Below are 113,684 nucleotides of genomic sequence, written 5' to 3'. Positions count from 1 at the left end.
CCCGAACCGACGCCCGAACCGACGCCCGAACCGACGCCCGAACCGACGCCCGAACCGACGCCGGCCGTGCGGCCCGACCTGGACTGGCGCCGCGTGCACCCCGTCACCCCGTTCGTGCGGGGCTGGGCGGCTGTCGTCGCGATCCTCGTCATCGCGAGCCAGCAGGTGCTCGACGACGTGTCGAACGCGATCAAGGCGGCCGACTCGATCCGCAGCCTGTGGTGGGTGGTGCTGCTCGGCGTGGTCGTGCTCGTCGGCATCATCTTCGGGTACGCGGCGCTGGCCTGGCGCATGACGGCGTACGCGGTGGACGACGACGTCGTGCACCTGCGCAAGGGCATCCTGTTCCGGCAGCAACGGCACGCCCGCCTCGACCGGCTGCAGGCCGTCGACGTGCGCCAGCCGCTGCTGGCGCGGCTGTTCGGGCTGGCGGAGCTGCGCCTGGAGGTGGCGGGCGGCTCCGACTCGGGGGTGGCCATCGGCTTCCTCAAGGAGGCGGACGCGCAGCACCTGCGCGCGGACCTGCTGGCGCGCGCGGCGGGCGTCAAGGCCGCCCGCCGCACCGACCGGCCGGCCCCGTCCGTCGGGTCCGGTCCGTCGGTCGGGCCTGTCGGGACCCCGGCATCGTCGGTCGGGCCGGGGTCCTCGGTCGCGCCTGGAGTGCCCGGCCCGTCGGCGGCGTCGCCGGGCTCGGACGACGTCCTCGACGGGCTCGACGACGTCGCCCCGGAGGCACCGGAGCGGCAGGTGTACGAGGTGCCGCCGACGCGCCTGCTCCTGTCGCTGCTGCGGATGCCGGGCGTGTGGCTCGGGGTCCTGGTGCTGGTCGGCGTGGGCGTGGCGGTCGCCGTGACCCGTGAGGTGAGCATCCTGTTCTCCGCGCTGCCCGCGATCCTCGGCGTCGGCGGCTACATCTTCCAGCGGTTCGCGGGCGAGTTCGGGTTCCGCGCCGCGCTGTCCCCGGACGGGATCCGGCTGCGGCACGGTCTGCTGGAGACGCGTGCTCAGACGATCCCGCCGGGCCGCGTGCAGGCGGTGTCGCTCACGCAGGGCCCGCTGTGGCGGGGGCCGGACTGGTGGCGCGTCAAGGTCAACGTGGCCGGGTACGGCGGCGGCGAGGGGCAGCAGCAGGGCGAGCAGCAGCACGTGCTGCTGCCGGTGGGCCCCCGCGAAGAGGCGCTCACCGCCCTGTGGCTGGTGCTGCCGGACCTCGAGGTCGCCGACCCGGACGCCACCCTGGCCCTGCTCGACGAGGCCCTCACCGGCGACGCCCGCACGGACCGCTGGTTCGTCACCAGCCCGCGGAGCGCCCGCCTGCTCGACCCGTGGAGCTGGCGCCGCAACGGGTACGCCGTGACGGGCCGCGCCCTGCTGGCGCGGGGCGGACGGTTCGTGCGACGCCTCGAGGTCGTGCCGCACGAGCGCACGCAGTCCCTGGGACTCACCCAGGGGCCGTGGCAGCGTCGGCGCGGGCTGGCGTCGTTCGCGCTGCACTCCACACCGGGCCCGATCAGCCCGGTCGTCTACCACCTGGCCGAGGACGAGGCGGCACGACTGCTCGGCGAGCAGTCCGCCCGCGCCCGCGCCGCCCGTGCCCACGCCGGGCCGGAGCGCTGGATGGAGGGGCACCGATGAGCGCGCCCGACGACGAGCGCCCGGCCCCGGCGGCCGCACCGGCGTCGGCGCGCCCGGGCCGCCTCGGTGTCGGCGTCGTCGGTGCGGGCCGGGTGGGCGCCGTGCTCGGCAGCGCGCTGCGGGCCGCGGGGCACACCGTCGTCGGGGCGAGCGGCGTCAGCGAGGAGTCGCGGGAACGGATCGCGACCCTGCTGCCCGGCGTCCCGCACCTCGAGGTGGGCGACGTCGTGGAGCGCGCAGAGATGGTGCTGCTGGCGGTGCCCGACGACGCGCTGGCGGAGGTCGTGAGCGGGCTCGCGACGCTCGGCGCGTGGCAGCCCGGGCAGCTCGTGGTGCACACGTCCGGCCGGTACGGCGTGGGCGTGCTCGACCCGGCGCGCCGCGCGGGCGCCATCCCGGTGGCGCTGCACCCGGCGATGACGTTCACGGGCACGTCCCTGGACCTGCACCGCCTGGAGGGCTGCACGTTCGCGGTCACCGCGCCGGCGGCCGTGCAGCCCATCGGGCAGGCGCTCGTCGTGGAGGTGGGCGGTGAACCCGTGATCGTCGCGGAGGAGGCCCGGGGGCTCTACCACGCGGCCCTCGCGCACGGCGCGAACCACCTGGTGGTGCTCGTGGCGCAGGCGGCGCAGGCGCTCGAGGCGGCCGGGGTCGAGCAGCCCGGCAGGGCGCTCGCCCCGCTGCTGTCGGCGGCGCTGGACGGCGCGACGCGCGCCGCGGACGTCGCCGACGGCCCCGGGGCGGTCACGGCCCTCACCGGCCCGGTGTCCCGCGGCGACGTCGGCACGGTGCGCACGCACCTCGACGCCCTGCGGTCGCTGGCCGCGCGGACCGGGGCCACCGACGTGCCCGCGTCGTACACCGAGCTCGCCCGTGGCGCCACGAGCCGCGCGCTCGCCGCCCACCGCATCGGCGACCGTGCGGCGCGCGAGCTGCTCGACGCGCTCGCCCCGCCGGACGCGCCCCACCCCGACGACCCGCCTCGCGACGACCCGCCTCGCGACGACCCGCCCCGGGTCGACCCACCTCAGGAGCCCCGATGAGCGCCGACACCCCCACCCCGCCGCAGGCCGACGACGCCGGGCGCGCCCCCGCCGTCGTGCGCACCCGGGCCGAGCTGCACGACGCGATGGGTGCGTGGACGCTGTCCGGGCCGGAGCCGACCGACCTCCGCGCCGTCGTGATGACGATGGGCGCGCTGCACGACGGCCACCTGCAGCTGGTGCGGCAGGCGCGCGAGACCGCCGGGCCGACCGGCCAGGTGATCGTGACGATCTTCGTCAACCCGCTGCAGTTCGGGGCGGGGGAGGACCTGGACCGTTACCCCCGGGACCTCGACGGGGACGTCGCGAAGCTGGCGAGCGTCGGCGCCGACCTCGTCTTCGCGCCCACGCCCGACGTCGTCTATCCCGACGGGGACCCGATCGTGCGGGTGTCGGCGGGCCGGATCGGCGAGGTGCTGGAGGGCGAGTCGCGGCCCGGGCACCTGGACGGCGTGCTCACCGTGGTGCTCAAGCTCATGCACCTGACCCGGCCGGACGCCGCCCTCTTCGGTGAGAAGGACGCCCAGCAGCTGCTGGCCGTGCGCCGCATGGTGCGCGACCTGGACGTGGACGTCGAGGTGCACGGCGTGCCGATCGTGCGGGACCCGGACGGCCTCGCGATGTCCTCGCGCAACGCCTACCTGTCCGACGACGAGCGGGCCTCCGCCCTGGCCCTGTCGCGCGCGCTGCGGGCGGGCGCGGACGCCGCCGGGGGTGGCGCGCCGGCGGTGCTCGAGGCGGCGTCGGGAATCCTGGAGGCGGCTGCCGGCGTTGAGATCGATTACCTCGCACTCGTCGACCCGACTACCGTGGACCCGGTGCCCGCGGACTTCCGCGGCCCCGCCCTCCTTCTCGTCGCGGCGCGTACGGGCGCCACCCGACTGATCGACAACCAGGCCGTGGACCTCGCCGACAGCGCAGATCCACAGGAGAACGCCAGTGACTGAGCACCTGAACCGCCCCGCCTCCCTGCAGCGCCCGATGATGATCGGCAAGATCCATCGCGCCACGGTGACGCAGGCGGACCTGCACTACGTCGGCTCGATCACCATCGACGCCGACCTGCTCGATGCGGCCGACCTCTACCCCGGCCAGCAGGTCGACGTGGTGGACGTCACCAACGGCGCCCGGCTCACGACCTATGTCATCCCCGGCGAGCGCGGCGGCCGCCAGGTGAGTATCAACGGCGCGGCCGCGCACCTCGTGCACCCCGGGGACACGGTCATCGTCATCGCCTACGGCACGATGTCCGACGCCGACGCGCGCACGTACTCCCCGGCCGTCGTGTTCGTCGACCCGGAGAACCGGATCGTCGAGCTCGACGACGACCCCGGCCAGGTGCCGGACGGCTTCGGCCTGTCCTCCAGCGGCGTCCCCTTCGCGGCCGTCCGGTGACGGCTGGGCGGACGAACAGCGTGCTCGCCCCGTGAACGGGCCGCGGCTCGCCCGCGCCCTCGCCGCCCCCGCTCCCGGCTGGACCACGGCCGCCGACGCGATCGTCGTCGGCACCGGCATCGCCGGGCTGACCGCCGCGCTGGAGCTGCGCACGCGCGTGCCGCGGGTGCTGCTGGTCACCAAGGGCGCGCTGTCGTCGGGCTCCACGGTGTGGGCGCAGGGCGGCATCGCCGCGGCCCTGCACCCCGACGACACCCCGGACGCCCACCTCACGGACACGCTCGCGGCCGGCGGCGGGCTGAGCGACCCGGAGGCCGTGCGGGTGCTGGTCACCGAGGGCCCCGACCGGGTGCGCGAGCTCGTGGCCCGCGGCACGTCGTTCGACGTCGGCCCGGACGGCGACATCGCGCTCACCCGCGAGGGCGGGCACCGCGCGGACCGGATCGCGCACGCCGGCGGTGACGCGACCGGGGCCGAGATCTCCCGCGCCCTCGTCGCACAGATCGAGGCCGTGCGCCACGACCCGGGCATCGAGGTGCTCGAGAACGCGCTGGTGCTCGACGTCCTCACGGGCGCCCCCGACCGCCGGTCGCCCGTCGACGTGCTCGGGGACACCGAGCGGGGCCCGGGCCGCCCCGTCGCCGGGGTCACCCTGCACGTGCGCGGCGCAGGCAGCCGCGACGGCGTCGGGGCCGCGCTGGCGCCGGTCGTGGTGCTCGCGACGGGCGGCATCGGTCAGGTCTTCCGCTCGTCGACCAACCCGCCGGGCGCGACGGGGGACGGCATCGCCGCCGCGCTGCGCGCCGGCGCTGCCGTGGGCGACCTGGAGTTCGTCCAGTTCCACCCGACCGTGCTGTGGCAGGGCATGGGGGCCAAGGGGCAGCTGCCGCTCATCAGCGAGGCCGTGCGCGGCGAGGGCGCGCTGCTGCTCGACGTCAGCGGCCACCGCTTCATGCCGGCCGAGCACGAGCTGGCCGAGCTGGCACCGCGCGACGTCGTCGCGCACGCCATCGTGCGGCGGATGGCCGCGACGAACGCCGACCACGTGCTGTTGGATGCCCGCAACCTCGGTGCCCGCCACCGGGGAGTGGATTATCTGCGCCGCCGGTTCCCGAGCATCACCGCCCGCCTCGTGGCGCAGGGCATCGACTGGACCGAGGAGCCGGTGCCGGTGGCGCCCGCCCAGCACTACCACTCGGGCGGCGTCGTGACCGACGCCCGCGGCCGCACCTCGGTGCCCGGGCTGTACGCCGTCGGGGAGGTGGCGTGCACGGGCGTGCACGGCGCCAACCGGCTGGCGTCCAACTCGTTGCTGGAGGGCCTCGTCTTCGCGCACCGTGCGGCCCGCGACGTCGCGCGGCAGGTCACCGGCTCCGGACCCCGCCGCGCCCCGGAGCCGGAGGACCGCCCCGGCGGGGCGGCGCTCGTCCCGGCCGCCGCCCGTTCGCGCGTGCAGCGGGCGACCTCCGAGGGCGCGGGCCCCGTGCGCTCCGCCGCGTCCCTCGAGCGCGCCGCGGCGGTGCTGGCCGGCGTCCGGACCGACGCCCACCGCGCGCCCGACGTCGTCGCCGACCCGCAGGTCGCCGAGTGGGAGACGACCACCGTGCACCAGGTCGCGAGCACGCTCGTGCACGCCGCCCTGCTGCGCGAGGAGTCCCGCGGCGGCCACTTCCGCACCGACTTCCCCGTGCCGGACCCGGTCTGGCGCCGCCGCGTCACCCTGGCGCTCGACGACGACGGCGCCCTCCGCGAGGCAGCCCTCGTCCCCGCGAGGTAGTTCGCGCTCTGCCGAGGTAGTGCGGATCTCGGCGGGACGGTGCGGCGGCAGGGCCCCGCGGCGCGGGCGGTAGCGTTACGCAGCGTGACCGCCACGCACCGCGACCTGCCCCAGGACCTTCCCGTCCACGACCAGCCGTCCGCCGTCGAGCCAGGGCTGGACGCCGCGTGGGTCGCCCGCACCGTCGAGACCGCGCTGGACGAGGACCTCGGCACCGCCCCGGGTCGCGACGTCACGACGCAGGCCACGGTGCCGACGACGGCGACCGGGACGGCGGACCTCGTCGCCCGGTCGGCGGGCACCGTCGCGGGGCTCGTCGTGGTGGCGGAGACGCTGCGCCAGGTCGCGGGCCGTCTCGGGCTCCCGGCGCCGGTGGTGACGTTCCACGCGCAGGACGGCGACGCCGTCGCCCCCGGACAGGTGCTGGCGGCGCTCGCGGGCCCGGTGCAGGTGCTGCTCGTCGCGGAGCGGACGCTGCTCAACCTCGCGTCCCGGGCGTCCGGCGTCGCGACGGCGACGGCGGCCTGGTCGCGCGAGCTCGCGGGCACGGGCGCGCAGGTGCTCGACACCCGCAAGACGACGCCGGGCCTGCGGGCCCTGGAGAAGTACGCGGTGCGCGCCGGCGGCGGGACCAACAAGCGCATGGGCCTGCACGACGTGGCGATGGTCAAGGACAACCACGTCGTGGCCGCCGGCTCCGTGCGCGGTGCGATCGACGCCGTCCGGCGCACGTTCCCCGACGTCCTGGTGCAGGTCGAGGCCGACACCACGGACCAGGCGTCGGAGGCGCTCGACGCGGGCGCGGACTTCCTGCTGCTCGACAACATGCCCACGCCCGTCCTGGCCGCGACCGTCGCCGCGGTCCGCGCGCGGCAGGGCCGCGACGGCGCGCCCGTGCACGTCGAGCTCGAGGCCACCGGCAACCTCACCCTCGACCGTGCCCGCGAGGTCGCGGCTACCGGCGTCGACTACCTGTCCGTCGGGGCCCTCACGCACTCGGCGCCGATCCTCGACCTCGCGCTCGACCTCCGCCCGGGGTCATAGCACCCGGGGCGGGTGTGGCGTGCGTCGCCCGTAGAATCGACGGGTGACCTCCCCGCAGAACCCCGCCTCCGCCGTGCCCGCCGTCGACCCCGCGGCCACGGACGACCTCCCGGAGCAGATGCGCGTGCGCCGGGAGAAGCGCGACCGGCTGCTGGAGCAGGGCGTGGAGCCCTACCCCGTGGGCCTGCCGGTCACGCACTCGATCGCCGAGGTCCGCGCGGGCTACGAGCACCTCGAGGCGGGCCAGGAGACGGACGACGTCGTCGGCCTGGCCGGCCGCGTCGTCTTCCTGCGCAACACCGGCAAGCTGTGCTTCGTCACGCTGCAGGACGGCGAGGGTCGGCGCCTGCAGGCGATGCTCAGCCTCAAGGAGGTCGGTGAGGAGTCGCTCGCGTCGTTCAAGACCGACGTCGACCTGGGCGACCACCTGTTCGTGCACGGCCGGGTCGGCTCGTCGCGCCGCGGCGAGCTGAGCGTCTTCGCCGACGGGTGGCAGCTGGCGGCGAAGGCGCTGCGCCCGCTGCCGGTGCTGCACAAGGACCTGTCGGAGGAGGCCCGCGTCCGGCAGCGGTACGTCGACCTCATCGCGCGCCCCGCGGCCCGCGAGATGGTCCGTACCCGGGCGGGCGTCGTGCGCTCGCTGCGCGACAACTTCCACGGCCGGGGTTTTCTCGAGATCGAGACCCCGATGCTGCAGACGATCGCGTCCGGCGCCTCGGCGCGCCCGTTCATGACGCACATGAATGCCTACGACATCGACCTGTTCCTGCGCATCGCCCCGGAGCTCTTCCTCAAGCGGGCCGTCGTGGGCGGCGTCGAGAAGGTCTTCGAGATCAATCGCAACTTCCGTAACGAGGGCGCGGACTCCACGCACTCGCCGGAGTTCGCGATGCTCGAGGCCTATGAGGCATACGGCGACTACAACACGATCGGCGCCCTCACCCAGGATCTCGTGCAGACTGCCGCGCGGGAAGTCCTCGGCACCACGGTGGTCACCCTTCCTGACGGCGAGGAGTACGACCTCGGCGGCGAATGGGCGCAGATCACGATGTATGGGTCGCTCTCCGAGGCGGTCGGCGAGGAGATCACTCCCGAGACCACCGTGGAACACCTCCTCGAGCTCGCCGAGAAGGCGGAGATCTCGGTGGACCCGAAGAAGATGAACCACGGCAAGCTGGTCGAGGAGCTGTGGGAGCACCACGTGGGTGACGACCTGTACGCGCCGACGTTCGTGCGCGACTTCCCGGTCGAGACGTCGCCGCTGGTGCGGGCCCACCGCACGGTCCCCGGCCAGGTGGAGAAGTGGGACCTGTACGTGCGCGGCTTCGAGCTGGCCACGGGCTACTCCGAGCTGGTCGACCCGGTCGTGCAGCGTCAGCGGTTCGAGGCGCAGGCCCTGCTGGCCGCCGCGGGTGACGACGAGGCCATGCGCCTCGACGAGGACTTCCTCACCGCGATGGAGCACGCCATGCCGCCGTCGGGCGGCATGGGCATGGGCCTGGACCGGCTCCTCATGGCGCTCACGGGGCACGGTATCCGCGAGACCATCCTTTTCCCGCTCGTCAAGCCGACGGCCTGAACGAAAGACACCCCATGGACACCTTTCTCGCGATCATGAGCGGGCTCGCCCCGTCCGTCGGAGTGGGGCTGCTCTTCTGGCTCGCGATGCGCAAGATCCTGCACGCGGACCGGAACGAGCGGCTCGCGCTCGAGAAGATGGACGCGGAAGAGGCGGCTGCTGCTGCCGCCGCCGAATCAGATTCCCGCTGAGTTTATTCTCCTGATTCGGAATCGCGCAGGAAGTAGATTGACAATCCGGTGCGGACGAAGGCATTCTCGGCGATGACCTAGTTTTCGTGACGGAAGGCATTCACGTGGTTCAGAAGCAGCAGATCGTCCTGATCGACGACATCGACGGGAGTGACGCTGACGAGACCGTCACGTTCGCGCTCGACGGCGTGTCGTACGAGATCGACCTCACGTCCAAGCACGCGGCCGAGCTCCGGGACGCGTTCGCCACGTGGATCGGCCACGGTCGCAAGACCACGACGCGGCTCGGCGGCGGCACACGCACCGCCGCCCGCCGCACCGGCACCGACCGGGCGCAGCTCGCCAAGGTCCGCGAGTGGGCCCGCGAGAACGGCCACAAGGTGAGCGACCGCGGCCGCATCCCCAGCTCTGTCCTCGCCGCCTTCGAGGCCGCGCACTGACCGTCGCGCCGGACGCCGGTCGGGTCGGTCGAGATCCCGCACCGCAGGTCGAGCCTGTCGAGACCCCGCACGGGGTCTCGACAGGCTCGACCGGCGTCTGGGCGGTCCTAGGCTGAGGCCATGACGGAACGCGACGCTCTGACGCAGCTCTGGGTCGGCACCTACCCGAAGCGGGGCGGTGCCGCGGGCAGCGGGGAGAGCATCTGGCGGGTCGCGCTGACGCCGGACGGGGCCGTCGCCTCGGCCGTCCCGGCCGTGGCCGCGACGTCGCCCTCGTTCCTCGCGCTGCACCCGACGGGGCGGACGCTCTACGCGGTCGCGGAGACGCCCGCGGGGACGCTCTCGGCGTTCCGCGTCGAGGCCGCCGACGACGGCTCCGACGACGGCGTGCGGCTCGCGCCGTCGGGCGCAGTGGCGTCCGGTGGCGACGAACCGTGCCACGTGCTGTCCCGCGGGGACGCGGTGTGGGTCGCGAACTACGGTGACGGCGTCGCCGCCTCCGTCGACGTCGACCCGGCGACGGGCGACCTGGCCGCCGAAGGGGTCGTCGCGCACCCCGGCGTGGGCACCGGCCCCGTCGTCGAGCGGCAGGCCGGACCGCACGCGCACTTCGTGGCGGACTCCGGCGACGACGTGCTGGTGTGCGACCTCGGCGCGGACGTCGTGCGGCGCTACCCCGCCGCGGGTGCCGAGCCGGGGACCGCGGCCGAGATCGCCGCCGTCCTGCCGCCGGGCACGGGGCCGCGACACCTGGTCATGCTGCCGGACGGGTCGCTCGTCGTGGTCGGCGAGCTCGACGCCCGCGTGCACCTGCTGGTGCGCGACGGCGACGGGTGGTCGCCGGCCGCCGCGGTGCCGGTCTCCCCGGTGGCCGAGGCCGGCCGCGACTACCCCGCGCACGTGACGCTGAGCGCCGACGGCGCGCGCCTGCACGTCGGCCTGCGGGGCGCGGACGTGCTCGCCGTGCTGCGGGTGGTCCCGGCCGAGAGCGGGGCGCCCGTCCTCGAGCACCTCGCGGACGTCCCGCTGGGCGACGGGGCGTGGCCGCGCCATCACGCGGTCCTGTCGTCCGACGGTGCCGACGGGGCGGAGACGGTCGTCGTGGCGCTCCAGGACCGCAGCGAGCTCGCGACCGTGCGCCTCGACCCCGCGACGGGCGCGGGCGAGGTGGTCGCGCGTCACGCGCTGCCGACGCCCCCCGCCTGCGTGCTGGAGTCCTGATGGGCACACCCGGGGACGACGGCGCGCAGCCCGGGCCGCGGGTGGCGATGCTGTCGGTGCACACGTCGCCCCTCGACCAGCCCGGCACCGGCGACGCGGGCGGCATGAACGTCTACGTGCTCGAGCTGGCCCGCGCGCTCGCCCGGCGTGGGGCGGAGATCGAGATCTTCACGCGCGCGACGGCGTCGGCGCAGCCGCGGTGCGTCGACGTCGAGCCCGGCATCCGGGTGGTGCACGTGGCCGCCGGCCCGTTCGAGGGGCTGGACAAGAACGACCTGCCGGGGCAGCTCTGCGCCTTCACCGCGGGAGTGCTGCGCGCCGAGGCGCACCGCCCGCCGCACTGGTACGACGTCGTGCACAGCCACTACTGGCTGTCGGGGCAGGTGGGATGGCTCGCCGCCGAGCGCTGGGACGTCCCCCTGGTGCACACGATGCACACGATGGCGCGCGTGAAGAACGCGGCGCTGGCGCCCGGGGACACGCCGGAGCCCGTGGGCCGGGTCGTGGGGGAGGAGCAGGTCGTGGAGGCCGCCGACGGCCTCGTCGCCTCCACCCGCGAGGAGGCGCAGGACCTCCGGCGCGAGTACCGCGCCGACCCGGACCGGGTGCACGTCGTCGCGCCCGGGGTCGACCTCGACGTCTTCCGCCCGCTCGAGCCCGCCGCCGGGCAGGACGCCGACGAGGCGCGCCGGGTGTTGCGCGAGCGGCTCGGCCTGCCGACGGACCGGAAGATCGTGCTGTTCGCCGGCCGCGTCCAGCTGCTCAAGGGCCCCGACGTGCTGGTCCGCGCCCTCGGGGTGCTGGCCGACCACGCCAGCACCGACGACGCCACCGAGGCGGAGGCGTGGTGCGACGGCGGCGGGTCGCGCGTGCCGACGCTGGTCGTGCTGGGCGGCGCCAGCGGCCGGGCGACGGCGGTGCGCGAGCTCGAGGCGCTCGCGCACCAGGTGGGCGTCACCGACCACCTCGACGTGCGCCCGCCGGTGCCGCGCGAGGAGCTGGTCGACTACCTGCGCGCGGCGGACGTCGTCGCGGTGCCGTCGCACAACGAGTCGTTCGGCCTCGTCGCCGCCGAGGCGCAGGCGGCCGGCACCCCGGTGGTCGCCGCCGCGGTGGGTGGGCTGCAGACGGTCGTCGTGGACGGCGTCTCCGGCGTCCTCGTGCCCGACCACAGCCCTTGGACCTGGGCGCGCGAGCTCGGCGACCTCCTCGCCGACGACGAGCGCCGCGCCCGCCTCGCCGCCGGGGCCCGCCGTGCCAGCGAACGCTTCAGCTGGGACCGTGCCGCCGCCGCGATGCTCGACGTCTACGCCCAGGCGGCGAAGGTGCACCGCGCCCGTTCGCCGAGATAGTCCGGACCCCGCCGAGGTAGTTCGGGTCGCGCCGAGGTAGTTCGGCCCATCCGGGAATGGATCGCGCGAGCGAGGGATTCCACCAGACATGCCGATCACCGGAGAGTACGCACCCAGTCCGTCCGCCCGCGCCGCGACCCAGGTCGAGCAGTACGAGGGCTCGGGCGGCACGAAGGGCACGACCATGCGGGGCATGCCCGTGGTCATCCTCACGACCGTCGGCGCCAAGTCCGGCAAGCTCCGCAAGGCGCCGCTGATGCGCGTGGAGCACGAGGGCACGTATGCCGTCGTCGCGTCGCTGGGCGGCGCCCCGAAGCACCCGGTCTGGTACTTCAACGTCGTCGCGAACCCGCGGGTCGAGCTGCAGGACGGGCCGGCGAAGCACGAGTACGTCGCGCGCGAGGTCACCGGGGACGAGAAGACCCTGTGGTGGGAGCGGTCCGTCGCCGCGTACCCCGACTACGCCGACTACCAGACGAAGACCGACCGCGAGATCCCCGTCTTCGTGCTGGAGCGCGCCGGCTCCTGACGCCCGCACGGGTCCCGGGCCGGGCCGGACGGTATCGGTCCGGGATCCGGCCCGCGGTGCAGCGGGCGCAGGGGAGAAGGCAGGATGGACCCCATGACCTACACCCTCGTGCTGCTCCGCCACGGCGAGAGCGAGTGGAACGCGAAGAACCTCTTCACCGGCTGGGTGGACGTGCCCCTGTCGGAGAAGGGCACCGCGGAGGCGACGCGCGGCGGCGAGCTGCTCAAGGAGTCGGGCGTCACCCCCGACGTCGTGCACACGTCCCTGCTGCGCCGCGCCATCAACACGGCGAACCTGGCGCTCGACGCCGCCGACCGGCACTGGATCCCGGTGAAGCGCAACTGGCGCCTCAACGAGCGCCACTACGGCGACCTGCAGGGCAAGGACAAGAAGCAGGTGCGCGACCAGTACGGCGAGGAGCAGTTCATGCTCTGGCGCCGCTCCTACGACGTACCGCCGCCCGAGATCGCGCTGGGCTCGGAGTTCTCGCAGGACGCCGACGTGCGCTACGCCGGTGAGCCCATCCCGCGTGCGGAGGCCCTCAAGCAGGTGCTCGACCGCGCCCTGCCGTACTGGGACGGCGAGATCGTGCCGGACCTCAGGGCGGGCAAGACCGTCCTCGTGGCCGCGCACGGCAACTCGCTGCGCGCCATCGTCAAGCACCTCGACGGCGTCGACGACCAGACCATCGCCGGGCTCAACATCCCCACAGGCATCCCGCTGGTCTACGAGCTCGACGAGGAGACGCTGAAGCCCACGAACCCGGGCGGCACCTACCTCGACCCGGAGGCCGCGAAGGACGCCATCGCGGCGGTCGCCAACCAGGGCAAGTAACGCCCGGGACGCTCGCGACGACGACGGCGCCGCACCCACCCCGGGTGCGGCGCCGTCGTCGTCCGTGCGGGTCAGCCCAGGCCGGTCCGGAACCCCTCGCGCCAGCTGGCGAACCGAGGTTCCCAGGCGAGCTCGCGCCGCGCCTTGGCGTTGGACGACGCGCGCACGGCCGTCATCATGGCGACGCCGAGCTGGCCGAGCATCGGCCGCGCCAGCCAGGCCGGCAGGCGCATCGGTCGCCGCCCGCCGAGCTGCTCGGCCAGGTAGGGCAGCCACTCGGAGACCGGCGCGGGGTCGTCGTCGACGATGTTGTAGACGCCGGGCACGCCGCGGTCCACCGCCGCGGCGGCCGCCGTCGCGGCGTCGTCGACGTGCATGAAGGACCACATGCCGGTGCCGCCGCCGACGACGGGGAACCGTCCGCGGCGGATCAGGTCGGCCACCGCCCCCGTCCGGGACAGGGCCTGGCCGGGGCCGTAGAAGGCCCCGTACCGCAGGACGAAGCCCTCGATGCCGGGAGTCCCGGTGACCGCTCGCTCGACGTGCTCGATGGCGCGGAGCGACCGGACGGCCTCCTTGCCGGGGTCGTCGGTGAGCGGGTCGTCCTCCGTCTTCACCCGGGCGCCGCGCCGCTCGTTGGGCCACCCGGTGTAGCTCTGCGCCACGAACCGGCGCGTCCCCGCCGCGAGGGCCGCCCCGAGCAGCGCGTCGGTGCCCTCGGTCCGCAGCCGGTTCGTGACGGCGAAGTCCTCGTCGAAGCGGCGGAAGTCGCCGGTGATCGACGACAGGGCGGTGAGCTGGTGGACGACGACGTCCGGCGCGGCCGCCGCCACGACGTCGCGCACCGAGGCCGGGACCAGACCGTCCATGACGGCGCCCTCCGCCCCGGCGGCGCGCACGGGACCGAGACGCGCCTCGCTCCGTGCGGTGCCGGTCACGTCGTGCCCCGCCGACACCAGCAGCGGCACCAGGCGGCTGCCGACGGCTCCCGTGGCTCCGGCGACGAGGACCCTCATGGTGTTCCCCTCTCCTCACCCCGATCGACGGTACAGCGGGGCGTGGTGTGACGCCGGGCTGGCAGCATGGCGGCGTGACCACGGGTATCGGCCTCGCGCGGGCCTACTACGACGACGTCGTCCGGCCGCTGCTGGAGGCATGGCGACCGGGCCTGCCCCACGCCGCGGCCCGCCTCGGCAGCGGGTCCGACGTCCTGGGGCTCGACGACGAGACGTCGCGCGACCACGACTGGGGGCTGCGGCTCACGCTGCTCGTCGACGAGCCCGACGTCGCGACGGTCGACGCGCAGCTGGAAGCCACGCTGCCGGCCGAGCACCGGGGCCTGCCCACCCGGTTCGCGACGACGTGGGAGCCGGTGGTGCGCCACCGGGTGGAGGTCGCGACCCCGCGGGGGTTCGCGCGCTCGCGCCTGGGCCTCGACCCCGTGACGGACCTCGACGCCGCGGGCTGGCTGTCGCTCACCGGGCAGAGCGTGCTGGAGGTGACCGCCGGCGCGGTCTTCCACGACGGCCCGGGGGAGCTCACGGCGATCCGGGAGACGCTGCGCTGGTACCCGCACGACCTGTGGCTGCACGTGCTCGCCGCGGAGTGGGCGCGCGTCGGTCAGGAGCTGCCGTTCGTCGGGCGCACCGGCGTGCGGGGCGACGACGCGGGGTCGCGGGTCCTGACGGCCCGGCTGGCCGGCTCCCTGCTGCGGCTCGGGCTGCTGCTGGAGCGGCGCTGGCCGCCCTACCCCAAGTGGCTCGGGACGGCGTTCGCCGGCACACCCTCGGCGGCGGCCGCGGGACCGCACCTGGACCGGGCGCTCGCTGCCGGGACCTGGCAGGAGCGGGACGCCGCGCTGGGCGACGCGTGCGACGCGCTGCACGAGCGGCAGCGCGACGTCGGGCTGCCCGCCCTCGACGGGCCGGCCACGGAGCCGTTCTTCGGCCGCCCGTCGCGCGGCCTGCGCGGGCTCCCCGAGGTGCTGCGGGACGCCGCCGGTGACGCCGTGCGCGGCCTGCCCGCCGCCGTCGAGCAGTGGGTGGACGCGGTCGACGTCCTGATGGACGGGCGACGTCGCGTCGCGCTCACGCGCGCCGCCGTCGGTGAAGCGCCGTCGGTCGAGCCCGTCGAGACCCCGGAGGTGGTCTCGACGGGCTCGACCGACGAAGCGCCGGGTCAGGCCTCGGCGCGCGCGTGCTCGTCGTCGAAGTTGCCCGTGACGAGGAAGGTGATGCGGCGCGCGACGGAGACGCCGTGGTCGCCGAACCGCTCGTAGTACCGGCCCAGCAGGGTGACGTCGACGGTCTCCTGCGTGGTGCCGGGCCACTCCGGGTCGAGCGTCGCGGCGAACGTGTCCTGGTGCAGGGCGTCGAGGAGGTCGTCGTCCTGCTGCACCTCGGCGGCGAGCGCGACGTCGCGCGTGGCGAGCAGCGCCGTCGTGCGCTGGGCGACGTGCACCGCCGCGCCGTGCATCTTGACGAAGGTCTCGCGCGCGGGCACCGGCACGGCCTGGGCGGGGTAGCGCCCACGGGCGATCTCGGCGACGTGCCGGGCGAGGTCGCCCATGCGCTCGAGCGAGGCGCTGATGCGCAGCGCCGAGATGACGACCCGCAGGTCGGTGGCCACGGGCTGCTGCTGCGCGAGCAGGTACACGCAGCGCTCGTCGAGCTCGCTCTCGAGCCGGTCGATCGCGTGGTCGGAGGCGATGACCTCCTGCGCCAGCTGGTGGTCGGCCTCGAGCAGGGCGTCGCCCGCGCGCCGGATGGCGGACTCGACGAGCCGGCTCATCTCGATGAGGTCGTCACCGACCTGGCGCAGCTCGGCCTCGAAGATCTCTCGCATCGCTGTCCTCTTCCGGTGTTGGGGTCTGTCGTCAGCCTGCCACGCCCCGTGGACGCGCCGGGGGCGCCCAGGTGAACTCCGGGCGGGTCGAAGGTGAACAGTGGGCGACGGCTCGCTGAGCAGTTCCGCTCCGCGACGGATTCCCGGGGCGCCGCGACCTAGGCTGCTGCTGTGGACGGAATCTTCCAGGGCGTGACCGCGGTGGTCGCGGGCATCTTCGGCGTCGTGGTGGGCGTGGTCGCGACCCTCGCCTTCCGCTTCTCCGAGCGTGTGCAGCGCCGGTCGCCCGAGGCAGCCCCCGCCGAGCTGGACGAGGGGCTCGTCCGCGTGCTCGCGGTGCTGCGGTCGGCCGCGGTCGTCCTGGACGAGGAGGACGACGTCGTACGGGCGTCGCCTCCGGCCTACGCGCTGGGGGTGGTGCGCAACGACGCCCTGCAGCACCCGGCGATCATCGACCTGGTGCGCGAGGTGCGTCGTGACGGCGTGATCCGGGAGAAGGAGCTGGAGCTGCCGCGTGGCCCGATCGGCTCGGGCACGGTGCTGCTGCAGGTCCGGGTGGCGCCCGTCGGCCCCGACAAGCTGCTCGTTCTCGCCGAGGACCGCACCGAGGCCCGCCGCGTGGAGGCGATCCGCCGCGACTTCGTCGTCAACGTCTCGCACGAGCTGAAGACGCCGGTCGGGGCGCTCGCCCTGCTGGCGGAGACGGTGCAGGACGCCGCGGACGACCCGGTCGCCGTGCGCCGCTTCGCCGAGCGGATGCAGGCGGAGGCGCAGCGCCTGTCGGCCCTGGTGCACGAGATCATCGAGCTGTCGCGCCTGCAGGTGGCGGGCGCCCTGCAGGAGGTCACGACCATCCCGGTGCGCGACGTCGTCTCGGAGGCGGTCGACCGCGCCCGCACCACCGCGCAGGCGAAGAACATCGCCGTCACGGTGGGCGGCACGGCCGACGTGCTCGTGTTCGGCGACCACAACCTGCTCGTCACCGCGGTGCGCAACCTGCTCGACAACGCGGTCGCCTACTCGCCCGAGAACACCCGCGTCGGGGTGGGGGTGCGCGTCCGGCGCGGCCTGGTCGAGATCGACGTCGTCGACCAGGGCGTGGGCATCGCCGTCGACGAGCAGGACCGCGTCTTCGAGCGCTTCTACCGCGTGGACCCGGCGCGGTCGCGCGACACCGGCGGCACCGGGCTGGGCCTGAGCATCGTCAAGCACGTCGCGGCCGACCACGGCGGCGACGTGCAGATCTGGTCGGAGCCCGGCAAGGGGTCCACGTTCACCCTGCGCATCCCCGCGGCCGACGTGCCGCAGGAGCTCCCGCAGGAGGACCCGCAGCCGCCGAGCACGACCCAGCAGTCCCCTGACCAGCACCACGAGCACACACCCGAGCACACCCATGGCACGACGGACGAGGAGGTAGGTGCGTGACGCGCATCCTGGTGGTCGAGGACGAGGAGTCCTATCGGGACCCCCTGACATATCAGCTCACCCGCGAGGGGTTCGAGGTCGTGGAGGCCTCGAACGGGGTCGACGCGCTGGCCGCCTATGACGACGGCGGCGCGGACCTGGTGCTGCTCGACCTCATGTTGCCCGGCCTGTCCGGCACGGAGGTGTGCCGTGAGCTGCGGCAGCGCGGTGACGTGCCCGTCATCATGCTCACGGCCAAGGACTCGGAGATCGACAAGGTGGTGGGCCTCGAGCTGGGCGCCGACGACTATGTCACGAAGCCGTACTCCTTCCGCGAGCTGCTGGCGCGCATGCGCGCGGTGATGCGCCGGCGCGGCCCGGCAGCGCCCGAGGCGGCCTCGAACGGGCACGACGACGACGGCGAGCCGGTGCTCCAGGTCGGCCCCGTGCGCATGGACGTCGAGCGGCACACCGTGACCGTGGGCGGCGACGCGGTGTCGCTGCCGCTCAAGGAGTTCGACCTGCTGGAGCTGTTGCTGCGCAACGCCGGCCGGGTGCTCACCCGCGGGCAGCTCATCGACCGGGTGTGGGGCGCGGACTACGTGGGTGACACGAAGACGCTCGACGTTCACGTGAAGCGGATCCGCTCCAAGATCGAGACCGACCCGGGCTCGCCGGAGCTCCTGCTGACCGTCCGCGGCCTCGGCTACAAGCTCGCCGACGAACCCGCCTGACCTGTCTCGGCAGGGACCCGCACTGTTCACCCCTCGTTCACCTGCTCCTGGGGCCCGGGCCACCTTGCGTGCCTAGCGTTCCCGACGAACGCCGGTACTTCGCCGGCGCCACCCCGTGTGAACAGGATGGAACGAGACGTGAAGCTCAGCCGATTCACCCGTGCTGGATCCGCCGTGGCGGTCGGCGCGCTGGCCCTGACCCTCGCCGCATGCGGCTCGGACCCGGCCGCGCCGGGCGCGGAGTCGACCGGTGGTTCGCAGGAGGGTGGCTCGACCCTCTCGGGCGAGCTCAGCGGTGGCGGCGCCTCCTCGCAGGAGTCCGCCCAGGAGGCGTGGCGCGCCGGCTTCCAGACGGCCAACCCCGACGTCACCGTCAACTACGACCCCGTCGGCTCCGGCGGCGGCCGCACCGGCTTCACCGACGGCTCGTACGCCTTCGCCGGCTCCGACGCCGCCCTGGACGAGGACGAGATGACGGCGGCCGAGGCCCAGTGCGGCACGGGCGGCGTCATCGAGTTCCCGGGCTACGTGAGCCCGATCGCCGTGGCCTTCAATCTCGAGGGCGTCGACGCGCTGAACCTCAAGCCGGAGGTCATCGCAGGCATCTTCTCGGGCGAGATCACCACCTGGAACGACGACGCGATCGCGGCTGACAACCCGGACGCCGAGCTGCCGGACGCCCCGATCACTGTCGTGCACCGCTCCGACGACTCGGGCACCACCGAGAACTTCCAGGCCTACCTGCACGAGGCCGCCCCCGACGCGTGGGACCACGAGCCCGAGGGCGTGTGGCCGATCGAGGGCCAGGAGTCGGCACAGGGCACCTCCGGCGTGGTCTCCGCCGCGCAGTCCGGCGAGGGCACCATCACCTATGCCGACGCCTCCCAGATCTCCGACCTGGGCACGGTGGCCGTCGGCGTGGGCGACGAGTTCGTGCCGTTCAGCGCCGAGGCGGCCGCCGAGGTCGTCGCGCAGTCGCCGCGGGCCGAGGGCACCGCGGACGGCGTCTACTCGATCGAGCTGAAGCGCGACGTCGCCGGCACCTACCCCGTGGTCCTGGTCTCCTACCTCCTGGCCTGCGGCACCTACGCGGACCAGGCGCAGGCGGACCTGGTCAAGGGCTACATGTCCTACCTCGTGAGCGAGGACGGCCAGCAGGTGGCCGCCGACGCCGCGGGCTCCGCCCCGCTGTCGGCCGACATCCGCGACGCGGTCCTGCCGTCGATCGAGGCGATCACGGCCGGCTGACCCCGCCCGCAGGCCGAGCCTGTCGAGACCCGCTGGTCGAGCCTGTCGGAACCGCATCGCCGGGTTCCGACAGGCTCGGCCGGCGGAGCAACCACAGCAGTCAGACGAGGAGCACGAGTGACCACCACCGTCAGCCCGCCCCCCGAGCGGGCGCCGGGTCGACCACGCCGACGCCGGAGGACCACCGACCGCGGCCTCAACCGGGCCTTCCGCTGGGTCGCCGTCGGCGCCGGCGTCCTGATCCTGGCGGTGCTGGCCGCTGTCGCGGTGTTCCTGCTGCAGCAGGCGTGGCCCGCCCTGACCGCCGGGTCGGACGAGCTGGCGGCGTCGGTGCCGCGCTACCCCGACGACACGTCGCTGCTCGAGTACGTCGGACCGCTGGTGTTCGGCACGCTGCTCGCGGCGGCGCTCGCCCTGGCGCTCGCGACGCCGGTCGCGATGGGGATCGCGCTGTTCATCTCGCACTACGCGCCGCGGCGGCTGGCCCAGGTGCTCGGCTACCTGGTGGACCTGCTGGCGGCCGTCCCGTCGGTCATCTACGGCCTGTGGGGCATCTTCGTGCTCGGCCCCGCCGCCCTGCCCGTGTGGGAGTGGCTGGGCTCGTGGCTCGGCTGGTTCCCGCTCTTCGCCGGGCCCGTCTCGCCGACGTCCCGCGTGCTCGCGACCGTCGCGGTGGTCCTCGCCGTGATGATCCTGCCGATCATCACCGCCGTCGCCCGCGAGGTCTTCCTGCAGACGCCGAAGCTCCACGAGGAGGCCGCGCTCGCGCTGGGCGCCACCCGGTGGGAGATGGTCCGCACCGCCGTCCTGCCGTTCGGCCGGTCCGGCGTGATCTCGGCCGCGATGCTGGGCCTGGGCCGTGCGCTCGGCGAGACGATGGCCGTGCTCATGATCCTGTCGCCCGGGTTCCTGTACTCGTTCAAGATCCTCGACAGCGCCCAGCAGCAGACCATCGCCGCGTACATCGCCCTCGACTTCCCGGAGGCGAGCGGCCTCGCGGTGAACACGCTGATCGCCACCGGCCTCGTGCTGTTCGTCATCACGCTGGCCGTCAACATGGGTGCGCGCGCGATCGTGGCGCGCCGCAAGGAATTCTCGGGGGCCAACTGATGAGCACCACCACCGTCCCGGACCCCGCCGACGCCACCGCCCGCACGCGGGCCGCGCTCACCGGGGCCGACGGCGCCCGGCGCCGCAAGGACCGCACGATGACCGTCCTGATCTGGGGCGCGTTCGTCGTGGCGATGGCGCCGCTCGTCTCGCTCGTCTGGACGGTGCTGAGCAACGGCGCCGGCCGCATCAGCATGGACTTCCTGACCCTGTCGATGCGCAACATCTTCGGCGGCGACCCGAGCGGAGGCATCTACCACGCCATCGCGGGCACGCTGATCATCACGGCCCTGGCCACGGTGATCTCGGTGCCCGTGGGCCTGCTCGCCGCGATCTACCTCGTCGAGTACGGCAAGGGCGCGCTCGCCCGTGCGGTGACGTTCTTCGTCGACGTCATGACGGGCATCCCCTCGATCGTGGCCGGCCTGTTCGCGGTCTCGCTGTTCACCCTGATCCTCGGGCCGGGCGTGCGGATGGGCATCATCGGCGCCGTCGCGCTCTCGGTGCTGATGATCCCCGTGGTGGTCCGCTCCTGCGAGGAGATGCTCAAGCTGGTGCCGCACGAGCTGCGGGAGGCGTCGTACGCGCTGGGCGTGCCCAAGTGGCTGACGATCGTCAAGGTCGTGCTCCGCACGTCGGTCGCCGGCCTGACGACGGGCATCCTGCTCGCCGTGGCCCGCGTCATCGGCGAGACGGCGCCGCTGCTCGTGACCGTCGGCGTCACGGACTCGATCAACTTCGACCCGTTCGAGGGCCGGATGATGACGCTCCCGGTCTTCGCCTACCGTCAGTACAGCCAGGGTCTGGCGACCTGCCCGGGCGGCGAGTCCGCCTCCTGCGTGGCGGACATCGCGATCCAGAACGCGTGGGGCGCGGCGCTCGTGCTGATCGTCCTGGTGCTCGCCCTCAACCTCATCGGCCGGCTGGTGAACCGCTGGTTCTCCCCGAAGCTGCGCTGACGCGTAGCCGCCGCCCGCCGCAGCCCACCAGAAAGAGACAGACGATGGCACAGCGCATCGACGTGAAGGACCTGAACATCTACTACGGCGACTTCCTCGCCGTGCAGGACGTGTCGATGACGATCGACCCGAAGTCGGTGACGGCGTTCATCGGCCCGTCCGGGTGCGGCAAGTCGACCTTCCTGCGCACGCTCAACCGGATGCACGAGGTGATCCCGGGCGCCCGCGTCGAGGGCACCGTGGAGATGGAGGGGGTGGACTTGTACGGGGACGACATCGACCCGGTGGCGGTGCGCCGCAACGTGGGCATGGTGTTCCAGCGCCCCAACCCGTTCCCCACCATGTCCATCCGGGACAACGTGCTCGCGGGCGTGAAGCTCAACAACCACCGCATCAGCAGGTCGGACGCCGACGAGCTGGTCGAGAGCTCGCTGCGCGGGGCCAATCTGTGGAACGAGGTCAAGGACCGTCTGGAGCGCCCGGGCTCGAGCCTCTCGGGCGGGCAGCAGCAGCGCCTGTGCATCGCCCGCGCCATCGCGGTGCGCCCGCAGGTGCTCCTCATGGACGAGCCGTGCTCCGCGCTCGACCCGATCTCGACCCTCGCGATCGAGGACCTCATCGGGGAGCTGAAGCAGGACTACACGATTGTCATCGTGACCCACAACATGCAGCAGGCGGCGCGCGTCAGCGACCGGACGGCGTTCTTCAACATCGCGGGGACGGGCAAGCCGGGCCGGCTCATCGAGATGAACGAGACGTCGACGATCTTCTCGACGCCCGCCGAGCAGGCCACCGAGGACTACGTGTCCGGCCGCTTCGGGTGACGACCCGCTGACGCCGGGGACGACGAAGGGGCGGGCCGCAGCATCACGCTGCGGCCCGCCCCTTCGCGCGTCTCAGAGGGCCGAGGTGTTCGGCACGAAGGCCGCGTACTCGGGGAGCGAGCCGTCCATGACGGGCAGGAAGAAGTCCTCGTCGACGCCCGCGCCGGAGAGGGTGGCGTCGAGGTCGCCGCCCGGGTGGGTGGCGACCGAGCCGAACTGCGCGTCCACGACCTGGTCGCCCTCCTGGTCGGCGCTCAGGTAGACGGTCCCGCCGGCGGGCACGGTGAGCGAGATCGGCTCGGCGCCCTCGGCGGCGAGCACGAAGTCGACGTCCTCGGACGAGCCGTTCGCGAGGGCGCCGAGCACGGCGCCGGGCTCGCCCTCGCCCTCGCTGACGACCATGAGGTTGATCCCGCGCACCTGGTCGGTGAGGTTGACGCGCACACCGTCCGACGGGGCGTACGGCTTGGTGGTGATCGTGGGGGAGCAGGCGGCCAGCAGCAGGGCGCCCGCCATGACGCTGGCAGCGGCGACGGTTCGTGCGGGGCGGGCGGAGCGGAACACGTGCTCTCCTTCGAAGGCGGCGGCTCGCGGGCGCGGGTGGCGCGCGGGCGCGGGGCATCAGGGTCTCTCGTGCCGAGGGCGCGGGAGGGACGGGCCTGCAGAGGGCCCGCAGACATCCTAACGAGGCCTCGTGAGTGCTGCGTCCCTGAGTACGCTCCCAGGCCTCTGACCTGCGGAAACATCGGTCCAGGAGGAGCGGTGAAGGGCGTCGCGAACCCGGAGTGTCGGCCGTCACGTGATAAGATCGTCGACTGGGAAAGGGGACATCTGCAGATGACGTTCACAGTAGGCGAGACGGTTGTCTACCCGCATCACGGCGCCGCGCTGATCGAGGAGATCAAGACGCGGAAGATCCGTGGCGAGGAGAAGATGTACCTCAAGCTCAAGGTTGCCCAGGGCGACTTGACGATCGAGGTCCCGGCGGAGAACGTCGACCTCGTCGGCGTGCGCGACGTGGTCGACCAGCAGGGGCTGGACCGCGTCTTCGAGGTGCTGCGCGCGCCCTACACCGAGGAACCGACCAACTGGTCGCGCCGGTACAAGGCGAACCTCGAGAAGCTCGCGTCCGGCGACGTGATCAAGGTCGGCGAGGTCGTGCGCGACCTGTCGCGCCGCGACGCCGACCGCGGCCTCTCGGCCGGCGAGAAGCGCATGCTCGCGAAGGCTCGCCAGATCCTCGAGTCCGAGGTCGCGCTCGCCGAGGGCGTCGACGAGGAGAAGGCCGGCGCCATCATCGACGAGGTCCTCGCCTCCTGAGGCATCTCACCAGCGCTGCACGACGGCGACCCCCGGCTCCGGCCGAGGGTCGCCGTCGTCGTTCCGGTACCGTGACGCCGTGACGACGCTCGCGATCCTGACCGCCGCGGGGTCCGGCACCCGGCTCGGTCGGGACCTGCCCAAGGCCCTGGTCGAACTGGCCGGTTTCCCCCTCGTGCTCCACGCCGCCCGCCGCCTCGCCTCCTCGGGCGTCGTCGACGCGCTGGTCGTCACGTGCCCTGCCGGCCTCGACACGGCGGTGCGCGACGTCGTCGCGCAGGACCCGCACGTGGACGTGCCGGTGCGCGTCGTCGAAGGCGGTGCCACGCGGCAGGCGTCCGTCGCCACCGGCCTCGCGCTCGCCGGCCCCGACGACGACGTGGTCCTGGTGCACGACGCCGCCCGCCCGCTCGCCCCGCCGCTCCTCGTGCGCCGCGTCGCCGCCGCCGTGCGCGCCGGGCATCGCGCCGTCGTGCCCGGGCTGCCGGTGACGGACACCGTGAAGCAGGTCGCGCCGCCCTCGCCCGCCGGTGCGGGCGCTGCGGGCGGGCCCGACGTCGAGCGCGTCGTCGAGACCCCGGACCGGGCGCTGCTGCGGGCCGTCCAGACCCCGCAGGGCTTCGACCGCGCCCTCCTGGAGCGTGCGCACGCCCAGGGCGCGGTCCGCGCGTCGGCCGAGGGGCTGGCGGCGACGGACGACGCCGGGCTGGTCGAGGCTCTCGGCGAGGCCGTGCACGTCGTCGCGGGCGAAGAGGCGGCGATGAAGATCACCACCGAACGGGACCTGCTCGTGGCCCGCCTGCTGCTCGAGGAGGAGTCGTGACCCCGCTGCCCCGCACCGGCCTCGGTGTCGACGTGCACGCCTACGCCGCCGAGGGCTCGGACCGCGAGCTCTGGCTGGGCGGCCTGCGCTGGCCGGGAGAGCGGCCGCTCGCCGGTCACTCGGATGCCGACGTCGCGGCGCACGCCGCCGCCGACGCGCTCTTCTCCGCAGCAGGGATCGGGGACCTCGGCACGCACTTCGGCACCAGCGACCCCGTGTGGGCCGGTGCCGCCGGCGCGACGCTGCTGGCCGAGGCCGCCCGGCGTGTGCGCGCCGCGGGCTTCGAGATCGGGAACGTCGCCGTGCAGGTGATCGGGAACCGACCCAAGGTCGGGCCGCGACGGGCGGAGGCCGAGGCGGCGCTCACCGCGGCGGCCGGGGCCCCGGTGTCCCTCTCCGCGACGACGACGGACGGGCTGGGGCTGACGGGGCGGGGCGAGGGCGTCGCCGCGATCGCCACGGCGCTCGTGGCGCCGGTCGCCGCCGGTTGAGCCTGCCGGGACCAGGACAATCGGTCTCGGCAGGTCCCAGGCCCCGCGCGCCGCTCACTGCTGCAGCCGCGGGTCCTGCGACGGGTCGACGTAGGGCTCCGGGCAACCGCGGCCGGCCGCGTCCGCGCGCAGCTCGTAGTGCCACGGCTCGTTGCGGTAGACCTGGCACAGCCCGTACGCGGCACCGTGCTCCGCCAGCCACTGGCTGGCGCCCGTCTGCGCCAGGTCGACGGCGTCCCCCGAGACGTGCGACGACGTGTCCGCGGTGGCGACCCAGCGCGCGGCCTCCGCCGCGGAGCCGTACTGGGCGACCGCCTCGCGCAGCAGCTGCTCCTGGTACCCCGGCGATCGCCAGCCGCTGTTCACGAAGAACGTGACCCCGTCGCGCTCGGCGTCCGTCGCGGCCGCCTGCAGCGCGGCGAGCAGCGCGGGGTCGAGGTTCGCGACGGCGGGGAGCTCGTCGGCGAAGACTGTGGTGCCGTCCGGCACGTGGCCGTCGGCCTCCCCGTCCTGTCCGTCGCCCTCGCGCCCGGGCCGGGTGACGGGGGACGCGTCCGGACCGGTGGACGAGGTGGACGGCCCGGTCGACGAGGTGGCCGGCGGGGCGGGCGACGACCTCAGGCAGGCCGCGAGGCCGAGCACGGCGACGACGGCCAGGAGGGCGAGGACGGCGGGCCGGGTCCGGCGGGCCGCCCGGGGAGCGGGTCGGTGGTGGGACATGTGCCCAGTCGACGAGGCGCGGCGTTGCCGGGGCGTATGCGCTCTTCGATACGCGGGCGATAGGTGCCGCTCCGTAGCATCGAGGCATGCGCGTGCTGATCGTCGAGGACGAGCCGTACCTGGCGGAGGCCGTCCGGGACGGGTTGCGCCTCGAGGCGATCGCGGCGGACGTCGCGGGGGATGGCGAGACGGCGATGGACCTGCTGGGCGTGAACTCCTACGACATCGCCGTGCTCGACCGCGACGTCCCCGGGCGGTCGGGTGACGAGATCGCCGCGAGCATCGTGGCCTCCGGCAGCGGCATGCCGATCCTCATGCTCACGGCCGCCGACCGGCTCGACGACAAGGCGTCCGGGTTCGAGCTCGGTGCCGACGACTACCTCACGAAGCCCTTCGCCCTCCGGGAGCTGGTGCTACGGCTGCGGGCCCTCGACCGCCGGCGCGCGCACAGCCGGCCGCCGGTGCGGGAGGTCGCGGGCCTGCGGGTGGACCCGTTCCGCCGCGAGGTCTACCGGGACGGCCGGTACGTGGCGCTGACGCGCAAGCAGTTCGCCGTCCTGGAGGTGCTGGTGGCGGCCGAGGGTGGTGTCGTCAGCGCCGAGGAGCTGCTGGAGCGGGCGTGGGACGAGAACGCCGACCCGTTCACCAACGCCGTGCGCATCACCGTCTCCGCCCTGCGCAAGCGGCTCGGGGCACCGTGGGTGATCGCCACCGTGCCCGGCGTCGGCTACCGGATCGACACCGGACCGGAGGACGGCGGCGGGGCCGGGCGCGACGACGAGGGCCGGCGTGGCTAGGCGGCCCGGGCCGAGCGTCCGGCTGAAGCTCACGCTCAGCTACGCCGGGTTCCTCGTGGTCGCCGGCGTCCTGCTGCTCGCCGTCGTGTGGGTGTTCCTGCTGCGGTACGTACCCGAGTCCGTGGTCTTCGACGCCGTCCCGTCCCGACCCGGTCCCGGGCAGTTCGTCCCCAACCGGTCCGACCTCGAGCGCGCGTTCGCCCCGCGGGTGGCATGGGCGCTGGTCTTCCTCCTGGCGTTCGGGCTGGTGGGCGGGTGGTTCCTCGCCGGCCGGATGCTCGCCCCGCTGACCCGCATCACCGACGCCACCCGGCGCGCCGCCGACGGCTCCCTCTCGCACCGCATCCACCTGCCGGGGCGAAGCGACGAGTTCCGCGAGCTCGCCGACTCCTTCGACGCCATGCTCGGGCGGCTCGAGGCGCAGGTCGCGGAGCAGCGACGGTTCGCCGCGAACGCCTCCCACGAGCTGCGGACCCCGCTGGCCATCACGCAGACCCTGCTCGAGGTGGCGCGCCGGGACCCGGACCGCGACGTCGACGAGCTCCTGGCGCGCCTCGACGTCGTCAACGCGCGGGCGATCGGCCTCACCGAGGCGCTGCTGCTGCTCAGCCGCGCCGAGCGACGGGCCTTCGACCGGGAGCGGGTCGACCTGTCCCTCGTCGCGGAGGAGGCCACCGAGACGCTGCAGCCCCTGGCGGACAAGCACGGCGTCGTCGTGGGCACCTCGGGCGACGTCGCGCCCACCGCCGGGTCGCCCGCCCTCCTGCTGCAGCTGGTGACGAACCTCGTGCACAACGCGATCGTCCACAACCTCCCGGAGGGCGGCGGCGTGCAGGTCACCACCGTCGCCCGGCCGGGCGAGGTCGAGCTGGTCGTCGAGAACACCGGCGAGCGGGTCGCCGCGGAGCTCGCCGGCACGCTCACCGAGCCGTTCCAGCGCGGCGGCGGGCGCACCCACGGCGACCATGCCGGCGTCGGCCTCGGGCTGGCGATCGTCCGGAGCATCACCGAGGCGCACGACGGCGCGCTGGCCGTCGCGGCCCGCCCGGGCGGCGGGCTGCGGGTCGTCGTGCGGCTCCCCGCCGGCTGAACGCGGTCGGGTCCCGGCGAGGTCTCGCCAGGCTCGACCTGCGGTGCCGTCCCGGCGGCTCAGCCGGCGGCGACACCGAGGACGGTGTCGGTATAGGCGTTGCGGAAGACGCTGCCGGGGTCGACGTCGGCGCGCACCCGGGCGACGTCGTCGAGCGGGTAGTGGGCGGCGAGGCCCTCGGCCGTGCGGGTGTGCATCTTGCCCCAGTGGGGCCGCCCGCCGGCCGCGACGAAGATCTGCTCGGCGGCGCTGAAGTAGCGCTGGTGCGGCATCGGCGCGTACTGGTGCACCGCCACGTAGGCGGTCTCGCGGCCACGGGCCGTGGAGAGCCAGACGTCGTCGGCCGCGGCGAAGCGCACCTCGACCGGGAACGGGACGGGCTCGCCGGACGCGCGCAGCCAGGCGTCGAGCTCGTCGAGGACGCCGCGCAGCGCGGCGCGCGGCAGGGCGTACTCCATCTCGACGAAGCGCACCCGGCGGCGGGTGACGAACACGTCGGCCGACGGTGCCACGTACGTCTTGGCGCCGAGCGCCCGCGCGCTGACGGCGTTGAGCCGCGGCACCAGGCCCGGGGCAGCGAACGCCAGCCGGTTCACCACCTCGAAGGCGCCGTTGGACAGCACCTCCTCGTCCAGGAGGGCGCGGGCACGAGCGCCGGCGGTGCGCACGGCGCCGAGACCGCCGGCGCGGGCGGCGGCCCACGCCTCGATCTCGTCCACGGTCGCCCGGTTGTTGCGCTTGGTCAGGGCCCGGCGGGTGCCGGGGAACCAGTAGAACTCCGCGTGGTCGTTGCCGTCGACGTACTCGTCGAGCTCCTCGAGCACCCGGTCCAGCGGCCACGGCTCCTCCTGGGCCCGCAGCCAGAACGCCGGCACCACCTCGAGGGTCACGGCCGACAGCACGCCCGCGGCGCCGAGGCCGAGGCGGGCGAGCTCGAACAGCTCGCGGTCGGGGCTGCCCGGCGCCGCGGCGTCCGACGCGGACCGGACGGCGCCGTCGGCCGCGACCACCCGGACGCCGCGGACCTGCGTCGGGAGCCCGCCCAGGCGCGCGCCGGTGCCGTGCGTACCGGTGGAGATCGCGCCCGCGACCGACTGGCGGTCGATGTCGCCCAGGTTCCGCATCGCGAGGCCCAGCGCGGCGAGCAGCCGGTTGAGGTCGTGCAGCCGGGTGCCGGCGCGCACCGTGACGAGCGAGCTGCCGTCGGGCTGCGGCGCGACGGCCTCGATCCCGCTCAGGTGGTCCAGGCTCAGGTGGACGCCGTCGGTGACGGCCGCGCCGGTGAACGAGTGGCCGGCGCCCATCGCGCGCACGGTAAGGCCCTCGGCGGCGGCATCGGCGACGACGACGCCGAGCTCGCCCTCGTCGCGCGGCGCGACGCGGCGCGCGGGCTGCCAGGAGTGCGTGCCGCCCCAGGTGCGCAGCGGGGCGTCGGGGGTGGCGGGGGCCGGTGTGCGGGCGACGGTGCTCGGGGTCACGCGGCACACTCTGCCACGCACGGCCACCTGCGGGGATCCCCCTCCGGACGGACCTCGTGGGCCCGGGCGGGGCGGCGGCCCGCGGGCCGGACCGGGGGTGGTCGCGCCGGTGTAGCGTGCGGTCATGACCCTGACGGAGCGGCTGGCCGGCGCCACCGCGCACCTGCCGGCGCCCGTGGCCGTGGTCGATCTCGACGCCTTCGACGCCAACGCGGCCGACCTGCGCCGCCGGGCCCGCGACGTGCCGGTCCGGGTGGCGAGCAAGTCGGTCCGCGTGCGCTCGCTGGTCGGCCGCGCGCTCGACGCCGGGTTCCAGGGGGTCATGGCCTTCTCCCTCGCCGAGGCGCTGTGGCTCGTGCAGGAGGGGGTGCGTGACGTCCTCGTCGGCTACCCCACGGTGGACCGCGACGCCCTCGCCCGGCTCGCCGCGGACGCCGGCGCACGGCGCGAGGTCACCCTCATGGTCGACGACGTCGCCCAGCTCGCGCTCCTGGACGGCGCCCTGCGGTCCGCCGGCACGGCAGACCTGCCCGACGTCGCCGTCTGCCTGGACGTCGACGCGTCGTTGCGGCTCGAGGCAGGGCCGCTGCACGTGCACCTGGGCACCCGGCGCTCGCCGCTGCGCACCCCGGACCGCGCCGCGGCCCTCGCCCGCCGGGTCGAGGCCCAGCCCGGTGCGCGGCTGCGCGGCCTGATGTTCTACGAGGCGCAGGTCGCCGGCCTGCCCGACACCAACCCCGCGGTCCGGATCGTCAAGCGGCTGTCGGTGGCCGAGCTGGACCGCCGCCGTGCCGAGGTCGTCGAGGCCGTGCGAGCCGTCGTCGGGCACGGCGTGGAGCTGGTGAACTCCGGCGGGACGGGCTCGCTCGAGACGTCGTCGGCCGGCCCCGCCGTCACCGAGGTCACGGCGGGCTCCGGGCTGTTCGTCCCCGGCCTGTTCGACGGGTACCGCTCCTTCGACCCGCGGCCCGCGGCGTTCTTCGGGCTCGACGTGGCGCGCGTCCCCGCGCCGGGCTGGGCGACGGCCTTCGGCGGCGGGTACGTGGCGTCCGGCCCCGCGGGGCGCTCGCGGCTGCCGCGGGTCGCGACACCCGGCTGGTCGCTCACCGGCACGGAGGGCGCGGGGGAGGTCATGACGCCGCTGCGGCGCCGCCGCGGCGCGCCGCCCCTCGGCGTCGGGGACCGGGTGTGGCTACGGCACGCCAAGGCGGGCGAGCTCATGGAGCGGTTCGACGTGGTCCACCTGGTGCGCGGCGACGAGATCGTCGAGTCCGTCCCCACGTACCGCGGCGAGGGGCGCACCTTCGGCTGAGGGGCCGGCCGGTACGCTGGTCCGGTGAGCCTGCGCCTGTACGACACCGCGACGCGCGACGTGCGCGACTTCGTCCCCGTGACCCCGGGCGAGGTCGGCATCTACCTGTGTGGCGCCACGGTGCAGGCCTCGCCCCACATCGGCCACCTGCGGCCCGTCATCGCGTTCGACGTGCTGCGCCGTTGGCTGGAGCGCTCGGGCCTGCGGGTCACGCTGATCCGCAACGTCACCGACATCGAGGACAAGATCCTCGCCAAGGCCGCCGCGGCGGGCGTCGAGTGGTGGGCCCACGCGGCCACCCACGAGCGGCAGTTCACCCGGGCCTACGACGCCCTCGGCGTCCTGCCGCCGACCTACGAGCCGCGGGCCACCGGCCACGTGCCCGACATGGCGGAGCTCATGCAGCGGCTCGTGGACCGCGGCCACGCCTACGCCACCAGCCCCGGCGACGTCTGGTTCGACGTGCGGTCGTGGCCCGCCTACGGCGAGCTGACACGGCAGCGCCTGGAGGACCTGAACCCGGAGCCGGCCGACGGCGACGTCGCGGCCGCCGCCAAGCACGACCCGCACGACTTCGCACTGTGGAAGGCGCCGAAGCCGGGCGAGCCGGAGACGGCCTCGTGGGACACGCCCTTCGGACGCGGCCGCCCCGGCTGGCACCTCGAGTGCTCCGCCATGGCCCGCCGCTACCTGGGCGACGTCTTCGACATCCACGGCGGCGGCCTGGACCTCCGGTTCCCGCACCACGAGAACGAGCAGGCGCAGTCGCGCGCGGCCGGGTACGGCTTCGCGCAGCGCTGGATGCACTGCGCCTGGGTCACCCAGCAGGGCGTCAAGATGAGCAAGTCGCTCGGCAACGGGCTCCTCGTCTCCGAGCTGCTCGCCCAGGCGCCCGCGCCCGTGATCCGCTACGCGCTGGCCGCCGTGCAGTACCGGTCGATGCTCGAATGGTCTCCCGACACCCTCGACGAGGCCCGCACCACCTGGGAGCGCCTGACCGGCTTCGTGGAGCGCGCCACCGAGCGCGTCGGCGGCGTCCCCGCGGACGAGGTCGCGAAGGCCGAGCTGCCGGCGGCGTTCGTCGAGTCCATGGACGACGACCTCAACGTGCCCGCCGCGCTCGCGGTCGTGCACGAGCACCTGCGTGCCGGCAACAGCGCCCTCGCGTCGCGCGACGACGCCGCGGCGCGGGCGGAGCTCGTCGCCCTGCGCGGCATGCTCGACGTCCTGGGCCTCGACCCGCTCGACCCCCGGTGGGCCGCCGGCGCCGACGACTCGAAGGCACGCACCGCCCTGGAGTCGCTCGTCGCCGCGGAGCTCGACGCCCGCGTCGCCGCGCGGGCGGAGAAGAACTGGGCCACCAGCGACGCCATCCGCGACCGCCTCGCGGCGGCCGGCGTCGTCGTGCAGGACTCCGCCGACGGCGCCCGCTGGACGCTGACCGACTGACACCGCCGGTTGAGCCTGTCGGAAGCAGGTCTCGACAGGCTCGACCGACGCTGAGAGAAGAGACACCATGGCAGGCAACACCCGGCGCCCCGGCGCCGTTCGCAAGGCCGGCAGCAAGAAGGGCGCGCAGGTCGGCACCGGCGGCCACAGCCGCAAGGGCCTCGAGGGCAAGGGGCCGACGCCGAAGGCCGAGGACCGCACCTACCACCCGGCGTACAAGCGCAAGGTGGCGGCCGAGAAGCGCGAGACCGTGCAGGCGCAGAAGGGTGCCAGCAAGGGGGTCGTGCGCGGTACCCGGCGTCCCACCGGCGGCGCCGAGGTCGTCGCAGGTCGCAACGCCGTGCTCGAGGCGCTGCGCAACGACGTCCCCGTCACGGCCGTGCACCTCGCCGCCCGCGTCGACCACGACGACCGCACCCGCGAGATCCTCGAGCTCGCCTCCGCGCGCAGCGTGCAGCTGCTCGAGGTGAGCCGCACGGAGCTCGACCACCTCACCGAGGGCTCCGTGCACCAGGGTGTCGCCGCGCAGGTGCCGCCGTACGACTACGCCGACGTCGAGGACCTGCTCGACGCCGCCGCGGCGGCCGGGCAGGCCCCGCTGATCGTCGCGCTCGACGGCGTGACCGACCCCCGGAACCTGGGTGCCGTGCTCCGCTCCGCCGGCGCGTTCGGCGCGCACGGCGTCATGGTGCCGTCGCGCCGCTCCGCGGGCGTCACCGCCTCGGCGTGGAAGGTCTCCGCGGGGGCGGCCGCCCGCGTGCCGGTGGCCAAGGTGACGAACCTGGCTCGCGCGCTCACCGACCTCAAGAAGTCCGGGGCGTTCGTCGTCGGCCTCGACGCCGGCGGCGACACCGCCGTGCGCGACCTGGCCTTCGCCACCGACCCGCTGGTCCTCGTCGTCGGCTCCGAGGGGCACGGGCTCTCCCGACTCGTCCGCGAGACCTGTGACGCCGTGGCGTCCATCCCCATCTCGTCCGACGTCGAGTCGCTCAACGCCGGCGTCGCCGCGGGGATCACTCTGTACGAGGTGGCCCAGGCCCGCGCCGCTGCCGAGTAGTCCGCCCGGTCGGTCGGGCCTGACGAGACCGCGTGCCGGTCTCGACGGGCTCGACCAGCGGCGTGGCCGTCAGGTCGACAGGTGGAAGTGGTCGTCCTCCGGGGCGGAGTCGGGCCCGGCGTCGACGTCGGCGTCGAGGTCCTGCTCACCGGGCGGGGCGCCGAGGATGGCCTTCTCGTCCGGGCGGTGCCGCAGCACGTGCTCGACGTAGGACGCCGTCGCCTCGGGCATCGGGACGTCACGTCCTGCCTGCTCGGAGATGAACCAGCGGTGGTCGAGGATCTCGTGGAACAGCTGCGCCGGCTCGAGCTTGCGGCGCAGGTCGCGGGGGACGGCGCGGATGGTGGGCTGGAAGATGTTCTGCGACCAGTCGTGCGCGACCATCTGCGGGTCGTCCTCCTGGCGGTCCGTCGCGGCCACGTAGGAGTCGAGGTCGTTGAGCAGGCGACGGGCCTGGTTGTCCTGCACGTCGAGCCCGGTGAGGCGGAACAGGCGCCGCGAGTGGTGGCCGGCGTCGACCACCTGCGGCTGGATGCGCACCGTGGTGCCGTCGATGTCGGTGGTGATCGACAGCTCGCCGACGTCGAAGCCCAGGTCGTTGAGCCGGTCGATGCGCGCCGCGACCCGCCAGCGCTCGTCGGAGCCGAACGACTCGACCCCCGTGAGGGCCTCCCACAGCTCCGCGTACCGGGAGACGAGGGCGTCGCCGATCGCCAGCTCGTCCACGTCCTCGTCGAGCAGCTCGCCCGCCGCGAGGTCCATGAGCTCGCCGATGATGTTGGTGCGGGCCAGGTCGACGTCGTACTCGCGCTGCCCGCGGGACAGCTCGCGGTGCAGGTCGCCGGTCTCGGCGTCCACCAGGTAGGCCGCGAACTGGTGCGCGTCGCGCCGGAACAGGGTGTTCGAGAGCGAGACGTCGCCCCAGTAGAAGCCGACCAGGTGCAGGCGGACCAGCAGGACGGCGAGCGCGTCGATGAGGCGGGCCGCCGTGTCGGGGCGCAGGGCCTGGCTGAAGACCGCGCGGTAGGGCAGCGAGAACGCGAGGTGCTCGGTGACGAGCGCCGCCTCGAGCGGCTCGCCGTCGTCGTCCAGGCGACCCGTCACGACGCCCACCGGCCGCACGGCCGGGATCTCGAGCTTGCGCAGCTGGCGCAGCAGGTCGTACTCGCGGAACGCGACGGCCTCGCTGATCTCCTTGATCGCGAGCACCCGCCCGTCGAGACGCACGAACCGCACGACGTGGCGCGAGATGCCGCGCGGGAGCGCGGCGAGCACGTCCGCCGGCCAGTCGGCCAAGGGGGTGCGCCACGGCAGGTCGAGCAGCGCGGAGTCCGGCGCCGCCGAGGTGATCTGCAGCTGTTCCACGTCGCTCCAGGTCTCGAGGGAGAGGGCAGGGGCCCGGTGCGCCAGGTTACGCGACGAGGGGCGGGCCCGGCAGCAGCCGGACCCGCCCCTCGGGCGTTGCGGTGACTCAGCTCAGGCGGTTGCCCGTCGCGGCCGAGAACACGTGCGACTGGCCCGGCTTGATCGTCACGGAGATCGTGTCGCCCTTCATGGGGACGTTCCGCGGGTCGATGCGCACGATGACCTGGTTGTCGCCGGCGCCCGAGCGGACCTCGGCCTCCTCGGCGGCGGGGCCGACCAGCGTGCCGTAGACGAACGCGTCCGAGCCGAGCTCCTCGACCAGGTTCACCGCGACCGGCATCGAGTTCTCGGTGCCCTGGGGCACGACGTCGAGAGCCTCGGGGCGGAACCCGATCGTGATCTTGCCGCCGTCGGCGTCGGTGAGCTGCTCGACGACCGAGCGCTCGAGCGGCACGCGCGCGGCGCCGACGTGCGCCACGCCGTCGTCCACCTTGAAGGTGGCGATGTTCATCGCCGGCGAGCCGATGAAGCCCGCGACGAAGACGTTGGCCGGGGTGTCGTACATCTCGCGCGGGGTGCCGACCTGCTGCAGCAGACCGCCCTTGAGCACCGCGATGCGGTCGCCCATGGTGAGGGCCTCGGTCTGGTCGTGCGTCACGTAGACCGTCGTGACGCCGAGGCGGCGCTGGAGCGACGCGATCTGCGTACGGGTCTGGACGCGGAGCTTGGCGTCGAGGTTCGACAGCGGCTCGTCCATGAGGAACACCTGCGGCTGGCGCACGATGGCGCGGCCCATGGCGACACGCTGACGCTGACCACCGGAGAGCGCCTTCGGCTTGCGGTCGAGGTACTCGGTGAGGTCGAGGATCTTGGCAGCCTCCTCGACACGCTCGCGGATCTCGGCCTTCGGCTTGCCCGCGATCTTCAGGGCGAAGCCCATGTTGTCCGCCACCGACATGTGCGGGTACAGCGCGTAGTTCTGGAACACCATCGCGATGTCGCGGTCCTTCGGCTGGACGTCAGTGACGTCGCGGTCGCCGATGAGGATGCTGCCGCCGTTGACGTCCTCCAGGCCGGCGAGCATGCGCAGCGAGGTGGACTTGCCGCAGCCCGAGGGGCCGACGAGAACGAGGAACTCGCCGTCCTCGACGTGCAGGTTGAGCTGGTCGACAGCCGGGCGCTCGGTGCCCGGGTAGACGCGCGTCGCGTGGTCGAAAGTGACCGTTGCCATGGTTGCTTCCCTCTCCACCGGCAGGTACGTGCCGGACGATCCGTTGTGGGTAGGTGCCGTTGCGCTCTCACGACTGGCGTGTCGGCGGTGACACATTCTGTTGTCGCGCGCACCGGGGGCTGGGCCGGAGGCCTGGCTCGGTGTGCCGGGTCGATCGTACATGCCCGTGACGTGAGTTCTGACACACGGCTGGTCAGGGCCCCGGAGGGGCCGGGAGCTCAGCCGTCGAGGGCGTCCGCGAGCCGTTCCAGGAGGTCCGCGAGCGCGTCCGCATCGGCCACGCGCTCGGTCGCGAGCGTGGACCCGGGGCCCACCTTGACGCCCAGGTCGTCCGGCCCGAGCACCTCGAACGCGGCCTCGTCGGTGGTGTCGTCGCCGGCGTACAGGACGAGCGCCCGGAGGCGGTCGTCGCCCTCCTCCAGCTCCTCGCGCAGCCGCTCGACCGCGATCCCCTTGGACGTGGCCACGACCGCGATCTCGACGACGTCCTTGCCGTGCATGGCATGCAGCCCGAGCCGCGCGGCCACCGCGTCGGCGTCGGCCGCGGCGGCGCGCGCGTCGTCCGCGCCGCAGAGACGCGTGTGCAGGACGGCAGCGCTGGGCTTGTCCTGCACCCACGCGCCGCGACGGCCGTCCACGGCGTCCTGGAGGCCCTCGCGCAGCCGCTCCAGGGCGTCGACCTGCGCGTCCGTGAGGCGCAGCGGCACGGCATCCACGCCGTGCACCGTGACCCGGCCGGTCTCCGCGCCGTGGCTCCCGACCAGGTAGGTGCCGGCAGGCGCCCCGGACCGGGCGGCCAGGTCGGTGAGGTTGCGGCCGGACACGAGCGCGAGCCGCAGCTCGTCGCCGTCCGGCGGCGCAGGCCGGGCCGCGAGCGAGGCGAGCCGGTCGACGGCCGCCCGCGCCGCCGGCGTCATCGTCGAGGCGGACGGGTCGTCGACCAGCGGCGCGAGCGTCCCGTCGAAGTCGAGCGCCACGAGCCGCGCGCAGCGGGCCGGCACGTGGTCCGGCCGGCCGGCGAAGCGGAGCGCCGCGGCCAGCGCCGACGGCGGCACCGCCGGTTCCGCGTCGCTCACCTGTGCCCCGCTCACCCGTGGCTCGAGCGGGGCGGCATGGCGGTGAGCACGCCGAGGAACGTCTCGGACCACTTCGCGACGTCGTCGGCCATCACCTTGCGGCGCAGCCGGCGCATGCGGCGCCGCTGCTCGCGCGGGGGCAGGTTGGCCGCGACGACGATGGCGTCCTTCATCCCGTCGATGTCGTGGGGGTTGACCAGCAGCGGCCCGGGCGCGAGCTCGTCGGCGGCGCCGGTGAACTCGCTGAGCACCAGCACCCCCTGCTCGTCCGACCGTGCCGCGATGTACTCCTTCGCGACGAGGTTCATGCCGTCGCGCAGCGAGGTCACGAGCATGACGTCGGCCGCGAGGTACAGGGCGGCCATCTCGTCGGGCGGGTAGGAGTGGTGCAGGTAGTGGATCGCCGAGTGCCCGAGCTCGCCGTACTCGCCGTTGATGCGGCCCACGAGCCCCTCGACGTGCTCGCGCAGGCTCTGGTACGCCCCGACGTTCTCGCGGCTCGGGCTCGCGACCTGCACCAGCGTGCAGTGCTCGACGTCGAGCCGGCCGTCCTGCAGCAGCTCGCCGTACGCCTTGATGCGGTGCCGGATGCCCTTGGTGTAGTCGAGGCGGTCGACGCCCAGCATCATGATCTTCGGGTCGCCCAGGTCGGTGCGGATCTCCTTGGCGCGGGCCTGCACCTCGGGCCGACGCGCGAGCGCGTCGAAGTGGTGGGAGTCGATCGAGATGGGGAACGCCGCGGCGCGCACGTGCCGCGCGGGTCGACCGTCGTCCTCCGCGACCGTGATGATGGGCCCGCGGGTGGTGTGCTTGGTGAGCCGGCGCACGGAGCGCACGAAGTTCGAGGCGTCGCCGCCGCGCTGGAAGCCGATGAGGTCGGCGCCCAGCAGGCCCTCGACGATCTGCGTGCGCCACGGCAGCTGCTGGAACAGCTCCACCGCGGGGAACGGGATGTGGTCGAAGAACCCGATCCGCAGGTCGGGCCGCAGCTCGCGGAGCATCTTCGGGACCAGCTGGAGCTGATAGTCGTGCACCCACACGACGGCGTTCTCGGCCGCCTGCGCGGCCGCGGCCTCGGCGAACCGGCGGTTGACCCGGCGATACGCGTCCCACCACTGCCGGTGGTACGTCGGGGGCGAGATGACGTCGTGGTACAGGGGCCAGAGGGTGTCGTTGGAGAACCCCTCGTAGTACCGCTCGATGTCGCTCTGGCTCAGGGTGACCGGCACCAGGAGCATCCCGTCGGCCTCGAACGGCTCGTGCTCGAGCTCGGGGGCGCCGGACCAGCCGACCCATGCGCCGTCCGCCTCGCGCATCACCGGCTCGAGGGCGGTGACGAGCCCGCCGGGGGACCGGTGCCAGTCCACCCCGCCGTCGTCGTCGACCGTGAAGTCGACGGGGAGCCGGTTGGCGACGACGACCAGGTCGTACCCGTCGCCCTTCCGGCGGTGGCTGCTTGACGAACCTTTGCCTGTCAAGGGACCTCTCTCCACGAGTTCTGCAGGACTCCGTAGGACAACGTCCTCCCCGGACAGGGTACCGACGCGGCATCAGCCTCGCCCCGGCGGGGGCGGACGTCACCCGTTCGTCGTCCACCCGAACCTGACCTGGACCCTGCTCGCGACCCGTCCGTGACCTGTCCCGGACCCGCGCGGCACGGCGCGCCGGGGGAGTCCTGGACGACTACGGTGTGCCCCATGGGCGAGGTCGACGCGATGCAGGTCCCGGGGCGGACCCCGGTACCGGGCCCGCCGTCGGCCGCGCGCGACGGCGCAGCCCACGACGACGGTGCAGGGCACGAGGACGGCGCAGCGCAGGAGGGTCGCGTGGCGCGCGCGGGCCGGACCGTGCGCGACGGCGGCCTTGCCGAGGGCGCGGAGGTCGGCGGGTACACCGTGGTCCGGCCGCTCGGGAGCGGCGCGATGGGCGCCGTCTATGAGGCGGTCGACGGCGGCGGCGGCCGGGTCGCGCTCAAGGTGCTGCACGCGCACGTCGACGCGGAACCCGCCGGCCGGGAGCGGCTGCGGCGCGAGGCCGCGGCACTCCAACGGCTGCGGCACCCCGCCGTCGCGCAGGTGCTCGACGCCGAGCTCGAGGGCCCGTACGCGTTCGTCGTGACGGAGCTGGTGGACGGCGTCACCCTCGAGGAGGAAGTGGACGAGCGCGGCGCGCTCGACGCCGCCGACGTCTTCTCCCTCGCCGACCAGCTCGCCGCCGCCCTCGAGGCGGTGCACGACGCGGGCGTCGTGCACCGCGACCTCAAGCCCTCCAACGTGATGATCACCGCCCAGGGGCCGGTGCTCATCGACTTCGGCATCGCGCAGGGGCCGGGCGACGCCCGGACCACGTCGGCGGGGTTCGTCATGGGCACGCCCGGCTACATCGCGCCGGAGCTGCTCGACGGCGGCGCCCCCGGCGCGGAGACCGACTGGTGGAGCTGGGCCGCCCTGCTCTCGTTCGCCGCGACCGGCCGCTCGCCCTTCGGCGTCCGGCCCACCGAGCTCGTGCTGCGCCGCTCGCGGGAGGGTCGGCCCGACCTCCACGGCGTGCCGGCCCGCACCGCGCGGGCGCTCGCGGGCGCGCTGCAGGCCGACCCGGCGCTCCGCTGGGGGCCCACCGAGGTGGCGACCGCCCTGCGCCGGGACCTCGACGACGCCCTGGGCGGCGCCCCCGACCCGTGGGCCGGGCCTGACGCCACCCAGCGGATCGCGCAGTCCGCGGAGTCGCAGGCCGCCGAGACCCAGCGGGTGGGGCTGCCCACGCAGGTCGTGGCGGCCGCCGTGCCGGCGTCGTACGCGCCGACCGGCGCCGTCCCCGTCGCCCCCGGCTCGCCGCCGCCCCCGCCCCCCGTCGCTCCGGCGGGGACCGCCCCGTCGGTCGCCCCGGGTGTGCCGACCGGACCCGCCGACCCCGACGACCCCACGCAGACGATGACGGCGCTCGAGCGCGACCGGCTGCAGGCGCAGGACGGCGCGACCCGCGCCATCCCCGTCGGCGACGTCCGCTACAAGGGCTACGACGAGCTGGTCGAGGAGCTGCCGCCGGAGCCCCCCGGGCCGTATGTGCGGCCCGTGCACCCGCGCCGCACCGGGACCGCCGTCGCCGTCGCGCTGCCGCTCGTGGCCCTCGCGGCCACCCGGCCGCTCATCGGGTTCGGCGTGCTCGTGGCGCTCGTCCTCGTGTGCCGCACGGTCGCGACGTCGGGCGACCGGCTGCACACCCGCCGCGAGCACAAGGGCGTCCGCCGCTCCGACGGGCTGGTCGGCACGCTGCTGTTCCCCTGGCACGCGTTCCTGGGCGTCCTCGGGTCGATCCCCGCGGTCCTGGTCGGAGCGTGCGCCGGGCTGCTGACGCTGCTGGCCGGCTGGTGGTTGTTCGGCGCCGGGCACCTCATCCTGCTGCCCCGGGGAGACCTGGAGGCACGCTCCCAGGGCGGGATGAACGAGGACATCGTGTTCAACGGCGTGCTGGCCGGTGTGATGATCGTCGCGCTGCTGGCCACCTGGTTCGGGCCGGCCGGCGGTTCTGCGCGCGAGGGCGGCCGCATCGTCCTGGGGAAGATCGCGCCCGGCCGCATCGGCGCCGCCGTCGTCGTGGTCCTCTGCCTGGTGCTGACGGTGATCCTCGTCGCTCCCGTGCTCACCGAGCCCACGATCGAGTGGTGGCCGACCAGCGGGCCGCCCCAGATCCTCTGAGGGCGCGGCGGCCGGTCGCGCCCGTCGGTACCCGACGCCCAGCCCGACGAACTCCCAGGTGGCTTGGGTAGGCTTCGCCTCGTCCGGCGCCGACGCGCCGTCCCGCCCTCCCGAAGACCTCGAGGACACGATGCCGACGAACAACCCGAACATGTCCAAGGCGCAGCGCCGTGACGCGGCGCGTGCGGAGGCGCTCGCCCTGCGCGAGAAGGAGCAGGCGCGCGACAAGCGCAACCGGATCATCACCCTGTCGGTGCTGGCGGTCGCGCTGGTCGCCCTCGGCGTCGTCGTGTGGATGATCCTGCAGCAGGGCGCGAAGAAGAACGTCGACGACGTCCCCCTGGCGGACGTGACGATGCCCTCGACGGCGCAGGAGAACGGCGGCATCCCCGTCGGCGCCGACGGTGCGGCCGGGACCGAGAACGCCGGTGCGCCCGTCATCGACGTGTACCTCGACTACATGTGCCCCGTGTGCGGCCAGTTCGAGCAGACCAACGCCGCCGACATCGACACGATGGTCGCCGCCGGCGACGCGACCGTCGTCTACCACCCCGTCTCGATCCTCGACCGCCTGTCGGCCGGCACCGAGTACTCGACGCGCTCGGGCGCGGCCGCGGCGTACGTCGCCGACAAGGCGCCCGAGGCGTTCCCCGCGTTCCACGCGGCGCTCTTCACCAACCAGCCGGCGGAGAACTCCGAGGGGCTGACGGACGAGCAGCTCGCGTCGTACGCCGAGGAGGCGGGCGCACCCGCCGAGGTGGCGTCGGCCATCGAGGACGGCACGGCCCGTGAGACCTTCGGCCAGTACGTCTTCTCCGCCACGAACGCGGCGACCGCGGACGAGGCGCTCCAGAACCCGCAGTCGAAGTCGTTCGGCACGCCGACCGTCGTCGTGGACGGCACGCGTTTCGACGGCTGGGGCACCCAGGGGGCCCTCGGCGAGGCCGTCACCGCGGCTGCCGGCAGCTGACCGTCGCGCGGCACGGCCTGCCCGTCCCGGTAGGCTGTGCCGCGCTCCCGCCGCCTTAGCTCAGCTGGTAGAGCTCCCGTCTTGTAAACGGAAGGTCGTCGGTTCGAATCCGACAGGCGGCTCCACTCAGCCCCGCGGCCAGGCCGTGGGCTTGCCCCACTTGGGCTCGCGGCCGTCGCCGCTGGACGTGTGCTTGATGCGCCGCTGCACCCACGGGACCACGTGCGTGCGGGCCCACTGGGTGTTCCTGCGGGCGCGCTCCACGAAGGCCAGCGGCGGCAGCGGGTCGAGCGGGACAGCGAAGTCGGTGTCGTCGGGCTCCAGCCCGAGGCCGACGAGCGCTGCGTCGGCGACGCGCCGGTGGCCCTCGGGGGTCAGATGGATGCGGTCGTCGGACCACATGCGCAGGTCGAAGAGGGGGTTGAGGCCCCACAGGTCCAGCACGTGGGCGCCGTGCCGGCGCGCGATGGACCAGAGGTTCGCGTTGTACTGGCCGACCCGCCCGCGGGTCCAGCTCAGGCCGGCGCCGGCCTTGAAGCCGGTGCCGAGCAGCACGTCGGCTCCGGTCGCGCGGATCTTCGACACACCCTCCTCGAGCTGCGCGGAGAGCACGTCGATGTCGGCCTGGGGCCGCAGGATGTCGTTGCCGCCGCCCACGAACGAGACCAGGTCGGGGGACGCCGCGAGCGCGACGTCGACCTGCTCGTCGAGGATGTGGTGCAGCAGCCGGCCGCGGATCGCGAGGTTCGCGTACTCGAGCGGCGCCGCGCCGGCCGCCGTGCGGCGTGCCGAGAGCGCGTCGGCGAGGCGGTCCGCCCAGCCGCGCTGCTTCGCCGCCGACTCGGTGCCGCCGGGGGCCGGTGAGCCGTCGTCGAGCGGGTAGGGGTCCCACAGCCCCTCCGAGAACGAGTCGCCGATCGCGACGTACCGCGCCCAGGTGGGGGGCGTCGCGTCGGGGGTCGTGCCGTCAGGGGCCGGGGTGGAGTCCTGCGTGGTCACGTCCGCCATTGTGCTCCTCGTCCTGCGATGGGCGCTCGGGACGACGACGCCTGGCCTGTCCGGGGACGGCGCGCGTCGGGCCCGGCGTCAGGGCAGGCGCCAGTCCACGGGGGCGCCGCCCTGCGCCTCGAGGAGGGCGTTGACACGCGAGAACGGGCGAGAGCCGAAGAAGCCGCGGTACGCGGACAGCGGGCTCGGGTGGGCGCTCTCGACGCTCGGGACGTCGCCCAGCCACGGCTTGAGCGATGCCGCGTCGCGGCCCCAGAGGATGGCGACGAGCGGGCCGCCGCGCGCCACGAGCGCCTTGATCGCGGCCTCGGTGACCTGCTCCCAGCCCTTGCCGCGGTGCGACGCCGGGGTCCCCGGCCGCACGGTCAGCACGCGGTTGAGCAGCATGACGCCCTGGTCGGCCCAGGGGCGCAGGTCGCCGTTCGACGGCGTCGGCGCGCCGACGTCCTCCGCGAGCTCGGTGTAGATGTTCACCAGCGACCTGGGCACGGGGCGCACCTGCGGCTGCACCGAGAACGACAGCCCCATCGGGTGCCCGGGCGTGGGGTAGGGGTCCTGCCCGACGACGAGCACGCGCACGTCGGCGAGCGGCCGGGAGAACGCGGCGAAGATGTTCGGCCCCTCCGGCAGGTAGGTGCGGCCGGCCGCGACCTCGTCGCGCAGGAAGTCGCCCATCGCGTGGATCTGCGGCTCGACGTGGACCAGCGCCGCCGCCCAGTCGGACGCCATGACCTGGTCGAGGGGCGGCCGCTCCTGCGTCGTCGCGCCGGGGCTGCTCGTCGTCGGGGTGTCCACGCCGCGACGCTAGCGCACCCCGTCCGCGAGTTGTCAGAGTCGCGTGGGGGTAGAGGGCCACGTGACTCTGACAGGTTCCAGGGTGCGAGAGTTGTCAGAGCCAGGACCTGCTATACCCCCAGGTGGCTCTGACAGGTCGCGGGATCGCGGCGCGCGGGGCGACGTCGTCGGGCACGGCGCGCGAACGCGCCATACTGGGACGCCATGAGCGAGATCCTGGTCCAGGAGGTCCAACCGGACCCGGAGGCGACGGGCACGACGGCGGCCGAGCAGGCTGCGGCGTCGGCCGAGGGCGACCTCTCCGACCGTGACCGCGAGATCCTCGCCTTCGAGCGGCAGTGGTGGAAGTATGCCGGGGCGAAGGAGCAAGCGGTACGCGAGCTGTTCGGCCTCTCCGCGACCCGCTACTACCAGGTGCTGAACGCCCTCATCGACTCGCCGGCCGCCCTGGCGCACGACCCGATGCTCGTGAAGCGGCTGCGGCGGATGCGCTCCACACGCCAGCGGGCCCGCTCGGCGCGGCGCCTCTCCGACGGCCAGGGCTGACGACGCGCCCGTGACCTGGGCGGACCGGCAGGCCATGGGCTTGCGGGAACGGCCTGGACGGGCGGACACCTGGAACGGCTACCCTGTCCGCCGTGAGCAAGAGCCATTACTCCTACCCGCCCGACGAGTTCGACGTCCGCGGGCCCGAGGGCACGCCGGTCGGTGTGCATCGTGAGCCGCGCAGCGGGTGGAGCTCGGTGTGGCCGTTCCTGCTGATCGTCGTCGTGTGCGGCGGCCTCGCGGTCGGCATCGTCTCCTTCCTGTCCGACGACGGCGACCCCGCCACCCCGCCCGCGGCGGAGCAGTCCGCGGGCGCCGGCACCGAGGAGCCGGAGGCGTCCGCCTCCGCCGACGCGGAGGAGCCGCCCGCCGACGGCGAGGCCAGCGAGGCGCCCGCCGACGACGAGCCCAGCGACGACGCGTCCGACGCGGCGACGGAGCTCCCGGGCGACGCGTCGGCCGCGAACCTCGAGGCGTCGGTCGTCGTCTACAACGACGGTGCGGGTTCGGGGCAGGCCGCGGCCGGCCAGGGCGTCCTCACGAGCGACGGCGGGTTCGTCGACGTCGCAGCCACGGACGCCCCGGACACGCTGCAGGGCGCCTACGAGGAGACGACCGTCCTGTACGGCGCGGACCGCGCCGACACGGCCAGCGCCGTCGCGGAGGCGCTCGGCGTCGACCCGGCGAACGTGCAGGAGTCCGACGACGTCACGGCCAGCGAGCAGGCCGTGTGGGTGGTGCTCAAGACGCCCGTCGGCTGACCCCGAGTTGCGGGCCGGCGGCCTCATCCCGGATGCCGACATTCCGGACATCGGTGCTTCCCCCGGCGCGCCCGCCGCTACTAGGCTCCCGTTCACCGCGGGGTGCCTGCCCCGCGGCCGAGCGGCACAAGGAGAGGTACATGGCCCAGGGCACCGTCAAGTGGTTCAACGGGGAGAAGGGGTACGGGTTCATCACCCCGACCGCGGGCGGGCAGGACCTGTTCGTCCACTACAGCGCCATCCAGAGCGACGGGTACCGCACCCTGGACGAGGGTCAGGGTGTCGAGTTCGAGGTCGGGCAGGGGCAGAAGGGGCCGCAGGCCGAGCAGGTCCGACCCCTCTGACCTCCTCGTCGACCACGAAGGCCGGCACGCCAGGACGCACGGACGCGTCGGGGGTGCCGGCCTTCGTCGTGCCGGGAGGGTTGCACGCCCTCGGCGAACGTCTTGCACTCGCCACCCGAGAGTGCCAATAATGGCTTAGCACTCTCGACCTGCGAGTGACAGCCGTCCCCCCGGGACGGGCGTTCTCGCGGGCCGCGGGTGAAGCATTCGGGTCGTTCGGTGAGACCCTCCGCGCGTGCGTGACCTGAACGCCGCGGGGTGGGTCGTCCGTCGCGGGCGCCGGCCGGCCAACTCAGCCACCAGCGGAGGATCAGTCCCCATGGCCAAGATCATCGCGTTCGACGAGGTTGCTCGTCGGAGCATGGAGCGCGGGCTCAACCAGCTCGCCGACACCGTCAAGGTCACGCTCGGCCCCAAGGGTCGCAACGTCGTCCTGGACAAGAAGTGGGGCGCCCCCACGATCACCAACGACGGTGTCTCCATCGCCAAGGAGATCGAGCTCGACGACCCGTACGAGAAGATCGGCGCGGAGCTCGTCAAGGAGGTCGCCAAGAAGACGGACGACGTCGCGGGTGACGGCACCACCACCGCCACCGTGCTCGCCCAGGCGCTCGTCAAGGAGGGCCTGCGGGTCGTCGCCGCCGGCGCCAACCCGATCGCCGTCAAGCGCGGCATCGAGAAGGCCGTCGAGGCGGTCACCGAGCAGCTGCTCAACGCCGCCGTCGACATCGAGACCAAGGAGCAGATCGCCGCCACCGCCGCGATCTCCGCCGGCGACCCCGCGATCGGCGAGCTCATCGCCGAGGCCCTCGACAAGGTGGGCAAGGAGGGCGTCATCACGGTCGAGGAGTCGAACACCTTCGGCCTCGAGCTCGAGCTCACCGAGGGCATGCGTTTCGACAAGGGCTTCCTCGCCCGCTACTTCGAGACGGACGCGGAGCGCCAGGAGGCCGTCCTCGAGGACCCGTACGTCCTCATCGTCGAGTCGAAGATCTCGAACGTCAAGGACATGCTGCCGGTCCTCGACCAGGTCATGAAGTCGGGTCGCTCGCTGCTGATCATCGCCGAGGACGTCGAGGGCGAGGCCCTGGCGACCCTGGTGCTCAACAAGATCCGCGGCACCTTCAAGTCCGTCGCCGTCAAGGCCCCGGGCTTCGGCGACCGCCGCAAGGCCATGCTGCAGGACATCGCGATCCTCACCGGCGGCCAGGTCATCACCGAGACGGTGGGCCTCAAGCTCGAGAACGCGACCCTCGACCTGCTCGGCCAGGCCCGCAAGGTCGTCGTGACCAAGGACGAGACCACCATCGTCGAGGGCTCCGGCGACGCCGAGCTCATCTCGGGCCGCGTCAACCAGATCCGCAGCGAGATCGAGAAGTCGGACTCCGACTACGACCGCGAGAAGCTGCAGGAGCGCCTCGCCAAGCTGGCCGGCGGCGTCGCCGTCATCAAGGCCGGTGCGGCCACCGAGGTGGAGCTCAAGGAGCGCAAGCACCGCATCGAGGACGCCGTCCGCAACGCCAAGGCCGCGGTCGAGGAGGGCATCGTCGCCGGTGGTGGCGTGGCCCTCATCCAGGCCGGTGCCGTCGCGTTCCCGAAGCTCGAGCTCGAGGGCGACGAGGCCATCGGCGCGCAGATCGTCGCCGCGTCGGTCTCCGCCCCGCTGAAGCAGATCGCGATCAACGCCGGCCTCGAGGGCGGCGTCGTGGCGGAGAAGGTCAAGGATCTCCCGGCCGGCCAGGGCCTCAACGCCGCGACCGGCGTGTACGAGGACCTGCTCGCCGCGGGCGTCAACGACCCGGTCAAGGTCACGCGCTCCGCGCTGCAGAACGCCGCGTCGATCGCCGCGCTGTTCCTCACCACCGAGGCCGTCGTGGCCGACAAGCCGGAGCCGGCCGCGGCCGCGCCCGCCGGCGACGGTGGCATGGGCGGCATGGACTTCTGATCCAGAGGTTCGCTGCAGCCATGAGCTGACGCACGACGGCGGCCGGTCACCCTGCGAGGGGTGGCCGGCCGCCGTCGTGCGTCCGGTCAGCGGGTGGCGAAGAGCCGCGTGGCCTGCGCCTCGGCGTCCGCGTAGGTGCGCGACGCCGACGACAGGGCCGCCGTCACGGCGTCGAGCGCCGCCTCGACCTGGACCTGTGTGGCCTGCCACTGGCCCATCACGCCCGCGAACTGCGTCGCCGCGCCGCCGTGCCAGCTGGACTGCAGATCCTGCAGGTGCCGCATCATCGCGCCCACCTCGGAGCGGATCGCCGCCACGGAACCGTTCACCGCCGCGCTCGCCTGCGCGACACGCTCGCTGTCGACCTCGTACCGCACGTGTCCTCCTTCGTCGCCGTGTCCCCCTGCGGGGTTGCCGTGGACGACGCTACGGAGCGTGCGGGAACCGCGGGCACCGTCGTCCACAGGTTGTGGAGAACGGGGCCCGAGGAGACGTCAGGAGGCGGGCTTCTCCTCGAGCAGCCGGCGCTCCTTCGCCAGACGGTGCAGCTCACCGTCGAGGTTCTGTCGCGCCGCCTCCTCCCAGGCCGCGCCCATGGGGCTGAAGTACAGGGAGGAACGCTGCTGCAGCTTCTTCAGCACGCGGATACGGGCGTCGAGGTAGTCGGTCAGCGGGATGTGCGAGTACTCGGCCCGGACATTCGCCATGTACTCCTTGTAGCGCTGCGGCTCCGCCGCCAGCATGGCCAGGTCCGCGTCGTTGAGCACCGCCGAGTCGACGTCGTCCGGCAGCGGCTTGTGCCGGTCGATCGAGTCGACCAGCCGCGCCGTGCGCTCCACCGCGGAGGCGGGCACGCCGAGCTCGGTCAGCTGGGTGCGCGCCAGGTTCGCGCTCACCGTGGTCTGCTCGCCGCCCTGGTTCGCCTGGGCGACCTTGCGCGTCGCGTCGAAGACGGCGCCGTGGTACCACGCCGCGAGGCGCACCAGGTCGGGCTCGTGGGTCTCCTGGGACAGCTCGTCCACGCGGTGCAGGACGTCGGCGAGGTGGCGCAGGTTGTGGAAGTGCCGCTCGGGGGCGGACCAGCGGTCGATGAGGTCCTCCCCGACGGACCGGATCTGCTCCACGTCGGCGGTGGCGCCCGCACCGTGGCAGGTGCGGACGAACGCGGAGAGGAACCACTGGGGCGCGTCGGCGCTCATGACGCCCATCGCAATCAGACCTTCGGTCGTCGGACTCGGACTGTCCTCCTCGTCAGACTACGACCGCGCTGCGACATCGCGCCGCGGGCAGGGTGCGCCTGGCGGTCCGTCGCGTGCGGGCGGGCCGGTCAGGCAGAGGAGGACGACGCGCCATCGTAGCGGTCCGCCGCCGGCAGAAGGACACGCACCGTCATGCCGCCGCCCGGCGTCTCGCTCACCGACACGTGTCCCTGGTGCGCGCCGACGATCGCCGCGACGATCGCCATGCCCAGGCCGGACCCCCCGGACTCGCGGTTCCGCGACGAGTCGGCGCGGTAGAACCGCTCGAACACGCGCTCCGCCTGCTCCGGCGTGATGCCCGCGCCGTGGTCGCGCACCTCCACGACGGCGCTGCCGTCGGGTGACTGGCCCACCGCCACCTCCGCCGGCGAGCCCGTGGGTGTGTGGCGCGCCACGTTCCCCACGAGGTTGGTGAGCACCTGGCGCAGGCGGTCGAGGTCACCCGTGACGGGCACGGCGGCCGGCGCGGGCGCCCCCGGGGCGAGCCCGGTCACGGCGACCTCCCGCGTCGGGTCCAGGGCGTGCAGGTCCTGCGCCGCGTCGCGCGCCATCGCCGCCACGTCGACCCGCTCGTGGCGCATCGGCCGGCCCTCGTCGAGGCGGGCGAGCACCAGCAGGTCGTTGACCAGCGTGCTCATGCGCCGTGCGGAGTCCTCGATGCGCCCCATGGTGTCGTCGACCTTGTCGGGCGTGTCCAGGGCGCCCATCCGGTACAGCTCGCCGTAGCCCTTGACCGTCGCCAGGGGCGTGCGCAGCTCGTGGCTCGCGTCGGAGACGAACCGGCGCATGCGGCGCTCCGACTCCTCCTGGGCGGAGAACGCGCGCTCGATCTGCGCCAGCATCGTGTTCAGCGACGCCGACAGCGAGCCCACCTCGGTCGACGTCGGGCGCTCCGGGACGCGCTGCGAGAGGTCGCCGTCGGCGATCTTCGCCGCCGTCGCCTCGATGCGGCGCAGCGGCCGCAGCGAGCGGTGCACGAGGAGGAAGGAGATCGCACCGCCCACGATGACGATGGCGAGCGCGGAGAACAGCAGGGAGCGCGTGAGGTACGCGACCGTCTGCTGGACGCCCGCGAGGGGCAGGGCGACGTACGCCGACTGTTGCGTGGAAGGGCTGACGAAGCCGACGGCGCGCCACTGCGCCGGGTCGGACCCGCCGGAGGACGCGACCGTGAACGGCACGGCCTTGCGCGCGGCGACCTCGGAGAGGCTCTCGGAGGGAAGATCGGGGGTCCCGTACTTCTCGACGTTGTGCGACCAGGCGTAGGGCTTCCCGTCGACGTTCCCGTCGGCGTCGTGGGTGACGACGTAGTACTCGCTCGGGAACCGAGGCGCGGCCTCGGGCTGCGTCACGGCGAGCTCGGCGACGCTCTTCGCCGACTGGCGGAGCTGGTCGTCCGTCTGCTCGACGAGGTACCCCGAGACGACGGTGCGTGTCACGACCGCCGCGAGGATCAGCCCCGCCGCGAGCACGAGCACGGTGATGGTGACGAGCCGCGTGCGCAGGGGCAGCCGCTCCATCCATGACCAGCGCGGGGACGGGTCGTCCGTGTCCCCGACGGGAGCCGCCGGGGCGGACCGCGGGTCGGCGGGCAGCGCCCGGCCGTCCGCCGTCGTGGTGCCCGCGTTCGTCGGGTCGGCCGTGGTCCCCGGGGCGCCGGGCGCGGGCGTCGTCATCGCGGCGCCTGGGGGGCGCGCAGCAGGTAGCCCACGCCGCGCTTGGTGTGGATCAGCGGCGGCAGCTCGACGTCCTTGCCGTCGGGCCCGGTGACGGTGAGGTTGTCGATCTTGCGGCGCAGGTAGGAGATGTACGACTCGACGATGTTGGCGTCGCCGCCCCAGTCGTACTGCCACACGTGGTCGAGGATCTGCGCCTTGGACAGCACGCGGCCGGCATTGAGCATGAGGTAGCGGAGCAGCTTGAACTCGGTGGGGGAGAGGTCGATCTCGACGTCGGCGCGGCGCACCTCGTGCGAGTCCTCGTCGAGCTCCAGGTCGCCGACGCGCAGGACGGCGTCGTCCTCGGGCTCGCCCGCGTGGGTGCGGCGCAGCACCGCGCGGATGCGGGCCACGACCTCCTCCAGGCTGAACGGCTTGGTGACGTAGTCGTCCCCGCCGACGGTGAGCCCCTGCACCTTGTCCTGCGTGTCGTCGCGGGCGGTGAGGAACAGCACGGGGGTGTGCCGGCCGGTGGAGCGCATGCGGCGGGTCACCGTGAAGCCGTCCATGTCGGGCAGCATCACGTCGAGCACGACCAGGTCTGGCTCGACGTCGCGGACGAGCTGCAGCGCCCCGTTCCCGTCACCGGCGGCGTGCACCTCGAACCCGGCGAAACGCAGGGACGTCGACAGCAGCTCGCGGATGTTGGGCTCGTCGTCCACGACGACGAGACGTGCCTCGGGTGCGCTCATGAACTCAGTGTGCGACCGGGTTCTGAGCGTTGCCTGGGAAGGACCTCGGACGGTCCTGGCGGCCGCGCCGGGCGCACGTGTGGGTGGCCCGGACCATGATGACGGGGTGCGGATCACGGGGGAGCAGCGCCGGCAGCGCCTGGTCGTACGACAGCTCGCGCTCGGGGTCGACGGTCCGCGCGAGCCCGCCGCGACGACGCCGGAGGAGGTGACCCGGCGGCTGGTGGCCCTGCACGCGACGGACGCTCCGAGCGTGCACCTCGCGGTCCTCGCACGGGCGCCGGGCCTCGGGCTCGACGACGTGCGGGACGCGCTCTTCGAGCGGCGCAGCCTCGTCAAGGTGCTGGGGATGCGGCGCACGATGTTCGTGGTCCCGCGCGACATGGTGCCTGTGGTGCACGCGGCGGCGTCGACGGACGTGGCGCGGCGGCTGCGGACGCGGCTGCTCAAAGAGCTCGCGACGCTGCCCACCGACCCGCCCGTCGCCGATCCGGAGTCCCTGCTCGCCGCGGCGCAGGAGCAGGTGCACGCCGCCCTCGTGGAGCACGGCCCGCTCGACGGCGCGCAGCTGTCGCGCGCGGCGCCCCTGCTGCGCACCGCGTTCCTGCCCACCACCGACAAGGCGTGGGACGTGCGCCGCACCATGACGTCCCCGCTGCTGTCCGTGCTCTCCGCCGAGGGCGCCGTCGTGCGGGGCGAGCCGCGCGGGGCGTGGTCGTCCCCGCGGCACGTGTGGTCCCCGATGACCGACTGGTTCCCCGACGGGATCCCGGCACTGGACGAGGACGCCGCGCGTACCGAGCTCGCCCGCGCATGGCTGGAGGCCTTCGGGCCCGCCACCGTGGCGGACCTGAAGTGGTGGACCGGCTGGAACCTCGGACAGGCGCGGCGGGCGGTCGCCGCCCTCGACGTGCGCGAGGTGGAGGTCGAGGCCGGCCCGCCGGGCGGGGACGCCGTCGTCGCGGACGGTGTCATGCTGCGCTCCACCGATCTGGACGTGGACCTCGACCCCGCGCTGGACGACGTCGTCGCCGGCCACGCCGCCCTGCTGCCCACGCTGGACCCCACGACGATGGGCTGGACCGCCCGCGACTGGTACCTCGGCCCGCACCGGCCGCAGCTCTTCGACAGCGCGGGCAACGCGGGCGCGACGGTCTGGTGGCAGGGCCGGGTCGTCGGACTGTGGGTCGTGCGGCCCGACGGCGACGTCGCGTGGCGGCTGCTGGAGGACGTCGGTGCCGACGGGGAGGCCGCCGTCGCCGACGAGGCCGCGCGGCTCGGCGCACTGCTCGCGGGCAGCACCTTCACGCCGGGCTACACGACCCCGGCGTACCGCGAGATGCTCGCCGGGTGAGCGGCCGTCAGAGGTAGCGCAGCGGGTCGAACTCGTCGAGCGGGATGATCCGCACGCGCGGCAGCGGGGCGGTGAACGCGTCGGCGTCGCCCTCGAGGTCGAACATCTCCAGCCCACGTTCGGTGAGCTGCGTGAACTGGCCGTTGACGAACTCGCGGAACGCGAGCAGGCCGACGCGGCGGTCGCTGTCGAGCAGCGACTCGATCTGCGGGAGGAAGTCGCCGTCGTGGCTCGCGAGCAGGACGTCGCCGTCCCGGTCCGCCAGGGCCTCCAGCGTGCGCTGGATACCGACGTCGACCACCTTCTCCGTGCCCGACGACGCCAGCGGGATCGGCTTGTAGCCCATCGCCAGCAGGGCCTGCACGAACGCCATCGGCATCTGCCCGCTGCTGGCGTTGAGGAAGAACAGCGGGACGACGTCCTGGTCCCACAGCTTCTGCGCGAACGTCGAGATGCGGTCCCAGCGCGGACGCTCCTCGGGGTTCGGCCGCCGGCCCAGCACGTTCATGCCCAGCGTGGCGTCGATGTTCTCGCCGTCCACCAGGAGGTACGTGCGGCGCCCGGTGGGGACCACGGGGGCGGGCTCGCTCGCGGGGGCCGGGGCGGTGAAAGCGGGAGACATGCTCCCCAGCGTATCCGCCCCCCTCGCCGAGGTAGTTCCCTGCGCGCCGCGGTAGTCGGATCCTGCCGAGGTAGTCCGCAAGGGAACTACCTCGGCAGGGTCCGGACTACCTCGGCAGGATCCGGACTACCTCGGCGACACGGGTCAGGCCGGGTCGACGGGGCTGATCTGGGGGGCGGGGGACGAGCCGGCCTTGAGGGCCGCGAGACGGGCCTCGAGCTCGATCTCCGCGTCGGACGCCTCCAGCTCGGCGAACTGGGCGTCGAGGGACGAGGCCGCGACCTCCGCCTGACCCATCGCCAGCGCCTCCTCGCGCCGCACGGTCTCCTCGAACCGGGAGATCTCGCTGGTCGGGTCGAGCACGTTGATGGAGCTGATCGCGCCCTGCACCGTCTGCTGCGCCTGCGCCGCCTTCTGGCGGGCGACGAGCTGGTCGCGCCGGGACTTCAGGTCGCCCAGCTTGTCCTTCATCGCGGCGAGGCCGGTCTTGAGCTTCTCGACGGTGACCCGCTGCTGCTCGATCATCGGCTGCGCGGTCCTGACCTCCGACTCGGCGTCGAGCTGCTTGCGCAGCGCCACCTTGGCGAGCCGGTCGAACTTGTCGGCCTCGACGGCGTTGCCCCCGGCGCGGTACTCGTCGGCCTTGCGCGACGCCGCGAGGGCCTTGGTGCCCCACTCGCTCGCCGCGGAGACGTCCTCGTTGTAGTCCTGCTCGGCGAGGCGCAGGTTGCCGATCGTCTGGGCGATCGCCTGCTCGGCCTCGGCGATGCTGTTGGTGTAGTCGCGCACCAGCTGGTCGAGCAACTTCTGCGGGTCCTCGGCGCGGTCCAGCAGTGCGTTGATGTTCGCCTTCGCGAGCTGGCCGATGCGCCCGAGGATGCTCTGCTTCTGCGTCATGGTCGTGCTTCCTTCCGTCGCCCTGCTGAGGTGATGTGTCGTCGTCCCGTGCCTGCCAGAACGCCTGCCGCCCCGGCGCGGTTCCGCGGGTCGTCCCGCTGGTCAGAAACGCCCGCCGCGCGACCTCCCGCCGCGCCCGCCGCTGCTGCGGCCGCCTCCGCCGAACCCGCCGCCGCCCCGGCCGCCGCCGAACCCTCCGCCGAACCCTCCGGCGGAGCCGCCGCGCCGGCGTCCCCCGCCGTAGCCCCGTCCGATACCGCCGCCGATGCCGCCGCCCGAGCCGCGCAGCACGGAGTCGAGGAGGATCCCGCCCAGCACCATGCCGCCGACGTTCGAGCCGCCCTGCCCGCCCTGGTTCGCGCCCCACGACGACGTGTCCTGCTCCGCGAGCTGCGCCGCCTGCTGCGCGTACCGCTCGGCCTGCTGGGCGCGCCCGAGCGCCGCCGTCGGGTCCTGTGCCTGGAGTGCCTGGGCCTCGGCGACGAGGCGCGCGGCCTCGGCCAGCCGGGTCCGGGCCTCGGGACCGACGGCGCCGCGCCGCGTCGCGACGTAGTCCTGCGTGGCGCGGACCTGCGAGTCGGCACGCCCGAGCGTGTCGCGCAGGAGGGCGCGGGCGCGGGCGTCCGACTCGGCCTTCTCGCGGGCCGGTGCGAGGGCGGTGTCCAGGGCGGCCTCGGCCGCGGTGAGGCGCTGCAGCGCCGCGAGCGGGTCGCCGCCGGAGCGGGCGTCGCGCGCCTGGGCGATCGCGGCCTGTGCCTCGGCGAGCGCGGCGGTGACCGCCGTCCGATCGGCCGCGACGTCGGCGGGGGCGCCGGGCGGCGCGAGCCGGGCCGCGTCGGCCACGTCCTGGCCGATCGACGCGAGCCCCTTGTCCAGGTCGGTCCCGGCCGTCGCGAGCCGGGCGCCCGCCTGGTCGACGGCGTCCAGCAGCGTCGCGGCCTGGCCGAGGGCGTTCTGCGCCGCCCGCAGGTGCGCGACGGCGGCCGCGCGGGTGCGGTCGGTGAGCGCGGCGCGGCCCGAGGTCACGGCGTCCCGGGCGTGTGCCACGAGGGCGGTGGCCTGGTCGGGGTTGCCGCCGACCGACGCCAGCGCCGCCGCCGGGTACGACGCCGCGAGCCCGGTCAGCGTCTCGCGCGCCACCGGCACCCGCGCCTCGATCTCGCCGGCGCGCTGCCCGGCCTCGTCCAGCAGCTCGGGGGCCCGCTGCTGCAGCGCGCGCAGCTCGTCGAAGGAGTCCGTCTGCGCGTCCAGCGACGCGCCCGCCCGTTCGCACAGGTCGAGGACGCCGACCAGCAGCTGCCGGCGGCGCGGCTCGTCCTCGGGGACGTCGTCGTCCAGCTCCTGGCGCAGGTGGAACGCCTGCGCGACGTCGGCCTTGGCGGCCTCGAGCGCCGCGGAGAAGTCCTGCGTGGCCCCCAGCCCGAACTCCGCCTGCGCGAAGCCGAGCTCCTGCTCCGACGTGCGCAGGGCGTCGTCGATCTCGACCAGCGCCGTGCCGACGCGGCGCTCGAGCTCCTCGGTCGGGAGGGCCGCGACGTCGTCCGACCCGGCCGGGGCGCCGGCCGCCTTCCTGCGGCGCGACCGGTACCAGAGCCACCCGCCCACTCCGCCCGCCACGGCGACCCCGCCGACGGCGGCGAAAGCGCCCCAGGCGGCGCCACCGGACGACGTCGAACCACCGGTGCGGATCGTGTCCGCGGCGGCGATCGCCGCGCCCGCCCAGTCGTCGTCGCGCAGGTGGTCCTCGACGGTCTCCTCGACCTGGTCGAGCTGGGCGTCCGAGAGCCCGTTGTTGGTGTCCACCGACAGCCCGTACGCGCGGTCCTCGGTGGCGACGGCGAGCAGCAGGTCGTTCACGCCGAGGCCCGCGTCCGTGGCGGTGCGGTTGGCCCAGTCGCGCCCGTCCGTGCCGTCGAACGAGTCCACGTAGACGACGAACAGCTGGTACGGCGTCTGCTCCGCGAGCTCGTCGAGCGAGGCCTGCACCTGCGCCTCGTCACCGTCGAGCACCCCCGACTGGTCGGTGATCTCGCTGTCGAGCTCGGTCAGAGGCGGGACGGCGGAGGCGGTGGGCGCGAGCACGGCCGTGCCGGCGAGCGCCAGCAGGAGGGCCAGCACGCACGCACCGACGGCCGCTGCGACACGGCGCGGCACAGCGGGGACGACACGGGGATTCACGACCTGATCGTGTCGCGCGCGGGCAGACGACGCAATCGCGGTCCGTCCGCGTCCCGCGACGGCGGCAGCGCCGTGTCGGCACGCACGGAGTCCCGGTGCTCGACGAGGCCCGCCTTCGGCTCGGTCGCCACGAGATGGTCGGCGAGCGGGGCCAGGTGCTCCACCGACTGCCGGCCCGGGACGGCCACGCCGATCTCGACCGGGTCGTCATTCTCCCCGGCCCCGAGCCCCAGGGTGAACCGACCGTCCGAGAGCAGCCCGACCGTCGCCGCCTTCTGCGCCACGACCGCCGGGTGGTAGCGCAGGGTCGGGCAGGTCACGTACGTCATGAGCCCTGCGCGTCCAGCCACGGGAAGCAGTGGTCGCGGATGCCCGCACTACCTCGCGGCGTCGGGGGCCTCCAGGTCCTCCGCGTCGACGATGCGGTACGCGTACCCCTGCTCGGCGAGGAACCGCTGGCGGTGGGCGGCGAAGTCCTGGTCCACGGTGTCGCGCGCGACGACGGCGTAGAAGTGCGCCGTCCGGCCGTCGGCCTTGGGCCGCATGACGCGCCCCAGCCGCTGGGCCTCCTCCTGCCGCGACCCGAACGACCCGGACACCTGGATCGCGACGGACGCCTCGGGCAGGTCGATGGAGAAGTTCGCGACCTTCGACACCACGAGCCGGCTGATCTCCCCGGAGCGGAACGCCTCGAACAGGCGCTGGCGCTCGCGGACCGTCGTCGCGCCCGTGATGAGCGGGGCGTCGAGGTGCGCGCTGAGCTCCTCGAGCTGGTCCAGGTACTGGCCGATGACGAGCACCTGGTCGTCCGGGTGCTGGGCCACGATCTGCTCGACCACGCGGTTCTTGCCCGGCGCGCACGCGGCGAGCCGGTACTTGTCCTCCGGCTCGGCCGTCGCGTACACCATCCGCTCGTGCTCGGGCAGCGTGAGCCGCACCTCGACACAGTCGGCGGGCGCGATGTAGCCCTGCGCCTCGATGTCCTTCCACGGGGCGTCGTAGCGCTTGGGGCCGATGAGGCTGAACACCTCGTCCTCGCGGCCGTCCTCGCGCACGAGCGTGGCGGTGAGGCCGAGGCGGCGGCGCGCCTGCAGGTCCGCCGTCATGCGGAAGATGGGCGCGGGGAGCAGGTGCACCTCGTCGTAGAGGACGAGGCCCCAGTCGCGGGCGTCCAGCAGCTCGAGGTGGCTGTACACGCCCTTCCGCTTGGTGGTGAGCACCTGGTAGGTGGCGATGGTGACGGGCTTGATCTCCTTGCGGGAGCCCGAGTACTCGCCGATCTCGTCCTCGGTGAGGGTGGTGCGCCGCACCAGCTCGTCGCGCCACTGCCGGGCGCTGACGGTGTTGGTGACGAGGATGAGCGTGGTGGTGCCGGACTTCGCCATCGCGCCCGCGCCGACGATCGTCTTGCCCGCGCCGCAGGGCAGCACGACGACGCCGGAGCCGCCGTGCCAGAAGCCGTCCACCGCCTGCGCCTGGTAGGGGCGCATCTCCCACTCCTTGGGCACCTCGGTGGGGGTGCGGGGGTGGGTGGGTGAGGCGAGCGCGATCTCGTGCTTCTCGCCGTCGACGTACCCGGCGAGGTCCTCCGCGGGCCAGCCCAGCTTGACCAGCACCTGCTTGAGGTGGCCGCGCTCGGACGGGTGCACGACGACGGTCTGCTCGTCGACGCGGTCGCCCACCAGGCCCGCGGTGCGCTTGGACTTGAGCACCTCGGCGAGCACGGCGCGGTCCGTCGACTCGAGCACGAGACCGTGCGTGGGATGCGTCGCGAGCGTCAGCCGTCCGTACCTCCCCATCGTCTCCGCGACGTCGATGAGCAGCGCGTGCGGCACGGGGTAGCGGGAGTACTCGATGAGCGTGTTCACGACCTGCTCCGCGTCGTGCCCGGCGGCGCGCGCGTTCCACAGCCCCAGGCTGGTGAGGCGGTAGGTGTGCACGTGCTCCGGCGCCCGCTCGAGCTCCGCGAACGGGGCGATGGCGCGGCGCGCGTCGTCCGCGCGCGGGTGATCCACCTCCAGCAGGACGGACTTGTCGCTCTGCACGATCAGCGGGCCGTCGGTCATGCGGCTCCTTCCGAGGGGTGGTGATCCAGCGTGTCAACGCCGGAGGGGGTCGCCGTTGTTCCGTGCCGGTGGGGGGCCGGCGTCAGCCGTCCGCCGGCTCGACGGCGGCGATGCGGTGCACGGCGACGGTGAGCTCCGCCTCGCGCGCCGGGTCCAGGGCCCGCAGCCGGCCGCCGTCGAGCCGCAGCGGCTTGAGCGCGCGGCGCTCCAGCGTGCCCGACGCGCCGACCATCTCGATCCACACGAGGCGACCGTCGCGCAGCGCGTCGTGCAGGGTGGCCAGCGCGTCGCCCGGCTCGGTGGTGCGCACCCGCCCGGGCGCAGCGCTCCGGCTCCCGTTCGGCGCCCCGGGCGGGCGGGAGCCGTTCGTGCCGTTCGGCGCCCCGGCGGCGCGGTGCGCACCCGCGAGCCGGTCCACGGCCGTGTCGTCCCCGGAGTCCGCGGCCCGCAGCCGGGCCACCAGGTGCGCCCGGGCGTCGTCCGACGTCGTCTCCGGCTCCGCCGCGGGGCCGCGGCGCGCCTCCCTGGCGGTGCGGTCGGGCCGCGGCGGGCGGCGCAGGCGGGCGCTGAGGACCCGGCCGTCGGGGCCCTCGAGGGCGGACAGCAGCCCGCGGGCGCGCAGCGCGTCGTGCAGCTCGACGGCGGGCACGGCCGCGGCGAGCACGGTCGGGGCCAGCCGCACCAGCCCCAGGTGCGCGAGCCGCGGGTCCGCCGCGAGGCCGGCCAGCACCGTCGGGTCGGCGGCCCGCACGTACGACCCGGCCGAGCCCACCCGCAGCGACTCGTGCCGTCGCGCCGTGTCGCGCACCAGGTACTCCAGCGGTTGCGGCACGGGCACCCGCGAACGGTGGGCGAGCGCGTCGAGCAGCTCGTCCGCCGCCGTGCCGTGGTCCAGCGCGCGCGTCACGGACGCGGGCGAGAAGCGCACCGTGGTCGCCGCGCCCCGCGACTCCACGTCGGCCGACCGCTCGAGCAGCATCGCCAGCGCCTGCGACGGCCGGCCCGGCACGATGCCGGTGAGGTCGCCCTGCAGCAGCACCTCGTCCACCTCCGGCGGCAGGGTCGCGCGCAGCGCACCCACGAGGGCGGCGCGGTCCGCGCCCTCCCGGATTGCCGCGCCGGGCCCCGACAGCGCGCCCGCCCCGGTGGCGCCGAGCAGCGCGGCCTCGGCCAGCAGCCCGGCGACGGCCTGCTCCGGCGGCACCGTGCGCGGCGCGTGCCAGCGCAGCACCGTCATCACGGCGCCCGAGTCGAGGGCCGTGCCCTGCTGCGCGGCCAGCACCTCGAGCACCTGACGGCGCAGCCGCGGCACCCAGCCGCGGTGCAGGTCGCCGGACAGCGGTGCCCGCAGGTTGCCCTTCTCGTCGCGCGAGCCCACCAGCCACGGCGTGCGGCGCGAGCCCGCCCACGCGGCGGCGAGCAGGGCCCAGCGCTCCGCGTCGTCCATGCCCTCCCACTGGTCGGCGACGGTCGTGGGCCGGTACGACGGCGGCGCCTCGCCGTCGTCGGCCACCACGCCCGCCGCCGCGGCCAGCTCGACGACGAACGCGGCGTCCACCTCGTCGGTGCCGAGGGCCTGGGCGGTACGGCGCAGGTCGCGCACGCCGAGGCCGCCGCTGCGCAGCACCGCCGGCGCGGCGTCGTCCCACGCGGCCACGAGCAGGTCGACGCGGCGCACGAGCTCGAGGGCGGCGCTCGCGGCCTCCGCGTCGACCACCACCTGCGGCACCGTGCGTCCGTCCGGCCGCGGCGGGGCGAGCTCGGGGGAGCGGTGCGTGCGACCGCCCCGCAGCGCCAGCCCGACGTCGCGCGGCAGTGTCACGTGCCGGCCGTCCGTGCGCAGCAGCAGCCGCGCGTCGACGAGGGCGTCCACCGCCTCGCGCGCGGGCGTGCCCGGGGCGGGGACGAGGCCGATCGGCGGCCCCCACGCGAGCGCGTCCAGCACCTCGCGGCCGCCGCGGGGGAGGTCCTCGGGCAAGAGCTGGTCGGCTCGAGCGCTGTCCTTCGTCGTCTTCCCGGCGTCGGACGGCGACCAAGTACGGCGCTCGGCGGGGCGGGCGGGGCCGAGACCTGCGGGGTGCGGGCCCAGGACGTCGTCCAGCCCGGGCGCGGGGCGCAGGTCCGGGCGGCCGGGCTCGCCCGCGTCCCACAGCAGCGCCGCGGCGAGCGCGTCGGCGAGAGCGCGCTCGACCACGGACCCGGCGTCCTCGGGGCCGTCGGGTGCCGGTCCCAGGTCGGCCGCGACGTCGTCCGCGCCGACCGCGCGCCGCACCTCCCCGGGCGTCACCGGTACCTCGCCGGCGAGCGCGACCACGGCCTCGAGCGCCTGCAGGGTGCGCGCGTCCGCGTGCGCGAGCGCCCGCTCGAGGGCGGTGCGGCTGGACGCGCGGGCCGCGAGGGAGCGCAGCGTGGACGGTGACGGGGTGGCAAGGTCGGGGCGCGCGCGCAGCAGCGTGAGCAGCTCGTCGTCGTCGCGGCCGCGGATCGCCTCGGTGAAGGTGCGGGGCGCGTCCGTGACGCCGGCGCCGTCCGCGACGTCGGCCTCCACCGTGCCCCGGGGCGACGTGCTGGCCATCTGATCGATGCTACGCGCCGCCCCCTCGTCGCCGAACACGCATGGGCGCTCCGAAGACGCCGTCCGGACGCGCGCCACCGCACGTCCGGCAGGGGCGGCGGGGTGGTCAGGGCCGGGCGGTGCGGCGGCAGACCTCGTCCCACGGGGTGGGCTCGATGCCCCAGCGGGCGCGAGCCGCGGAGTCGTCGAGCACGTAGGGCCGCTCCCACTGGTAGATCAGCTCCCGCAGCTCGCGCACCAAGGGGGAGAAGGGCGCGACGGCGGCGAGGGCGGGGCCGCGCAGCGAGCCCACGCGCACGGGCGGGTGGCCGACGGCGGCGAGCACGTCGGTCAGGGCCTGGGCCTGGCTGCGCGGGGCGTTGCTCGGCACGTGCCAGGTGCGGCCGTGGGAGCCCGGGTCCTCCGCGGCGGCGACGAGGGTGCGGGCGACGTCGCCCACGTCGGTGAACGTGTGGGCCAGGTCGGTGCGGCCCATCATCGTGGCGCGGCGGCCGCGCAGCGCCGCGGGGACGACGCGCGAGACGTGCCCGTTGCCGCCCACGCCGGGGCCCATGTAGTCGGAGGCGCGGACCTCGACGGCGCCGCGCAGCCGCCCGTCCTCGAACGCCTGTCGGGCGTCCGCCCACATCCGGGCACGCAGCACGCCCTTGTGGTCGGTGGCGGCGTCGGGCAGGCCCTCGCTCATCGGCCCGTCCACGGGGCCGTAGGGATAGAGGTTCCCGGTGATCGCGTAGACGGCGCCCGAGTGCTCGGCGGCGGCCAGGAACGCGGCCGCGAGCGGGGGCCAGGCGCGCTCCCACTGGGTGTAGTCGCCCGGGTTGGCGCAGTTGTAGAGGACGTCGGCACCGTCGGCCGCGCGGGCCAGGGCGTCGGCGTCGGAGGCGTCGAGGGTGGCGTGCGCGACGCCGGCGATCCCGGTGTCGCGGCCGGTGCGGGTGACGACGGTGATGTCGGAGCCGCGCGCGGCGAGCAGTGCGGCGACGTGCCGGCCGACGGGGCCGGCGCCGACGATCAGGTGACGGTCGGTCATGACGGGTGCTCCAATCCGAGAGCAGTGCTCTCTGTCCGACGATCGTGACACGTCGGGTGCGGCCTGACAAGAGCGGTGCTCTTTTTGGTGATCGCTGCTCTCGCGTGCCAGGCTGAGCCGCATGGCCGACGCCCCCCGCACCGCCCGCGCCCTCGCCCGCGAGACGCTCACCCGCGAGATCCGCGCCGCCGCCCGCGCCCGCCTCGCGACGGACGGGCCCGCCGCCCTGTCCCTGCGCGCCGTCGCCCGCGACGTCGGGATGGTCTCGTCTGCCGTGTACCGGTACGTCCCGAGCCGCGACGCGCTCCTCACCGCCCTGATCGTCGAGTGCTACGACGAGCTGGGCGCCGCCGTCGAGGAGGCCGACGCCGCGGTCGCCGACCGTGACGACGTCGCCGCCCGCTGGCTCGCCGCCTGCCGGGCGCTGCGGTCGTGGGCGGTGGCGCACCCCGCCGAGCTCGGCCTGCTCTACGGCACGCCCGTGCCCGGGTACGCGGCGCCGCGCGACACCGTCGACCCGGCCACCCGGGTGGTGCGCGTGCTGGTGGCGGTCGTGGCGCACGCGTACCGGGCCGGCGCCGTCCCGCGAGCCGCCCCGGCCGGGGCCCCTGACGCGACCGCGCTCGTGGGCCCGGCGCGGGAGTTCGTCGCCGCGCGGGGGATCGTGGCGGACGCTCCGACGGAGGTCGTGGCCCGCGCGCTCATGGCCTGGACCACGCTGTTCGGCACCGTGTCGTTCGAGCTCTTCGGCCACCTCGTCGGCTCCGTCACCGACCCGGGGCAGTGGTACGACGCCGTCGTGCACCGCCTCGCCGCCGACCTCGGCATCGACTGACCCGGCGGAACAGGCGGGTGGCGCTGCGGGGGGTCACCACAGGCGAGAACGCCGTCGGCCGCCAGTTCGGCGCGAGCGGCGGACCCCGGACCCGGACCGATGCGGCACCGGGCCGCACCGGCCGGTAGCCTGAGCCTCTGGCCGCGTGCCGGGCGCGCGCCCGGGCACCGGCCGGACCCGGCTCCGCGCACCGGCGCGGGCCGCAGTCGACGACGAGCACGAAGAGGTCCAGGTGCCCACCGGCAAGGTCAAGTGGTACGACGCGGAGCGCGGTTTCGGCTTCATCGCCAGCGAGGACGGTGGGGAGATCTTCCTGCACGCCTCCGCGCTGCCGACGGACGTGGCGGGCATCAAGCCCGGCGCGCGAGTCGAGTTCGGCGTGGCCGACGGCCGCCGCGGCCCGTCCGCGCTGTCCGTCACGCTGCTCGACCCTGCGCCGTCGGTGGCGAAGGCGAAGCGCAAGGCGCCGTCCGAGATGGCCGGCATCGTCGAGGACCTCATCACGGTGCTCGACCGCGTGGGCGACCAGCTGAAGCGTGGCAAGTACCCGGACGCCACGGCGGGCAAGCGCGTCGCGACGCTGCTGCGCGCGGTCGCGGACGACCTCGACTCCTGACGCTCCGGCCGCCGACCACGCCCGGACCGAGGGCCCGAGACGAGGACATGACGAGTACGAAGAGGACGACGACATGGTGACCGCTGCCGCTGACGCCCCCGCACGCACGACGCGGGTCAGCTCCCGCGCGCGCAAGGACGCCGTGCTGCTCGGCGCGGTCGACCAGGCGCGCGAGGCCGCCCAGGAAGGCGCGTCCTCGCCGTCGGACGTGGGCGAGCACCTGGGGACGGTCGCCGAGGGCGAGCGCCTCATGTCCCACCGGTTCGCCGCGACCATGCCCGGCTACCGCGGCTGGCACTGGACCGTGACGCTGGCGCGCGTGCCGCGCGGGCGGGTCGCCACGGTGTGCGAGGTCGAGCTGCTGCCCGGCGACGACGCGCTGCTCGCCCCGGCCTGGCTGCCGTGGTCGGAGCGCCTGCGCCCCGGCGACGTCGGCCCGGGGGACACGCTGCCCTTCCGCGCCGACGACCCGCGCCTCGAGCCCGGCTGGAAGGCCACGGGCGACGAGGAGCTCGACTCCGTCGCGATCGACGAGCTCGCCCTCGCGCGCGAGCGCGTGCTGTCGCCCCAGGGCCGTGACGAGGCCGCCGAGCGCTGGTACCGCGGGTCGCGCGGCCCGACGGCGCCGGGGGCGGTCGCGTCGCCGGCCGAGTGCACCACCTGCGGCTTCCTGGTGCCGCTGCAGGGTCCGCTCGGCCAGCTCTTCGGCGTCTGCGCCAACGCGTGGTCGCCCGACGACGGCAAGGTCGTGTCGCTGGACCACGGCTGCGGCGCGCACTCCGAGACGGACGCCCCGCACCCGCCGAGCGACTGGCCGGCCGACGCGCCGCTCATCGACGAGCTCCGGGTGGAGGCCGTCACGGTCGAGCCGCGCGGCGCGCGGGCCCGCACGGGTGCCGACGCGACCGACACCGACGCGGCCCGCGCCGGCACGACCGACGCCGCGGAGGCGGACGCCGCTCCCGAGCGCCCCGACGCCGAGTGACGGGCGACGTCTTCGGGACCGCGGCCCTGCGGCACGCGGTCACGGAGGCGTGGCTCGGGTCGGGCACGCGCTTCCGGGAGGACGCGAACGCGGAGGAGGACCACGCCCGCGGTTACTACCGCGACCGCGTGGTCGTCGAGCTCGCCCAGAACGCCGCGGACGCGGCCGCGCGCGCGGGGGAGCCGGGCCGCCTGCTGCTGCGCCTCACCGAGCTCGACGACGACCCGCGCGGCGTCGCGACGCTTGTCGCCGCCAACTCCGGCGCCCCGCTGACGGCGGACGGCGTCGCGTCGCTCTCCTCCCTGCGCGCGTCTGCGAAGGCTGCGCCGGTCGAGCTCGCTGCGCCGGTCGAGCCCATCTCGCCGGTCGAGCCGATCTCGCCGGTCGGGCCTGTCGAGACCCCGGCGCCCGGGGAGGTCGGCCGCTTCGGCGTCGGCTTCGCCGCGGTGCGGTCGGTGGCGGACGAGGTCACGGTGCGCTCGAGCACCGGCGGGGTGCGGTTCTCGCTCGCGGCGACGCGCGACCTGCTCGACGACGTCGCCCCGGACGGCTCCGCGCTGCGCGACGCCGTCGCCGGCCGGGGCGACGACCTGCCGGTGCTGCGCCTGCCGTTCGCGGCACCCGCGCTGGGCGAGGGGCCGGACGGGTCGGACGCCGGGACCGACGCTGCCGGCCTGGACGCGGACGGCTTCGAGACGGTCGTGGAGCTGGTGCTGCGCGACGCCGACGCGGTGGCGTCCGTGCGGGCGCAGCTCGCCGCCGTCGACGACGCGCTGCTGCTCGCGCTGCCGGCCCTGGCCTCGGTCACCGTCGAGGACCTCGGGACGCGGGCGCTCGCCGACGTCGGCGACCGGTGGGCGGTGCTGCGGCGTTCCGGAGCGGTGACCGAGGACGAGACGGCGGACCTCCCGCTCGAGCAGCGTCGTGCACGCTGGTCCGTCGCCTGGGCGGTCCGGCGCGACGAGGCCGCCGAGGTGGGCGAGGCCGGAGTGCTCCGTGCGCCCACGCCGACAGACGTGCCGCTGTCGTTCCCGGCCCTGCTGGTGGCGTCGTTCCCGGTGGACCCGGGGCGCCGTCGCGTGCTGCCCGGGCCGCTCACCGACCGCCTCGCGGTCGAGGCCGGCCGTGCCTACGCCGACCTCCTCACCGCGGTGGCGCCCGCGCGCGGCGCCGACGTCCTCGCCCTCGTGCCCGGCGGGATGCCCACCGGCGACCTCGACGCGGCCGTCCGTGACGCCGCCCTGGACGCCCTGCGGTCGGCGCCGCTGCTCCCCGCCCCGCGCGCGGCGGGGGAGCCCGACGACGAGCCCGTGACGGCCGCCGTCGCGCCGGCCGACGCGACGGTGCTCGTCGGGGCCGCCGGCGACGATCCGCGCCTCGTGGGGGTGCTGGCGGGCGTCGTGCCCGGGCTGGTGGCCCTCACCACCGCTCAGCAGGGCGTCGCGCGGCGGCTGGGCGCGACGCCGACGACCCTGTCCGACGTCGTCGCCGACCTGCCCGGCGGCCTCCCCGCCACGCGCTGGTACGCGCTCTGCGACGCGCTCGAGCCCCACGCCGCCGACCCGGGCGTGCTGGAGGCCCTCGCCGGCGCGCGCGTGCCGCTCGCGGACGGGCGCACGGCGTCCGGGGTGAGGGGGACCGTCGTGCTGCCCGAGGACGACGACGACCCCGCGCTGGCGGCCGTCGCCCGGACGCTCGGCGTGCGCGTCGTGCACCCGGACGCCGCGCACCCGTTGCTGGTGCGGGCGGGCGCGTCGTCCACCAGCCCGCGCGCGCTGCTCGACGACGCGGGGGTGCGCGCGCTCGCGCTGGCGGCGTCGGAGGCGCTGCTCGACGGCGCGCCCGACGTGCCGGAGACCGGCGTGCTCGGGTCGCCCACCCTGGTGGGCCCGGTGGACGAGGGGCCGCGCGAGGTGGTGCAGAACGTGCTCGCGCTGGCGCGGCTCGCCCACGCGGGCGGCGGGCAGGACTTCCCGTTCTGGCTCGGCGAGCTGCCCGTGCCGACCGAGGACGGGTGGCGTCCCGCGCGGGAGGCCGTGCTGCCCGGGTCGTGGGCGGCCGGGGCGATGCCCGGGCTCGCGCCGGTGACGCGTGCCGCCGTCGCCTACTACCCGGCGCCGCTGCTGGTCGCCCTGGGTGTGCGGGCCGACGTGGACACGTACCGCGTGACCGACGTGCTCACCCCCGACCCCGCGGACCCCGAGGGGGAGCACGGGACCGACGACCCCGCCGGCTGGCTGCCCGGCTGGGACGACTACCTGCGGTTCCTCGCCGACCGGGTCGGCCCCGGCGTCGACGTCGCGGACGTGGAGGCGGTCGCGGACCTGGACGCGGTGGACGACGACGCGCCCGACGCGGGCCCCGACGTCGGCCCCGACGGTGAGCGCGACGACACGGTTCACGACGACGCGGTGCGCGAGGACCCGTGGGCCGGGGTGCTCGCCGCCCTCGTCGCGGACCCGGACGCGCGGCGCGCGCTCGTCACCCCCGTGGCCGGCGCGCCGTCGTACACGGCCTGGTGGCTGCGCGACCGGCTCGGCGCTCCGTTCGCCGCGCACGACGGCGTCCCGCTGCTGCCGCCGGCGCCGCCCGCCGTCGCCGCCCTCGACCCCGAGGCGCGCCGCGCGCTGGGCGTGGTCGACGGGCTCGACCGCCTGGACCCGCAGGACTGGCCGGCCGCGCTCGACCGGCTGCCCGGCGTCGGCACCTCCGTGCCGCTGCCCGTCGCGCTCGGCGTGTGGCGAGGCATCGCCGGCCTGGCGGTACGGCTCGCGCCCGCCGCGCGCGCGGCCGCGCTCGACCCCCTGCCCGACCGGCTGCCGGCGCTCGACGCGAGCGACGTCGTCGTGCGCCGGGCCGACGACGTCGAGGTGGCCGGCACGGCGCGCTGGGCCGTGCTCGGCGCGGTGCTGCCCGTGCCGGAGGCGGAGGTCGGTGCCGTGGCAGACCTGCTCGACCTGCCGGTCGTGGGGGAGGACGGGCTGCCCGCCCCGGACGGGCCGGGCCGGGAGCGGCCGCTCGACGAGCGCGTCGCGGCCCTCGACGCGCGGCTGCCGGCGGTGTGGTTCGAGCACGGCCGGCTGTCCGTGGCGGGCAGCCCGGTGCCGTGGTGGGTGGACGCCGACGGTCGCGCGCACGCCACGGACCGTGCGGGGCTCGCCGCCGCCCTCGCAGACGTGCTCGGCAGGCCCGACCGTGCGGCGCTGCTGGCCACGGTGCTCGCGGCGCCGGAGCGGGCCGCCGAGCTGTGGGTCACGACCGCCTGGGGATGATGCTCAGGAGCTGCCGGTTCCGTGGTCGGCGGAACCGGACAGCTGTCCGAGGGCTCAGTCCTCGCCGCGGTACTCGCTGCGGTGCTTGCGCTCCCACAGCAGGCCGGCACCGCCGAGGAGGATGCCGGCCACGCAGGTGACGACGGCCTCCTCCGTCCCGCGGCCCGTCAGGTACACGACCAGCGTCGCGACGAGGGCGACGACCCACAGGCCGATGCCGCCGAGCACCACGCGCCGCAGGTCCACGCGCAGCGGCGGCGGACCGGGCCGGCGTTCCTCGGGGTGGGTGAGCATGCGGACGATCGAGGGCACCGCCCCAGTCTAGGGCCCGGCACCGGGATCGCTGGCCCCCGGCGGCAGTCACCCGGGGCACTCCGTCCATGACGCCCGGGTGCGGCTGAAAATCGGGTGAAACCCCAGGTCAGAGGGTGAAAGTCGGCTCGGGTGAAAGCCGGGGTGAAAGGCCCCCGAAAGCCCTCCGAAGGGCCCCGGACGCTCCTACCTTGGTGACGGCTGCCGCGCACGGGCGCGGCGCCCGCACTGCGGAAGGAGGCAGCCGTGATCACCGTCCCGGACACACGTCAGCCCCTTCGCTCGCGCAACGCCGCCGTCCGCGCCGCGCGCCTCAAGGAGGTGCGGGACTCGTTCCGGGCGGGCTCCTGGCAGGCCGACTACAAGCGTCGCCTGGTGCGCACCGACGTCGTCGTCCTGGTCGTCGCGGCCGTCGTCGCGGCCGTGGTGCGTGGCGTCGTCGTGCAGGACCACGTCACGCCGTGGGTCCTGGGCGACCAGCTCCTGTCCGCCGCGGTGCTGGTGACCGCGTGGCTCGGCAGCCTGTGGGCCGGTCGCGCCTACGACGTGCGCGTCTTCGCGTCCGGGCCGGCCGAGTACCAGCGGGTGTTCGACGCGTCCTGGCGGCTCGTGGCGCCTGTCGCGCTGCTCGCCCTCCTCCTCGCGCGGCCCGGCATCTCCACGTTCCTGCTCGTCGCGGTGCCCACCGGCGTCGTCGCGCTCCTGCTCGGCCGGTGGCTGTGCCGCGGATGGCTGCACCGGCGCCGGAAGGAGGGCGCGTGCGTCACCTTCGTCCTCGCGATCGGGCTGCGCGACCAGGTCGAGCGACTCGTCCACGAGCTCAACGACCGCACCTCCGGTTACCGCGTCGTCGGGGTGTGCGTGCCGACGTCGGACGCCGTGCGGCCCGGCGAGGACATCCTCGGAGTGCCCGTGCTCGGCGACCTGCGCACCGCGGGCACGATGGCGGCCCAGGTGGGCGCCGACTGCGTGGCGGTCAGCGGCTCGGACGCCATCACCGCCGACGTCGTCCGGCGGCTCGGGTGGGAGCTCGAGCCCGTGGGCGTGGACCTCATGCTCACCGCCGAGCTCGCCGACGTCGCCGGGCCGCGCATCACTTTCACCCCCGAGCAGTCGGTGTCGCTGCTGCACGTCGACGCCCCGCGCTTCACCGGCCCGCGATACGTGCTGAAGTCGGTCGTCGACTGGACGGGGGCCGCGCTCATCACCCTGCTCCTGCTGCCCGTGATGGCCGTCGTCGCCGTCGCCGTGAAGATCACGAGCCGCGGGCCGGTGCTGTTCCGACAGGACCGGGTGGGGCGCGACGGCCGCACCTTCGAGATGCTCAAGTTCCGCAGCATGCGCCGGGGCGCGGACCGCGAGCGGATCGTCCTCGCCGGGCCCAGCGACGGCGACGGCGTCCTGTTCAAGCTGCACGACGACCCGCGCGTCACCGCCGTCGGGCGCGTGCTGCGCCGTCTGTCCCTCGACGAGCTGCCGCAGCTGTTCAACGTGCTCGCCGGCCAGATGTCGCTGGTCGGGCCGCGTCCGCCGCTGCCCGCCGAGGTGTCCAGGTACGAGGCGCGTGTACGGCGGCGCCTACGCGTCAAGCCCGGCCTCACCGGGCTGTGGCAGGTGGGCGGCCGGTCCGACCTGTCCTGGGAGGAGGGCGTCCGGCTCGACGTGTTCTACGCCGAGAACTGGACCGTCTTCGGCGACCTGCTCATCCTCGCCCGCACGGCGAAAGCCGTGGTCACCGGGCGCGGGGCGTACTGACAGGACGTCGCCTCGGCGCGCGTCCACGGTGTGAATTCCGCGTCACCACACGGTTTCCGTGCAAGAGTCCTTCACAGGATCTGGCACGATTCTGCCCATGGCGAACCAGACCACCGCGCCGCCGCAGGGCGACCTGAGCGCGATCGACCGCTTCTTCAAGATCACCGAACGAGGCTCCACCATCGGCGCGGAGATCCGCGGCGGTCTGGTGACCTTCTTCGCGATGAGCTACATCATCGTGCTCAACCCGCTGATCATCGGCACGGTGCCCGACGGCACCGGTCAGGTGCTCGGCGGCGGGGCCGAGGCCACGCCCGAGTCGCTCGGCATGGTCGCGGCCGCGACCGCGCTGGTCGCCGGCGTCGCGACGCTCATCATGGGCCTCTTCGCGAACTACCCGCTGGGCCTGGCCGCCGGCCTCGGGCTGAACGCCGTCGTCGCCTACTCGATCGCCAGCATCGAGAACGTCACCTGGGCCGACGCCATGGGCCTCGTGGTGATCGAGGGTGTCATCATCCTGATCCTCGTGCTCACCGGGTTCCGGGAGGCCGTGTTCAAGGCCGTCCCCGTCGAGCTCAAGACGGCGATCAGCGTCGGCATCGGCATGTTCATCGCGCTCGTCGGCCTCGTCAACGCCGGCTTCGTCGTGCCGGGTGAAGGCACCATCGTGGCGCTCGGCAACCTGGGCACCTGGCCGATCCTCGTGTTCGTCGTCGGCCTGGTGCTCACCATCGTCCTGTTCGTCCGCAAGGTGCGTGGCGCGATGCTCATCGCGATCATCACGGCGACGGCGCTCGCCGTCGTGCTGGAGAACTCCCTGCACATCGGTGCGAAGTCGGCGGAGAACCCCGACGGCTTCAACCTCAACGCCCCCACGTTCAGCGGCGTGGTCACGACGCCGGACCTCGGCCTGATCGGTCAGTTCTCCCTGCTCGGTTCGTTCCAGAACATCGCGGCCGTGTCCGTGGTCCTCATCGTCTTCTCGCTGCTCATCGCGGACTTCTTCGACACGATGGGCACGATGGTCGCCGTCGGCGCCGAGGGAAAGCTGCTCGACAAGGAGGGCAACCCGCCGCGCACCCGCGCCATCCTCGTGGCCGACTCGGTCGCCGCGATCGCCGGTGGCGTCGGCAGCACGTCGTCCAACACCGCGTACGTGGAGTCGACGACGGGCGTCGGCGCGGGCGCCCGCACCGGCCTCGCCGCCGTCGTCACCGGTATCGCGTTCCTGGCGGCGACGTTCCTGTCGCCCGTCGTCGCCCTGGTGCCCTACGAGGCCGCCGCGCCGGCCCTCGTCTTCGTGGGCTACCTGATGATGGCGCAGGTCGCCGGGATCTCGTGGCGCAACGTGGAGATCGCGATCCCCGCGTTCCTCACGATCATCATCATGCCGTTCACGTACTCCATCGCCGACGGCATCGGCGCCGGCTTCATCGCGTTCGTCATCATCAAGCTCGCGCTCGGCAAGGTGCGTCAGATCCACGCGCTCATGTGGGTCGCCGCCCTGATGTTCGTCGTGTACTTCACGCTCGAGCCGATCCAGAGCGCTCTCGGCCTCGGCGCCTGAGCCCCTCGCACGCCGTCTCGCGGCCCCGGCAGGTCCTCGCGACCGGCCGGGGCCGCGTTGCGTCCGCCCGGCCGCGACGAGATCTGAGATGCCGGTCCTGACGGCGCACCGTTCCGGAGCAGAGATGGCCGGAGGGTGGACGTCCGGTGTCTTTTCAGGGTGTCCCGCGGCTACCATGGCGCGCGCCTCCCTCGCCCGACGCCGGGCCCGACGCCGGGCCCGGACGGTCGAGGCGGCCCGATCCCTGCCGCCAGAACGAGAAGAGACTTGTCCATGCCGGCCCTCTCCACTTGGCGGTCGCACGTCGCGACCGTCCGGAAGGCCGTGTGGCACCTGCGTCGAGGCGGCGTCCCCCAGCTACGGACCTTCGCGCGCCGACGCCGCACGGACGGCCCGTACGCAGGCCTCCGCGCGCACGTCGAGCCGGACCGGCTGACCTACGATCCCTGGCCGCTCCCGGTGCGGGCCGCGTCCCGGACCGTGCGCGCGGGCGTCGTCCTCGACGACTTCTCGTTCCTCGCTCTGGGGTACGAGTGGGAGCAGGTCCGCCTGACCCCCGAGTCGTGGCGGTCGGAGGTCGCCGACCTCGACCTGTTGTTCGTCGAGTCCGCCTGGCGCGCCAACGGCGGAGCCTGGCAGTACCAGCTCACGGGCCCGTCGGCACCCGGGGACGACGTGCGCGCCCTCGTCGCCGCGTGCCGTGAGCGGGGCATCCCCACGGTCTTCTGGAACAAGGAGGACCCGGTCCACTTCGAGGACTTCGTCGACACGGCGGCCCTGTTCGACCGGGTCTACACGACCGACGTCGGCCGCCTCGACGCCTACCGCGCGCGGCTGGGCCACGACCGCGTGGGCGTGCTCGAGTTCGGCGCGCAGCCGGCGATCCACAACCCGGTGCGGACGCACGGCGACGGCCCGGGGCGCGACGTCGCGTTCGCCGGCACGTGGTTCGCGCACAAGTACCCGGAGCGCCGGGAGCAGGCCGAGATGCTGCTGGGCGGCGCGCTGGACGTGTCGCCGCGCATGACGACCGGGCTGGAGATCTTCTCGCGGTTCCGCGGGCAGGGGGACCGGTACGAGTTCCCGGAGCCGTTCGCGTCGCGCGTCGTCGGGTCGCTCGACTACCCCCGGATGCTGACCGCGTACCGCGACTACAAGGCGTTCCTCAACGTGAACTCGGTGGTGGACTCGCCGAGCATGTGCGCGCGACGGATCTTCGAGATCACCGCCTGCGGCACGCCCGTCGTGACGGCGCCCAGCGCCGCGACGGGGGAGTTCTTTCCCGCGGACGAGGTCTTCGCCGTGACGACGCGCGCCGAGGCCGCCGACACGGTGCGTGCGCTCGTGCGCTCGCCCGAGCTGCGCGACCGCGCCGTCCACCGCGGGCAGCGGCGCATCTGGCGCGAGCACACGTACGGCGCCCGCGTGCAGCGCGTGCTGCACGACGTCGGCCTCGCGCCGTCGGCGACCGTGCCGCGGCCGAGCGTCACGGCCCTCGTGTCGACCAACCGCCCGCACCGGCTCGACGACGTCCTGCGCACGGTCGGCGCGCAGGACGGGGTGCGGGTGCAGCTCGCGCTGCTCACGCACGGGTTCGAGGTCGACGAGGCCGACCTGCGCGTGCGGGCCGAGGAGGCCGGCGTCGACGAACTGCTGCTGCTCCACGCGGGCACCGACGTGCCGCTCGGCGGCTGCCTCAACCGGCTCCTCGACGCCGCCGACGGGGACGTCGTCGCCAAGCTCGACGACGACGACCTGTACGGCCCGCACTACCTCTCCGACCAGCTGGACGCGTTGGCGTACAGCGGCGCCGAGGTCGTGGGCAAGCAGGCGCACTACATGTACCTCGAGGCCCACGACGCCACCGTGCTGCGCTTCGCGGAGCGGGAGCATCGGTTCACCGACTTCGTCATGGGACCGACGATCGTGGCGCGACGGGAGACCGCGGCGCGAGTGCGGTTCGGCGAGACGACGACCGGGGAGGACTCCGCGTTCCTGCGCGGCGTCGTCGACGCCGGGGCCGGGGTCTACTCGGCCGACCGCTTCGGGTTCGTGCAGGTGCGCGGGGGCACCGGGGGGCCGCACACGTGGCAGCTCTCCGACGTCGAGGCCCTGGCGACCGGCCGGGTGCAGTTCTACGGGCGTGCCGACCAGCACGTGCTCGTCTGAGAAGAAGGGTGGAGGTATGACGATCGGCACCGTGGGCGTCGTGGGGCTCGGCTACATCGGCCTCCCCACCGCGGCCATCCTGGCGTCCCAGGGCATCAAGGTCGTCGGCGTGGACGTGAACCCCACGACCGTCGACGCGATCAACCGGGGCGACGTGCCGTTCGTCGAACCGGACCTGGCGGCCTACGTCTCCGGGGCGGTCCAGCGGGGGATGCTGCGCGCGTCCACGACGCCCGAACCCGCCGACGCGTTCATCGTCGCGGTCCCGACCCCCTTCCGAGGTGATCACGAGCCCGACGAGTCGTACATCGAGGCCGCGGCGCGCGCCGTCGCGCCGGTGCTGAACGGCGGCGAGCTCGTGATCCTCGAGTCGACGTCGCCCCCCGGTGCCACGCGCCGGATGGCGGACACGATCCTCGAGGCCCGCCCCGACCTCAGCCTGGACGGCGCCGACGGGCGACCGCAGATCCGCGTCGCGCACTGCCCGGAGCGGGTGCTGCCGGGGCGGGTGATGATCGAGCTGGTCACCAACGACCGCATCGTCGGCGGCCTCACGCCCGAGGCCGCCGAGATGGCGAAGGATCTCTACGCCGTCTTCTGCCAGGGCGAGATCCTGCTGACCGACGCCGTGACCGCCGAGCTGGCGAAGCTGGTCGAGAACTCGTTCCGCGACGTCAACATCGCCTTCGCCAACGAGCTCTCGCTCGTCGCCGACGAGGTCGGCGTCGACGTGTGGGAGCTCATCCGGCTCGCGAACCACCACCCCCGGGTGAACATCCTGCAGCCCGGGCCCGGCGTCGGCGGGCACTGCATCGCGGTCGACCCGTGGTTCATCGTGTCAGCGGTCCCGGAGCACGCGCGGCTCATCCGCACGGCACGCGAGGTGAACGACGCGAAGCCGGGGTGGGTGGTCGACCGGATCGTCGCCGCCGCCGAGGAGTCCGAGGCGGACTCCGTGGCCCTCTTCGGGCTGGCCTTCAAGCCCAACATCGACGACCTGCGCGAGTCGCCGGCCCGGCAGATCGCCGCTGCCGTCGCGGACCGGCTGCCCTGGGTCAGGGTCATGGTCGCGGAACCGCACGTGGACGAGCTGCCGCCCGAGCTGGCCAACCGGCGCAACGTCGAGCTGGTGAGCACCGACGTCGCCGCACGGCACGGCGAGGTCCTCGTGGGCCTCGTCGCGCACGGCGCGTTCCGCGAGTACCGCGAGCAGAACGGTGCCCGGGTGGCCGCCGGCAAGCCCGTGCTCGACTTCACCGGCGCCGCCGCGGTGACCGCGGCGTGACCGCCCCACCCTCACGCGTGACATGGCAAGGACTGGAATGACAGACGCACGCCCCACCCTCCTGACCGTCGTCGTCGAGTCCGACGGACCCGTCGACCGCGAGTCGGAGACCTACCGCCGGATCGTCGCGGCTCGCCTGCGACACGAGAAGTACTTCGCGGTCGAGGTCCTCGAACGACCGCTGACGACGGGCGAGGTCGCGGACCTGTGCGCGCGACTGACCACCACGTACGTGGTGTTCGTGCGGGACACGCACCATGTCCCGAGCTCCTACGTGCCCACGCTGGTCGACCACCTGCGCAAGCGCACCGTGTACCTGGCGGAGCCCCGGGTGTTCACCGGCCCGATCCCCCGGGACGTGACGACGGCCAAGACCGACGACGCCGCCGTCTACGGCCGGGACACGGACGTGTACGGCGTCGTCTTCCACACCCGCCGGCTCGCGGACCTCCTGGACGCCGTGGGCGACGTCGACCGTTCCGCCCTCTATCTCGCGTACCGGCTCTACTGGTCGATCGCGAAGCTCGCCCCGCTCCCGGTCGGCTACTCGGTCGCCTCCGACACGAAGGCGGTCAGCGGTGTGCGCCCCGCCCCGGGGACCACCCGGCTGGTGCCGCTGATCCCCTCGGCGTCGCGGGAGCTGCGCCTCTACCTCCTGCGGTACCTGGTCCTCTTCCTGCGCGGCATGCGCGTGCACAAGGAGGCCGACGTCGGCCTCGACCACCTGCGCGACCTGATCCGCGAGTACGACCTGATGCGCCTCGTCCACGTCGCCGCGGCCCGGGAGCCGCTCGAGGCGGCCGCGATCCGCTGGCTGGACGACCCGTCGACCGAGCGGCACCTGTACAAGCAGCTCACCGGCCGGGACGCCTACCTCGAGTTCCGGGCCGGGGAGCCCGTCGAGGAGCACGTCCCGCTGTACCGGCTGCGCCTCGGCGAGGACGTCGTCTCGATCGGGAAGTCGTACCGGCCGGCCGCGGAGCGGGTCGGCCACGACGACCCCGGCACCTACGACTTCTACAGCCGTCCGATCGGGCCCGGGTCGACGATCCTCTTCTTCGACAGGCCGGGGCAGGCCGACGACAACGCCGAGCACCTCTACGCCTACTTCACCGCGAACCACCCCGAGTACCGCAACGTGTACTTCGCGCTCGGGCGGAAGTCGAAGGACTGGGAGCGGCTCGAGCGGCGCGGGTTCAACCTGGTCCCGATCTTCACCCCGGAGTTCTACGAGCTCTTCCTCGTCTCCGACCTCGTCGTCTCGTCGCAGATCTACCACCTGCAGTACCGCGGCAAGACGCTGGCGAACTCGCGCTTCGTCTATCTCCAGCACGGCGTGCAGCTCAACGACATGACGGACTGGGTGATCGCGAAGCACTTCGACGTGTTCGTCGCCACGGGGGAGCTCGAGGCCGACTACCTCCGGTCGGTCGCCCCCGTCGAGACCCTGAACTCGGGCCTGCCGCGCCTCGAGTCCCTCGCCCGCGTGCCCTCCGGGTCGCGGCACCTGCTGTTCATGCCGACCTGGCGGTTCAACCTCCATCAGGTGTCGACCGAGAGCTTCAAGCAGTCGAGCTACTACCGGGCGATCGACGCGCTCTTCACCGACCGCCGGTTGCTCGACTTCCTCGAGCGCACCGACCGCAGCCTGCACGTCAAGCTGCACCCGAACGTGGAGAAGAGGGCGTCCACCTTCCACTTCTCGGATCGTGTGGTGCGCACGGACCTGAGCTACCGGGAGGCGATCTCCACCGCCGAGATGGTCTTCACCGACTACAGCTCGGCCGTCATCGACGCGGCGTTCATCGGGACCCCGATCGCCTACTACCAGTGGGACGCCGAGGGGTTCTTCGCCGACCAGCCGTACGAGAGCCGCCTGGACTACCGGACCGAGGGGCTGGGCCCGGTGTTCTCCGAGCACCGCGAGGTCGTCGATCACGTGGTGACGGAGCGGTTCGCCCTGCCCGACGACGAGTTCGCGCGTCGCAAGGCGCGGTTCTTCGAGGGCGTGGACCCTGCCAGGATCAACCGGACCGTCGTGGAGAGGATGCTGAGCCTGTGATGAGGATGCGTGCCCCCCGGGCGTCGCTGCGTGCGCGTGCCGCCTCCCTCGTGTACACCGCCCCCGTCCGCGGGGCGCTGCGCCGGGTGATGGAGGCGCCCGCAGGGGCCCCCGTACGCCGGGCCGTCGAGGCCAGGGGTCTCGAGGGGCAGGTGCGCCGCGCGATGTCCGAGCGGCTGCCCGCCGGCTCGTACTACGCCAAGCTGACCGTGGGCGACTGGCAGCGGTACCGGGGCCGCTCCTTCCGGCTGTACCAGGGCGCGGAGGTCGTCTACGGCAACGAGATCGAGCCGCCGGCGCGCGGCTCCGCGCTCGAGTACCGGAACATCGTCGTGACGTCGCCGGACCCGAAGGACTTCCGCCTCGACATCGACGCGCCGTTCTCCCTGAAGATCGGGCACGGCGCGTTCACCACCCCGCAGCAGGTCACCTACGACGCGCAGTACGGCGTCGAGCAGCACGGTGACGTCTTCTACTCGGTGCGGGGCAACACGACGAACCCGACCCGGCTGCTGGTCACGTTCCCCGGCTTCGGGCCCTCGACGTCACGCGTCTCGTATGCGGTGAGCTATCTCAAGGAGCTCACGGACGAGGACCTGGCGAGCACGATGATGATCTGCTTCCAGGACCGCTATCTCGTGTCGGGCTCGTACATGCTGGTCGACAACGGCGGGCGCCCCCTGTACGACCGGGTCCACGCGGTGATCGACGAGGCGGTGCAGCGGCACGGGATCGCGGCGGGCGACGTGATGTTCTTCGGGGCGTCGAAGGGCGGCAGCATCGCGATCAGCTACGCCCGGGAGTTCCCCGCGGCGCGGCTGCTGCTCGCGGTGCCGCAGATGAACCTGCCGTACTACTTCAACAAGCCGTTCTTCAAGGACAGCCTCTTCCGGCACCCCGCCTTCCGCGAGGCGGAGCAGCCGCAGGACCTGCTGCGGCGTTACTTCGCCGAGGGGCGGACGATCGACTACTTCTACACGAACGACGACGAGCTGAGCAATCACTCGCTCGTCGAGCTCGTCCGGGACGTCGAGAACCTCACGAAGTACCGCGTCGGGGGCGTGCACGGCGCGGTGGCCAAGAATGCGCTGCCCGCCATCCTCGGCCTGATCCGGGGGTTCCTCGCGCCGCGCGCGGACCGCTCCCTGACGTGCGGTGGGGTCCGGACGTTCGTCGAGGGAGGGTCCGTCCGGCTGCAGGTCCGGCTCGACGGGCTCGACGAGAAGCTCACGGCGCGCGCGAGCTGGTTCGTGGAGGGCTCTCTCGGTCGCACCCGGTTCCTGCAGATCATGTCCGACCACCGCTATCCGTTCGTGAAGTACATGGACGCGACCCAGCGGCTCTCTCCGGCCTACGACCGCCTGGCAGACATCGACCGCCTCACCGTCGTCCTGCCCTCCGGAGACCGGTACAGCGGCCCGTTGCCGGAGGCGATCGCGGTGGGCGGCTCCGCCGCGGCGGACCTCGAGCTGGACCCGGCGCCGTTGCGCCTCGACAGCGACGCGGCGAGCGCCTATGTGGTGCTGGACGATGACCGTCTCGGCCGGTTCCGCTACCGCAGCCGAGAGGTGGCGGCCGAGGGCGACGCGCTCGAGGTCCGTCTGGTCGCCGGGCCCGTCGACGGCGTGCCGCTCGAGGCGGAGCTGCCCGGTGCGCGCTACGTCGCGGTGGTCGAGTCCTCGGACGACGGCGAGCTCGTCGAGCTGCTGGCCCTCCGCCTCGTGGTCGCGGCGGGGGTCGACACGCTGCGTGTCGTGGTCGACGAGGGCGCGGTGCCCCCCGAGGCGGTGCGACGTGTCGCAGAGCTGGGCTGGGACGACGTCCGAGTGGTGCTCGCGAACGACGACGGCGTCGTCGGGAACGACGCGAGCGAGGAGCTCGCCGGGCTGATCTCCGCGGGCCGTGTCGAGGTGGCGGGGTGAGCACGGTGAGCACCAGGCAGACGATCCGCTCGTACGCGGACGTCGCTGGGATCAGGGACAACGTCGTGCACCTGCGGGAGTCCGCGGGCTCCGCGTTCGACGCCTCGTCGGTGACCTTCGACGGCACAGGGAACGTGCTGGTGGTCGAGGACGGTGCGCGGTTGCGCAACACGCGCCTGCGGTTCATGGGGAACGGGTCCGTGGTCTACCTCCGGCGGTCGGCGCGCTTCACCGAGGTGATCGCCACCGTGTTCCACGAGTCGGTCCTCTATCTCGGGCCCGGGTGCTCGTTCACGTCGCCGGCCCGGTTCCTTCCCACCGAGCGCAAGCACGTGATCGTCGGCGCGGACGCCATGTTCTCGTCGCGCGTGACGTTCCGCACCGCGGACCCGCACCTCGTGTACTCCGTGCACGACCACCGCCGCGTCAACGCGAGCAGGTCGGTGTGGATCGGCGACCACGTCTGGCTGGGGGAGGACTCGCTCTTCCTCAAGGGCGCTCGGGTGGGCTCGGGCAGCATCCTGGGGGCCCGCGCCGTCGTCACGAAGCAGGTGCCGTCGAACGCCTCGGCGGGGGGCGTCCCGGCCAAGGTGATCGGCACGGACGTGTTCTGGACGCGGCCGTCGGTGCACGGCTGGACCCAGGAGCAGACCGACCGTGGCGCGTCGTTCGACGGCGACGACTTCGTGTACGCCCGGGACGACGACGTCGTGGACGCGGAGGCGCTCGAGAAGGAGCTCGACCAGGCGACCTCGGCCGCGGAGCGACGGGCCTGGTGCGAGCGCCTGGACGCGCTGACGGGCAAGAACCGGTTCTACGTCGGTCCGTGACGCGCCGACCGGCCCTGCACGGCGCGCGGCCGGGCGCCGTGCAGGTCAGGCGCGCCGACCCCCTGCGGCCTGGGTCAGGCCCTCGACGTCGGTCCAGTGCGACAGGTCGCGACCGGTGAGCTCCTGGACGAAGTCGATGTCGGCGCGGTAGAGCTCGACCAGGACCCGGACCTCCGCGGCGGAGAGCGGGCTCGCGGTGCGCATCGCCGCGGCGGTGGCGTTCCGGTTGACGGGCGTCGCGAGCGCCTTGTCGCCGGTGCCGCGGTCCGGCGGCGGCGCACCGATGGCGCCCAGGGCCTGGGTCAGGAAGCTGCGGGGGTCGGACAGGAGGTCGTCGAAGAGCAGGACCTTGAGCCGATCGGCTCCCACGGTGCTCGCCCACCGGCGGTAGTGCTGGGCGTAGTTCCCGACGCCGAGGATCCCGCGCGACGTCGCGGCCTCGAAGATCGACGTGCCGGCGGGCACCTTGCCGAGGACGACGGCGTGCCAGTAGGCGGAGACCGCACGGGAGACCGGGTCGCGCAGCGACACGAGCAACGGTGCGTCCTCGGGGAGGTAGTCGCGCACGATCGCGGCGACGTCGTCACGACGAGGGTCGAACCGGTCGCCCTCGCTGGTCCAGAAGTAGAGGAAGGACCGCTGCCCGCGCCACCGGTGGGGGCCGGCGTCGGCGAACTGCTTGAGGTACGCCTCACGGGTCTTCGGGTTCTCGACGCGCTTGCGGCCGGTGAGGATCAGGCCCTGGGACATCGGTGCCATGAAGATGTCCGCATGGGCGCCGAGATGCTGCTCCAGCCACGTGGTGCCGGCGCGCTGGGCTCCCAGCACCAGGAAGTTGGGCCCGCCGTCGAGCTTCTGCGGACGTGAGGTGCCGGCGGAGCGTCGCGCGGGGGCGCCGGTCGTGGTGGTGGCGGTCTGGATGCTCCGACGCTGCACGCTGCCTGTCGGGGCCGACACGGCCGCGTCGGTCGTCGTCCGCCACACGGGGCGTCCAGGTGTGCCGGTGAGCTCCTTGACCACCCGGAGGTACACGTCCTCGGCGTAGTGGAACGGCGCGTCGCCCCACGGGTGGTCGGGGCTGGACGCGACCTCCTCGGGGCGCAGCGAGATCACCTCGGCCCCGAGGGCCTGGCCGGCGACCTGCGCGTACGCGCGGAAGGTGGGGTTCGCCTCCGCGGCGGTGACGCCGAAGCTGTCCGGGGTCGGGCTCCCGGTCTCGGACCTCTCCGCCCACGGGAGGTCGAGCAGCACGACCGCGGCCCGCGGCATGTGGTGGCGGATCAGCTCGCCGACGGCCGCGATGCCCTGGGACCAGTACTGGAAGTGCTGCTCGCTGCCGAACGGCAGGTGCTGGGAGCCGGCGGGCAGCTGCTGCTCAGCACCCGACTGGACGAGCTCGGTCGAGCGCGTGACGACCGAGCCGTCGGGGAGCACGTAGGCGCCGAGGCGCTCGTCGACGAGGTCGATCAGGACGAGGTCGGTGCTCGCCGCTGCCTCGGGGATCGCCGTCTGCAGGCTGGACGCGTAGTCGCCCGACACCATCCGCTGCTGGAAGTGGGACTCGAGCCGCGGCGGCTCGACCAGCGTGACCGGGCGGGTGTAGGCGCTGAGGGCCGACTGGCGGGCGACGTACTGCACCAGCTCGAACTGGTCGGGGTCGAGGTGCTCGAACGTGTCGCGCGAGACGCACGAGCCGTAGATGAAGACGCGGTTCTTGCTCATGGGTGTCCTTCGGTTCCCCAGTCCGCGGGTCGCGGGCCGAGATCGAGCAGGTGGCTGATGGCGGCGACGGCGCGCCCTGCGCTGCGGCCGTCCCCGTACGGGTTGGTCGCAGAGGCCATCGAACGGTAGGAGGCCTCGTCGGTGAGGAGCGCGGTGACCTCGGCGACGATGCGATGCTCGTCGGTGCCGATCAGCCGTACCGTACCGGCGGTCACGGCCTCGGGCCGCTCGGTGTTCTCCCGCATGACGAGCACGGGTTTGCCGAGCGACGGCGCCTCCTCCTGCACGCCGCCGGAGTCGGTGAGCACGACGCTCGCGAGGGACAGCATGCGCGTGAACTCGCCGTAGGCCAGCGGCTCCGTCACCGTGACGTTGTCGAGACCCTCGAGGTGCGGCAGCACCGCCTCGCGGACGACGGGGTTGCGGTGCGCGGGCAGCACCACCTGGACGTCGGGGAACGCGCGGGCGAGGCGGGCCAGGGCGCGCCCGAACCCCTCCATGGCGTCGCCCCAGCTCTCGCGCCGGTGGGTGGTGACCAGGAGGATGCGGCAGCCGGAGTCGGCGAGGTGCTCGAGCTCGGGGTCGCCGAACGTGGTCTTGCGCTCGGCGGAGGCCAGGAGCGCGTCGATCACCGTGTTGCCGGTGACGACGACGTCGTTCGCGTCCGTGCCCTCCCGCAGGAGGTTGTCGCGGTTCGACGCGGTGGGCGCGAGGTGCAGGGCGGTGAGCTGCGACGTGAGCCGGCGGTTCGCCTCTTCCGGGAAGGGGGACGCGATGTCGCCGGAGCGCAGCCCCGCCTCGACGTGCACGACGGGGATGCCCCGGTGGAACGCGGCGAGCGCGGCGGCGGTCGAGGTCGACGTGTCGCCCTGGACGACGACGGCGTCGGGCTGCTCGGCCTCCAGGACCGGGTCGAGACGTTCGAGCACACGGGCGACGATCATCGAGAGCGACGCCCCGTGCTCGAAGATGTCGAGGTCGTGGTCCGGGGCGATCCCGAAGATCGCGTTGACCTGGTCCAGCATCTCGCGGTGCTGGCCGGTGACGACGGTGATCGACTCGAGGGCGTCGCTCGCCTCGAGCGCCTTGATGACCGGCGCGACCTTGATGGCCTCCGGGCGGGTGCCGTACACGGTCATGATGCGTGGCCGCATCGGCTACCGCCCTCCTTTGCTGCGCCGCGACGAGGCGCTCCGGGGCCTCACGTGACGGGAAGTGTATCGGCGCGCCGACCGGGGCTCTTCCACCCGGACCTGCGTCTGCTCGCGCTCGGTGAAGGCGGTCTCGATGATCTGCTTGGCCTCGTCCTGCCGGTCCTTGGCGACCGCCCAGGCCCACTTGCGGTATCGCAGGGCGACGTCCTCGGCGGGACCGTCGAGGACGAGGCGGCCGTGGTTGAGCCAGATGGCCCGCGTGCAGGACTCCTCGATGGTCTGCGCCGCGTGCGAGACGAGGAACACCGTGCCGGCGCTCTTGCGCAGACCCTGCATGCGGGCCTCGCTGCGCTCCTTGAACGCCGCGTCGCCGGTCGCGAGGGCCTCGTCGATGAGCAGGATGTGCGGGTTGGACGCCGTCGCGATGGCGAAGCGGAGGCGGGCGCCCATTCCGGACGAGTACGTCTTCATCGGCAGGTAGATCGACTTGCCGAGGCCGGCGAGCTCCTTGACCTCGGGGACGGCGGCCTCCGCCTGCGCCGGGGTGAGCCCCATGGCGAGGCAGCCGAGGCGGATGTTCTCCTCGCCGGACAGGTCGGGAACCAGGGCGGCGTTGACGCCGATGAGCACCGGCGTGCTCTCGGCGAGCACCCGGCCCTTGGCGGGGTTCTCCAGCCCGGCGATGATCCGCAGCAGGGTGCTCTTGCCGGAGCCGTTCTGCCCCACGAGTCCGATCTGCTCGCCGGACTTCGCCACGAAGGAGATGCCCGACAGGGCACGCACCAGCACCTTGGGGTCGTTGCCCAGCACGGTGCGCGCGGCCTTGACGAGCGGGTTCGTCCGACGACGGCGCTCGGCGGCGTCGGTCGAGGGCACGCGGTACCGGACGCTCACGTCCTGCACGGCCACCGTCGCCTGGGCGAACGGGTCGGCGAAGGACCCGGTGGCTGCGCCGGTGGCGGGCTGGTCGGCGGTCGTCGGGCGGGTGAACTGCTCGGCGACGGCGAGCTCAGGCACGGCCATAGGACTCCTCCGCCCGCCAGAACACGAGGAAGCCGACCACGACGGTACCCACGGCCCAGGCGCCCAGCCCGACCCACGTCGACACGGCGGGCACGACGCCGTAGAGCAGGGTGTCGCGGGCCGCGTCGAGCACCAGGTACATGGGGTTGATCTCCATGATCCCGACGATCCACGGGTAGTTCTCGAACCGTTCGATCGAGAAGAACACCGCCGACCCGTACAGCCAGAACCGCATGAGCACGCTGATGAGCTGGTTGAGGTCGGGCAGGGCGGCGGCGGCGCGGGCCAGCAGCAGCGACAGGCCGGTGACGAACACGACCTGGAGCGCCAGCACGGCCGGGAACAGGGCGGCCGCCGTGGTCCAGTGCTCCTGGTCGGGCAGCACCAGCAGCAGCACGAACATCGCCCCGAGCGTCGGTGCGAGGTTGAGCATGCCGCGCAGCACGACCGAGATCGGGAGCGAGGCCCGCGGGAAGCTGAAGGCCCGGATGAGGTTGCGTCCGCCGGCGATGGACTTGGCCCCACCGGTCACGCACTGCGTCGTGAACTGGAAGAGGAAGACGCCGACGATGAGGTAGCCGAGGAAGTTCTCGATCCCGCCTTTCGCCCCCAGCACCTGCCCGAAGATCAGGTAGTACGCCAAGCCGTTGAGCATGGGGTTGATGACCAGCCACGCCTGCCCGAGCAGCGTCTCGCGCGTGCCGCTGGTGACCTTGGCCCGCGCCTCGGCCCACAGGAAGTGCCGCCGCCTCCACAGCTGTGCGAGGTAGGTGCGGATCGGGGGCCGGGCGCCCACCTGGGAGAGCCGGCCGGTGGAGACGACCTCGAGGGTGGAGGCCTGCTTGCCGAAGAGCTCGGCGTACAGGTCGGCCGGGCGCGTCTCCACGCCCTGTCGAACACCGGCCTCGTACGTCATCGCCCCGCATCCTAGAGTGAGCCGCGGCGTGCTCCTAGGCGCCGTCGTCCCTGCGGACGCCTCGACGAAGGGCATGGAACGTGCAGATCTCGGTCATCGGTCTCGGGTACCTCGGTGCGGTGCACGCCGCGAGCCTGGCGAAGCTCGGGCACGACGTGGTGGGGGTCGACGTCGACCCCGCCCGGGTGGTTGCGCTCGCCGCGGGCAAGGCGCCGTTCTTCGAACCGTGCCTGGACGAACTGTTGTCGCAGGTCACGAGCTCGGGGCGGCTGACGGTGTCGACGGACATGGCGGCGGTGGCCGGGTCGCGGGTGCACTTCGTGTGCGTCGGGACGCCGCAGCGGCCGGACGGCCAGGCGGCCGACCTCTCCTACGTCGATGCCGCCGTCGACGAGCTCGTCGAGCACCTCGGGGCGGGCGAGATCGTGGTCGGAAAGTCCACCGTGCCGGTCGGCACCGCGCAGCGGCTGGCCGACGTCGTCGCGGCCGCCCGGCCGGACGCGACGCTCGCCTGGAACCCGGAGTTCCTGCGCGAGGGGTTCGCGGTGCAGGACACCCTCCACCCCGACCGGCTCGTCTACGGCGTGCCCGGCGACGCCGCGGGGCAGCGGGCGACGACCGTCCTCGACGAGGTGTTCGCCTCGCCGCTGGCGGAGGGCGTGCCGCGCATCGTCACGGACTACCCGACGGCCGAGCTGGTCAAGGTGGCGGCCAACTCGTTCCTCGCCACCAAGATCTCGTTCATCAACGCGATGGCGGAGCTGTGCGAGGTGGCCGGGGGCGACGTCGCCCACCTCGCCGACGCGATCGGCCACGACGCGCGCATCGGCCGCCGCTTCCTCGACGCCGGCCTCGGCTTCGGCGGCGGCTGCCTGCCCAAGGACATCCGCGCCTTCCGCGCACGGGCCGACGAGCTCGGGGCCGGCGACGCCGTCGCCTTCCTCGGCGAGGTGGACGCCATCAACACGCGCCGCCGCACCCGCATGGTGGACCTCGCGTCCGAGGTGCTGGGCGGGATGGTGGAGGGAGCCGAGGTGACGGTGCTTGGCGCCGCGTTCAAGCCCGACAGCGACGACGTGCGCGACTCGCCCGCCCTCGACGTCGCCGCCCGCCTCGCGGAGCTGGGCGCCGTCGTCACCGTGCACGACCCGCAGGCCATCGACAACGCGCGCGCCAAGCGTCCGGAGCTGCGCTACGAGCGCGACCTGGAGGCAGCGCTCGCCGGCGCGGACGCCGTCCTGCTGCTCACGGAGTGGAAGCAGTACCGCGACCTCGACCCCGAGCGGGTCGGCACCCTCGTCGCGCAGCGCACGCTCCTGGACGGCCGCAACGCCCTGAGCCGATCGGCGTGGACCGACGCGGGCTGGCAGTACCGCGCCCTCGGGCGTCGCTGAGCACGTCCTCCTCGCGACCCGCCGGCGCTGGCGTCAGAGCGCCAGTGTCACGCGGCCACGCACCACCCGGTGGTCGGAGCACGCGGGGGCGCGGGGCACCTCGGCGAGCGTGCAGTTGACCGACTCGGGTCCGTAGGTGCTGCTCCAGTACTCGCCGCGCACCCGGTCTGCGGGGACGAACACGAGGTCGATCCGCACCCCGGTGCCGCACGGCCCGTTGTCCCGGTAGGTGTCTGACGTGCCCTGCCCGTACCCGCGGCAGCCGGTGGCGTCGTCGTCGCCCAGCTCCACGTAGTGCCCGGTGTTCCCCGGGTTCGTCGCGACGCGCGAGCCGTCGGCGCGGGTCGCGGTCCGCCGCCCGGCTTCCGGCGTGTACCAGCCGTCGAGCTCACGGAAGTTGGCCCCGGTGTTGAAGTCGCCGGCGACGATCGGGGTCACGCCGGCCCGGACGTAGCGGTCGAGCGTCTCCCGGACGTCGTCGAGCTGTGCCTGCTTGCCGTATGCGGCGGACGAGGCCAGGAACGTGATGTGCGTGACGCAGAATCGCACCGACGGGTAGGGCCGTGGGGTGACGCACGTCAGGCTGCGCGCGTAGGGATCGGTCGCGGCGTCGGGGCTGCCCGCCGGCGCCGCGGGGAGCCGGAAGACCTCCGCGCCGGGGGCCAGCGGGTACCGGGAGAAGATCGCGTTCCCCACCGGTTCGCCGCCGCAGCGCGACCCCGACCCGTCGAGCTCGGTCCACCGGGAGAAGCTCCCGCCCGGGTCGTGCGGCCAACCCCGCTCCGCCAGGCCGCGCCGGACCGCCTGGTACTGCGAGAGGCACATCTCGTTCACGGAGGCGAGATCGTTCCCCTGCGCGGGCGACGAGATCGAGTTGACGACGGTGCGGACGCGTCCGGCGCCCATCGCGTCGCCCGCCTGCGGGCTGATCCCGTAGCCCGACCCGCCCGCGACGTTCCAGTGCCAGACGGTGAATGTCGCGGTCGGCCGGCTCGGCGAAGGGCTCGGCGCCGGGCGCGCGGTTCCCGGCGGCGTGGGCTGCGGGGGCGGTCCGCCGGTCGGCGTGCACGCCGCCAGCAGCACGGCGACGGCGACGAGCACCAACCCGAGCGCGGCCGCACGCACCGCCCGGGTTGCGGGCCTCATGGCGGCGCTCAGCGCTCCCGCCCCCCGACGCGCCGGTAGACGTCGGCGTACCGGGCCACGAGCCGTTCCCACGTCCGCTCGGCGGCCACGCGCCGCCCGGCGGCGACGAGCGGGGCGCGGTGGTCGTCGTCGTCGAGCACGCGCGCGACGGCGGCGGCCCAGGCCTCGACGTCGTCGGGGTCCACGAGCACGCCGGCGGGAGCGCCGCCGTCCAGCGGCGAGAGCACCTCGGCGAGCGCGGGCAGGTCGCTGGCGAGGACGGGGCGGCCCAGGGCCATCGCCTCGACGGGCTTGAGGGGCGTGACGAGCCGCGTGACGCGGTCGGGCCGGCGGGGCACGAGGACGGCGTCGAGCGCGGCGAGGTAGGTGCGCGCGACGTCGCGCGGCACGCGGCCGGGCAGGAGGGCGTGCTCGCCCAGCCCGAGCTCGGCGGCGAGCCGCAGGAGGCGGGGGCGGTCGACGCCGTCGCCCACGATCAGGGCCGACACGTCGACGCCGCGCGAGCGCAGCAGGGCGACCGCGCGCAGCACGGTGTCCAGGCCCTCGTACCCGACGATGCTGCTCACCGTCCCGACGACGAGCGGCGCGGTGCGCAGCCCGAGCGTCGCGCGCGCCTCGGCGGGGGAGGGCGCGGGGCCGAGCAGGGCGGCGTCCACGGCATTCGGCACCACGGTGATGCGCTCGCCGGGCACGCCGCGGCCGACGAGCTCGTCGCGCATGGTCCCGCTGAGGGTGACGACGTGGTCGGCGGTGAGCGCCAGGTCGGTCTCGCGGGCGCGCAGCAGCGCGAACCGCTCCGACGCGGCGGCGCGCTCGCGGCCCTCGGGCGTCGGGTGCGACGCGGCCCACGTCTCCTCGGGCAGCCCCCGCACCTCGTACACCCACGGCAGGCCGAGCCGCGCGGCGGCGGCGCGCGCGGCGTCGCCGGTGGTCCACGGCGTGGTGGCGTGCACGACGGCGGGGCGGGCGTCGTCGAGCGCGCGCACGAGCAGCTCGACGCCGTCCGCGGCCCGGCGCCCGTGGTCGGCGGGCAGCGCCCGCGGCACCAGGCGTCGATAGGGCACGCCATCGACGACGTCCGTGCCGCGGGCGCCGAGCGCGCCGATCATCAGCGGGTAGCCGGCGCGGGTGGTCGCGGTGACCGGGTGCCCGGCGGCGCGCTGCGCGGTGAGGACGGCGTGCGTGCGCAGGGTGTAGCCGCTCTGCGTGTGGGGCAACGAGTTGGTCAGGTGGTGGTGCACCGCGACGGGGTCCGAGGATCCGGGCGAGATCTGCCCCCGTCCGGTGCGCGGCATCTTGTCACCCGCTCGCCTCGGGAAACCATCCGCATCCTGAGACGACCGGGGCGCCTCGGCGGCCTCCAGCACCGCCACCTGACCCAGCAACGACGCCTTGACCCGACGCCCGGCACGCGTCGTCGGGCCCGCGGCGCGCAGGGCCGCCACGTCGCCGGCCTGCCATGCCGCGCGCAGCCGCCCCGCCTCCCCGGAGGTCCCGTCGCCCAGCGCACGCTCCACCCACGGCACGACGACGGCGCTCACCCGCGCCGGCGTGCGGCGCGCCGTCTGCAGCACCAGCCACGCGGGGTCCGTGCGCAGCGCGCCGCCGACGAACGACGCGGCGAAGCGGGCGTTGCGGGCCAGCTCGCGCAGCCGCGTCATCGGGTCCCCTCGCCGCTGGTGGTGGAGCCTGTCGAGATCCGGGACGAGGCCTCGACAGGCTCGACCAGCTCGCGCAGCAGGTCGAGGTACCGGGCGGCGAGGGTGTCGTCGTCGGCGTTCCGGGCCACCCACTGCGCGGCCTGCGGGTCGGCGGCGGGCACGACGCCGGACGCGGCCCAGCCCGACCACAGCTCGGTGAGCGCGGCCACGTCGCCGGGCGGCACGACCGACCCGGCGCCGGAGCGCTGCACCAGCGCGGCGGCCTCGCCCGCGACGCACGCGGTCGCGTACGCGCCGGAGGCCATCACCTCGTACAGCTTGGACGGCACGGTCCACTCCAGCGGCTTCCAGTCGCGCAGCGACACGATCACGGTGTCCGCCCAGGCGTAGTACCGGCGGATCTCGCCCGGGGGCACGGGGCCGACGAACGTCACGGGCGCGTCGAGCTCGGCCACGAGCTGCTCCAGGAACGGCACGCGCGCGCCCGCACCGACGATGCGGACGTCGAGGGGCAGGCCGCGCCGGGCCACGAACGCCGCCGCCCGCACCACGGACTGCAGGTCCTGGGCGCGTCCCACGGTGCCGGCGTACACGGCGCGCAGCGGGCGCGCCCGCCCCGGGTCGGCGTCGTCGGGCAGCGGGGAGGTGATGACCGTGTCGTCGGAGGTGAGCGGCTGGAACGACGTGCCGTTGCGCACGACGGCGACGCGGCGCACGCCGCGCTCGAGCAGCACCTGGGCGAACGTCTCGGTGGTGGTGACGACGGCGTCGGCCCGCGACTGGAGGCGGGTCACCGTGCGGTGCACGAGGGCGCGCGCGCCGGCCAGGAGCCGGGAGGCGACGGAGCGCCGCGCGTCGAGCACGCCGCTCGGCTCGATGAGGTCCGGCCAGGCGTCGCGCATCTCGATCACCAGCCGGGCACGCAGCAGCCGCGCCAGCAGCCACGCGGCGAACATGGACGGGATGCCGGGCACGGTGCCGACCACGACGTCGGGCCGCTCGGCCCCCTGCCGGAAGTACCGCAGGCCGAGCACGACGGCGCTCGCCGCCGCGACCGCCTGGTCGACGGTGCGCGACAGCAGGTCGGCCGCGTGCGGGCGGAACCTCGTGCGGACCACGCGCTCGCCGTGCCGGCCCCGGGACACCGCGCCCGGCCGGTAGGCGGCGCGAGCGTCCTGCAGCTGCCCGCTCGGGTAGTGCGGGGGAGGGGCGAGGACGGCCACGTCGACGCCCGCCTCCATGAGGCGCGGCGTCAGCGTGTCCCAGCGCCGCTGCGGGGCGCCGTGCTCGGGCGGGTAGTGGTGCGTGACGAGCAGGAGGCGGGGGCGCGGCGACGACGACGTCCCCGGGGTGCCGTGCATCGTCAAGCCTCTCGTCTCGCTCGCGGCGCCCCGCGTCCTGTCCGGCGGCGCACCGGGCGAATGCTACGGCGGGAAGCGTCGCGATCGGAACACACGATCTTCGCGGCCAGGGCCGTAGGATCCCGCCCTGTGAGCCGAGCCAACGCCCCGATGTCGTCGCCGCGCCGCCATGCCCGCACCGAGGCCCGCCGCAGCCATCGCGCGCTGGCAGTCGTCGGCGTGCTCGTGCTCCTGCTCGCCGCCGGGGGCTTCGGCGCCGCCTGGTGGTTCCAGCACCAGCTGGACTCCAACATCGAGCGGCTGGGCGACCCGTTCGCCGAGGTCGAGAACAGCCCCGCGCCGGAGGAGGAGACCGAGGCGGTCAACCTTCTCGTGCTGGGCTCGGACAGCCGCATCTCCGCCGGCGACCCTTCGCAGTGGGAAGCGGGCGCGCAGCGCACCGACGCGATCATGCTGGTGCACCTCCCGGCGAACCGGAAGAGCGCCCAGGTGGTCTCGATCCCGCGCGACTCCTGGGTGGACATCCCCGGGCACGGCCAGGCCAAGATCAACGCGGCGTTCTCGTACGGCGGCCCGTCGCTGATGATCCAGACCGTCCAGGACCTCACGGGCGTGAGGATCGACCACTTCGTCGTCACCGACTTCGAGTCGTTCACGGCGATGACGGACGCGCTCGACGGCGTGCGCATCCGCGTGCCGGAGGACATCGGCGACGGCAAGACGGTCTCGTTCCACAAGGGCGTGCACATGATGTCGGGCGAGGAGGCGCTGAAGTACACCCGCCAGCGCCACGGCCTCGTGAACGGCGACTTCGGCCGCGTGCAGCGCCAGCAGAACTGGATGCGCGCCATCCTGGCCAAGGTCAACAACAACCGGAACGACGTCGGCATGATGTCGGACTTCTTCACCACGGTGAGCAAGTCGGTCGCCGCCGACGACGGGTTCACCATCGACCGGATGCGCAACCTGTACATGAGCGCCCGCGGCCTCAGCACGAACGACGTCGACTTCATGACGGCGCCCTACTCCGGCACCGGTCGCAGCGACGACGGGCAGTCGATCGTCGTGCTCGACCGGGAGCGGTTCGACCCGCTGATGAAGGCGATCGCGAAGGACGAGGCGGGCAGCTACGTGGAGGAGCACACCGACGACCTCGAGGTGCTCCCCGCCACGGTCAAGTAGGAGTCGCGCAGCGCAGGGTGTCCCGGGGGCGACGGCTCGCACCTGCCGCGACCGTCGGGGACGACTCCGGCACCCCGATGCTCGGCGGCTTCACCTCCCGCGCCTGTCGAGACCCGGTCCGCGATCTCGACAGGCCCGACCGGCGATCGTCAGGCGGCGGTGTCCACGGCGACGCGGCCGTCGGTGAACGACATACCCTGCACGACGGTGCCGGGGTGGCGGGCGGCGAGCAGCCGCTGCACGTCGAGCGCGATGCGCGCGTCGGGGCGGATCTGGACGGAGCCGGCGGGCAGGCCCTTGGCGGCCAGGACGGACTCGATGCGGTGCTTCGCGAGCCCGAGCAGCTTGTGCGCGGGCAGGCCGCCCGCGCTCGCGTCGACGGCCAGCACCGCGACTCCGCCGTCGAAGCTCTCGACCCGCAGCCGCGACCGGACGGCGGGCACGAGACGGGTGGCGAGCTTGAGGGGGCCGGGCAGGTTCTTCACCGCGCGGGCGTCGGCCACGACCTCGAGCTCGTCGCCGGCGCCGCCGACGGACGTGACGAAGCGGGGCAGGGTCCGGCCTCCCAGGAGGCCGAGCTCGTTCAGGGTCTCCGCGAGGGACATCTCGGTGCGCACGGCGCTCACCGTACTGGACTCCGTCGACGGCGTGGGACGGGTCACTCCCCGGGCGGGGAATAGAACGATTCGATAGCCTGTTGCCCAGGTCGACGACACCCGAGGAACAGGAGACACGTGCCCCCCGCGAGCGATGCACCGACCGGGGGTCTCGACCGATGAGCGCCACCTTCTCTTCCCTGAAGTACACGAACTACCGCATCTGGTTCGCCGCGGCCCTCGTCGCCAACGTCGGCACGTGGATGCAGCGCATCGCGCAGGACTGGATCGTCCTCACCGACCTCAGCGACGACTCCGGCATCGCCGTCGGCCTCACCACCGCGCTCCAGTTCGTGCCGTTCCTGCTGCTGTCCCCGTGGGCGGGCGTGCTCGCCGACCGGCTGCCGCGCCGTCGCCTCCTCATGGCCACCCAGGGCGGCATGGGAGTCCTGGCGCTCGGGCTCGGCGCTCTCGTGCTGTCCGGGCGGGCGGAGCTGTGGCACGTCTACGTGTTCGCGCTGCTGCTCGGCGTGGTCTCCGCGCTGGACAACCCCGCCCGCCAGACGTTCGTCGCCGACATGGTGCCCCACGACAAGCTGGCCAACGCCGTCGGGCTGAACAGTGCGTCGTTCAACGCCGCCCGACTCATCGGCCCCGGCGTCGCCGGCCTCCTGATCGCGGCCGTCGGTGCCGGCTGGGTGTTCATGATCAACGGCGTCACGTTCGGCGCGACGATCGCCGCGCTGGCCCTGATGCGCGTGCGCGAGCTGCGCCCCCAGCCGGCCGCGCCGCGCGCGAAGGGGCAGATCCGCGAGGGGGTGCGCTACGTGCGCGAGCGCTCCGACATCGTCGTGATCATGGTGGTGATGTTCGTCGTCTCGACGTTCGGGCTGAACTTCCAGCTCACCTCCGCGCTCATGGCGCGCGTCGAGTTCGGGCGCGGGGCGAGCGAGTACGGGATCCTCGGCTCGGTGCTGGCCATCGGCTCCCTCGCGGGGGCCCTGCTGGCCGCCCGTCGCGACCGCCCCCGGGTGCGGCTCGTCATCGGCTCGGCGTTCGCCTTCGCGGTCACGACGGCGGTGCTCGGCCTGATGCCCACGTACTCGTCGTTCGTCGTCGCGTGCATCCCGGTGGGGCTGGCGTCGCTCACGATGATGACGGCGGCGAACAGCGCGCTGCAGGTATCCACCGACCCCGTCATGCGCGGCCGCGTGATGGCGCTCTACATCATGATCTTCCAGGGCGCGACGCCGATCGGGTCGCCGATCGTCGGCTGGATCGGGGAGGCCTGGGGGCCGCGCTGGTCGATCCTGGTCGGCTCGATCGCGACGTTCCTCGTCGCGTCGGCCGCCACCGTGTGGGCCGTGCGGCGCTGGCACCTGCGGGTGCGCTACAGGGTGCTGTCCCGCCCGCACCTGGAGGTCGTCTACCTCGACCGCGAGGTGCTGCAGGGCGTCACCACGCGCGACGGCGTCCGGCGCGAGCTGAGCCGGGCGGACGCGGAGCGGGTGCCGACGACGGCCTGACCGTCGCGGGCACCCCGTCCGGTGCCGAGGTCCAGCGCTGGGGTTCGCTACCGGGGGGTCAGTGCCGAGGTGCGGTCGGCTCGCGCCGGGCGCCGCGCCGCGCGGGCGGCGTGATGCCGGTCCGCTGCCGCTGCATCCGGGCCTCGAACTCCTGCTGGTCGCGCATCTCGTCCTCGTTCGGCCACATCAGGACGACGAAGATCAGCGCGACGGTGAGCGCGGCGATCCCGAGGATGAGGGGTCCGAGCAGGTCGATGGCGGTCGTGCCGCTCGTCGGCACGCCCGCGTTGCCGGTGATCGTCAGCGCGGCCATGCCCGTGTAGTGCATGCCGCTGACCGCGATGCCCATGATGAGCGCCGCGCCCAGGGTCGCGGCACGGCCGCGCACGTTCACACTGAGCCAGAGAGCGGCGGTCGCCGCGACGATCGCGATGAGCACCGAGAGGCCGACGACGGGCAGGGAGAACTCCATGTGGCCCGACATGCGCATGGCGGCGATACCCATGTAATGCATGGCGGCGACGCCCAGGCCGGCGACGACGCCGCCCGAGATCAGCCACAGGGGGCGGTCGCCGCCGAAGCCGACGAGGAACAGCCCGATCGCGACGACCACCACGGCGACGAGCGCGCTGAGGACCGTCTGGGGGATGTCGTAGTTGATCGGCATGTCGGAGACGGTGAAGCCGAGCATGGCGACGAAGTGCATCACCCACACGCCGGTACCGCCGATGGCGACGGAGCCCACGAGGAGCCAGGCCGCTCGGGTCTTCGTGTCCGTCGCGGCGCGGGCACGCGACGTGGCCGACAAGCCGGTGGCGGCGCCCAGGCACGACGCGACGTACGCGAGCAGCGGGGTGATGAGCCCATACGTGAAGTGGTGCATCTCAGGCATTCGGGGCCTCCCGGCGACTTCGCCCGTCCAATGACGAGGCGGCACGTTATCAGCCCGTGACCTAACGGGTGAAAAATGACCGCTGACCTGCGACGACGCGAGGTCCCAGCCGGCGGGCGCCGGGGAGGTGTCAGCCCAGGTGCTCCACCACGTGGTCCACGCACGCCGTGAGGGCGCGCACGTCGTCGGGCTCGACGGCGGGGAAGACGCCCACGCGCAGCTGGTTGCGGCCGAGCTTGCGGTAGGGGAACACGTCGAGGACGCCGTTCTCGCGGAGCACCCGCACGACCTGGGTCGCGTCGATCGCGTCGTCCAGGTCGATGGTCGCCACGACGGTGGAGCGCTCGTCCGGGTCGGCGACGAACGGCGACGCCCAGTCGCGCGCGCCGGCCCAGTCGTACAGGGCCCCGGCGGACTCGGCGCACCGCGCGCTCGACCAGGGGAGCCCGCCCTGCGTCACGAGCCACTCGACCTGCTCGGCCAGCAGCACCAGCGTCGCGACGGCGGGCGTGTTCAGGGTCTGGTCGAGGCGCGAGTTGGCCAGCGCGGTGGTCAGGGAGAGGAACTCCGGCACCCACCGCCCCGTGGCCGTCCCGGCGGTCGCCTCGACGCGCGCGGCCCGCTCGACGGCGGCGGGGGAGCAGACGGCGAGCCACAGGCCGCCGTCGGCCGCGAAGACCTTCTGCGGGCCGAAGTAGTAGACGTCGGTGTCGGCGACGTCGACGGGCAGCGCCCCTGCCCCGGACGTCGCGTCCACGAGGAGCAGGGCCCCGTCCGCGCGGGCGTCCTGCACCTGGCGCACGGGCGCCATCGCGCCGGTCGAGGTCTCGTTGTGCGGGGTCGCGTACACGTCGACGTCGTCCGCGCGCTCGAGGTGCGCCACCGTGCCGGGCGCGGCCTGCACGACGTGCGGGTCGGCGAGGAAGGGCGCGCGCGTGGTCGCCGAGGCGAACTTGCCGCCGAACTCCCCGAACACCGCGTGCTGCGCGCGACGCTCCACGAGGCAGGCCGCGGCCACCTCCCAGAACGCCGACGAGCCACCGTTGCCCAGCGCCACCTCGTAGCCGTCGGGCAGGTCGAACAGGTCGGCGAGGCCGGTGCGGACCCGGCGCACCAGGTCCTTGACCGGGGGCTGGCGGTGCGACGTCCCCAGCACCGGGGCCGCCGGGTCGCCCGCCGTGGCCAGCGCCGCCACCTGGGCGGCCCTGACCTTCGACGGGCCGGACCCGAACCGACCGTCGGCCGGCAGGAGCGACGTGGGGATGACGAGGGTCGGCGCGGTGGGCATCGGGTCTCCGGTTCCGGCGGGGAGCGGCGGTCGTCGGTGGGGCAGGGCAGGATGGCGCGCGGGCACGCACGACGGCGCCGCGCGACCCGCCTGCGCCCACGCGTGCGAATAGACTAGGCCGCGCCGAACGACGGGAGTGGACGTGACCGACCTGATCGACACCACCGAGATGTATCTCAAGACGATCTACGAGCTCGGTGAGGAGGGCATCCCGCCGCTCCGTGCCCGGATCGCGGAGCGTCTGGGGCACTCCGGGCCGACGGTGTCGCAGACGATCGCGCGCATGGAGCGCGACGGGCTCGTCGTCGTGACGGGCGACCGCCACCTCGAGCTCACCTCTGCCGGCCAGGCCAAGGCGACCCGCGTGATGCGCAAGCACCGGCTGGCCGAGCGCCTCCTCACGGACGTGATCAAGCTCGACTGGGAGCACGTGCACACCGAGGCGTGCCGCTGGGAGCACGTGATGAGCGACCTCGTCGAGAAGCGCCTCGTCACCCTGCTCGACCACCCGCACGCGGACCCGTACGGCAACCCGATCCCGGGCCTGTCGGAGCTCGGCGAGCAGTACCAGGACGTGCCGTTCCTCGAGGGCGTGCAGTCGTTGCCCGGGGTGCTCGAGGCGCGTCGGGTGGCCGGTACGGCCGACGGCGACGGCGTGGAGCTGGTGCTCCAGCGGATCGCCGAGCCGCTGCAGGTGGACATCGAGCTGCTGGCCCGCCTCGCGGAGTCCGGTGTCGTGCCCGGGGCGCAGATCACCGCGCGTGCGGCCGGGGACGACGTGTCGGTCGAGGTCGAGGGCTCCGGGGTCGTGCTCGACCTGCCCGAGGAGCTGGCGAAGCACCTGTTCGTCGCGAGCCGCTGACCTGCGGCGCGACCCTGGTGCGGGGGCGGCACGCCAGATCGTGACCGCAGCGTGACATCGCCGGGGGTCTTCCGGTACGGTCGGGGTCGCTCGCCGGAGCTCATCCTGCGGGCGCTCGACCGGACGCCGAACCCTGCCACCGGCCGAGCTCCACGGACATCCGCACGGCAGGAGCGGGGGACCCACTTCGGGCGTCGGTGACGACGTCCTTGGGGTGAAGCCGGACGGCCCGTTCTCGGGCACGGACGGCCGGGTGTTTCTCCCACCCGAACCCGACAGCTGACCTCGCAGGCGACAGGAGAGGTAGACACGTGAGCGCACGCACGAACCACGGCCGGCATCGCGCCGCCCGTCGTCCGATCGCCCTCGCCCCGTCCGGCGTCGCCGGTCGCCGTGCGGCCGTCGTCGCCACCGCCGGTGGCCTCCTGGTCTCGACCTTCGCCGGCGCGAGCGCCGCGCAGGCGGCCCCGGTCGACAGCGACGCCGCCCAGAAGCTCAGCACCGTCGACCTCGGTGCCCTGACCGACCAGGCCCGGGAGGCCCTCGAGGCCGCCCCGGTCGTGACCGTCGACGCCAAGGCGAAGGTCGACGTCGAGAAGGTCACCGCGAAGATCGCGGCGGGCGCCGAGATCACGCCGGCGCCCGAGCCGGAGCCGGAGCCCGTCGTCGAGGAGGTCGTCGCCGACACCTCCGCCGACGACGAGTCGTCGCGCACCACCGACACCGCGTCCCGCTCCGAGGAGCGCACCGCTGTCGAGGCGCCCGCGTCGGCCGCCGGTTCGTCGATCGTCTCCATCGCGATGCGTTACGTCGGCGTCCCCTACGTCTCCGGCGGCACCAGCCCGTCCGGTTTCGACTGCTCGGGCCTGACGCAGTACGTCTACGCGCAGGCCGGCATCAGCCTGCCCCGCACGTCGTCGGCGCAGCGTTACGCCGGCACCGTCGTCTCCGCCTCCGAGGCCCAGCCGGGCGACCTGGTCTGGACCCCGGGCCACGTCGCGATCTACGCCGGCGACGGCATGCAGATCGACGCCCCGAAGCCGGGCGACGTCGTGAAGTACCGCGCGATCTGGCAGTCGAACCCCACCTTCATCCGCGTCGGCTGACACTGTCCGACGCGTCACAGAAGCCCCGCCGCGCCCTCCGCGCGGCGGGGCTTCGTCGTGTCCGGGTAACCGGTTCGACCTGGGCGGATGCGGTCGCGGGAGCGTCGTCCACAGCCGCCGTGATCGAAACGTGACATCGCCGCTCACGTCCGCTACGGTGTCAACCACTCGGCGGTCATCCGCCGGGTCTCGACCGGAACGCCGAGCCCTGCAGCCGGTCGAGGACCTTAACCGCACGCAGGGGCGGGGGACCCAATTTCGGGCGCTGTTGCACACAGCGTCCTTGGGGTGAAGCCGCACGGACCGTGGTCCGTGAGGCCGGGTGTTTCTCCCACCCGAACCCGACAGCTGACCTCGTAGGCGACAGGAGAGGGAACACGTGAACGCACGTACCACGCGCGCCCGGCACCGTGCCGCGCGCCGTCCGCTCGGCGGGCTGGTCCAGAGCGTCAGCTCGACGGTGACCGGTCGTCGGGCCGTCGTCGCCGCTGCTGCCGGCGGCCTGCTCGTCTCGACCTTCGCCAGCGCGGGTGCCGCGCAGGCGGCGCCGGTCGACACCGACTCGGCGAAGAAGCTCAGCACCGTCGACCTGGGCGCCCTGAGCGACCAGGCCCGCGAGGCCCTCGAGGCGGCTCCGGTCGTCACGGTCGAGGCCGGGGCGAAGGTCGACGTCGAGACCATCAACAAGAAGATCGCGGCCAAGGCCGAGATCACCCCGGCTCCCGAGCCGGAGCCGGAGCCGGAGCCCGAGCCCGTCGTCGAGGAGGCCTCGACCACCGAGCGCTCCACGACGGAGACCGCCTCGCGCTCCGCGGAGCGCACCGAGGCCCCGGCAGAGGCCGAGACCTCCTCCAACTCGTCGCTCGGCCAGCAGGCCGTCTCGATCGCGATGCGCTACGTCGGCACCCCGTACGTGGTCGGCGGGGCCAGCCCGTCCGGCTTCGACTGCTCGGGCCTGACCTCCTACGTCTACGGCCAGCTCGGCATCGACCTGCCGCGGACCTCCTCGGATCAGCGCTATGCCGGCCGCCAGATCTCGGCCTCCGAGCTGCAGCCTGGCGACCTCATCTGGAGCCCCGGCCACATCGGCATCTACGCGGGTGACGGCATGGTCGTCGAGGCCTCCCGCCCGATCGGCTGGGAGACCGGCTACCACAAGATGTGGCAGTCGGAGTCGGACTCCGTGTACCTGCGCGTGTTCTGATCCTCCCCGCGGTGACCGCGCCGCACCGTTTCGCCGCCGACCCCCGTGCTCTACGAGCCCGGGGGTCGGCGCGTCACGGGCCCGCTTTGCTGTGCCTTGCGCCATCCTTTCGCTACGCTTGAACGAGGCGCCCTCGACGACGAGGGCGGGCTCCTCGCCAGCGGACAGGAGGCGCAAGATGACACGGCCTGAGGTCGTCCTGGTAGGTGTCGACGGGTCTGCAGCCAGCCTGCACGCCCTCGACTGGGCCGCCGCGTACGCGCGGCGCGTGGGGTGGGGACTGCACGTGGTGTGTTCCTACTCGTTGCCGTCGTTCACGGCCGCCTCGCTCGACGGGGGGTATGCCGCCCTGGACGACACCGCGATCCAGGAGGGTGCCAAGGCGGTGCTCGCCGAGGCGGAGGAGCGCGTGGCCGCCAGCGGCGTCCCCGTGACGGGGACGGTCGCGACCGGGGACGCGGCGGGAGTGCTCGTCGAGATGTCCCGGGAGCACGCCCTCGCGGTCGTGGGCACGCGGGGTAAGGGCGGGTTCACCGAGCGGCTGCTCGGTACCGTCTCGTCCGCGCTTCCGGCGCACGCGCACTGCCCCACGGTGGTGGTGCCGTACCGCGGTACGGACGGCGGCAGCACCGACGTCACGGAGCGGCGCGACGGCGACGTGGTGCACGAGGTACGTCGCATCGTCGTGGGCGTCGACGGGTCGCCGTCGGCGGAGGTCGCGCTGAAGCACGCCGTCGCGCAGGCGAGGGCGTGGGACGCGGAGCTCGTCGCCGTCGCGGGGGTCCCGCTCGGCGGGGGCGCCGGCATCCTGGCGTGGCTGCCGTCGCAGATCGACCACGAGACCGTGCTCGCCGACGTCAAGGCCGGCCTGGACGTCACCGTGGACCGGGCACAGGCCGCGAACCCGGGGGTCACGATCAAGCGGCACGTGCTGGACGGCACCGGCGCCGAGCTGCTCACCGAGTTCTCCACCGGCGCAGACCTCGTCGTCGTCGGCTCCCGCGGCCGCGGTGGGTTCCGGGGGCTGCTCCTCGGGTCGACCAGCCAGGCGGTGCTGCACCACTCCGCCTGCCCGGTGCTCGTCGTGACGCGCAAGTGCGACGAGGAGCTCAGCGAGGACCCCGCCTCCGCCGCCTGACGCGGGTGAGCACGACGGTGGCCCGCTCCCCGCGTGGGGGTGGGCCACCGTCATGCTCGCGGCACCGCGGCTCAGTGGCGGGTGCGGTAGAGGTGCATGGTGATGGGGCCGAAGACGCCGGTGAGGACCACGGAGGCGACGAGCACCCAGACGATCTCGCTGCCGTCGGGCTGCCCGGCCATCAGCCCACGCACGGCGGTGACGAGGTGCGTGACCGGGTTGATTTCGACGAACCGCTGCAGGGCGGCGGGCATGGTCGACGGGTCGACGAAGATGTTCGACGCGAAGGTCAGCGGCATCAGCACCATCATCGACACGCCCATCACGGCGTTCGGCGTCCGCAGCAGCAGGCCCAGGATGGTGAAGATCCAGCTCAGCGAGAACGCGAAGACGAGCAGCAGCAGCACGCCGAGCACGACGCCCACGAACCCGCCCTCGGGGCGGAACCCGAGGATCAGGCCCAGCCCGATCGTCATCACCGACGCGATGGAGTACCGCACGGTGTCGCCCAGCAGGGCTCCGACGATCGGCGCCGGCCGCCAGATCGGCAGGGACCGGAACCGGTCGAAGACGCCCTTGGTGATGTCCGTGTTGAGCGTATAGCCGGTGTACACGGTGACGATCACGATGGTCTGCACCAGGATGCCGGGCAGCAGGAACTGGATGTAGGCGGACGTCGAGCCCGCCAGCGCACCCCCGAACAGGTACGTGAACATCAGCGTGAAGATCACCGGGGAGACCAGCACGTCGAACAGCTGCTCGGGGACGTGCTTGATCTTCAGCAGCGCCCGCCACCCGAAGGTGAGCGTCATCGCGATCGCCGACGGGCGCGCGGGACGCTCGGCGAGCGCCACGGCCTGGCGCAGGGTGGTGGTCGTGATCTCGGCTGGTTCGGCGGACGCGGTCATCGGGACACCTCCTGGGCGTCGGCGGGCTCGGCCTCGTCGTCGGCCGGCAGCGGCTTGCCCGTGATGGTCAGGAACACCTCGTCGAGGCTCGGCTGGCCCAGGGTGAACTCGGGCACGGCGATGCCCGCGTCGCCGAGCGCGGGCAGCAGCTGTGCGACGGCGTCGGCTCCGTCGTCGGGCACCCGGGCGGAGAGGGCATACGGGTCGGTGGCCAGCGTCGGCTCGGTGCCGAGCACCTTCTCGACGACGCTCGCCGCGGCCGACCGCTGGCCGGCGTCGGCCAGCCGCATCGTCACCGCGCCCTGGCCCACGGACCGCTTGAGCTCGGTGGACGTGCCCTGCGCGATGACCTTGCCGTGGTCGATGACCGCGATCCGGTCGGCGAGCTGGTCCGCCTCCTCGAGGTACTGGGTGGTGAGCAGCACGGTGGCGCCGTCGGCGACGAGCACGCGGACGATGTCCCACACCTGGTTGCGGCTGCGTGGGTCGAGCCCGGTGGTGGGCTCGTCGAGGAACAGCACGCGGGGGGCCAGCACGAGCGACGCGGCCAGGTCGATGCGCCGCCGCATGCCGCCGGAGTAGGTCTTGACCTGCCGAGGCCCGGCGTCCGACAGGCTGAACGCGTCGAGCAGCCCCTCGACGCGCCGGCGTGCCGCCGTCCCCGTGAAGCCGTAGAGGCGGGCCAGCATGAGCAGGTTCTCGGTGCCGGTCAGGTCCTCGTCCACGGAGGCGTACTGACCGGTGAGCCCGACGGCGCTGCGGACGGCGTCGGCCTCGCCCACGACGTCGTGCCCGAGGACGCGGGCCGTGCCCGCGTCGGGCCGCAGCAGGGTGGCGAGCATGCGCACGACCGTGGTCTTGCCGGCCCCGTTCGGGCCCAGGAGACCGAAGACGGAGCCGGTCGGGATCTGCAGGTCGACGCCGTCGACGGCCTTGGTGACCTGCTTGCGGGTGGCGAAGTGCTTGACGAGCCCACGGGCGTCGACGGCGAGGTCGTCGCGCGGCGGGCCGGTGTCGGACGCGGACATGTGGTCTCCCGGGTGTCGAGGTGATGTGCGTCACGTCCCAGGCTAGGACGGCCCGCAGACGCCGAACTCATCGCGCGGGCGTGGATGATCCCAACGCCGTGACAGGGTGGCGGCCATGACCTCCCCGCACACCGTCCGCGACCTGCTCGACGTCGACCACCTCGCCGCGTGGGTCGCCACCCAGGCGGGCTTCGCCCGGGTGCCGGGCGTCCAGTACGCGGTCCGCGTGGCCGACGACCTGGTCCTCGAGGGCGCGTGGGGGGTCGCCGACATCACCACCGGCGAGCCGCTGGGCACCGACCACGTGTTCCGCGTGGCCTCGCACTCCAAGACGTTCACCGCGACGGCGGTCGCGCGCCTCGCGGACCGGGGCGAGCTGCGCCTCGACGACCCGTTCGAGATCCACCTCGCGGAGCTCGCGGGCACCGTCGTCGGGCGTGTCACGCTTCGCGAGGCCCTCGGCCACACCGGCGGGGTGCGGCGCGACGGCACCGACGCGGACTTCTGGCAGCTGGGCGGCCCCTTCCCGGGTCGCGACGCCCTGGTGAAGGCCGTGACGACGGACGGGCTGGTCCTCGGGCGCGGCGAGGTCTTCAAGTACTCGAACCTCGCGTACGGGCTGCTCGGGCTCGTGGTGGAGGCCGTCACGGGAGTGCCGTTCGCGCAGCACGTGCTGAGCGACCTCCTCGGCCCGCTCGGTCTGGAGCGCACCGCGCCCGAGCTCGACGACGGCGGCGGCGGCGCGCGGGCCGTCGTCGGGCACTCCGCACTCGGGGTCGCCGACGACGGGCGGCTGCCGGTCGCCCCGGTGCGCACGGGCGCGCTGGCCGCGGCGACGGGCTTCTGCTCGACGGCGTCCGACCTGACGCGCTGGTTCGCGGCGCACGCCGACGGCTCCGACCTGCTGCGGCCGGAGACGCGCCGCCTGCTGCAGCGCGACGAGTCGGTGATCGACCGCCCGCACGCCCGCGTGCGCCGCTACGGGCTGGGGTTCGAGACGCGGGAGATCGAGGGGCGCCGCGTCGTCGGGCACGGCGGCGCGTTCCCGGGGCAGCTCAGCCGCACCTGGGCGGACCCGGCGGGACGCGTCGTCGTGTCCGTGCTGACGAACGCGATCGACGGCCCCGCCGACACGATCGCGACCGGGCTGTTCGCGCTGGTGGCGACCGCCCTCGACGCCGGCGCGCCGACACCGGAGGAGGCTGCCGCCCTCGACCGCCGGACCGGCCGGTTCGCGAGCCTCTGGGGGCTCACCGACGTCGTGCGCCTCGGCAGCCGGCTGTGGCTGATCGACCCGCGACGCGAGGACCCGCTGGCGGGTGCCGCGTGCCTGGACGTGGACGGCGACGTGCTCCGCCTGCCGGTCCACGACGGGTTCGGTGCGCCGGGAGAGCCGGTCGAGGTGCTGACCGGCGACGACGGCCGGCCCGCGGCGATCGTCGTGGGCGGGCTGACGTCGTGGCGGGCCGAGGACTACGAACGCGAGCGGCGGGCGCAGCTCGCGGCCCTCAGGGCTCGGGGAACGTCGGTGTGATCGGGTCGAGGCGGGGCGCGGGGGACGGGCGGGGCTCGTCGAAGGTCTCGACCTCGATGGTCTCGGGCTCGAGCAGGCGGGCGACGGCGTCCTCGAGGTTGGTGCGGATCGCGGCGACGAGTCCGTCCGCGTCGCGCGCCTCGAGCCGTTCCACTAGCTCGACGTGCGACTCGGCGGCGTCCTTGCGGACCGCGTACTCCTCGCTGAGCGTGAAGCTCGCGATGCGGACCTCCACGATGAGCGTCGTCATCCAGCGCAGCAGCCAGGGGTTGCCGCCGGCGGCGACGAGCGACCAGTGCACGTTGAGGTCGGCGTCGCCCACCCGCCGGGCGTCCTCGCTGCGCTCCGCGGCGACGAGGGCGTCGTGCGCGGCGCGGACGGTCGCGACCTGTGCCCCGGTGGCGCGCTCGACGGCGAGGCGGGCGGCGGAGGTCTCGACCGTCGTGCGCGACTCGTACAGCGACCGCACGCGATCGGCGCCGATGCGCACCACGCTGAGGCCCCGGCCGGGGACGGAGCGCAGCAGCCCCTCCTGGACCAGGCGCTGCGCCGCCTCGCGGAACGGCCCGCGGCTGACGCCGAGCTGGCTCGACATCTCGACCTCGCGGATGGGCGACCCCACCGGCAGCGCGCCCGAGTAGACGGCGTTGCGCAGCTCGACGGCGATGAGGTCGACCGTCGACGGACGTGTCACCGGCGACAGGAACGGTGCGCTGCCGACGGGGGCCCGTGACGACGGGGTCATCTGCTCTCCTTCCAGGGGGTCGGGAGCCGTCCGACCGGGACATATCATCCCGCACCGCGGCTCTCCGGCCAGATCGTGACCCTCTTGTGACCATGGCATGACCGCGTTTTCGGACCTGCAGAGCCCGTCCGAAACAGTCGTTCGTCCAGGCGAAGCCGCTCTGACCTGCGACGACGCCGAACGGAGCGCGTCGTGGCGGCGCGCCCTCGCTGATTGTAGACAATCCGACATGTGGATACATAGATTGTCGTAGCGTCGGCATCGCGGCTACGGTGTCGCACCGTCCAGACCAACGGCTCGGCGCGGACTCTCGCCGGGCGACGAAGGGAGACATCGTGTCGTCCACCAGGACCACGAAGCGCCGCCGGGCGTACCTCGCTGCCGGTTCCGTGCTCACCATGACCGCGCTGGCCGCCTGCTCGAGCGTCGACGAGGGCGGATCGGGTGACGGCGCGGGCTCGACGCTCCAGGCGATCCAGGACGCCGGCACCGTCAACGTCGCCTTCAACGGCGAGAAGCCGTACAGCTACATGGACGGCGACGAGCTCACCGGCGCGACGATCGCGCTCGACAAGGAGATCTTCGGCGCGCTCGGTGTCGACGACGTCGAGGGCACCGAGACGCAGTGGGACTCGCTGATCCCGGGGCTGACCGCCAACCGGTATGACACCGTGTCCGCGGGTATGTCGATCCTGCCGGACCGTTGTGCGCAGGCGGCGTTCGCCGAGCCGACCATCATGTACACCACGGCGTTCCTCGTCCCGGAGGGCAACCCTGAGGGCCTGACGGACTGGCAGTCGGTGGAGGGCTCGGACCTGACCATCGCCGTCACGAGCGGCGCGATCGAGGACGGCTACGCCAAGAAGACCGGGGTCAAGACGATCACGGTGGGCGACTCGACCGACGGCCTGAACGCCGTCGTGACGGGCCGAGCCGACGCCTTCGCGCTGACCGGTATCTCGATCCGTGCGCTCGCGGAGAGCACCGACGAGCCCGTCGAGGCCACGGACGCGTTCGTCGCCACGATCGACGGCGTGGCGCAGATCGGCGCCGGCGCCGAGGTGTTCCGCAAGGGGGACACGGAGCTGCTCGAGGCCTACAACGAAGAGCTCGCCAAGATCAACGGCGACAAGGAGAAGTGGCTCGAGATCATGGAGCCGTTCGGCTTCACGGAGGCGGAGTTCCCGCCCGAGGGGCTGACGGCCGAGATGCTCTGCGAGGGTGACCTCGCGGCCATCACGGACGAGCTGGGGCTGGATTCCTGACCGCATGTCAGATGATCTTCAGGCACTGGTCGACCGCCTCCCCAGCCTTGGCGACGCGGTCCTCGTCACCCTCGAGATGACGCTCGGCGGCGCCGTCCTTGCGATGGTCGTCGCGCTCGTGCTGGGCTTCGGCGCGCGCACCCGTTCGCTGTGGGTGCGCGGGCCGTCCCGGGTCGTCATCGAGTTCTTCCGCGGCACGTCGCTGGTGGTCCAGATCTTCTGGATCTTCTACGTGCTGCCGCAGTTCGGCTTCAAGATGGAGGCGCTCGCCGTCGCCATCGTGGCGCTCGGCCTCAACTACGGCGCGTACGCCGCCGAGGTGGTGCGCGGCTCCATCGAGTCGGTGCCGACCGCTCAGTGGGAGGCCGCGACGGCCCTCAACCTCGGTTGGTTCCACAAGGTGCGCCGCGTGGTCTTCCCGCAGGCGTGGGCGCTGATGATCCCGCAGTTGGCGAACCTGCTGATCCAGCTCCTCAAGGGCTCGGCGCTGGCGTTCTACATCACGCTGCACGACGTCTTCTGGTGGATCGACAACCTGCAGCGGGACACCCGCGACACGTTCTTCAGCTACGGCGTCGGGCTCGTCATCTACTTCGTGATCGCCTACGTCCTGACCTGGGGGATGAACTGGGCCGAGGAGCGGGCCAAGCGCCGGCTCGGCCGCGGCACGCGCCCGCGCCTGCGTGACGTGTTCGGCCTCAAGCCGGGCGTCCCGACCGAGATCGCCCGCGTGAAGGGGGGTGTGGCATGAACGAGGAAGGCATCTGGAGCTGGGAGAAGGCCTGGGAGGTCCTGCCCAGCCTGCTGCGCGGCCTGGTGATCACCATCGAGGCGACGGTCGTGGGCATGGTGATCGCCTCGATCCTGGGGCTGCTCATCGCCCTGGCCATGCGTGCGCCGACGCGGTGGGTGCGCGGGCCGTTGCGGCTCGTCGTCGACTTCATCCGGATGACGCCGCTGCTGGTGCAGCTCGTCTTCGCCTGGCTGCTGCTGGTCGACGTGCCGCCGCTCGTCATCGGGTTCGGCGTGCTCGGCGTGCACTACGCCACGTACATGTCCGAGGTGTACCGGGCGGGGATCGAGGCCGTGCCCCCGGGACAGTGGGAGGCCGCCACGGCGCTCAACCTGCCGAAGGGGCGGACTTGGTTCGCGATCATCCTGCCGCAGGCGATCCGCAAGACCCTGCCCGGCCTGGGGAACTACGCCGTCTCGATGTTCAAGGAGACGCCGTTCCTCTTCGCGATCACCGTCGTCGAGATGTACTCGGCCGCCCTGAACTTCGGCGCCAACACGTTCTCGTACATCGAGGCGCTGACGATGGTGGGACTGCTCTTCCTCATCGTGAGCTACCCGACGTCGCTGCTGGTGCGACGGATGGAGATCCGCTTTGCCTGACCCGACGACCTCCGCAGGGAGCCAGACCATGACCACCGCCTCGAACGGCACCCCCGCCATCGAGTTCAAGGACGTCGTCAAGCGCTTCGGCGACAACGTCGTGCTCGACAAGCTGAACTTCAGCGTCGCGCAGGGCGACCGCGTGACGCTGATCGGCCCGTCGGGCTCCGGCAAGACGACGATCCTGCGCCTGCTGATGACCCTCGAGGAGGCGAACGGCGGCCTCATCCTCATCGACGGCGACCCCTACACGCACGAGTACAAGGGCGACAGGTGGGTCGAGATCCCGGAGAAGCGCCGACGCCTGGTGCGCAAGCGGGTGGGGATGGTGTTCCAGCAGTTCAACCTGTTCCCGAACATGACGGTGCTGGAGAACATCACCGAGGCGCCCATCCACGTGCTCGGCAAGTCGAAGAAGGACGCCGTCGAGCGTGCCGAGCAGCTCCTCGAGCAGGTCGGCATGTCCGAGAAGCGGGACTTCAAGACGAACCAGCTGTCCGGCGGCCAGCAGCAGCGTGTGGCCATCGCCCGCGCGCTGGCGATGGACCCGGAGATCCTGCTGCTCGACGAGGTGACCTCGGCGCTCGACCCGGAGATCGTGGCCGACGTGCTCGGCGTGCTCCGCGAGATCGCCAACACCACGGACATCACGATGCTGCTCGTGACGCACGAGATGCAGTTCGCCCGCGAGGTGTCGAACCGCGTGCTGATGTTCGACCACGGGAAGATCGTCGAGGAGGCCGACCCGGAGACGATGTTCACCAACCCGACGCACGAGCGCACGCAGGAGTTCCTCAAGGCCGTGCTCGGCCGCTGACCCTCCCGCACGCGCCGAAGAGGCGGTCGCTCCCTCGGGAGCGACCGCCTCTTCGTGTTCGTCCGGTGGTTCGGTCCGATGTTCGGGTTCGGCCTTCCGGGCGGCTCAGGACGCCGGGGTCGGCGTCGCGGTGCTGCTCGGGTCCTCCTGGGCGGCGCCGCCGGACGACCCGGAGCCCTGCTCTGCGTCGGGGTCGGTGGTGCCGGAGCCCGTCTCTGCCCCGGTGTCCGTGCCGCCGCCCGACCCCGTGTCGGTCCCGGTGTCGCCGCTGGTGCCGGTGTCGGTGCCGTCCCCGGTGTCGGTGCCGTCGCCGGTGCTGCCGCCGGTCGAGCCGTCGGTGTTGTCGCTCCCGTCCGTGCCGTCGCCGGTCGTGCCGTCGGTGGAGCCGTCCGTCGGCGTGTCCGTCCCGGAGTCCGTGCCGGTGGTGCTGTCGGGCGTGGAGCCGTCGGTCGGCCGGTCGGTGCTCCCGTCGGTGGTCCCGGTGGTGGAGTCGTCGTCCGAGCCGCCGGTGCCGTCCCCGGGCACGTTCGTCGGGTCCTCGGCGGGGCTGGTGGGCGTGGGCACCGTGGTGGAGTCGTCGGAGTCGGTGGAGCTGCGGCTGATGCTGGTGCCGGAGCCCTCCTGGCCGCGGACGGCGTCGGAGAGCGGCTTGCCGATGACGAGCTCGACGACCAGCACCACACCCATGACGACGACGAACAGGCCGGCCGCCGTCATGGCGAGCACCTTGCCGGTGCCGTGCTTCTCGACGAAGCGCAGCCAAGCGTTGCGGGGCTCGGGCTCGTCGTCGCTGTCGGGGGCCGGGTCCTCGTCGGACGCCGTGCCGGCGCCGTCGGCGGGGGGCTCGGCGCCCAGGGGCTGCGTCGCGTCGAGCGGCGTGGTGACACCGTTCGGCGGTGTCGCAGAGGTCCCGGCGCCGGCGCGCGCCTCGCTCACGGGCCTGCGCTCGACGGTCGGCGCGTCGCCGGCGGCTGCCGGCACCGTGCCCAGGCCGACTGCGCCCTCGGTGCCGTCCGTGCCGTCGAGGAGGGCGGTGTCCGACGTGCTGACGACGGTCCCGCGCGCCGTCGTGGCCGTGCCGGCGACCCGCATCGCGGCGGTGCGCGAGCGGGTTGTCCCCGGGCCGGTGCGGGCCACGACCTTGGTGACCACGGGCTTGAGCTGCTCGTGGGTCTTCTCGATCGAGCGCGTGTAGAGGAAGTTGCCGATGACCGTGATGACGCTCGCGAGGCCCGCACCGATGATCGTCCCCGCGACGCCGAAGAACGACATCAGCACGGTGGCGCTGACCGCGGCGAGCGCGCTCGCCACGATCTGGGTGAGCGAGAGCCGGGTCTTGGCGGGGGCGGCCTGCGCGTCGTCGTGCGCGTCGTCGTCCGGGTCGCTCGGGGCGGAGGGGCGGGGGGAAGAGGTCACGGAGGGTCGCGTCCAGGTCGGGGTCGTCGGTCCGACGCCCGCCGCACCCGCCGGCACGAGGGCCGCGCGCCGCGGGCTCCGGCGTCTGCCGCGGGCGTCCCCAGCAGCCTAGGCCGGGCGTGTGCAGGTCGCAGCGGGCGGTCGTGACCCGCCCTGTGAGGAAGCGCGAAGATCTTGTGTTTCCGCACGTTGCGGGTGTGACCGTGGCCCCGTCCCGGCGCGCGACGAGGCCACGGTCACATCGACGACGTGGAGGCCGGGGGTCAGGACGCGGTGGCCTCCGCCGCGGCGAGCAGGATGCAGGTGGCGACGCCGTCCATCGCGACCCGCACCTCGTCCAGCGGCGGCATGGTCGGGGCGAGCCGCAGGTTCCGGTCGTCCGGGTCCTGGTGGTAGGGGAACGTGGCGCCCGCGGGGGTCAGGGCGATCCCGGCCTCCTTGGCGAGCTGCACCACGCGCGCCGCCGTACCGGGCACGACGTCGACGGAGACGAAGTACCCGCCGTCGGGCCGCGTCCACGTGGCGACGCCCGAGTCGCCCAGGCGCTCGTCGAGGATGTCGACGACGGCGCGGAACTTCGGCGCGAGGATCTCGCGGTGCTTGCGCATGTGGTTGCGTACGCCCTCGGCGTCGCCGAAGAACGTCGCGTGCCGCAGGTGGTTGATCTTGTCCGGGCCGATGGACCGGATGCCGAGGTGCTTCGTGAACCAGGAGACGTTCGCGGGCGAGGACGCGAAGAACGCGACGCCGGAGCCGGCGAACGTGATCTTCGAGGTGGACGCGTACATCAGCACGCGGTCGGGGTGGCCGGCCTCGGCGGCGAGGTCGAGCGCGTTCGCGGACTTGGCCTCGTGCTCCGTGAGGTGGTGCACGGCGTAGGCGTTGTCCCAGAAGATGCGGAAGTCGGGCGCCGCAGCGGGCATCGAGACGAGGCGACGCGCGACGGCCTCGGAGACCACCGAGCCGTCCGGGTTGGCGTACGTGGGCACGACCCACAGGCCCTTGACCGTCGGGTCGTCGGCGACGAGCGCCGCCACGGCCTCGGCGTCGGGGCCGTCCGGGGTCATGGGCACGGTGACCATGCGGATGCCCAGCTCCTCGCAGATGGCGAAGTGCCGGTCGTACCCGGGCACCGGGCAGACGAACGTGATCTGCTCCTCGCGCGACCACGGCCGCTCCGAGCCCGGCACGCCGAACAGCAGCGCCTGCACCACCGTGTCGTACATGAGGGTGAGCGACGCGTTGCCCTGGGCGAGGAGCTGGTCGACCGGCACCCCGAGCAGCTCGGCGAAGATCCGGCGGAGCTCGGGCAGCCCCGCCAGCCCGCCGTAGTTGCGCGTGTCCGAGCCGTCCTCGGCCGTGTGCGTGCCCGCGCCGGGCAGGGCCAGCAGCGCCTCGGAGAGGTCGAGCTGCTCGGCGGACGGCTTGCCGCGCGTGAGGTCGAGCTTCAGGCCGCGGGCCTGCAGGTCCGCGTACGCGCGGCGCAGGTCGTCGAGCCTGGCGGCGAGATCGGCCGCCCCGGCGGACGGGGTGGTGGACGACGGCGTGGAGGAACCCTCGGTGCTCACCCCACGGACCTTACCGGCCGTCCCGGACGGGCGGCAGCATGTCCCACGGGCCAGTCGACCGGCCGGCGTGCCGGTCGGTATCGCCGGTCAGGAGCGCCGCGCGAGGGCCTGGGCGAGGCGTCCCAGCGAGAGCTGCATGAACCCGCGCAGGGCGAGCCCGACCAGGGGGTCGGTGACGGCGCGGGGGAGCGGGCCGGCGAGGTAGGCCTCCTCCCACCACACGACGCGGCAGCGCCGCTCGTCGAGGGGCACGACGTCGAACCCGGCGTCGCCGAGCAGCACCGGGCCCAGCTTGCGCAGCCGGGTGCGGCCCACCCGCGCGGCGGCCGTGGACGGCCGCTCGAGCTGCTCCACCACCATGCTGTCCATGACCACCAGGCGGCCCAGCCCGCTGCCGGGGGCGCGTCGCGCGCCCGGGCCGCTCGCCATCGTGTAGCGGTCGCCCAGCTCGGGGCCGCGCCCGGCGGTGCCCTCGAGACGGGTCGCCACGATCCACCGCGGGTGCGTGCGCAGGTCCGCCACCCAGGCGAACGCGACCGACGCGTCCACCGGCACGATCCGGGCCACCTCCACGCGACGGGCGCGGCGCGACGACGTCACTGCGGGTCGTCCCCGGGTCGGGCACCGCCGTCGCGGCCCTTGCGGCGGGGCAGCCACCGGCTCGGCGAGGTGCGCCGGGGGGACTCGAGCACCCGCAGCTCGGGGACGTCGGCGCCCGGCTCGAGCACTGCCTCCACGACGCGCGGGAAGTGCTCGGGCGGCGGGCCGAACGCGCGCCGGGACTGCGCGACGACCCCGTGGCCCAGCGCCCGGCCACCGGCGATGCCCACCACGAACCCCACGCCGAACGGCAGCAGGCGGCCCAGCGCGAGCGACCCCTGCTTGGCGACCTGCCGCTTGAGGAACTGGCGGGCGAGAGTGTTGTTGACCCGCTTGATCGTGGTCTGCGGCATGGACGTGAGCAGCACCTTGCCCCAGGCCACCGAGGAGCCGCCGATCGCGTTCTCCACGTCCTTCGCGCCACGGTCGCCCAGCACGGTGGCCAGGAGCAGCGCGCGCCGGCGCGGGACGTCGTCGATCTCGATGCCGTGCACGTCGGCGACGGCCAGCGCGAACGCCGCCGACGAGGCGAAGAACGTCGCCACGTCGCCCGTGGTGAGGGCAGTCGCCGCGGCCGTCCCGACCGAGGGCGCCGCGGCCGCCGCGCCGACGGCCCCGCCGGCCGTGGTGAGCAGCGTGAGGTACTCCTTCTCCAGGATCCGCACGATGCCTGCCGGGTCGGCCTCGGGGTTGCGCGCCCGCAGCCGGTCCACGTGCTTGTGGATCGCCGCCGACGGGATCGTCACCGCCTTGTCGAGCAGCGCGTCCAGCACCGGTGTCGAGCGGTACTGCGCCCACTCCGCGCGGCGCGTGGCCGGGTCCTGGGGCTCGGCGACGTCGTGGGCGTCGTCGCGCCGGACGACCTCGTCCGGCCTCGCGTCGTCGCCCGGGCGCGTGTCGCCACCCGTGCCGTGGTCCCCGTCGGATGCGTTCACGACGCGGCGTCCTCCGCGCCGTCGGCGTCCGCCGGCTGCTCGAACACCGCCGGCGGCACCAGGGCGCCGGCCTTGAGCGTGCGGCCCACCGTGCAGGCGCGGTCGATGGAGCGCTGCGCGAGGAGCAGGGTCTTGTTCCGCGTCGCGTCGTCGAGACCGGACAGGTCGATCTCGAACCGCTCGGTGAGCACCGGGTAGCGGTCCTCGTCCATGTCCTTCGCGTCCTCGACGCGGATCACGGCCTCGTAGGCGTCGCCGAGCACGCGGGCGAACTTCGTGTCGCTGCTCATGCCCGCGCACGCCGCGAGCGCGATCTTGAGCAGCTCGCCCGGCGTGAACACGGCGCCGGCCTCGACAGGGCCGACCTCCACGCTCGCGCCGCGGGCGGAGTGCCCGCGGTACGTCCGGGTCCCGGTGCGCTCCACCCACAGCGGGTCGGTGGGCGACGGCGTCACGGGGGCCGCGGTGTCGGTCTCGCGGCCGGCGGCGGTCTCGGTCGTGGTGCTCTGCTCCGTCATGAGGCGATCCTCCCACTGCTCGGCCCGGGGAGTCCGGGACGTTCCGGGGAGAACGTGCGAGCGGGCTGCTCGATTCCACGACCTGCGCCGGGCGGCGCACGGTGGCGGGCGTCACACCCGTGCCCTGTCACGGAACGCGCGTGGCCATGGTCGAGAGGGTGTCGGGCGGCCGCCGGGGCCGCGCGCCGCAGAGAGGACAGGCTCATGAAGATCGTGGTCGTCGGTGGGACGGGACTGATCGGGACGCAGGTCATCGCGCTGCTCACGCAGGCTGGGCACGAGGCCGCCGCGGCCGCGCCCAGCACCGGTGTGGACACCCTGACCGGCGAGGGGGTGGATGCCGCGCTCGACGGGGCGGACGTCGTCGTCGACGTGTCCAACTCGCCGTCGTTCGCCCCGGACGACGTGCTGCACTTCTTCACCGCGTCGACGCGCACGCTGCTCGACGCGGAGAAGCGGGCCGGCGTGCGGCACCACGTGGTCCTGTCGATCGTCGGGGCCGACCGCAACCCCGACTCGGGGTATCTGCGGGCCAAGGTGGCGCAGGAGGAGCTGGTGCGCGACGGGGGCGTCCCGTGGACCGTGGTGCGGGCCACGCAGTTCTTCGAGTTCGCACCGCGGATCGCCGACGGTGCCGCCATCGACGGGACGGTGCGCATCCCGCCGGTCGCGTTCCAGCCGATCGCCTCGGCGGACGTCGCGCGGTTCGTGGCCGAGGCGGCCATGGGGGAGCCGCGCGACGGCGCGTACGACGTCGCCGGCCCGGACCGGGTCCGGTTCGACGAGTTCATTCGCGGCGCCATCGCCGGCGACCCCCGCGAGGTGGCGGCGGACCCTGCCGCCCCGTACTTCGGGGCGGTGCTCGCCCAGGACTCGATCGTGCCGCAGGGGGACGCCCGGCTCGGCGCGGTGACGTTCGCGGACTTCGTCGCGGGGAGCGCCACGACATGACCGGCCGCGTCACCCGGCCGACCCCTGCCGCGCGGTGCGGGGCGCGCGTACGTTGACCGCATGACGACGCCCCAGCCCGCGCCGGAGCGCCCCCACGTCCTCGACGAGACCGAGGACGCCGGGGCGCTCGACGCGTTCCTCGCGGTGCGGCCGCAGCTGTTCGGCATCGCCTACCGCATGCTCGGCGGCGTGGCGGAGGCGGAGGACGTGGTGCAGGACGCCTGGATCCGGTGGCAGGGCACCGACCGCGCCGTTGTGCGGAACCCGGCGGCGTTCCCCACCACCGTGACGACGCGCCTGGCGATCACCGCGGCGACGTCGGCCCGCGCCCGGCGCGAGACCTATGTGGGGCCGTGGCTCCCCGAGCCGGTCGACACCTCCGGCGACCCGGCGCTCGGCGCGGAGCGGGCGGAGGCCCTCGAGCTGGCGACGCTGCTGCTCATGGAGCGGCTCAGCCCTCTGGAGCGCGCGGTCTACGTGTTGCGGGAGGCGTTCGGCTACCCCTACCGCCGGATCGCGGACATCCTCGACCTCACCGAGGCGCACGCCCGGCAGCTCGCGCGGCGGGCCCGCGACCGGCTCGGCACGCGTGAGGCCGTGCCCGTCGACCCGGGCGAGCACGGGCGTCTGCTCGACGAGCTCGTGGCCGCCGCCCACGAGGGCGACCTCGCCCGCTTCGAGCGCTACCTGGCCGACGACGTCGTCGCGCGGCCGGACGGCGGCGGGCGGGTGCACGCGTCGCGCGTCGAGCTCGTCGGCCTGGCGCGGGTGGCGCTCTTCCTCGACAACGTGTGGCGCAAGTACTGGAACGCCGGCGCCGTGCGGGTGGTGGAGGCGAACGGGCTGCCCGCGATCGTCGTGGACGTCGACGGCGCCCCGTTCGCGCTCGTGGCGCTCGACATCGCCGCCGGGCGGGTCGAGCACGTGTTCGTCCAGGTCAACCCGGACAAGCTGGCGCGCTACGCCGCGGCGTCCTGAGCCTCCTCCGTCCTGGCGTCGCCGGGCGCGGTCGCCTCGGCGAACGCGGCGCGCGGCGTCTGCACCGAGGCCAGGGAGACGACGTCGCGCCCGAACCCGGCAGCGGTCAGCCACACCGCGAGGACGCGCGCCTTGCGCTCCCAGGTCGGGATGGCGAGCACGTGGTACCCGCGGTGCATCAGCCACGCGAGCCGGCCCCGGACCACGAGCCGGTGGAACTGGAAGATCCCGGAACCGAGACCGAGGGTCGCGACCACGCCGAGGCTGCCGTGCACGTACGGGCGGGTCCGGCGGCCGCGGAGGCTCGCGGCGAGGTTGCGCGCCAGGCGTCGCCCCTGCCGGACGGCGTGCTGCGCGTTCGGCACGGCGAGGGCGCCGGGCCGCGGCACCGCGAGGTCGGGCACGGCGGCGCCGTCGC

102 protein-coding genes, 1 tRNA gene and 2 riboswitches (2 of these 105 running past the window's edge) are annotated in these 113,684 nt (G+C 73.9%); of the genes, 61 read left to right on the top strand and 42 right to left on the bottom strand.

What is annotated here, in order from left to right:
* The 13 genes from B5Y66_RS03150 to B5Y66_RS03095 all read left to right on the top strand — a co-directional run.
* Window positions 1–1,635, top strand: partial view of a PH domain-containing protein gene (locus B5Y66_RS03150; protein WP_245806890.1) — the 3' portion only. It extends 51 nt beyond the left edge of the window; 1,635 of the gene's 1,686 nt are visible here — the last part of the coding sequence; the start codon falls outside the window, past its left edge; the stop codon is at window positions 1,633–1,635.
* Entirely contained in the window at window positions 1,632–2,678 is a 1,047-nt protein-coding gene (locus tag B5Y66_RS03145) for a Rossmann-like and DUF2520 domain-containing protein (protein ID WP_079570813.1), read from the top strand. The genes B5Y66_RS03150 and B5Y66_RS03145 overlap by 4 nt, the downstream gene beginning before the upstream one ends.
* On the top strand, window positions 2,675–3,625 hold the full coding sequence (panC, locus tag B5Y66_RS03140) for a pantoate--beta-alanine ligase (RefSeq protein ID WP_079570811.1): 951 nt from the start codon (window positions 2,675–2,677) through the stop codon (window positions 3,623–3,625). The genes B5Y66_RS03145 and panC overlap by 4 nt, the downstream gene beginning before the upstream one ends.
* Window positions 3,626–3,659: 34 nt before the next feature.
* The gene (panD, locus tag B5Y66_RS03135; protein WP_079571750.1) at window positions 3,660–4,073 is read left to right on the top strand and encodes an aspartate 1-decarboxylase; all 414 of its coding nucleotides are present in this window, start codon (window positions 3,660–3,662) and stop codon (window positions 4,071–4,073) included.
* A gap of 31 nt (window positions 4,074–4,104) precedes the next feature.
* Complete coding sequence (locus tag B5Y66_RS03130) at window positions 4,105–5,850, top strand: L-aspartate oxidase (RefSeq protein ID WP_079570808.1); 1,746 nt, start codon at window positions 4,105–4,107, stop codon at window positions 5,848–5,850.
* A 105-nt stretch (window positions 5,851–5,955) separates the two neighbouring features.
* The gene (nadC, locus tag B5Y66_RS03125) at window positions 5,956–6,894 is read left to right on the top strand and encodes a carboxylating nicotinate-nucleotide diphosphorylase (RefSeq protein ID WP_079571747.1); all 939 of its coding nucleotides are present in this window, start codon (window positions 5,956–5,958) and stop codon (window positions 6,892–6,894) included.
* A 43-nt stretch (window positions 6,895–6,937) separates the two neighbouring features.
* Window positions 6,938–8,473 carry a lysine--tRNA ligase gene (gene lysS / locus B5Y66_RS03120; protein ID WP_079570806.1) on the top strand — a complete coding sequence of 512 codons (1,536 nt, stop codon included), beginning with the start codon at window positions 6,938–6,940 and terminating at the stop codon, window positions 8,471–8,473.
* A 14-nt stretch (window positions 8,474–8,487) separates the two neighbouring features.
* A complete protein-coding gene (locus B5Y66_RS22445; RefSeq protein ID WP_176168760.1) occupies window positions 8,488–8,664 on the top strand; it encodes a hypothetical protein in 177 nt (58 codons plus the stop codon).
* Window positions 8,665–8,768: 104 nt separating this feature from the next.
* Window positions 8,769–9,104 carry a histone-like nucleoid-structuring protein Lsr2 gene (locus tag B5Y66_RS03115; protein ID WP_079570803.1) on the top strand — a complete coding sequence of 112 codons (336 nt, stop codon included), beginning with the start codon at window positions 8,769–8,771 and terminating at the stop codon, window positions 9,102–9,104.
* A 120-nt stretch (window positions 9,105–9,224) separates the two neighbouring features.
* Window positions 9,225–10,325 (top strand): lactonase family protein, encoded by a 1,101-nt coding sequence (locus B5Y66_RS03110; protein ID WP_079570800.1) that lies wholly within the window; start codon window positions 9,225–9,227, stop codon window positions 10,323–10,325.
* The gene (gene mshA, locus B5Y66_RS03105; protein WP_079570797.1) at window positions 10,325–11,677 is read left to right on the top strand and encodes a D-inositol-3-phosphate glycosyltransferase; all 1,353 of its coding nucleotides are present in this window, start codon (window positions 10,325–10,327) and stop codon (window positions 11,675–11,677) included. Before B5Y66_RS03110 ends, mshA begins: the two co-directional genes overlap by 1 nt.
* A gap of 88 nt (window positions 11,678–11,765) precedes the next feature.
* Window positions 11,766–12,206: a nitroreductase family deazaflavin-dependent oxidoreductase gene (locus B5Y66_RS03100; RefSeq protein ID WP_079570794.1), complete on the top strand. Its 441-nt coding sequence runs from the start codon at window positions 11,766–11,768 to the stop codon at window positions 12,204–12,206.
* A gap of 93 nt (window positions 12,207–12,299) precedes the next feature.
* On the top strand, window positions 12,300–13,040 hold the full coding sequence (locus B5Y66_RS03095) for a phosphoglyceromutase (RefSeq protein WP_079570791.1): 741 nt from the start codon (window positions 12,300–12,302) through the stop codon (window positions 13,038–13,040).
* A 71-nt stretch (window positions 13,041–13,111) separates the two neighbouring features.
* On the opposite strand, the gene B5Y66_RS03090 is transcribed toward B5Y66_RS03095, so the two are convergent.
* Window positions 13,112–14,056 (bottom strand): NAD-dependent epimerase/dehydratase family protein, encoded by a 945-nt coding sequence (locus B5Y66_RS03090; protein ID WP_079570788.1) that lies wholly within the window; start codon window positions 14,054–14,056, stop codon window positions 13,112–13,114.
* Window positions 14,057–14,130: 74 nt separating this feature from the next.
* Here B5Y66_RS03090 and B5Y66_RS03085 point away from each other — a divergent pair, with 74 nt between their 5' ends.
* Window positions 14,131–15,318: a DUF4037 domain-containing protein gene (locus tag B5Y66_RS03085; RefSeq protein WP_079571745.1), complete on the top strand. Its 1,188-nt coding sequence runs from the start codon at window positions 14,131–14,133 to the stop codon at window positions 15,316–15,318.
* Here the strand turns inward: B5Y66_RS03085 and phoU are convergent.
* Window positions 15,219–15,884, bottom strand: coding sequence for a phosphate signaling complex protein PhoU (phoU, locus tag B5Y66_RS03080; protein ID WP_079570785.1), 666 nt, complete (start codon window positions 15,882–15,884; stop codon window positions 15,219–15,221). The genes B5Y66_RS03085 and phoU overlap by 100 nt on opposite strands.
* Before the next feature lie 171 nt (window positions 15,885–16,055).
* On the opposite strand from phoU, the gene B5Y66_RS03075 reads away from it, so the two are divergent.
* From B5Y66_RS03075 to pstB, 6 genes are all read left to right on the top strand, one after another.
* Entirely contained in the window at window positions 16,056–17,309 is a 1,254-nt protein-coding gene (locus B5Y66_RS03075) for a sensor histidine kinase (RefSeq protein WP_079570783.1), read from the top strand.
* A complete protein-coding gene (locus B5Y66_RS03070; protein WP_079570780.1) occupies window positions 17,306–18,022 on the top strand; it encodes a response regulator transcription factor in 717 nt (238 codons plus the stop codon). Before B5Y66_RS03075 ends, B5Y66_RS03070 begins: the two co-directional genes overlap by 4 nt.
* A 138-nt stretch (window positions 18,023–18,160) precedes the next feature.
* Window positions 18,161–19,270 (top strand): phosphate ABC transporter substrate-binding protein PstS, encoded by a 1,110-nt coding sequence (locus tag B5Y66_RS03065; protein ID WP_245806889.1) that lies wholly within the window; start codon window positions 18,161–18,163, stop codon window positions 19,268–19,270.
* Between the two features lie 117 nt (window positions 19,271–19,387).
* Window positions 19,388–20,380, top strand: a complete 993-nt coding sequence (gene pstC / locus B5Y66_RS03060) for a phosphate ABC transporter permease subunit PstC (RefSeq protein ID WP_079570774.1) — start codon at window positions 19,388–19,390, stop codon at window positions 20,378–20,380.
* Complete coding sequence (pstA, locus tag B5Y66_RS03055; RefSeq protein ID WP_079570771.1) at window positions 20,380–21,339, top strand: phosphate ABC transporter permease PstA; 960 nt, start codon at window positions 20,380–20,382, stop codon at window positions 21,337–21,339. The genes pstC and pstA overlap by 1 nt, the downstream gene beginning before the upstream one ends.
* Window positions 21,340–21,383: 44 nt before the next feature.
* Window positions 21,384–22,163 (top strand): phosphate ABC transporter ATP-binding protein PstB, encoded by a 780-nt coding sequence (gene pstB / locus B5Y66_RS03050; RefSeq protein ID WP_079570768.1) that lies wholly within the window; start codon window positions 21,384–21,386, stop codon window positions 22,161–22,163.
* 72 nt (window positions 22,164–22,235) lie between these two features.
* On the opposite strand, the gene B5Y66_RS03045 is transcribed toward pstB, so the two are convergent.
* A complete protein-coding gene (locus tag B5Y66_RS03045) occupies window positions 22,236–22,727 on the bottom strand; it encodes a hypothetical protein (protein ID WP_079570765.1) in 492 nt (163 codons plus the stop codon).
* 273 nt (window positions 22,728–23,000) lie between these two features.
* Here B5Y66_RS03045 and B5Y66_RS03040 point away from each other — a divergent pair, with 273 nt between their 5' ends.
* The 3 genes from B5Y66_RS03040 (at window position 23,001) to ispF (ending at window position 24,797) form a co-directional block, all read left to right on the top strand.
* The gene (locus B5Y66_RS03040) at window positions 23,001–23,483 is read left to right on the top strand and encodes a CarD family transcriptional regulator (RefSeq protein ID WP_079570762.1); all 483 of its coding nucleotides are present in this window, start codon (window positions 23,001–23,003) and stop codon (window positions 23,481–23,483) included.
* A 79-nt stretch (window positions 23,484–23,562) separates the two neighbouring features.
* Entirely contained in the window at window positions 23,563–24,306 is a 744-nt protein-coding gene (gene ispD / locus B5Y66_RS03035) for a 2-C-methyl-D-erythritol 4-phosphate cytidylyltransferase (RefSeq protein WP_079570759.1), read from the top strand.
* Complete coding sequence (gene ispF, locus B5Y66_RS03030; protein ID WP_079570756.1) at window positions 24,303–24,797, top strand: 2-C-methyl-D-erythritol 2,4-cyclodiphosphate synthase; 495 nt, start codon at window positions 24,303–24,305, stop codon at window positions 24,795–24,797. Before ispD ends, ispF begins: the two co-directional genes overlap by 4 nt.
* Window positions 24,798–24,851: 54 nt before the next feature.
* Here the strand turns inward: ispF and B5Y66_RS03025 are convergent, their stop codons facing one another.
* Window positions 24,852–25,517, bottom strand: a complete 666-nt coding sequence (locus B5Y66_RS03025) for a D-alanyl-D-alanine carboxypeptidase family protein (protein ID WP_079570753.1) — start codon at window positions 25,515–25,517, stop codon at window positions 24,852–24,854.
* A gap of 86 nt (window positions 25,518–25,603) precedes the next feature.
* Between B5Y66_RS03025 and B5Y66_RS03020 the strand changes: the two genes are divergently transcribed.
* Window positions 25,604–26,314 carry a response regulator transcription factor gene (locus tag B5Y66_RS03020; protein WP_079570749.1) on the top strand — a complete coding sequence of 237 codons (711 nt, stop codon included), beginning with the start codon at window positions 25,604–25,606 and terminating at the stop codon, window positions 26,312–26,314.
* On the top strand, window positions 26,307–27,404 hold the full coding sequence (locus B5Y66_RS03015) for a sensor histidine kinase (RefSeq protein ID WP_079570746.1): 1,098 nt from the start codon (window positions 26,307–26,309) through the stop codon (window positions 27,402–27,404). The genes B5Y66_RS03020 and B5Y66_RS03015 overlap by 8 nt, the downstream gene beginning before the upstream one ends.
* A gap of 59 nt (window positions 27,405–27,463) precedes the next feature.
* Here the strand turns inward: B5Y66_RS03015 and B5Y66_RS03010 are convergent, their stop codons facing one another.
* Window positions 27,464–28,882, bottom strand: coding sequence for a D-arabinono-1,4-lactone oxidase (locus B5Y66_RS03010; protein ID WP_245806888.1), 1,419 nt, complete (start codon window positions 28,880–28,882; stop codon window positions 27,464–27,466).
* A 124-nt stretch (window positions 28,883–29,006) separates the two neighbouring features.
* Here B5Y66_RS03010 and B5Y66_RS03005 point away from each other — a divergent pair, with 124 nt between their 5' ends.
* The 3 genes from B5Y66_RS03005 (at window position 29,007) to rlmB (ending at window position 32,700) form a co-directional block, all read left to right on the top strand.
* Window positions 29,007–30,194: an alanine racemase gene (locus B5Y66_RS03005; RefSeq protein ID WP_079570743.1), complete on the top strand. Its 1,188-nt coding sequence runs from the start codon at window positions 29,007–29,009 to the stop codon at window positions 30,192–30,194.
* Window positions 30,195–30,218: 24 nt separating this feature from the next.
* Entirely contained in the window at window positions 30,219–31,643 is a 1,425-nt protein-coding gene (gene cysS, locus B5Y66_RS03000) for a cysteine--tRNA ligase (protein ID WP_079570740.1), read from the top strand.
* Between the two features lie 67 nt (window positions 31,644–31,710).
* Window positions 31,711–32,700, top strand: a complete 990-nt coding sequence (gene rlmB / locus B5Y66_RS02995; RefSeq protein WP_079570737.1) for a 23S rRNA (guanosine(2251)-2'-O)-methyltransferase RlmB — start codon at window positions 31,711–31,713, stop codon at window positions 32,698–32,700.
* Window positions 32,701–32,769: 69 nt separating this feature from the next.
* On the opposite strand, the gene B5Y66_RS02990 is transcribed toward rlmB, so the two are convergent.
* The 4 genes from B5Y66_RS02990 to B5Y66_RS02975 form a co-directional block, all read right to left on the bottom strand.
* Window positions 32,770–34,065, bottom strand: coding sequence for a DUF4032 domain-containing protein (locus B5Y66_RS02990; protein ID WP_079570734.1), 1,296 nt, complete (start codon window positions 34,063–34,065; stop codon window positions 32,770–32,772).
* Between the two features lie 106 nt (window positions 34,066–34,171).
* Window positions 34,172–35,296 carry an ABC transporter ATP-binding protein gene (locus B5Y66_RS02985; protein WP_079570731.1) on the bottom strand — a complete coding sequence of 375 codons (1,125 nt, stop codon included), beginning with the start codon at window positions 35,294–35,296 and terminating at the stop codon, window positions 34,172–34,174.
* Between the two features lie 218 nt (window positions 35,297–35,514).
* Window positions 35,515–36,372 (bottom strand): trehalose-phosphatase, encoded by an 858-nt coding sequence (gene otsB, locus B5Y66_RS02980; protein ID WP_079571740.1) that lies wholly within the window; start codon window positions 36,370–36,372, stop codon window positions 35,515–35,517.
* An 11-nt stretch (window positions 36,373–36,383) separates the two neighbouring features.
* Window positions 36,384–37,850: an alpha,alpha-trehalose-phosphate synthase (UDP-forming) gene (locus tag B5Y66_RS02975; RefSeq protein WP_176168759.1), complete on the bottom strand. Its 1,467-nt coding sequence runs from the start codon at window positions 37,848–37,850 to the stop codon at window positions 36,384–36,386.
* 219 nt (window positions 37,851–38,069) lie between these two features.
* On the opposite strand from B5Y66_RS02975, the gene B5Y66_RS02970 reads away from it, so the two are divergent.
* From B5Y66_RS02970 to B5Y66_RS02960, 3 genes are all read left to right on the top strand, one after another.
* Window positions 38,070–40,067 (top strand): serine/threonine-protein kinase, encoded by a 1,998-nt coding sequence (locus B5Y66_RS02970; RefSeq protein ID WP_245806887.1) that lies wholly within the window; start codon window positions 38,070–38,072, stop codon window positions 40,065–40,067.
* 58 nt (window positions 40,068–40,125) lie between these two features.
* On the top strand, window positions 40,126–41,037 hold the full coding sequence (locus B5Y66_RS02965; protein WP_245806886.1) for a DsbA family protein: 912 nt from the start codon (window positions 40,126–40,128) through the stop codon (window positions 41,035–41,037).
* 49 nt (window positions 41,038–41,086) lie between these two features.
* Window positions 41,087–41,162: transfer RNA gene (locus B5Y66_RS02960), tRNA-Thr, on the top strand.
* A 1-nt stretch (window position 41,163) separates the two neighbouring features.
* Here the strand turns inward: B5Y66_RS02960 and B5Y66_RS02955 are convergent.
* Entirely contained in the window at window positions 41,164–42,045 is an 882-nt protein-coding gene (locus B5Y66_RS02955; protein WP_079570723.1) for an SGNH/GDSL hydrolase family protein, read from the bottom strand.
* 78 nt (window positions 42,046–42,123) lie between these two features.
* The gene (locus B5Y66_RS02950; protein WP_079571735.1) at window positions 42,124–42,774 is read right to left on the bottom strand and encodes a uracil-DNA glycosylase; all 651 of its coding nucleotides are present in this window, start codon (window positions 42,772–42,774) and stop codon (window positions 42,124–42,126) included.
* A gap of 270 nt (window positions 42,775–43,044) precedes the next feature.
* Here B5Y66_RS02950 and B5Y66_RS02945 point away from each other — a divergent pair, with 270 nt between their 5' ends.
* The 4 genes from B5Y66_RS02945 to groL all read left to right on the top strand — a co-directional run bounded on the left by B5Y66_RS02945 (window position 43,045) and on the right by groL (window position 46,436).
* Window positions 43,045–43,386: a DUF3263 domain-containing protein gene (locus B5Y66_RS02945; protein ID WP_079570720.1), complete on the top strand. Its 342-nt coding sequence runs from the start codon at window positions 43,045–43,047 to the stop codon at window positions 43,384–43,386.
* A 92-nt stretch (window positions 43,387–43,478) separates the two neighbouring features.
* Window positions 43,479–44,147, top strand: a complete 669-nt coding sequence (locus B5Y66_RS02940; protein WP_139820685.1) for a LytR C-terminal domain-containing protein — start codon at window positions 43,479–43,481, stop codon at window positions 44,145–44,147.
* A 140-nt stretch (window positions 44,148–44,287) separates the two neighbouring features.
* Window positions 44,288–44,491: a cold-shock protein gene (locus B5Y66_RS02935; protein WP_079570713.1), complete on the top strand. Its 204-nt coding sequence runs from the start codon at window positions 44,288–44,290 to the stop codon at window positions 44,489–44,491.
* A 319-nt stretch (window positions 44,492–44,810) separates the two neighbouring features.
* Window positions 44,811–46,436: a chaperonin GroEL gene (gene groL, locus B5Y66_RS02930; protein WP_079570711.1), complete on the top strand. Its 1,626-nt coding sequence runs from the start codon at window positions 44,811–44,813 to the stop codon at window positions 46,434–46,436.
* 86 nt (window positions 46,437–46,522) lie between these two features.
* On the opposite strand, the gene B5Y66_RS02925 is transcribed toward groL, so the two are convergent.
* The 4 genes from B5Y66_RS02925 to B5Y66_RS02910 form a co-directional block, all read right to left on the bottom strand.
* Window positions 46,523–46,813 (bottom strand): WXG100 family type VII secretion target, encoded by a 291-nt coding sequence (locus tag B5Y66_RS02925; RefSeq protein ID WP_079570705.1) that lies wholly within the window; start codon window positions 46,811–46,813, stop codon window positions 46,523–46,525.
* Window positions 46,814–46,930: 117 nt separating this feature from the next.
* The gene (locus B5Y66_RS02920; RefSeq protein WP_245806885.1) at window positions 46,931–47,635 is read right to left on the bottom strand and encodes an HD domain-containing protein; all 705 of its coding nucleotides are present in this window, start codon (window positions 47,633–47,635) and stop codon (window positions 46,931–46,933) included.
* A gap of 128 nt (window positions 47,636–47,763) precedes the next feature.
* Window positions 47,764–49,371 (bottom strand): sensor histidine kinase, encoded by a 1,608-nt coding sequence (locus B5Y66_RS02915; protein ID WP_079570699.1) that lies wholly within the window; start codon window positions 49,369–49,371, stop codon window positions 47,764–47,766.
* Window positions 49,368–50,105: a response regulator transcription factor gene (locus B5Y66_RS02910; RefSeq protein ID WP_079570696.1), complete on the bottom strand. Its 738-nt coding sequence runs from the start codon at window positions 50,103–50,105 to the stop codon at window positions 49,368–49,370. Before B5Y66_RS02910 ends, B5Y66_RS02915 begins: the two co-directional genes overlap by 4 nt.
* Before the next feature lie 106 nt (window positions 50,106–50,211).
* Here B5Y66_RS02910 and B5Y66_RS02905 point away from each other — a divergent pair, with 106 nt between their 5' ends.
* The gene (locus B5Y66_RS02905) at window positions 50,212–51,459 is read left to right on the top strand and encodes a winged helix DNA-binding domain-containing protein (RefSeq protein WP_079570693.1); all 1,248 of its coding nucleotides are present in this window, start codon (window positions 50,212–50,214) and stop codon (window positions 51,457–51,459) included.
* A 7-nt stretch (window positions 51,460–51,466) separates the two neighbouring features.
* Here B5Y66_RS02905 and B5Y66_RS02900 read toward each other — a convergent pair whose 3' ends face one another.
* From B5Y66_RS02900 to B5Y66_RS02870, 7 genes are all read right to left on the bottom strand, one after another.
* Window positions 51,467–52,081, bottom strand: a complete 615-nt coding sequence (locus B5Y66_RS02900) for an NYN domain-containing protein (RefSeq protein WP_079570690.1) — start codon at window positions 52,079–52,081, stop codon at window positions 51,467–51,469.
* A gap of 144 nt (window positions 52,082–52,225) precedes the next feature.
* The gene (locus B5Y66_RS02895; RefSeq protein ID WP_079570687.1) at window positions 52,226–52,978 is read right to left on the bottom strand and encodes a PspA/IM30 family protein; all 753 of its coding nucleotides are present in this window, start codon (window positions 52,976–52,978) and stop codon (window positions 52,226–52,228) included.
* Between the two features lie 102 nt (window positions 52,979–53,080).
* Window positions 53,081–55,156, bottom strand: coding sequence for a TPM domain-containing protein (locus tag B5Y66_RS23100; protein ID WP_079570678.1), 2,076 nt, complete (start codon window positions 55,154–55,156; stop codon window positions 53,081–53,083).
* Window positions 55,153–55,485 (bottom strand): LLM class flavin-dependent oxidoreductase, encoded by a 333-nt coding sequence (locus B5Y66_RS22440; protein ID WP_079570675.1) that lies wholly within the window; start codon window positions 55,483–55,485, stop codon window positions 55,153–55,155. The genes B5Y66_RS23100 and B5Y66_RS22440 overlap by 4 nt, the downstream gene beginning before the upstream one ends.
* Window positions 55,486–55,533: 48 nt before the next feature.
* Entirely contained in the window at window positions 55,534–57,222 is a 1,689-nt protein-coding gene (locus B5Y66_RS02880; protein ID WP_079570672.1) for a DNA repair helicase XPB, read from the bottom strand.
* Window positions 57,223–57,304: 82 nt separating this feature from the next.
* The gene (locus tag B5Y66_RS02875; RefSeq protein WP_079570669.1) at window positions 57,305–59,797 is read right to left on the bottom strand and encodes a helicase-associated domain-containing protein; all 2,493 of its coding nucleotides are present in this window, start codon (window positions 59,795–59,797) and stop codon (window positions 57,305–57,307) included.
* A 106-nt stretch (window positions 59,798–59,903) separates the two neighbouring features.
* Entirely contained in the window at window positions 59,904–60,827 is a 924-nt protein-coding gene (locus B5Y66_RS02870) for an NAD-dependent epimerase/dehydratase family protein (RefSeq protein ID WP_079570666.1), read from the bottom strand.
* Between the two features lie 121 nt (window positions 60,828–60,948).
* Here B5Y66_RS02870 and B5Y66_RS02865 point away from each other — a divergent pair, with 121 nt between their 5' ends.
* From B5Y66_RS02865 to B5Y66_RS02850, 4 genes are all read left to right on the top strand, one after another.
* Window positions 60,949–61,662 (top strand): TetR/AcrR family transcriptional regulator, encoded by a 714-nt coding sequence (locus B5Y66_RS02865; RefSeq protein ID WP_079570663.1) that lies wholly within the window; start codon window positions 60,949–60,951, stop codon window positions 61,660–61,662.
* A 232-nt stretch (window positions 61,663–61,894) separates the two neighbouring features.
* The gene (locus B5Y66_RS02860) at window positions 61,895–62,278 is read left to right on the top strand and encodes a cold-shock protein (protein WP_079571732.1); all 384 of its coding nucleotides are present in this window, start codon (window positions 61,895–61,897) and stop codon (window positions 62,276–62,278) included.
* A gap of 73 nt (window positions 62,279–62,351) precedes the next feature.
* Window positions 62,352–63,263, top strand: coding sequence for a DUF3027 domain-containing protein (locus B5Y66_RS02855; protein WP_079570660.1), 912 nt, complete (start codon window positions 62,352–62,354; stop codon window positions 63,261–63,263).
* A complete protein-coding gene (locus B5Y66_RS02850; RefSeq protein WP_079570657.1) occupies window positions 63,260–66,535 on the top strand; it encodes a hypothetical protein in 3,276 nt (1,091 codons plus the stop codon). Before B5Y66_RS02855 ends, B5Y66_RS02850 begins: the two co-directional genes overlap by 4 nt.
* A gap of 54 nt (window positions 66,536–66,589) precedes the next feature.
* Here B5Y66_RS02850 and B5Y66_RS02845 read toward each other — a convergent pair whose 3' ends face one another.
* Complete coding sequence (locus B5Y66_RS02845; protein ID WP_079570655.1) at window positions 66,590–66,847, bottom strand: DUF2530 domain-containing protein; 258 nt, start codon at window positions 66,845–66,847, stop codon at window positions 66,590–66,592.
* A gap of 246 nt (window positions 66,848–67,093) precedes the next feature.
* Here B5Y66_RS02845 and B5Y66_RS02840 point away from each other — a divergent pair, with 246 nt between their 5' ends.
* The 7 genes from B5Y66_RS02840 to B5Y66_RS02810 all read left to right on the top strand — a co-directional run bounded on the left by B5Y66_RS02840 (window position 67,094) and on the right by B5Y66_RS02810 (window position 78,437).
* A complete protein-coding gene (locus B5Y66_RS02840; RefSeq protein ID WP_245806884.1) occupies window positions 67,094–68,602 on the top strand; it encodes a sugar transferase in 1,509 nt (502 codons plus the stop codon).
* Window positions 68,603–68,699: 97 nt separating this feature from the next.
* On the top strand, window positions 68,700–70,169 hold the full coding sequence (locus tag B5Y66_RS02835) for an NCS2 family permease (protein ID WP_079570652.1): 1,470 nt from the start codon (window positions 68,700–68,702) through the stop codon (window positions 70,167–70,169).
* A 273-nt stretch (window positions 70,170–70,442) separates the two neighbouring features.
* Window positions 70,443–72,338 (top strand): glycosyltransferase family protein, encoded by a 1,896-nt coding sequence (locus tag B5Y66_RS02830; RefSeq protein ID WP_079570649.1) that lies wholly within the window; start codon window positions 70,443–70,445, stop codon window positions 72,336–72,338.
* A gap of 16 nt (window positions 72,339–72,354) precedes the next feature.
* Window positions 72,355–73,623 (top strand): UDP-N-acetyl-D-mannosamine dehydrogenase, encoded by a 1,269-nt coding sequence (gene wecC, locus B5Y66_RS02825; RefSeq protein ID WP_079570646.1) that lies wholly within the window; start codon window positions 72,355–72,357, stop codon window positions 73,621–73,623.
* Window positions 73,624–73,660: 37 nt separating this feature from the next.
* Window positions 73,661–75,685: a CDP-glycerol glycerophosphotransferase family protein gene (locus B5Y66_RS02820; protein ID WP_079570643.1), complete on the top strand. Its 2,025-nt coding sequence runs from the start codon at window positions 73,661–73,663 to the stop codon at window positions 75,683–75,685.
* Window positions 75,685–77,607 (top strand): hypothetical protein, encoded by a 1,923-nt coding sequence (locus B5Y66_RS02815; RefSeq protein WP_079570640.1) that lies wholly within the window; start codon window positions 75,685–75,687, stop codon window positions 77,605–77,607. Before B5Y66_RS02820 ends, B5Y66_RS02815 begins: the two co-directional genes overlap by 1 nt.
* Before the next feature lie 5 nt (window positions 77,608–77,612).
* Window positions 77,613–78,437 (top strand): acyltransferase, encoded by an 825-nt coding sequence (locus tag B5Y66_RS02810; RefSeq protein ID WP_139820684.1) that lies wholly within the window; start codon window positions 77,613–77,615, stop codon window positions 78,435–78,437.
* A gap of 45 nt (window positions 78,438–78,482) precedes the next feature.
* Here the strand turns inward: B5Y66_RS02810 and B5Y66_RS02805 are convergent, their stop codons facing one another.
* From B5Y66_RS02805 to B5Y66_RS02790, 4 genes are read right to left on the bottom strand one after another with little or no spacing between them, the layout of a single operon-like run.
* Window positions 78,483–80,159 carry a DUF6270 domain-containing protein gene (locus B5Y66_RS02805; RefSeq protein ID WP_079570634.1) on the bottom strand — a complete coding sequence of 559 codons (1,677 nt, stop codon included), beginning with the start codon at window positions 80,157–80,159 and terminating at the stop codon, window positions 78,483–78,485.
* Entirely contained in the window at window positions 80,156–81,313 is a 1,158-nt protein-coding gene (wecB, locus tag B5Y66_RS02800) for a non-hydrolyzing UDP-N-acetylglucosamine 2-epimerase (protein ID WP_079570631.1), read from the bottom strand. Before wecB ends, B5Y66_RS02805 begins: the two co-directional genes overlap by 4 nt.
* Before the next feature lie 3 nt (window positions 81,314–81,316).
* Window positions 81,317–82,336, bottom strand: coding sequence for an ABC transporter ATP-binding protein (locus B5Y66_RS02795; RefSeq protein ID WP_079570628.1), 1,020 nt, complete (start codon window positions 82,334–82,336; stop codon window positions 81,317–81,319).
* Window positions 82,323–83,252 carry an ABC transporter permease gene (locus B5Y66_RS02790; RefSeq protein WP_079570625.1) on the bottom strand — a complete coding sequence of 310 codons (930 nt, stop codon included), beginning with the start codon at window positions 83,250–83,252 and terminating at the stop codon, window positions 82,323–82,325. Before B5Y66_RS02790 ends, B5Y66_RS02795 begins: the two co-directional genes overlap by 14 nt.
* 80 nt (window positions 83,253–83,332) lie before the next feature.
* On the opposite strand from B5Y66_RS02790, the gene B5Y66_RS02785 reads away from it, so the two are divergent.
* Window positions 83,333–84,646: a UDP-glucose dehydrogenase family protein gene (locus B5Y66_RS02785; RefSeq protein WP_079570623.1), complete on the top strand. Its 1,314-nt coding sequence runs from the start codon at window positions 83,333–83,335 to the stop codon at window positions 84,644–84,646.
* A gap of 33 nt (window positions 84,647–84,679) precedes the next feature.
* Here the strand turns inward: B5Y66_RS02785 and B5Y66_RS02780 are convergent, their stop codons facing one another.
* Genes B5Y66_RS02780 through B5Y66_RS02770 form a run of 3 tightly spaced genes read right to left on the bottom strand, consistent with a single transcriptional unit; the run spans window position 84,680 to window position 88,814 of the window.
* Complete coding sequence (locus tag B5Y66_RS02780; protein ID WP_139820683.1) at window positions 84,680–85,792, bottom strand: endonuclease/exonuclease/phosphatase family protein; 1,113 nt, start codon at window positions 85,790–85,792, stop codon at window positions 84,680–84,682.
* An 8-nt stretch (window positions 85,793–85,800) separates the two neighbouring features.
* Window positions 85,801–87,453 (bottom strand): glycosyltransferase family 4 protein, encoded by a 1,653-nt coding sequence (locus B5Y66_RS02775; RefSeq protein ID WP_079570617.1) that lies wholly within the window; start codon window positions 87,451–87,453, stop codon window positions 85,801–85,803.
* Window positions 87,450–88,814, bottom strand: coding sequence for a glycosyltransferase family 4 protein (locus B5Y66_RS02770; protein WP_079570614.1), 1,365 nt, complete (start codon window positions 88,812–88,814; stop codon window positions 87,450–87,452). Before B5Y66_RS02770 ends, B5Y66_RS02775 begins: the two co-directional genes overlap by 4 nt.
* Before the next feature lie 129 nt (window positions 88,815–88,943).
* On the opposite strand from B5Y66_RS02770, the gene B5Y66_RS02765 reads away from it, so the two are divergent.
* Window positions 88,944–89,996, top strand: coding sequence for an LCP family protein (locus B5Y66_RS02765; RefSeq protein ID WP_245806883.1), 1,053 nt, complete (start codon window positions 88,944–88,946; stop codon window positions 89,994–89,996).
* 149 nt (window positions 89,997–90,145) lie between these two features.
* Here B5Y66_RS02765 and B5Y66_RS02760 read toward each other — a convergent pair whose 3' ends face one another.
* The gene (locus tag B5Y66_RS02760; RefSeq protein ID WP_139820682.1) at window positions 90,146–90,613 is read right to left on the bottom strand and encodes a hypothetical protein; all 468 of its coding nucleotides are present in this window, start codon (window positions 90,611–90,613) and stop codon (window positions 90,146–90,148) included.
* Between the two features lie 158 nt (window positions 90,614–90,771).
* Here B5Y66_RS02760 and B5Y66_RS02755 point away from each other — a divergent pair, with 158 nt between their 5' ends.
* Window positions 90,772–92,118, top strand: a complete 1,347-nt coding sequence (locus B5Y66_RS02755; RefSeq protein WP_079570608.1) for an MFS transporter — start codon at window positions 90,772–90,774, stop codon at window positions 92,116–92,118.
* Window positions 92,119–92,176: 58 nt separating this feature from the next.
* Here the strand turns inward: B5Y66_RS02755 and B5Y66_RS02750 are convergent, their stop codons facing one another.
* Both B5Y66_RS02750 and serC read right to left on the bottom strand, forming a co-directional pair.
* Window positions 92,177–93,010 carry an MHYT domain-containing protein gene (locus tag B5Y66_RS02750; RefSeq protein ID WP_079570603.1) on the bottom strand — a complete coding sequence of 278 codons (834 nt, stop codon included), beginning with the start codon at window positions 93,008–93,010 and terminating at the stop codon, window positions 92,177–92,179.
* Between the two features lie 130 nt (window positions 93,011–93,140).
* The gene (gene serC, locus B5Y66_RS02745) at window positions 93,141–94,298 is read right to left on the bottom strand and encodes a phosphoserine transaminase (protein ID WP_079570600.1); all 1,158 of its coding nucleotides are present in this window, start codon (window positions 94,296–94,298) and stop codon (window positions 93,141–93,143) included.
* Between the two features lie 142 nt (window positions 94,299–94,440).
* Between serC and B5Y66_RS02740 the strand changes: the two genes are divergently transcribed.
* From B5Y66_RS02740 to B5Y66_RS02725, 4 genes are all read left to right on the top strand, one after another.
* Window positions 94,441–95,160, top strand: a complete 720-nt coding sequence (locus B5Y66_RS02740; RefSeq protein ID WP_079571724.1) for a metal-dependent transcriptional regulator — start codon at window positions 94,441–94,443, stop codon at window positions 95,158–95,160.
* 131 nt (window positions 95,161–95,291) lie between these two features.
* A riboswitch (cyclic di-AMP (ydaO/yuaA leader) is annotated at window positions 95,292–95,468 on the top strand.
* 3 nt (window positions 95,469–95,471) lie between these two features.
* Window positions 95,472–96,266, top strand: coding sequence for a C40 family peptidase (locus B5Y66_RS02735; protein ID WP_079570597.1), 795 nt, complete (start codon window positions 95,472–95,474; stop codon window positions 96,264–96,266).
* A gap of 213 nt (window positions 96,267–96,479) precedes the next feature.
* A riboswitch (cyclic di-AMP (ydaO/yuaA leader) is annotated at window positions 96,480–96,645 on the top strand.
* A complete protein-coding gene (locus B5Y66_RS02730; RefSeq protein WP_079570595.1) occupies window positions 96,646–97,470 on the top strand; it encodes a C40 family peptidase in 825 nt (274 codons plus the stop codon). It abuts the riboswitch before it with no gap.
* 178 nt (window positions 97,471–97,648) lie between these two features.
* On the top strand, window positions 97,649–98,608 hold the full coding sequence (locus B5Y66_RS02725; RefSeq protein ID WP_079570592.1) for a universal stress protein: 960 nt from the start codon (window positions 97,649–97,651) through the stop codon (window positions 98,606–98,608).
* A gap of 71 nt (window positions 98,609–98,679) precedes the next feature.
* Here the strand turns inward: B5Y66_RS02725 and B5Y66_RS02720 are convergent, their stop codons facing one another.
* Both B5Y66_RS02720 and B5Y66_RS02715 read right to left on the bottom strand, forming a co-directional pair.
* Entirely contained in the window at window positions 98,680–99,516 is an 837-nt protein-coding gene (locus B5Y66_RS02720; protein ID WP_079570589.1) for an ABC transporter permease, read from the bottom strand.
* Window positions 99,513–100,544: an ATP-binding cassette domain-containing protein gene (locus tag B5Y66_RS02715; protein WP_079570586.1), complete on the bottom strand. Its 1,032-nt coding sequence runs from the start codon at window positions 100,542–100,544 to the stop codon at window positions 99,513–99,515. The genes B5Y66_RS02720 and B5Y66_RS02715 overlap by 4 nt, the downstream gene beginning before the upstream one ends.
* Before the next feature lie 115 nt (window positions 100,545–100,659).
* Here B5Y66_RS02715 and B5Y66_RS02710 point away from each other — a divergent pair, with 115 nt between their 5' ends.
* Entirely contained in the window at window positions 100,660–102,078 is a 1,419-nt protein-coding gene (locus B5Y66_RS02710; protein WP_079570584.1) for a serine hydrolase domain-containing protein, read from the top strand.
* Here B5Y66_RS02710 and B5Y66_RS02705 read toward each other — a convergent pair.
* Window positions 102,053–102,823 carry a GntR family transcriptional regulator gene (locus tag B5Y66_RS02705; protein ID WP_176168758.1) on the bottom strand — a complete coding sequence of 257 codons (771 nt, stop codon included), beginning with the start codon at window positions 102,821–102,823 and terminating at the stop codon, window positions 102,053–102,055. The genes B5Y66_RS02710 and B5Y66_RS02705 overlap by 26 nt on opposite strands.
* A 335-nt stretch (window positions 102,824–103,158) precedes the next feature.
* Here B5Y66_RS02705 and B5Y66_RS02700 point away from each other — a divergent pair, with 335 nt between their 5' ends.
* From B5Y66_RS02700 to ehuA, 4 genes are read left to right on the top strand one after another with little or no spacing between them, the layout of a single operon-like run.
* The gene (locus tag B5Y66_RS02700; protein ID WP_079570578.1) at window positions 103,159–104,088 is read left to right on the top strand and encodes a transporter substrate-binding domain-containing protein; all 930 of its coding nucleotides are present in this window, start codon (window positions 103,159–103,161) and stop codon (window positions 104,086–104,088) included.
* 4 nt (window positions 104,089–104,092) lie between these two features.
* The gene (locus B5Y66_RS02695) at window positions 104,093–104,839 is read left to right on the top strand and encodes an amino acid ABC transporter permease (RefSeq protein WP_079570575.1); all 747 of its coding nucleotides are present in this window, start codon (window positions 104,093–104,095) and stop codon (window positions 104,837–104,839) included.
* Window positions 104,836–105,483 (top strand): ectoine/hydroxyectoine ABC transporter permease subunit EhuD, encoded by a 648-nt coding sequence (gene ehuD, locus B5Y66_RS02690; protein ID WP_079570572.1) that lies wholly within the window; start codon window positions 104,836–104,838, stop codon window positions 105,481–105,483. The genes B5Y66_RS02695 and ehuD overlap by 4 nt, the downstream gene beginning before the upstream one ends.
* Before the next feature lie 28 nt (window positions 105,484–105,511).
* Window positions 105,512–106,300 carry an ectoine/hydroxyectoine ABC transporter ATP-binding protein EhuA gene (ehuA, locus tag B5Y66_RS02685; protein ID WP_079570569.1) on the top strand — a complete coding sequence of 263 codons (789 nt, stop codon included), beginning with the start codon at window positions 105,512–105,514 and terminating at the stop codon, window positions 106,298–106,300.
* 105 nt (window positions 106,301–106,405) lie between these two features.
* On the opposite strand, the gene B5Y66_RS02680 is transcribed toward ehuA, so the two are convergent.
* The 5 genes from B5Y66_RS02680 to B5Y66_RS02660 form a co-directional block, all read right to left on the bottom strand.
* Window positions 106,406–107,716: a hypothetical protein gene (locus B5Y66_RS02680; protein WP_079570566.1), complete on the bottom strand. Its 1,311-nt coding sequence runs from the start codon at window positions 107,714–107,716 to the stop codon at window positions 106,406–106,408.
* Between the two features lie 263 nt (window positions 107,717–107,979).
* Complete coding sequence (locus tag B5Y66_RS02675) at window positions 107,980–109,284, bottom strand: aminotransferase class I/II-fold pyridoxal phosphate-dependent enzyme (protein ID WP_079570564.1); 1,305 nt, start codon at window positions 109,282–109,284, stop codon at window positions 107,980–107,982.
* Between the two features lie 87 nt (window positions 109,285–109,371).
* Entirely contained in the window at window positions 109,372–109,884 is a 513-nt protein-coding gene (locus B5Y66_RS02670) for an SRPBCC family protein (RefSeq protein WP_176168757.1), read from the bottom strand.
* Window positions 109,881–110,819 carry a hypothetical protein gene (locus tag B5Y66_RS02665; RefSeq protein ID WP_245806882.1) on the bottom strand — a complete coding sequence of 313 codons (939 nt, stop codon included), beginning with the start codon at window positions 110,817–110,819 and terminating at the stop codon, window positions 109,881–109,883. The genes B5Y66_RS02670 and B5Y66_RS02665 overlap by 4 nt, the downstream gene beginning before the upstream one ends.
* Entirely contained in the window at window positions 110,816–111,337 is a 522-nt protein-coding gene (locus B5Y66_RS02660) for an OsmC family protein (protein WP_079570558.1), read from the bottom strand. Before B5Y66_RS02660 ends, B5Y66_RS02665 begins: the two co-directional genes overlap by 4 nt.
* A gap of 204 nt (window positions 111,338–111,541) precedes the next feature.
* Here B5Y66_RS02660 and B5Y66_RS02655 point away from each other — a divergent pair, with 204 nt between their 5' ends.
* Window positions 111,542–112,288, top strand: a complete 747-nt coding sequence (locus B5Y66_RS02655; RefSeq protein ID WP_079570555.1) for an SDR family oxidoreductase — start codon at window positions 111,542–111,544, stop codon at window positions 112,286–112,288.
* 60 nt (window positions 112,289–112,348) lie between these two features.
* On the top strand, window positions 112,349–113,266 hold the full coding sequence (gene sigJ / locus B5Y66_RS02650) for an RNA polymerase sigma factor SigJ (protein WP_079570552.1): 918 nt from the start codon (window positions 112,349–112,351) through the stop codon (window positions 113,264–113,266).
* Here sigJ and B5Y66_RS02645 read toward each other — a convergent pair.
* On the bottom strand, window positions 113,248–113,684 hold the final stretch of the coding sequence (locus B5Y66_RS02645; protein WP_079571720.1) for an NAD(P)/FAD-dependent oxidoreductase. Its footprint extends 928 nt past the window's final position; only the last 437 of its 1,365 coding nucleotides appear in the window; its start codon lies off the right edge, out of view; its stop codon occupies window positions 113,248–113,250. The genes sigJ and B5Y66_RS02645 overlap by 19 nt on opposite strands.

It is taken from the genome of Krasilnikoviella flava, from assembly GCF_900167525.1.
GTDB classification, from domain to species: domain Bacteria; phylum Actinomycetota; class Actinomycetes; order Actinomycetales; family Cellulomonadaceae; genus Isoptericola; species Isoptericola flavus.
The sequence above is the reverse complement of the archived record's forward strand: the minus strand, read 5'-3'. Positions and strand labels throughout refer to the sequence as shown.

Excerpts from the sequence above, each read along its gene's own strand:
- B5Y66_RS03145 (WP_079570813.1), top strand. The coding sequence starts at position 1,632 with ATGAGCGCGCCCGACGACGAGCGCCCGGCCCCGGCGGCCGCACCGGCG.
- panC (WP_079570811.1), top strand. The coding sequence starts at position 2,675 with ATGAGCGCCGACACCCCCACCCCGCCGCAGGCCGACGACGCCGGGCGC.
- panD (WP_079571750.1), top strand. The coding sequence starts at position 3,660 with ATGATGATCGGCAAGATCCATCGCGCCACGGTGACGCAGGCGGACCTG.
- B5Y66_RS22445 (WP_176168760.1), top strand. The coding sequence starts at position 8,488 with ATGGACACCTTTCTCGCGATCATGAGCGGGCTCGCCCCGTCCGTCGGA.
- B5Y66_RS03110 (WP_079570800.1), top strand. The coding sequence starts at position 9,225 with ATGACGGAACGCGACGCTCTGACGCAGCTCTGGGTCGGCACCTACCCG.
- mshA (WP_079570797.1), top strand. The coding sequence starts at position 10,325 with ATGGGCACACCCGGGGACGACGGCGCGCAGCCCGGGCCGCGGGTGGCG.
- B5Y66_RS03100 (WP_079570794.1), top strand. The coding sequence starts at position 11,766 with ATGCCGATCACCGGAGAGTACGCACCCAGTCCGTCCGCCCGCGCCGCG.
- B5Y66_RS03095 (WP_079570791.1), top strand. The coding sequence starts at position 12,300 with ATGACCTACACCCTCGTGCTGCTCCGCCACGGCGAGAGCGAGTGGAAC.
- B5Y66_RS03090 (WP_079570788.1), bottom strand. The coding sequence starts at position 14,056 with ATGAGGGTCCTCGTCGCCGGAGCCACGGGAGCCGTCGGCAGCCGCCTG.
- phoU (WP_079570785.1), bottom strand. The coding sequence starts at position 15,884 with ATGCGAGAGATCTTCGAGGCCGAGCTGCGCCAGGTCGGTGACGACCTC.
- pstA (WP_079570771.1), top strand. The coding sequence starts at position 20,380 with ATGAGCACCACCACCGTCCCGGACCCCGCCGACGCCACCGCCCGCACG.
- pstB (WP_079570768.1), top strand. The coding sequence starts at position 21,384 with ATGGCACAGCGCATCGACGTGAAGGACCTGAACATCTACTACGGCGAC.
- B5Y66_RS03040 (WP_079570762.1), top strand. The coding sequence starts at position 23,001 with ATGACGTTCACAGTAGGCGAGACGGTTGTCTACCCGCATCACGGCGCC.
- B5Y66_RS03025 (WP_079570753.1), bottom strand. The coding sequence starts at position 25,517 with ATGTCCCACCACCGACCCGCTCCCCGGGCGGCCCGCCGGACCCGGCCC.
- B5Y66_RS03020 (WP_079570749.1), top strand. The coding sequence starts at position 25,604 with ATGCGCGTGCTGATCGTCGAGGACGAGCCGTACCTGGCGGAGGCCGTC.
- B5Y66_RS03005 (WP_079570743.1), top strand. The coding sequence starts at position 29,007 with ATGACCCTGACGGAGCGGCTGGCCGGCGCCACCGCGCACCTGCCGGCG.
- rlmB (WP_079570737.1), top strand. The coding sequence starts at position 31,711 with ATGGCAGGCAACACCCGGCGCCCCGGCGCCGTTCGCAAGGCCGGCAGC.
- B5Y66_RS02985 (WP_079570731.1), bottom strand. The coding sequence starts at position 35,296 with ATGGCAACGGTCACTTTCGACCACGCGACGCGCGTCTACCCGGGCACC.
- B5Y66_RS02970 (WP_245806887.1), top strand. The coding sequence starts at position 38,070 with ATGGGCGAGGTCGACGCGATGCAGGTCCCGGGGCGGACCCCGGTACCG.
- B5Y66_RS02955 (WP_079570723.1), bottom strand. The coding sequence starts at position 42,045 with ATGGCGGACGTGACCACGCAGGACTCCACCCCGGCCCCTGACGGCACG.
- B5Y66_RS02950 (WP_079571735.1), bottom strand. The coding sequence starts at position 42,774 with ATGGCGTCCGACTGGGCGGCGGCGCTGGTCCACGTCGAGCCGCAGATC.
- B5Y66_RS02945 (WP_079570720.1), top strand. The coding sequence starts at position 43,045 with ATGAGCGAGATCCTGGTCCAGGAGGTCCAACCGGACCCGGAGGCGACG.
- B5Y66_RS02935 (WP_079570713.1), top strand. The coding sequence starts at position 44,288 with ATGGCCCAGGGCACCGTCAAGTGGTTCAACGGGGAGAAGGGGTACGGG.
- groL (WP_079570711.1), top strand. The coding sequence starts at position 44,811 with ATGGCCAAGATCATCGCGTTCGACGAGGTTGCTCGTCGGAGCATGGAG.
- B5Y66_RS02920 (WP_245806885.1), bottom strand. The coding sequence starts at position 47,635 with ATGAGCGCCGACGCGCCCCAGTGGTTCCTCTCCGCGTTCGTCCGCACC.
- B5Y66_RS02915 (WP_079570699.1), bottom strand. The coding sequence starts at position 49,371 with ATGACGACGCCCGCGCCCGGCGCCCCGGGGACCACGGCCGACCCGACG.
- B5Y66_RS02910 (WP_079570696.1), bottom strand. The coding sequence starts at position 50,105 with ATGAGCGCACCCGAGGCACGTCTCGTCGTCGTGGACGACGAGCCCAAC.
- B5Y66_RS02900 (WP_079570690.1), bottom strand. The coding sequence starts at position 52,081 with ATGTCTCCCGCTTTCACCGCCCCGGCCCCCGCGAGCGAGCCCGCCCCC.
- B5Y66_RS02895 (WP_079570687.1), bottom strand. The coding sequence starts at position 52,978 with ATGACGCAGAAGCAGAGCATCCTCGGGCGCATCGGCCAGCTCGCGAAG.
- B5Y66_RS22440 (WP_079570675.1), bottom strand. The coding sequence starts at position 55,485 with ATGACGTACGTGACCTGCCCGACCCTGCGCTACCACCCGGCGGTCGTG.
- B5Y66_RS02880 (WP_079570672.1), bottom strand. The coding sequence starts at position 57,222 with ATGACCGACGGCCCGCTGATCGTGCAGAGCGACAAGTCCGTCCTGCTG.
- B5Y66_RS02875 (WP_079570669.1), bottom strand. The coding sequence starts at position 59,797 with ATGGCCAGCACGTCGCCCCGGGGCACGGTGGAGGCCGACGTCGCGGAC.
- B5Y66_RS02870 (WP_079570666.1), bottom strand. The coding sequence starts at position 60,827 with ATGACCGACCGTCACCTGATCGTCGGCGCCGGCCCCGTCGGCCGGCAC.
- B5Y66_RS02865 (WP_079570663.1), top strand. The coding sequence starts at position 60,949 with ATGGCCGACGCCCCCCGCACCGCCCGCGCCCTCGCCCGCGAGACGCTC.
- B5Y66_RS02855 (WP_079570660.1), top strand. The coding sequence starts at position 62,352 with ATGGTGACCGCTGCCGCTGACGCCCCCGCACGCACGACGCGGGTCAGC.
- B5Y66_RS02835 (WP_079570652.1), top strand. The coding sequence starts at position 68,700 with ATGGCGAACCAGACCACCGCGCCGCCGCAGGGCGACCTGAGCGCGATC.
- B5Y66_RS02830 (WP_079570649.1), top strand. The coding sequence starts at position 70,443 with ATGCCGGCCCTCTCCACTTGGCGGTCGCACGTCGCGACCGTCCGGAAG.
- wecC (WP_079570646.1), top strand. The coding sequence starts at position 72,355 with ATGACGATCGGCACCGTGGGCGTCGTGGGGCTCGGCTACATCGGCCTC.
- B5Y66_RS02820 (WP_079570643.1), top strand. The coding sequence starts at position 73,661 with ATGACAGACGCACGCCCCACCCTCCTGACCGTCGTCGTCGAGTCCGAC.
- B5Y66_RS02815 (WP_079570640.1), top strand. The coding sequence starts at position 75,685 with ATGAGGATGCGTGCCCCCCGGGCGTCGCTGCGTGCGCGTGCCGCCTCC.
- B5Y66_RS02805 (WP_079570634.1), bottom strand. The coding sequence starts at position 80,159 with ATGAGCAAGAACCGCGTCTTCATCTACGGCTCGTGCGTCTCGCGCGAC.
- wecB (WP_079570631.1), bottom strand. The coding sequence starts at position 81,313 with ATGCGGCCACGCATCATGACCGTGTACGGCACCCGCCCGGAGGCCATC.
- B5Y66_RS02795 (WP_079570628.1), bottom strand. The coding sequence starts at position 82,336 with ATGGCCGTGCCTGAGCTCGCCGTCGCCGAGCAGTTCACCCGCCCGACG.
- B5Y66_RS02790 (WP_079570625.1), bottom strand. The coding sequence starts at position 83,252 with ATGACGTACGAGGCCGGTGTTCGACAGGGCGTGGAGACGCGCCCGGCC.
- B5Y66_RS02780 (WP_139820683.1), bottom strand. The coding sequence starts at position 85,792 with ATGAGGCCCGCAACCCGGGCGGTGCGTGCGGCCGCGCTCGGGTTGGTG.
- B5Y66_RS02775 (WP_079570617.1), bottom strand. The coding sequence starts at position 87,453 with ATGACGCGGCTGCGCGAGCTGGCCCGCAACGCCCGCTTCGCCGCGTCG.
- B5Y66_RS02770 (WP_079570614.1), bottom strand. The coding sequence starts at position 88,814 with ATGCACGGCACCCCGGGGACGTCGTCGTCGCCGCGCCCCCGCCTCCTG.
- B5Y66_RS02755 (WP_079570608.1), top strand. The coding sequence starts at position 90,772 with ATGAGCGCCACCTTCTCTTCCCTGAAGTACACGAACTACCGCATCTGG.
- B5Y66_RS02750 (WP_079570603.1), bottom strand. The coding sequence starts at position 93,010 with ATGCCTGAGATGCACCACTTCACGTATGGGCTCATCACCCCGCTGCTC.
- serC (WP_079570600.1), bottom strand. The coding sequence starts at position 94,298 with ATGCCCACCGCGCCGACCCTCGTCATCCCCACGTCGCTCCTGCCGGCC.
- B5Y66_RS02725 (WP_079570592.1), top strand. The coding sequence starts at position 97,649 with ATGACACGGCCTGAGGTCGTCCTGGTAGGTGTCGACGGGTCTGCAGCC.
- B5Y66_RS02720 (WP_079570589.1), bottom strand. The coding sequence starts at position 99,516 with ATGACCGCGTCCGCCGAACCAGCCGAGATCACGACCACCACCCTGCGC.
- B5Y66_RS02715 (WP_079570586.1), bottom strand. The coding sequence starts at position 100,544 with ATGTCCGCGTCCGACACCGGCCCGCCGCGCGACGACCTCGCCGTCGAC.
- B5Y66_RS02710 (WP_079570584.1), top strand. The coding sequence starts at position 100,660 with ATGACCTCCCCGCACACCGTCCGCGACCTGCTCGACGTCGACCACCTC.
- B5Y66_RS02705 (WP_176168758.1), bottom strand. The coding sequence starts at position 102,823 with ATGACCCCGTCGTCACGGGCCCCCGTCGGCAGCGCACCGTTCCTGTCG.
- B5Y66_RS02695 (WP_079570575.1), top strand. The coding sequence starts at position 104,093 with ATGTCAGATGATCTTCAGGCACTGGTCGACCGCCTCCCCAGCCTTGGC.
- ehuD (WP_079570572.1), top strand. The coding sequence starts at position 104,836 with ATGAACGAGGAAGGCATCTGGAGCTGGGAGAAGGCCTGGGAGGTCCTG.
- ehuA (WP_079570569.1), top strand. The coding sequence starts at position 105,512 with ATGACCACCGCCTCGAACGGCACCCCCGCCATCGAGTTCAAGGACGTC.
- B5Y66_RS02660 (WP_079570558.1), bottom strand. The coding sequence starts at position 111,337 with ATGACGGAGCAGAGCACCACGACCGAGACCGCCGCCGGCCGCGAGACC.
- B5Y66_RS02655 (WP_079570555.1), top strand. The coding sequence starts at position 111,542 with ATGAAGATCGTGGTCGTCGGTGGGACGGGACTGATCGGGACGCAGGTC.
- sigJ (WP_079570552.1), top strand. The coding sequence starts at position 112,349 with ATGACGACGCCCCAGCCCGCGCCGGAGCGCCCCCACGTCCTCGACGAG.